Origin of the sequence: Thermocatellispora tengchongensis (genome assembly GCF_014202315.1) — a bacterium.
In the GTDB taxonomy this organism is placed as follows: domain Bacteria; phylum Actinomycetota; class Actinomycetes; order Streptosporangiales; family Streptosporangiaceae; genus Thermocatellispora; species Thermocatellispora tengchongensis.
Window position 1 is genome coordinate 109,575 of the sequence record NZ_JACHGN010000016.1, and the last position, 112,207, is coordinate 221,781.

Genomic DNA, 112,207 nt, shown 5'->3' on the forward strand with positions numbered 1-112,207 from the left:
CGACGCCTCGCACGCGCGCCGTACGTACGCGGCGGAGGTGTCGGTGCCGGTGATCTCCTTCCGCGCCTCGTCGTAGGTGTAGCCGAACTTCGTGGCGATGACCACGGCGTCGCGCCGGTCCCGCAGGGCGCGGCCGAGGACCCGCTCGCTGTGGCCGGTGCCGTAGACGTCGGCGGTGTCGAAGAACGTCACGCCCAGATCGACGGCGCGGTCGATCGCGCGGATGGACTCGTCGTCGTCCACCTCCCCCCAGCCGTCCTGCTTGCCGTCGAGCAGGAACGGCCCGCCGATCGCCCAGCACCCCAGTCCGATCGCGCCGACCTCCAGCTCCGTGCCGCCGAGCTTCCTGGTCAAAGTGGTCATATCCCTGCTCCTTCACGGATCTTCATCTCACTCGGCCGTCTACGGTAAGCGCGACTTGGTATCGTCTGAAGAACCAATTTCCGCCAAGCAGGCAAGTCCATTTCCGGGCCGATCATGTCCAGGCAGTCCCCTTCGCTCGCCGCGGTCGGCATCACGCTCGACCCCGCCCCGGGCATCGCCGTCTCGCGTCACCTCTACGAGCGGATCCGCGACGCCATCCTGTCCGGCCAGCTCAGGCCGGGGCTCAGGCTGCCGTCCTCGCGTGCGCTCGCGGCCGAGCTGGGCGTGTCGCGCACCACCACGGTCACCGCGTACGAGCGGCTGCGCGACGAGGGCTACCTGGACGGACGGGTCGGCGCCGGCACCACCGTGGCACTGCTGCAGATCCCCCCGGCGGCGGCTCCCGTCCACCAGCCCCCGGCCGTACGCCGCCCGCCGCGGTTGTCTGCCCAGGGCGCCGCCCTGGCCGGCGTGCGCTGGCGGATACGGCACGCCATGGACGGCCCCGGCTCTGGCCCACCGGCGTTCCCGGTCGGCCGCCCGGCGCTCGACGCGTTCCCGGCCGAGCTGTGGGGCAAGGTGGTGGCCCGGCGCGCCCGCCGCTCGGCCGGCTCCCTCCTGCGCTACCAGCATCCCGCCGGGTACCGGCCGCTGCGCGAGGCCATCGCCGCGTACGCCGGCATGGCCAGGGCGGTGCGCTGCACCCCGGAACAGGTGCTGGTCGTGGGCGGCGCGCAGGCCGGGCTCAGCCTCGCCGCCCGGCTGCTCCTCGACCCGGGCGACGACGCCTGGATGGAGAACCCGGGCTACTACGGCGCCCGCGGCGCGATCATCGCCGCCGGGGCCACCCCGGTCCCGGTGCCCGTCGATGAGGACGGCCTGGACATCGCCGCGGGGAAGGCGTTGGCGCCCCGCGCCCGGGTCGCCTACGTGACCCCCTCGCACCAGTTCCCGCTGGGCGTCACCATGAGCCTGCCCCGCCGGCTCGCCCTGCTGGAGTGGGCGCGCACCGCCGACGCCTACGTCGTGGAGGACGACTACGACAGCGAATACCGCTACGTCGGGGACCCGCTCCCCTCCCTGCAAGGTCTGGACGGCTCGGGACGCGTGGTGTACGTCGGCAGCTTCAGCAAGGTGCTGTTCCCCGCGCTGCGCATCGGATACCTGATCGTGCCCGACGAGCTCGTGGACGCCTTCGCGGCCGGGCAGCGCTTCGCCGCCGCGCACGTCCCCGCGCTTGAGCAGGCCGCCCTCACCGACTTCATCGCCGACGGGCACTTCGCCCGGCACGTCCGGCGCATGCGCGCCCTGTACGCCGAACGGGGGGCCGCCCTGGTGCAGGCGGCGCGGCGCGAGCTCGACGGAGTCCTGTCCGTGACGCCCGCGCACGCCGGCCTGCACGTCATCGGCTGGCTGCCGGACGGCATGGACGACGGGGCGGCCGCCCTGCGGGCCGCGGAGCACGGCGTGGACGTGCAGCCCTTGTCCGCGCACGCCCAAGAGCCCGGCCGGCGTCCCGGGCTGCTCCTGGGCCACGCGGCGACGCCCGAGCCCGACATCGTCACCGGCATCCAGCGCCTCGCGGCCGCCCTGACCGCGGCGTCCTAGCCGACCGGCACGCCGCCCCGCCTCAGCGGATGCCGTTCCACACGGCGCGTTCGTCGCCGGCCGGGTCGGCGGCCTCCTCGACCTTGTCGCTGATCAGGCCGGTGGCGCGCTCCGGCGGAGTGTACGGGGACCAGCCGGGCGTGCCGTCGGCGACGAACGACACCCAGGTGCCGTGCGCGGTGTCGGCGACGGCGGGGGAGGGGTCGTCGCCGATGAGGGGGCGTACGTCCTGCCGGTCGATCGTGCCGAACACGAACGGCAGCTCGACCGCGTGGCAGGCGCCGAAGCCGTGGTTGGCCTCCGGATCGGGATGGTCGAAGCGGTACATCCAGGTCGTGGCGCCGGTGGCGGCGCGGGCCTCGGCGACGCGGACGGCCGGGATGCGGAAGAACCAGTCGGAGACGGCGGCGGCGAGGAGATCGCCGGGGCGGGCGCCGGGGCGGTTGGCCCGGTAGACGGCCAGCCCGGCGGGGGTGAGGCCGTAGGCCGCCACGGCGGCTTCGAGCGCGGCGTCGTCGATCAGGTCGATGGTGCGGGCCGCGACCAGGAACAGCCGCGCCTCGTCCCGGGTCGATCCGATCAGCAGCGGCACGTCGGCGCCGCGGCCGGCGGCGATGGCCTCCAGCGGGGCGGTGGGGAGCACGGTGCCGTCCACGGTGGGCGCGAACGGCAGCAGGCTCAGCGCGAGGGTGCCCCACTTGGCCGGGTCGGGCGTGCCCTGTACCTCCACCACCAGGTCGGAGGCGGCGCGCACGAGGGTGTCGAGGGCGACCTGCTTGATCGCCTCGCGCGTCGGCGGCACGCCGAGCGCCTCGGCCAGGTAGCGGCCCACCATGAGTCCCTGCTCGGGGGGCAGGGCGTGGGCGGCGGCGCCGGACTGGGCGATGGCCCGGGCGAACAGGCCCTCGGTCTGCGGCATGGACAGCAGCGTGGTCACGCTCATCGCCCCGGCCGACTCGCCGGCGACGGTGACCCGTGCGGGGTCGCCGCCGAACGCGGCGATGTTCTCCTGCACCCAGCGCAGGGCGGCGATCTGGTCGAGCAGGCCCAGGTTGGCCACGCCGTCGCCGAGGTACAGGAAGCCCTCGGCCGCCATCCGGTAGTTGATCGTGACGCATACGACGCCGTCGCGGGCGAAGGCGGCGCCGTCGTACGCGCCGACCGAGCCCGAGCCGTTCATGAACGACCCGCCGTGGATCCACACCAGCACCGGCAGGCCGGACCCGCCCGGGTCGGGGGTCCAGACGTTGAGGTTCAGGCACTCCTCGCCCGCGATGACGACCTCGCGGAAGAGCGGCTGGTACTGCGGCGGGTAGTCCCCCTTGGGCACGGTCGGCCCGTACGCGGTGGCCGCCCGGGTGCCGCTCCACGACGGCGCGGGCCGCGGCGGCAGCATCCGGTTCGGGCCGAAGGGTGCGGCGGCGTAGGGGATGCCGAGGAAGGCCGCCACGCCTCCCGGGAGAAGCCGGCCCGCCAGCCTGCCGCTCGACACCGTCACCACTGGAGCTTGCATCGGATCGTTCATGTGTTGCTCCGTTGCCACATTTCCGGCGAATGACGCAGACTGTCTCCCATGACGTCACACTTGTCAACGGTGCCGGAGCCGCGATTGTGAGCACTCCGCTGCAGCGGCACCTCAGCGGCGCGGCCCCGGCCCGCCCGGGCCCGCTCGACGTGCTGCGCGAGGCCCAGCGCATGTTCCAGGCGGGCGAGCGCGTGGACATGCAGACCCTCGCGGCCACGCTCGGCGTGGACCGCACCACCGTGTACCGGTGGGTCGGGTCACGCGAACGGCTCCTGGTCGAGGTGCTGTGGCGCCTGATGAGCAAGACGGTGGCCCGCCTGCGCGAGCCCACGGCGGCCGGCGCCCGCCCCACGGCCGCCGAGGTGATCGTCGGGGCCACGCACGCGGCGATGACGAACGCGGGCATGCGCCGCTTCCTGCAGCAGGAGGGCGACCTGGCCCTGAAGCTGCTGACCACCAAGGCGGGGGAGTTCCAGCACCGCCTGATCGAGCTGGTCGCCGACGTGGTCGAGGCCGACCGCCGCGACGGCCTGCTGCGCAGTCCCCTGCCCGCCGAGGAGCTGCCCTACGTCCTGGTCCGGATCATGGAGTCCTACGTCTACCTCGGGCTGATCACCGGCGAGGAGCCCGACACCGCCCGCGCGGCCCAGGTCATCCGGGTCCTGCTGCCCTCCTGACCCGGCCCGTGGCCGGGCCGCGTCACCGGGATGGCTGCGTCAGCGGCCTGTCAGCGCGCCCGCGTACCGGCGGAGCACCGGCTCCAGGTAGTCCGCGAGGGGGCCGCCGAGGGCCGGCAGCTCGGCCGGGCCGGCGACCAGGGCGATCTCGTCGAGTTCCGGGTCGCGCCCCAGCGCCCGCTCCGCGCTCACCGCGGCGGCGTGCCGCTCGCGCAGCAGCGACTCGGGCCGGGGCGGGGCGAGGAACAGCACCCCGACGTTGCCGTGGTCACCGCGCGTGACCAGCCACAGCCTCAGCTCCTGCGGCGCGAGCTGCACGCCGGTCTCCTCGGCCAGCTCCCGGGCGGCGTGCCGGGTGAGCGCGGCCGCATCCAGGCGGTCGCCGGCCGGCGGGGGTTCGACCGTGCCGCCGGGAAGCTGCCAGCGGCCGGGGAAGGACGTGGCCGGCGACATCCGCCCCACCAGCACGCGCCTGTCCTCGGAAGGCTGCAGGACGCTGACGAACAGCGACGGCAGCAACGCGGTGGCGCCCGGGACCCGGCGCAGGGCGAGCAGCCGGTACGTCGTGCGCGCCCAGGCGATGACCAGGTCGTGCGGCCCGTCGCGGTCCAGCCCGGCGCACGCCGCCACCGGCCCGTCGAACAGGCACGGGTTGGCCCGGACCGCCTCCTCCCACACCTGGTCCATGGCCGCCCGCTCCTGCGGTGAGGGCCGGGGCGCGGGGGCTTCGACCAGGCGGAGCCGGCCGGGCTGCAGGAACTCGACGCCGTCGCGGTGCTGCGGTGGTTGGCTCACCCGGCTCATGCTGGCACACCCGCCCCGCCCCGGCGGCGTACGACATGCGGGCGGCGCGCCGTGACCCGTCCGGGTCAGCGGCCGTGCAGGGCGGCGGCGAGGGCGTCGAGGTGGCGGGCGACGGGGCCGAGGGTGAGCATGCCGCTGCCGGCGCCGGCCAGCTCGGCGGCGGCGGGCGCGAGGGCGGCATGGGCGCGCCGCATCGCCTCCCGGTCGCCCAGGGCGATGCCCGCCCGGCCCATCAGGCACCACAGGGCCTCGGCCAGCAGGTCGCGGGGCGGGTCGGGGGCCGCGCGCAGGGCCTGGGCGGCCTCGTCGCGGCGGTCGCGGGCCAGCAGCACCAGGGGGCGGGCCCACGGCTCGTAGGGCCCCCACCCGCCGGGTTCGCCGAGGACGGGCAGCCCGTGGCGCAGGCGCAGGCACAGCAGCGCCAGCGCAAGCAGGCCGTCTTCCACGCCGGGCATGCCGCAGCCGTCCAGGCGTTCGGCGGCCCGCCGGTAGGCCGCCTCGGCCTCGGCGGGCCCGGCCCGGCCGGTGGCGTCCAGGCGCAGCGCCCGGTACCACTGGGTGAACACCCCCACCAGCGGCAGCTCATGCCGCTCGGCCAGGCGGTCGGCGGCGCGGGCGTGCTCGTCGGCGGCCGGGAAGTCGGCGAGCGCGGCGCGCGACTGGAGGCGGATGAGGTGCCCGAGCACCTCGTAGGTGACCAGGCCGTGGCGCCGGGACAACGCGATCAGCTCGGCGCCGATCTCGTCGCGCCGCCCGGCCAGTCCGGTGCGGTGGAAGGTCTGCATGAACAGGCCGTTGAGCGCGAAGGCCAGCAGCGCCGGATCGTCCAGGCCGCGGGCGATCCGCTCGGCCTCGCGGGCCGCCTGGGGGCCGCGGGCGCAGTGGGTGCCGCGCGATTCCAGGGCGATCGTGGCCAGCAGCCGGGCGCGGGTGGCCTCGGGCGCGCCGGGCGGGAGCGCGGCCAGGGTGCGTTCGGCCGCCGCGACGATCCGGGCCGCCTGCGCGGGGTCGTCGCTGCGGGTCCAGATCGCCGGGACGTCGTAGGCGCCGATGACGCGCGCGGTCAGCTCGGGGTCGTGCAGCTCCTCGGCCGCGGCGACGGCGGCGGCGCGGTGGCGGCGGGCCGCCTCAAGCCCGCTGCCGCCGGTCACGGCCAGGTCGCGCATCAGGCCGACCGTGGACTCCAGCCGGGCGCGGGCGCCGCGCGGCGCAACCCGGTCGTAGGCGGCGGCGGCCTGCGCCCACACCTGTTCGGCCCTGGCCGGGGCGTCCAGGTGCGGGGCCTGGCGCAGGATGTCGGCCTCCAGGCCGCGCAGCGCCGGCCCGGGGTCCACCCCCAGGTGCTCCACGAGGAGCGTACGCGCCCGCCGCAGCACCGCCAGCGCGTCGCCCTGGCGGCCGGTGCGGTACAGCGCCAGCGCCAGCAGCCGCCAGGCGTCCTCGCGCCAGGGGTGCCCGGCCACGTGCGCGTCCAGATCCGGCACCGCCTCGGCGGCCAGGCCCAGGGCCAATCGCGCGCCGGCCTGCCGCTCCACGGCGGTCAGGCGCAGCTCGGCCAGGCGGGAGCGCTCGGCGTGCGCCCAGTCCTGCTCGGCGAACTCGGCGTACGCCGGGCCGCGCCACCAGCCCAGCGCCTCCTCCAGCCGCGTGAGCGCCTGCTCGGGCGGCAGCTCCGGGGCGGCGGCGACCGCCTGCTCGAACCTCCAGGCGTCCACGGCGCCGGGCTCGGCGCGCAGCGCGTACCCCGGCCCCTCGGTGACCAGCAGCCGCGCGGCGGCGCGGGGCGGGCGGCCGGGCTCCAGCGCCCGGCGCAGCGCGGCCACGAACGTGCGCACCGCGCTGACCGCGCCCGGCGGCGGGTCGTCCCACAGGTCGGCCACCAGGTCGGCGAGCGGGACGACGCGGCGGCGGGCGATGATCAGCCGGGCCAGCACCGCCCGGTGCCGGGGCCCTTTCAGCCCGATCACGGCGCCGGAGGGCTCCCAGGCCGTCACCGGCCCCAGGACTCCGAACCCGACCTGCACTGCGCGACCACTCCTTTCACCGGTCACCGTAGCGCGCTGACCGGATGCTCATCGCCGCCCGGCAGGGTGGACGGCGTCCGGCACCGAGTGAGAGGAACGGAGAAACCACCATGGCCCCTGTCATCCCCGGATTCGGCTACCAGCGGGTCCCCGTCGGCGACGGGGTGTCGCTGAACGTGGCCGTCGCGGGCTCGGGCAGCCCGATCGTGCTGCTGCACGGCTTCCCGCAGACCCACCTGATGTGGCGGCACGTGGCCGCCGACCTGGCGGCCGGTCACACCGTGATCTGCCCCGACCTGCGCGGCTACGGAGCCAGCGACAAGCCCGCCGAGAGCGGCCCCGGCACCTACTCCAAGCGCACCATGGCCGCCGACGTGATCGCCCTGGCCCGCGCCCTGGGGCACGAGCGCTTCGCGCTGGCCGGGCACGACCGCGGCGCCCTGGTGGCCTTCCGCGCCGGTTTGGACCACCCCGAGGCGATCACCCACCTGGCCTGCCTGGACGTGCTGCCGACGGTGGACATGTGGGAGGTGTTGCGCGGCGCCGGCGCCGCGGTCGGCTTCCACCTGTACCTGATGGCCCAGCCGCCCGGCCTGCCCGAGCAGATGATCGCCGCGGCCCCGGACGTCTTCTTCGGGCACTTCCTGGACCTGTGGGCGGGCGACCGGGGGGCGATCCCCGCCGACGTGCGCGCGGCCTACCTGTCGGCCTGCCGGGAGGCGATCCCCTCGATCGTGGCCGACTACCGCGCCTCGGCCGGGATCGACATCGAGCACGACCTGGCCGACCGCGAGGCCGGCGCCCGGCTGCGGATGCCGGTCACCGTGCTGCAGCAGGACTGGGGCGCCGCCCTCGGCTACGACGCCGCCGCGCTGTGGCGCGCCTGGGCCCCGGACTTGCGGCACGTGACGGTGACGTGCGGCCACTTCATGGCCGAGGAGGCCCCCGCCGACATCGCCGGGGCGCTGCGCGAGCTGCTGACGCGCTGAGCCCCCCGGGGGCGGAACGGCGGGGTGCGCCTTCGACGTGCCCGACGGGTGCGCGCGGCCTCGGTAGGCTCCATCGCGTGACCCGATCCGCGTCGAGCGGATCCGCCGAGCAGAAACCGGAGCTGATGATCCAACGCGACTCGCGAGCCGTATCGCAGGGCCAGGCCCCGCCGGAACGTACGCCGGCGGGCGTGCGCGCCGCACAGGCCGTGCGCCTGCCCGAGCCCTGGGCGTCGTCGGCGGTGACGGTGGTGATGCCCACCTACAACGAGGCCGACAACCTGCCCGCCGTCCTGGAGGCCCTGTTCGCCCTGCCCCTGCCGGCGTTGCGGGTGCTGGTGGTGGACGACAACTCCCCCGACGGCACCGGTGACCTGGCCGAGCGGCTGGCCCGCGAGGAGTACGGGCCCGAGCGCCTGTCGGTGCTGCGCCGTCCGGGCAAGCAGGGGCTCGGCCGCGCCTACGTGCACGGCATCACGCACGCGCTGGAGCACGGCGCCGACTTCGTCGTGCAGATGGACGCCGATCTGTCCCATCCGCCCGAGGCGGTGCCGCAGATGCTGGGCACGCTGCTGTCCACCGAGGCCGACGTCGTGATCGGCAGCCGTTACGCCACCGGCGGCAAGCTGGCCGAGAACTGGGCGCCGCACCGCAAGGCCCTGTCGGCGTGGGCGAACTTCTATGTGCGGGTGCTGCTGCACCTGCGCATCCGCGACGTGACCGCCGGGTTCAAGATCTGGCGCCGCGAGACGCTGCGCGCGATCGACGTGGCCGGGGTGGCCAGCAACGGCTACTCCTTCCAGGTCGAGATGAACTACCGCGCCGTCAGGCTCGGCCTGAAGATCGTCGAGGTGCCGATCCGGTTCGAGGAGCGCCACGACGGCCAGAGCAAGATGAGCCTGGGCGTGCAGCTTGAGTCGGCGCTGATGCCGTTCCGGCTGCGCCGCCTGGCGGGCCGGCTCGGCGCCCCGCCGCGCGAATGACGGGGGAACGCGCGGCGATCCGGCTCAGGCGCCCGGCCGGGGCGGGTGCTCGGCGGCCCAGCGCGCCCAGTCGGCCAGGGCCTGGTTGAGCCGGATGGCGGCCTCGATGGTCACCCGCATCGACTGCACCGGCGGGGCGCTGCCGAACTCGCCGCGGTCCTTGCGCGCGGCGTAGTCGCGGTAGACCTCCGCGGCGGCGGCGTAGAACGCGGCCTCGCGCTCCAGGTGATCGGCCAGCTCGCCGGGGTCCATCAGCCAGAAGAACAGCGAGCGCAGCAGCGGCTGCAGCCGCATGGTGTGGTCCACGTCGCCGTCGGCCAGCCACTTGCGCACCGCCGCCAGCCCGTCGGGGGTGATCCGGTACGCCGTGCGCCGCCGCGGCCCCTGGCTGTCGACCTCGATCAGCCCCTCATCGGCCAGGCGGCGCAGCTCGGCGTAGATCTTGGGGTGCTGGGCCGGCCAGATCTGGCCCAGCACCTCCTGGAAGCGCTGGGCCAGGTCGTATCCGCTGGCCGGTCCCTCGGCCAGCAGGCCGAGCAGCCCGTAGCGCAGCGACATGCCAACGCCTCCCTCAACGCGCGCGCCGATCCCGAGATCCCATCTTGGCACGGCGCGGCGGTGCGGGAGGCCACGGTCAGGGCCGGGTGAAGAACTCGGTGAGCACCGGGGCGATCACGTCGGGGGCCACGTCGTGGCCCTGCCCGTCCAGGGTCAGGTGGGCGCCGCGGGGCAGGGCGGCGGCCAGGGCGCGGGCGGTGGCGCGCATCCACTCGGGGCTGTCGCCGCCGTCCAGCACCAGCACCGGCCCGCCGGCGCCGGACACCCGCGGCAGCCCGCCGCCGGTCAGCGCGAAGTCGTAGGGCAGGGTGTGCGCCACGGCCTCCAGGGCCGCCCACATCGGAGTGGAGCGCATCTGCCCGATCATCTGCCGTGGCAGGCCGACCCCGGTCATGAACGCCTCCAGGGCGTCGCCGCGGCGTCCCTGGCCGATCAGGCCGGCGATGCGGCGCCCGGCCTCGGCTCCGGCGGCGGCCTCGGCGGCGTCGAGGGCGTAGGGCGGCTCGTACAGCGCCGCCCTGGCCACCCCGGCGCCGGCGATCATCGCGCGCAGGACCAGCGCGGCGCCGGAGGAGTGGCCGTAGGCGTACGCCGTGCCGCCGGCCGCGGCGATCAGCGCGGCCAGGTCCTCCACCTCCCGCTCGGGGGCGTACGGCGGGGTGTCGCCGCTGTCGCCGCGCCCCCGCCGGTCGTAGGTGTAGACGGTGAAGTGCCCGGCCAGCAGCGGGACCAGGGGCCCGGGGCTGTGGCGGGTGTTGAGCGCGCCGCCTGTGATCACGAGCGCGGGGCCGGTTCCGGTGCGCTCGAAGGCGATGGCGGTGCCGTCGGCGGAGGTGACCTTCTCCATGGGGCAGCCCTTCTTCGTCGTTCGGTGTTCGTCTGCGGGGGCGGAACGCCGCCCGCGTCCCACCGACGAACGGCCCCGCCCGGCACAGACACCCCCGGTCAGGGCCGCCCGCCCACCTCCTGCAGCCGGCGTGTCAGGTAGCGGCGTTCGGGGCCGGTGGGGGCCAGCTCCAGCGCCCGCCCGTAGGCGCTGGCGGCCTCGGCCGCGCGGCCCATGCGGCGCAGCAGGTCGGCGCGGGTGGCCGGCAGCAGGTGGTAGCCCTCCAGCGTGCCGGCGGCCTCCAGCGCCTCCACCAGTTCCAGCCCGGCGGCCGGGCCGCGGGCCATGCCGACCGCGACCGCCCGGTTCAGCTCCACCACCGGCGAGGGCGTCAGGCGGGCCAGCCTGCCGTACAGCGCGGCGATCTCCTGCCAGTCGGTGTCCTGCCAGCGCGCGGCGGTGGCGTGGCAGGCGGCGATGGCCGCCTGGATCTGGTACGGCCCCGGCCGTCCGCGCCGCAGCGCCCGGTCCAGCACCGCGACGCCCTCCTCGATCTCGGCGGAGTCCCACCGCGCCCGGTCCTGGTGCTCCAGGGTGACCAGTTCGCCCGCCTCGTCCACCCGCGTCGCGCGGCGGGCGTGGTGCAGCAGCAGCAACGCCAGCAGCCCGCCGGCCTCCGGCTCGCCGGGCATCAGCCCGGCCAGCAGGCGGGCCAGCCGGATCGCCTCCCCGGCCAGCACCTGGCGCATCGGATCGGCCCCGGCGGAGTAGCCCTCGTTGAACAGCAGGTACAGCACCGCCAGCACCGCCGCGGTGCGCTCGGGCAGCAGGTGGGCCGGCGGCACGCGGAAGGGGATGCCCGCGTCGCGGATCTTGCGTTTGGCGCGCACGAGGCGCTGCGACATCGTGGCCTGCGGCACCAGGAACGCCCGCGCGATCTGCGCGGTGCTCAGCCCGGCCAGCGTGCGCAGGGTGAGCGCGACGCGCGCCTCGAAGGCCAGGGCGGGATGGCAGCAGGTGAACATCAGCCGCAGCCGGTCATCGGCCACGCCGCTGGCCGTGGCGCCGCCCTCGTCCGCCGACGCGGGGTCCTGCCCGAGGTCCTGCGCGGGGTCCTGCGCCGTCAGGGCCGCCTCCCGCAGCTTGGCCCGCCCGGCCCGCTCGCGGCGCAGCCGGTCGGTGGCCCGGTTGCGGGCCGTGACCGTCAGCCAGGCCCCTGGCCGGCGTGGCACGCCGTCGCGCGGCCAGACCCGCAGCGCGGCGGCGAAGGCGTCCTGGGCGCACTCCTCGGCGAGGTCCCAGTCGCCGGTCAGGCCGATCAAGGTGGCGACGATCTGGCCCCACTCCTGGCGGAAGGCGGCCTCGACCGCCGCGGTCACGTCGCCGGGGGCGCCGGTCACGGCTCCAGGACCGGCCGGATCTCGATCTTGCCGACGGCGGCGACCGGGTGGCGGGCCGCGATGCGCACGGCCTCCTCCATCGTGGCGCACTCGATCATGCTGAAGCCGCCGACGAGGTCCTTGGTCTCGGCGAAGGGGCCGTCGCTGACCAGCACCTCGCCCTCGCGCACCCGGACGGTGGCCGTCTCGGGGCGCAACGCGCCGCCGCCGACCAGGACGCCGCGCTCGGTCATCTCCTGCGACCAGCCGCCGCAGCCGTCCATGGCCTCCAGCCTGGCCCGCGCCTCGGGACCGGCCGTGTCGTCGGCGCCGATCAGCAGCATGTATCGCATGGGTGTCCCTCCTTCGAACCCCGCCGCCTGCCACGACGAACCCTAGCCGCCGGCACCGACAGCCTGGAAAGCGGCGGGCGTGGGCCGTCACCGTGGGGATGGTCGCCGCCCAGGTCCCGTTCCCCCGGCCGAAGGAGCGACCGTGCGGTCACGGCGCCGGCGGGAGCCGGTCGCGATCCATCCCCGGGCGGGCGGCACCGGCGACCCGCCGCATCCGGCTCGTGCGGCGGAGGTCGCCTCGCCGTGGCGGCCGACCGCCGCCTGACCCCGGTTTCAGTCGGGCATGGAGTCCAGGTGGCGTTCCAGGGCGTCCAGGCGGCCGGCCCACAGCCGGCGGTAGGGCGCCAGCCACTGGTCGATCTCGGCCAGCGGCTCGGGACGCAGTTCGTACCACCGGCGCTGGGCGTCGCGGCGCACCCGGACCAGGCCGGCCTCGCGCAGCACCCGCAGGTGCTTGGAGGTGCCGGGCTGGCTCAGGCCGAGCTGCTCGGTGATCTCGCCGACCAGGCGGGGCCGCTCCAGCAGCAGGTCGAGGATGCGCCGCCGGGTGGGCTCGGCGAGCACGTCGAAGGGAGCCAGCATGCCGTCAATCATACCAAAGCGGCTATATAAAACCACCGGCATGTATGGCCCCCTCGCGGCATCGGCAAGGCGCCTCGGCGCTCCGGCCCGGCCCACCCGTCATCAGCGCCCGCGGCGTCACCTCCCGGCGTCGAGAGCCTCGGTGATCTTGCGGGCCATCTCCGCCATGGTCGGGCTGACCTCGCCCTGCTGGGACCGGGTGGCCGCCTCGACGGCGACGAGGACGGTGCGGCGGAAGTTGCCCGCCTCGGCCGGGTCCTGCTCCTTGAGCAGGCTCATGGACGCCGTCAGGGCCGGCAGCACCTGGTCGGCGAGCTGGGCCACGGTCGTGCCGTACTTCACGCCCTTGGGCGCCTTGGCGAGCACGTGCCCGACCAGGCCGGTCGCGGAGGTCAGGGCGATGGAGCCCTCGGTGCCGGCCTTGTGGGCAGAGCCGGCGGCACCGGCGGCGGACATCAGCGAGACGGCGCCCCACGCGGCGGTGCGAAGAGTGATCTTGTCCTGCTCGTGGAGGGTGACGGTCATGACTGCATGCTCCTTCGAACCGATTGAGAAGAATTCACCTCAACGGACCGGCGGCGGATGCGGCCCTGCCGAGGGCCCCGGTGCGGATCGCTCAGGCCGGGTCGCCCGAGAAGACCGCCCCCGGCCTCGAGGCCGCGACCGCCGGAACGTTCATGGCATCCACCATCGCCGGCCGCTCTGATATCGGGCCGTCGCCGTCCTGACGCGGCCGCTGACACCGTCACTTGACGCCGCCGCACCGCTCACCCCTGCTGGAGCGCTGGTCCTGCGGCCGGGTGGTGCTGCTGGGGGACGCCGGCCAGTGCGCGGCGCCGCTCTCGGCCGCGGCGCGTCCCAGGCGCTGATCGGCGCCTACATCCTGGCCGGCGAGCCGGCCGTCGCCGGCGGCGACCACACGGCGGCGTTCGCCGCCTACGAGGCGGCGATGCGCGGCTTCGCCGCCGAGCATCAGCAGATGGGCCGCGAAGGGGCCGACCGGTTCTTCATGGGCATGCCCCCGCAGGAGGCGCTGGACACGGCCCGCGCGCGCATCGTCAGGCTGAGGGACTACGCTCCCGGCTTCGCCGCCGCAGCGGACGCGCACCGGTACCGGCCGCCGCTGCTCCGGCTCGCCGCCGGCCCCGCTCGCCGGCGTCCACCCGGCTGACCGGCCGTCGCGCGCCTGCCGCCGGCCACGCCGGTGTCGTGTCAGCGGCCTCGTCAGGACGGCGACGGCCCGATATCAGAGCGGCCGGCGATGGTTGAGGCCATGAGCGGTTCGGCGATCACGGCCCCGGGCTTGCGAACCGGGGCCACGCCGAAGTCACCCCGTCCCTCGTGCGCCGCACAGGGACGGGTCTCGGAAGATCGAAAATTTCCCGGCAAGGAGATTCATGATGGGAACCGGCAACAGCGGCTTGTCCGAAGCGGGGCTGCGCAGGCTGCGCGGGCTGCTGGAGCGGCATGTCGAATCGGGGAGGATTCCCGGCCTCGTCGCCCTGGTCGGCCGGGGCGAGGAGACGCACGTCGAAGTGATCGGGACGATGCGCCACGACGGGGGCGCGCCGATGCGCCGCGACACGATCTTCCGCATGGCATCGACGTCCAAGCCGGTGTCGATCGCCGCGGCGATGGTCCTGCTGGATGAGTGCCGGCTGCGGCTGGACGACCCGGTGGACCCGTGGCTGCCCGAACTGGCCGACCGGCGGGTGCTGAAGCGGATCGACGGCCCGCTGGACGACACCGTGCCGGCGCGGCGGCCGATCACCGTGCGGGACGTGCTGACCTCCACGTTCGGGCTCGGCATGGACATGACGTCGCTGGGCACGCCGATCATGAACGCGGTCTTCGAGCAGGGGCTCACGCCCAACCTGCCGGTGCCGATGCCCGAGCCGGACGAGTGGATGCGCCGCCTGGGCGCGCTTCCGCTGATGCACCAGCCCGGAGAGCACTGGCAGTACCAGATCAGCAGCGATCTGGTCGGCGTGCTGGTGGCCAGGGTCACGGGCCAGTCGTTCGAGGAGGTCCTGCGCGAACGCGTCTTCGAGCCGCTGGGGATGAAGGACACCGCCTTCCACGTGCCCGACGACAAGATCGACCGGCTGCCGACCCTCTACGCCCCCGACCCGCAGACCGGAGAGTTCCTCGTGTGGGACGAGGCCAAGGGCGGACGGTGGAACCGGCCCCCGGCCTTCCAGGGCGGCGGCGGCGGGCTGGTCTCCACCGCCGACGACTACCACGCCTATTTCCGGATGCTGCTGAACAGCGGGACGTACAAGGGGCGGCGGGTCCTGTCCCGGCCCGCGGTGGAGCTGATGACCACCAACCGCCTCACCCCCGAGCAGACCGCGGCCCGCACCGCCATGGCCGTCAACAACGTCCACATCTCCCACGGCCAGGGGCAGCACGGCGGCTGGGGCTTCGGGATGGCGGTGCGCACCTACCGCGGCGACTACTCGCCCGTCGGCCAGTTCGGCTGGGACGGCGGAAGCGGCTGCGCGACCTACGCCGACCCGGCCAACCAGCTCATCGGAATCCTGCTCACCCAGGTCGGGGCGTCCACGCCGGATTCGATGCGGCTCATCCACGACTTCTGGACCACGCTCTACCAGGCGATCGACGACTGACGCCGCCCGCCGGGAACCACGCCGCCCCAAGCGCCGGCGTCCCGGCGAGGCCGGGGCTCGGCCCTGCCCGCCGCCTGAGGCCCGGGGTCGCCCGAGGGTGCGATACCCTCGGGCGACCCCGGAGCCGCCATCGCATTCCGTAACGTTTCCAAGGAGCACACCAGCATGTCCATCACCCTCACCGACCAGGACAAGTCCACCCTGCGCACCGCCGCGTACGGCGCCGTGTCGCTGATGTCCGCCGCCGGTGCCGGCGGCTCGGCGCACAAGGCCGCCACCGGCGGCTCCATCGCCCTGGCCTCCGCCACCGGCCTGGTCGGGCACGTGCTCGCCGAAAAGCGCCGGGACATCGACCTGCACGGCAGGTCCGTGGCCGCGCTCGCCGACCATGTGCTGCCGGCGCTGACCGCGTCCATGAGCCTGCTCAAGCGGCAGGCTCCGGCCGAGGCCGGCAATTTCCGCCGCACCGTCCTCGTCGCCGTCGAAGCGGCCACCCGGGCCCAGAAGGGCGACCCCGGCCCCACCATGGCGGAGATGGCCCGCAAGATCACCGTGGCCCTGGACGCCGCTTAGGCCGTGCCCGCGACGCCCATCGCGGACAGCGGGGCCGCCGCCGGGCAGGACCGCCTGGAGCTGCGGAAGGCCATCGAGGAGATCGTCTAATCCGGTTTCGTCGGGGTGTCGCTGCGGGTGCACGACGAGCGGGGCGAGTGGGCGGGCAGCGCGGGGGCGCGCGAGCTGGGCCACAGCGGCGAGCCGCCGATCGACGGGCATGTGCGGATCGGCAGCAACACCAAGACCTTCATCGCCACCGTGGTGCTGCGACTGGTGGCCGAGGGCAGGGTGGGGCTGGACACCCCGGTGGATGACCACCTGCCGGAGTTCGGGCTGGACCGGCGGATCACGGTGCGGATGCTGTTGGAGCACACCAGCGGGGTGCTCGACTTCACCGGCGAGTACTTCGAGGACGGCACGTTCGCGCCGGGGATCCCCGCCACCACGGCGGGCAGGGAGTGGGTGGACAAGTCGACGTCACCCGGCACAACCCGTCCTGGATCTCCAGCGGCGGTGACATGATCTCGGTCACCCGGGACCTGCACACCTTCATCGCCGCGCTGCTGGGCGGCAGGCTGCTGCCGGCCGAGCTGCCGGCCGAGATGTGCACGCCGGAGTCCAAGGCCGGCTACGGCCTGGGGGTGTTCGTGCAGCAGGCGCCGGGCGGCGGCACCGTCATCACCCACAAACGGCGGCGCGGCGGGCCACGCCGCGCTGATGTACGGCACGCCCGACGGCCGCACCACCCTGACCGCCGCGCTGGACCACGTCGACGACGCCGCCCTGTCGATGGGGGCGGCCTTCCAGCAGGCGACCCAGCGCCTCCTCGCCGAGGTGTTCGGCGGCGGTCAGGCCGGACCGGCTCGATAGCCGGGGCCGGGCGGCGCTGCCCGCCACCGGCGGCTACCCGGCCAGCGCGGCGGCTTCCTCCTCCTCGACCTGGCGGTTCCACTCGCGCTTGCCCGACTGCCAGCCGTCCTCGTCGGTGCCGCGCCGCCAGTAGCCGGAGATCGACAGTTGCGACATCGGCAGGCCGTGCTCCACGCGCAGCAGGCGGCGCAGGTCCTTGACGAAGCCGGCCTCGCCGTGGACGAAGGCGTGCACGGCGCCGGCGGGGAACTCCAGGGCGCGCACCGCCTGCACCAGGCGCTCGCCGACCTCGGCCTCGCCGCGGTGCAGCCACACCAGCTTGACGTCGCCGGGGGAGTCCAGCGGCTGCTCCTCCTGCGGCCCGGCGACCTCGACGAAGACGTGGGCGGGCGCGCCGGAGGGCAGGCGCTCCAGGGCGGCGGCGATGGCCGGCAGCGCGCTCTCGTCGCCGGCCATCAGGTGCCAGTCGGCGGCCGGGTCGGGGGCGTAGGCGCCGCCGGGGCCGAACAGGCGCAGCACGTCGCCCGGCTTGGCCGAGGCGGCCCACGGGCCGGCCACGCCGCGGTCGCCGTGGTGGACGAAGTCGATGGTCAGCTCGCGCGCGGCCGGGTCCCAGCGGCGTACGGTGTAGGTACGGGTGACCGGCCACTGCTCGCGCGGCAGGTCGCGGCGGATCGCCTCGATGTCGAACGGCTCGGGGTAGCTCACCCCCGGCGGGGCGAACAGCAGTTTGACGTAGTGGTCGGTGTACGCGCCGGCCTCGAAGTCGGCCAGGCCCTCGCCGCCGAGCACGACGCGGATCATGTGCGGGGTGAGCCACCGCACCTCGCGCACGACGCAGTGGCGTGCTCTGCGAGCGGGTCTTTCCGCCATCCTCGTACTCCTTGCCATTAACGGCTGTTTACTCGTAACACAAGTTACTGCATCCCTGTTGCGCGCGGCAGCGGCGGGGGTGCTTGCACCTCCTGCCGCCCCGGCCCATCCTGGGGCGGTGATCGTGGCTCAACCGAGGATCGACGCAGTGGACGAGCGGCACCTGCGCAGGGCCGTGGAGCTCGCCCGGGAGGCGGCCGAGCGGGGTGACGGCCCGTACGGCGCCGTCCTGGTGGACGCCGGGGGACGGGTGGCGGCCGAGGCCCGCAACGCGGTGGCCGAGACCGGCGATGTGACCACCCACGCCGAGATCGAGGCCGTGCGCGCCGCCGGCCCCGCCGCCCGCGGCGGCACCATGTACGCAAGCGGCGAGCCGTGCGCGATGTGCGCGGGCGCGATGTCCTGGGCCGGGGTCGCCCGGGTGGTCTTCGGCGCCTCGATCCCGCGCATCCGCGAGGTCAGCGCCACCTCGGGCATCGGCGTGCGCTGCGCCCACGTGCTGGCCACCGGCCCGGAGCCGGTGGAGGTCGTCGGCCCGGTGCTGGAGGAGGAGTGCCTGGCCGTCTTCCGCACCTGACCCGCGGCAGGGCCGCGGGGGAGTCCCGCACCACCTGATGGAACTTGTCGCAAATGTCGGGATATGTCGATGATGTGGGGGTGACTTTCGACGTCGCGCGTGTCCGCGCCATGTACCCCGCCCTGTCCGACGGCCATGCCTGGCTCGACGCCGCCGCCGGCACCCAGGTGCCCGAGTCGGTGATCGAGGCCATCGCCGGCGCCTACCGCACCGGTATCGGCAACGTCCACGGCGCCTTCGCCGCCAGCGCCCGCTCCGACGCCATCGTCGCCGAGGCCCGCGCCGCGGTCGCCGACCTGGTGGGCGGGCGCGCCGAGGGCGTGGTGTTCGGCCCGAACATGACCACCTTGACCTACCGCTTCGCCAACACCCTGGCCGGCCAGTGGGGGCCGGATGACGAGATCGTGCTGTCACGGCTGGACCACGACGCCAACGTGCGCCCCTGGGTGCAGGCGGCCGCGCGGGCCGGGGCGCGGGTGCGCTTCGCCGAGATCGACACCGCCACCGGCGAACTGCCCGCCGCGCAGTACGAGGAGCTGGTCGGCGAGCGTACCCGCCTGGTGGCGGTCACCGCGGCCAGCAACGTGCTGGGCACCATGCCCGACGTGCCGCGCATCACCGCCATCGCCCACGCCGCCGGCGCGCTGACCTACATCGACGGGGTGCACGCCACCCCGCACACCCCCGTGGACGTCGCCGCGCTGGGCGCCGACTTCTACGCCACCAGCGCCTACAAGTGGTCCGGCCCGCACATCGGCGCGGTCATCGCCGCCCCCGAGCTGCTGGAGCGCCTGCGCCCGGACAAGCTGGCCTCCTCCCCGCAGTCCGTGCCCGACCGGTTCGAGACCGGCACCGCCGCCTTCGCCGACCTGGCCGGCGTCGCCGCCGCCGTGGAGCACCTGGCCGGGCTCGACCCGGACGCCTCCGGCACCCGCCGCCGGCGGCTGCTGACCTCGATGGCCGCCGTGGAGGCCTACGAACAGGCCGAGCTGGAGCACCTGCTCAAGGGGCTGTCGGCGCTGCCGGGCGTGCGGCTGCTGGGCGCCCCGGCACGGCGCACCGCCACGGTCTACTTCACCGTGGCCGGCCACACCCCCCGCCAGGTCGCCGCGCACCTCGCCGCCCGCAAGATCAACGTCTGGGACGGGCACTGCTACGCCTGGGAGGTCACCGGGGCGCTGGGCATCCGCGAGTCCGGCTCGGCCGTGCGCGCCGGCCTGGTGCACTACAACGACCGCCGGGACGGCGAGCGTCTCATCGAGGCGCTGGCCGAGCTGGCCGGCTGATCCCCGCCCGCCCGGGGCTGCGGGACAATACCGGGCATGACAACCGCCGCGGCCCCCGGCACCCCTCCCGGCACCGTCCTTGAAGCCGTGCTGGAACGCATCACCTACGCCAACGAGGAGACCGGCTACACCATCGCCCGCGTGGCCACCGCCCGCACCGGCCACGAGCTGCTGACGGTGGTGGGGCCGCTGCTGGGGGCGCAGGTCGGCGAGTCGCTGCGGCTGACCGGGCGCTGGACCTCCCACCCCCGCTACGGCCGCCAGTTCGAGGTGTGGTCCTACCTGACGGTGCTGCCGGCCACCGTGCAGGGCATCCAGCGCTACCTGGGCTCGGGCCTGATCAAAGGCATCGGGCCGAAGATGGCCGAGCGCATCGTCGGCCACTTCGGGGTGCAGACCCTGGAGGTCATCGAGAACGAGCCCGCACGCCTGGCCGAGGTGCCCGGCCTCGGCCCCAAGCGCACCGCGATGATCGCCGCCGCCTGGGCCGAACAGAAGATCATCAAAGAGGTGATGATCTTCCTCCAGGGGGTCGGGGTGTCCACCTCCATCGCCGTGCGCATCTTCAAGCAGTACGGCGAGCGGTCGGTGGAGGTCGTGCGCACCGAGCCGTACCGGCTGGCCGATGAGGTGTGGGGGATCGGCTTCAAGACCGCCGACACCATCGCCCAGGCCGTGGGCATCCCGCACGACAGCCCCGAACGGGTCAAGGCCGGCCTGCGCTACACCCTCTCCCAGGCCGCCGACAACGGCCACTGCTACCTGCCGGCGCCCAACCTGGTCGGCGACGCGGTGAAGATCCTGGACGTGCCGGCCGAGCTGGTGGCCTCCTGCCTGGAGGAGCTGGTGGCCGCGGAAGGCGTCATCCGCGAGGACGTCCCGGTCGCCGAGGGCTCCGTCCCGGCGATCTACCTGGTGCCCTTCCAGCGGGCCGAGTCCTCGCTGGCCTCCTCGCTGCTGGCCCTGCTCAACACCGGCCGCGACCGTCTCGCGGCCTTCCACGACGTGGACTGGGACCGCGCGCTGGCCTGGCTGCGCGAGCGCACCGGCGCCGATCTGGCCGCCGAGCAGTCCCAGGCGGTACGCCTGGCGCTGACCGCCAAGGTCGCGGTGCTGACCGGCGGGCCCGGCTGCGGCAAGTCCTTCACCGTGCGCTCCATCGTCACCCTGGCGCGGGCCAAACGCGCCCGGGTGATCCTGGCCGCGCCGACCGGCCGGGCGGCCAAACGGCTGTCGGAGCTGACCGGGCACGAGGCCACCACCGTGCACCGCCTGCTGCAACTGCGCCCCGGCGGCGACGCCTCCTTCGACCGCGACAACCCCCTGGAGGCCGACCTGGTGGTGGTGGACGAGGCGTCCATGCTGGACCTGCTGCTGGCCAACAAGCTGGTCAAGGCCGTCGCACCCGGCACCCACCTGCTGTTCGTGGGCGATGTGGACCAGCTCCCCTCGGTCGGCGCCGGCGAGGTGCTGCGCGACCTGCTGGCCGCCGAGGAGATCCCGCGCGTCCGCCTCACCCAGGTCTTCCGCCAGGCCCAGCAGTCAGGCGTGGTCGTCAACGCCCACCGCGTCAACACCGGCCTGCCACCGCTCCTGCACGGCATGACCGACTTCTTCCTGTTCCCCTGCGAGGAGCCGGAGGAGATCGCCGCGCTGACCGTCGATGTGGTCTCCCGGCGCATCCCGCGCCGCTTCGGCCTCGACCCGCGCCGCGACGTCCAGGTCCTGGCCCCGATGCACCGCGGCGCCGCCGGCGCCGGCGCCCTCAACAGCGCCCTGCAGGAGGCCCTGACCCCCGCCCGCGAGGGACTGCCCGAGCGCCGCTTCGGCGGGCGGGTCTTCCGCATCGGCGACAAGGTCACCCAGTTGCGCAACAACTACGACAAGGGCGCGGCCGGGGTGTTCAACGGCACCGTGGGCGTGGTCACCGACATCCGCCCCGACGACCACGCCCTGACCGTGCTCACCGATGAGGACGAGAGCGTCGAGTACGCCTTCGACGAGCTGGACGAGCTCGCCCACGCCTACGCGGTGTCCATCCACCGCTCCCAGGGCAGCGAGTACCCCGCGGTGGTGATCCCGCTGGCCACCTCCGCCTGGATGATGCTGCAGCGCAACCTGCTCTACACCGCCGTCACCCGGGCCAAGAAGCTGGTCGTCATCGTCGGCTCGCGCCGCGCCCTGGCCCACGCGGTGCGCACCCGCGGCGCGGGCCGCCGCCACACCGGCCTGACCCACCGCCTGCGCCCCCGCACCCCCGGCGAGGACGGCCCCTGAGCGGGCCGCGCGGCCGCCGTCACCCGGCGGTGCGTAGTGCCTTACCCGGCCGCTGCTTTTCCTTGACGATCGCGTGAACCTTTAGGACGGTTGACGCGTCCACAGGCATGGGGTTGTTTGTCCCGGCAGCCAAACGGCGGCTTGACACCCGCCGTGCGACCATGATCGTGATGCCTGATGACCGAATCCTGCACGTTGCAGGCCCAAAAGGCGTGCATAGTGGCAGGAATCCCCATTAGGGTTTTGGAAGTTCTTTGCTGTGATGGGGGAGATATCTGTGCACGCAAGTGATCGTCGATGGAGGGCGCCGCTGGCGGGCCTGGCGGTGGCCGTCGGCGCCGTGGTGACCGCCGGGTGCTCGGGCGGGCCGGCCTCGACGCCGTCTCCGGCCGCCGCCGAGGACACCGCGCCCGCGGCGCCCGCGCCGACGATCAAGGTGAGCCCCGCCGACGGCAGCGCCAAGGTGCGCCCCGACAAGCGGGTGGTCGTCGTGGCCGAGGGCGGCACGCTGGAGCAGGTGTCGGTCACGGCGGGCGGCAAGCAGGTCGAGGGCGGTTTCGACGAGTCCAAGACCCGCTGGGTGTCCAAGGCCCCGCTGATGCCCTCCACCAGCTACACCGTCACCGCCTCGGCCACCGGCGCGGGCGGCCCGGCCGAGCACACCAGCACCTTCAAGACCCTCAAGCCGGAGCGGGCGCTGGCGGTGGCCGACGTGACGCCGAACGTGAAGGGGGAGAAGGTCGGCGTGGGGGCGCCGATCATCGTCACCTTCAACCAGCCGGTCAGCGACAAGGCCGCGGTGGAGAAGGCCCTGATCGTCAAGGCCGAGAAACCCGTCCCCGGCGCCTGGCGGTGGGTCAGCGACACCCAGGCCATCTACCGCACCGCCAAGTACTGGCCGGCCCACCAGAAGGTGCTCTTCAGCGCGCGCCTGGCCGGGGTGCGCGGCGGCAAGGACATGTACGGCGTGAAGAACACCTCCGCGGTGATCAACATCGGCGCGAAGGTGATCAGCACGGTCGACACCCGCAAGCACACCATGGTCGTCAAGCGTGACGGCAAGACGGTGCAGAAGATGCTCATCAGCGCCGGCAAGGCCACCACGCGCGAGTACACCACCACCAGCGGGGTGCACCTGACCATGGAGCGGGCCAACCCGGTGCGGATGATCTCCCCGGGCCGCGAGAAGGGCGACCCGGAGTACTACGACGTGATGATCAATCACGCGGTGCGGATCTCCAACTCCGGCGAGTACGTCCACGCCAAGGACAACGTCTGGGCGCAGGGGCGGCAGAACGTCAGCCACGGCTGCATCAACGCCCGCCCCGACCAGGCCAAGTGGTTCTACGACAACTTCCAGCGCGGCGACGTGGTGATCATCACGGGCACCGACCGCGAGCTGGAGTGGAACAACGGCTGGGGCTTTTGGCAGATGTCGTTCAAGGAGTGGAAGAAGGGCAGCGCCCTGTAACCCTCCTCACGCGCGCGGGCGGCGGGCCTCCGGGGACGATCCGAAGGCCCGCCGCCTGGCGTTGTGCGGGGGTGTCTCAGGCGACGCGCCGCTGCAGAAGCTGGCCCGGCCAGGCTCCGACGGTGAACTGCTCGGTACGGGTGAAGCCCTGGCTCTCGTAGTAGCGCACCAATCGCCCGTCGTCGCCGGCGTAGCAGTCCACGCGCAGCAGCGACACCCCGGCCGCCACCGCCTCGGCGTAGGCGTGGCGCAGCAGCGTGCCGCCGACGTCCAGCCCGGCGAAGCGGCGGTCGATCACCAGGCCCTGCACGTACAGCTCCGGCTCGCCGGCCGGGGCGATGTAGTCCATCGGGGCGCCCAGCACCATGCACCCGGCCGGCTCGCCGCCGACCTCGGCGATGCGCATGCCGTCGCCGGCCGCCCAGCCGGAGACGGTGCGGACGCGGCCGGGCTGGATGGAGAACGGCTCGCTGCCCCACTGGCCGGTGCGGCCCTGGGCGGTGAGCCAGGCCACGGCGCTGTCGAACATGGCCAGTACGGCCGCGACGTCGCCGGGGCCGCCACGGCGGATGCGTACGGGCGTGGTGGTGCTCACCGCAGGATCGTACCGGCCGCCCCCGCCCCCGGCCACCGGGTCCGCCCGGGACACGGGTGAGGCGACCCGGCCGGCCTCCCGGGGTGTGCCGTTACCCGAGCTTGCGCAGGACGATCATGTCGCTGCGGTAGTCGGCGCCGATCGGTTCCCAGGCGGCCGAGCGCAGGCCGACGGACATCAGGACCGATCCGTGGTAGCGGGAGCCCGGCTCCAGGAGGCCCGGGCCCTTGCCGGGGCCGCCCGCGTCGACCACCTCGTAGAGGGCATCGGGGTCCAGCCCGGCCAGGCGGAGCCACCGGGGGCCGCGTTTGGCGTTGCCGTACGGGTTGTAGATCAGCACGACGACGTCATCGCCCAGGACGTATTGGACGGCGGAGCGTTCCTGCCCGGGGATTCCGCCCAGGCGGTGCAGCCGGCCCTGCTGGATCACCCGGCGGACCGACTTGTAGGCCCTGATGAACCGGGACGCCTGGTCCAGGTCTTCCTGGGACCAGGTGGTGAGGTCGCCGCCGATGCCGAGGACCCCGGACATGGCCACGTGGAAGCGGTAGCGCAGGGGTGTGGCCCGGCCGGTGTTCGGGTTGGGCGAGTCGGGCACCCACGCGGACATCGTGCTGATCGGGTAGATCTGGGAGAAGCCGTGGTGGACGGTCTGCCGGTCCCGCGGGTCGGTGTTGTCGGAGGGCCACACCTCGTCGGTGTAGCGCATGATCCCGAAGTCGACGCGGCCTCCGCCCCCGGCGCAGGACTCGATGCGCAGGCGTGGATGGCGCTCGCGCAGCGTCCGCATCACCCGGTAGACGTTGCGGGTGTGCTCGATCCACAACAGGTCTTGCGCCGGGCCCGCCTCCGGCCACCCGGCCTGGGTGAAGGGCCGGTTCATGTCCCACTTGAGGTAGTCGAGGTCCAGCTCGGTGACCAGGCGGTCGAGCCAGTCCAGGGCCCAGTCGCGGACCTCGGGGCGGGCGAAGTTCAACACCAGCTGGCTGCGTTTCTCGTCGTTGCGCCGGTGGTCCATGCGCAGGATCCACTCGGGGTGGGCCTGGTACAGCTCGCTGTCGGCGTTGACCATCTCGGGCTCGACCCACAGTCCGGCCTTCATGCCGAGCTCCCGGATGCCGTCGAACAGGCCGCGCAGCCCGTCGGGGAAGCGTTCCCGGTGCGGCCACCAGTCGCCGAGGGAGCGGGTGTCGTCGTCTCGGGTGCCGAACCAGCCGTCGTCGACGACGAACAGCTCCACACCGAGCGAGGCGGCGATCTTCGCCAGGGCGAGCTGGCCGGCCTCGGTGACGTCAAAGGTGGTGGCCTCCCAGGAGTTGTAGAGGACCGGCCGCTCCTCCTGCGGCGTGGGCAGGATGTGCCGCCGGGCGTGATCGTGCCATGCCCGGCTGGCCGCGCCGAACCCGCCGCCGGTGTACAGGCCCAGGACCGGGGGAGTGGTGATCTCCTGGCCGGGGGCCAGCGTCCACCGCACGCCTTCGTGCCCGAATCCCGCCGAGACCGCCGCGCCTCCTTCTGGGCGGTGGGTGGCGGTGAGCCGCCAGCTGCCGCTCCAGGCCAGTGCGATCCCCCACACCGGGCCGTGCTCCTCGGTGGTGTCACCCGGGTCGATCATGATCCACGGGTTCGCCTGGTGACCGGTGATGCCCTGCCGGCTGGTGAAGGTGAGCTCCCCGATCGGCAGCGGCGCGCGCTGCAACTGGAACTCCTCGGCCCAGGCGCCGAAGACGCCGCTGTAACGGTAGCCGGTCGCATCGGGCAGGAACCAGCTTCCGGAGTCGAGCCTGGTGACGGTGACGGGCGTGCCGTCCGCGTCCGTGCGGCGGCGTACGGTCACCCAGCGTTCGATGACGTCGCTGTCGTGCCAGGCCCGCGCGGACAGCACCACCTCCAGCGGGAAGTGGCGGTCCTCCAAGGCGATGTCAAGCCGGTCCGCGGCGGCCTCGGCGCAGGGCGACACCCCCACCAGCCGCAACTCCAGCGACCGCACCTGCCCGAAGGCCGCCTGCAGGGAGGGCACCCCCCACCGGCAGCCGCCGTCGACCGGCAGCAGTTCTTCGATCTCAACCGGACGGGAGAAGCTGGTGGTGTGCCGCCTGGCGCCGGCCATCTGCTGCGCCGCCTGGAGCGAGAGCGCGGGCCCCCAGTACCGCTGCAGCGGCGCCGCCTCACCGGTTCGTGGATCGATCTCCACGTTGATCACGTAGGTGGAGGCCGGGGTGGTCAGCGCCCACCATCGCCCGTCGTCATCGAGTGAGATCACCGGCATCGGGGACACACCTCTCTAGTTTGTTGAAGAAGTTAATTAAGGCGAGGCTACACGGCGGCCCGCAGCGGCGAAAGTTCCACATCTGTTCAGCGACTTGCTTGACACGGTGAACAAAACGGCGAACTATGGCCGCGTGTTCTCACACCCAGAAGGACAGCCTGTGCGAATGACCGACGCCATGCGCGCGGTGTTCGTCGAACTGCTGGTGCACGGCCCCCTCTCGCGGGCGGAGGTGGCCCGCAGGCTGGACCTGTCCCCGTCCGCACTGACCAAGGTGGCCAAACCGCTGCTGGACGCCGGCTACCTGCGCGAGCAGTCCAGCGATGGGCAAAAGGGCATCGGCCGGCCCTCACAGCCGCTGCAGGTGGACGCGTCCCGGTCGTCGTTCATCGGGATCAAGCTGACCGCCGAGGAGTTGTTCGCGGTCCGGGTCGACCTGGCCGCCACCGTCCATGACCGGTTCTCGCTCCCTTTGCCCGATCACGACGTCGACACCATCGTGGAGCAGATCGCCCAGGCCGTACGGCGTCTCAGCGAGGCAGGCGATGTCGCGGGGGTGGGGATCAGCCTGGCCGGGACGGCCACACCGGGCGATCCGGTGGTCGGCAACTCTCCCTTCCTCGGCTGGAGCCATGTCGCGCTGGCCAAGCTGGTGGAGGACGCCGTCGGCGTCCCGACCGTGCTCAACAACGACGTCCGCGCTCTGACCGCGGCCCAGCAGTGGTTCGGCGCCGGCGTGGGGCACTCCTCCTTCGCGCTGGTCACCGTCGGAGCCGGAATCGGCTGCGGGCTCGTCGTCGAAGACCGGGTGGTGACCGGCAGATCCGGCGGCACCGGCCTGATCGGTCACCTGGCGATAGACGACCGGGGTCCCCTGTGCGAGCTGGGACACCGCGGTTGCGCCCGCGCCTTCGCCGCCTCCTCGGCCATCCGCCGTTCCATCGCCACCACCCTCGACCGGCCCGAGCTCACCTTCGACGACTGCCTCGAACTGGCCCGCCAGGGACAGCCGGTGGCCCGCCGGGTCCTCGACGACGCCGGCCGGGCCCTGGGGCGGGTGATCGCCACCGTGGCCAACGTCATCGGGCCCGACCTGGTGATCCTCTCCGGCGAGGCCGTCCACATGTACGACGTCTGCGCCGATGCCCTGCAAGCGGCACTCACCCGGCACACCCACTGGACGTCCACTCCCGTGCGCGTGACCGTCAAGCCCTTCACCTTCGACGAATGGGCCCGCGGGGCGGCGGTCTCCGCCCTGCAGCACCTACTTCTGCACAGTTGAACCCCACCGCTCAGCAGGGGCACCAAGGAGGACCGGTTGAGCATCTCCCATCCCTCTGTTCGCCTGGCCGGCTCGCCCGGCCGGCGACGGCGCCGCAGCGATCTCCTGCCGGCCCTCGTGTTCGTGCTCCCGGCGGCGGCCGGGTTCACGGTCTTCTACCTGTGGCCGGCGATCCGCGGCCTGTATCTCAGCCTCACCTCCTACAACGTGTTCACCCCGCCACGGTTCGTCGGGCTGGACAACTACGACAGGCTCCTGAGCGACCACCTGTTCTGGAACGCCCTGAAGGTCACCGCCGAGTACGTCCTGATCAACATCGGCGTGCAGACCGTGGCGGCCCTGCTGCTCGCGGTGCTCATGCACCGCCTGACCAGGTCGCTGGTCGTGCGAGGGGTGCTCCTGCTGCCGTTCCTGGTGGCCAATGTGATCGTCGCGCTGGTCTGGTTCTGGATGCTCGACTTCCAGATCGGCATCGTCAACCAGATGCTCGACTGGCTGGGCCTGGAGCGCGTGGCCTTCTTCGGCGACCCGGACCTGGCCATCCCCACCATCGCGCTGGTCAACACCTGGCGGCACCTCGGCTACACGGCGCTGCTCATCTTCGCCGGACTGCAGATGATCCCGCCCGCGGTCTACGAGGCCGCCGCGATCGACGGCGCCTCGGAACGGCAGATGTTCTTCCGCGTCACCCTGCCCCTGCTGCGTCCGGTGATGGCGCTGGTGCTGGTACTGACCGTGATCGGGTCCTTCCAGGTCTTCGACACCGTCGCCGTGACGACGAACGGCGGGCCGATCAACGCCACGAGGGTCATCTACTACTACATCTTCGACATGGCGTTCAACCGCTTCTCCTTCGGCTACGCCGCCGCCCTGTCCTCGGTGCTGTTCGTGCTGCTGGCCGGGATCGCCTACATCCAACTCCGGCTCACCCGCGCCGGCGAGACCGACCTGGCCTGAGGAGGCGCAATGCTCGACGTGGCAGACCCGCGCGCCGCGAAGGACGCCCGCTCCCCGAAAGCACGCACCCGCCCCTCTCCGCCGAGAATCCGCTGGGGACGCATCGCCGCCTGGGCGATCCTGATCATGGTGATGCTCATCACCCTGTTCCCGTTCTACTGGATGCTGCGCACCTCCTTCTCCAGCACCCGGGCGCTGGCGGCCGGATCGGCGAACCTCCTTCCCGTCGACTTCACACTCGGGGCGTACAAGCGCGTGCTGGGCCTGGCCTCCCCGGCGGAGGCCATCGCGGAAGGCGGATCGAGCGCGACCCTGAACTTCTGGCTCTACCTGCGCAACTCGGTGATCGTCGCGACGATCACCACGATCGGCCAGGTCTTCTTCAGCAGCATGGCCGCCTACGCCTTCGCCCGGATGCGCTGGCCGGGAAGGGACGCCGTGTTCCTGCTCTTCATCAGCGCGCTGATGGTCCCACCGATCTTCACCACCCTGCCGAACTTCGTCCTGATCAAGGACCTCGGGCTGCTCAACACCTACCTGGGGATCGTCCTGCCCGGACTGCTCATGACCCCCTTCGCCGTCTTCTTCCTGCGGCAGTTCTTCCTGGGCGTCAACCGCGAACTGGACGAGGCGGCCCGCATCGACGGCGCCGGGCACCCGCGGATCTTCCTGCGCATCCTCCTGCCCGTGGCCAAGATGCCGATCATGACCCTGGCCGTCCTCACCTACATCGGCGCCTGGAACGACTACTTCTGGCCCCTGCTCGTCGGCAAGAGCGAGAACGTGCGCGTGCTGACGGTGGCGCTGGGTGTCTTCCAGTCCCAGACGCCGCAGGGCAGCCCCGACTGGGCGGGGCTGATGGCCGCGACGCTCGTCGCCGCCCTGCCCGTCTTGGCGATCTTCATGATTCTCGGCCGCCGGGTCATCGACTCGCTCGGCTACACCGGCGTCAAGTGACGCCTCCACCCCCCGCTATCAAGAAGAGGTCACCATGAAGGGACGCATATCCGTTCTCGCCCTCGCAGCGCTCCTGCTGAGTGGATGCGGCCAGTCCACCACCGACCCCGGCGCCGGCCCTGTCACCATCGACTACTGGATGTGGGACACCAACCAGCAGCCGCAGTACCAGGCCTGCGCCGACGCCTTCACCAAGGCCAACCCCGACTACAAGGTCAAGATCACCCAGTACGGGTGGTCGGACTACTGGAGCACCCTCACCGCGGCCTTCGTGTCCGGAACCGCGCCCGACGTCTTCACCAGCCACCTGTCCAACTACCCGCAGTTCGCCGCACAGGGACAGTTGCTGCCCATCGACGACCTCGTGGCCCGCGACAAGATCGACCTTTCCCTCTATCAGGACGGCCTCGCCGATCTGTGGGTCGCCAAGGACGGCAAGCGCTACGGGCTGCCCAAGGACTTCGACACCGTCGCCCTGATCTACAACAAGCAAAAGCTCAAGGAAGCGGGAATCGATCCGAAAGAACTGGACGACCTGCGGTGGAACCCCCAGGACGGCGGCACGTACGAAAAGCTGATCGCCCGCCTGACCGTCGATGAGAACGGCAAGCGCGGTGACGAGCCGGGCTTCGACAAGAAGCACGTCGCCACCTACGGGCTGGGCCTCAACAGCTCGGGAAGCGGCTCCGGCCAGACCGAGTGGAGCATGTACGCGATGAGCAACGGCTGGGCCTACGGCGACCGGAACCCCTGGCCCACCACGCTCAACTACGCCGACCCCAGGTTCAAGGAGACCATCAAGTGGTTCACCTCCTTGATCGACAAGGGGTACATGCCGTCCATGTCGATCGTCACCTCCGGCGTCGCCCAGATGGACGCCTACGGCGCCGGCAAGTACGCCATGGTCACCGAAGGAAGCTGGAACACCAAGGCGTACTGGGCGCTCAAGGGCGTCGAATCCGGCCTCGCCCCCACCCCCGTCGGGCCCACCGGCAAGCGGGCCAGCCTGTTCAACGGCCTGGCCGACAACATCTCCGCCACCACCGACAACCCCGACGCCGCCTGGGCCTGGATGAAGTTCCTGGCCTCACCCGCCTGCCAGACCGACATCGTCGCCGACCACGGCGTCATCTTCCCCGCCATCAAGCAGGCCACCGTCCGCGCGGAGAAGGCGTTCGCCAAGCAGGGCATCGACGTCAAGCCCTTCACCATGCACGTCGAGCAGGGCACCACGCACCTGGCCCTCATCGCCGACCGCTGGGCCGACGTCTCGGCCGTCATGACCGAGACGATGGACGCCATCTTCTCCTTCAAGGCCCCCGTCGACTCACTCGACCAGGCCAACGAGAAGGTCAACGCCCTGCTGGGCTAGCCGGCGCCGCCCCCGGCCTGTCAGGTCAGGCACGCCGATGACCGGCCGCCCGTCGCCGGCAAGAGCACGGGCCAGAGGGCCTCCCGACCAGATCGCCGCAGCCCTTCGCCCCTTACGAATGAGACTTCACGAACCTGGCAGCGCGCACGATCAACGGCCTCGGCCCGACGATCAGCCGCCACCCCCCACCCCCCGTAAGGAGTTCTCATGCCCACCCCCCACGCCAACGGAACAAGACGGCGACGTCCGCCACGCCCGGCCGTCGTCCTCCCACTCCTGACCGCCATGATCGCCATGCTGCTCACCGCGGCGGCGTCCCCGGCCGCCGCCGCCCAGGCCACCACGCTGGTCGGCGCCGGCTCCAACCGCTGCCTGGACGTCACCGGCAACACCAGCACCCCCGGCGCGAGCCTGCAGATCTGGGACTGCAACGGCCGGCCCAACCAGCGCTGGACCACCGGCACCGGCCAGCCGGGCAAGTGCGAGCCCGTCGATCCCAACGCCACCGCCGAGGCGCGCAAACTGCTGTGCTACCTCTACAGCCAGTACGGCAAGCACATCATCTCCGGCCAGCAGGAAACCAACGGCAGCGAAGGCGAAATGACCTTCATCCACGACAACACCGGCAAATACCCGGCCATCCGCGGCATGGACATGTGCGACCGTCCCGGCTCCATCACCCGAGCCGCCGACTGGTGGAACGCCGGAGGCATCCCGCTGCTGCGCTGGCACGTGGGCGCGCCCGCGACCGGCTACTGCAACTACGGCGGCACCGCCTCCATCACCAACACCCTGACGCCCGGCACGGCCGAACACACCTCCTACATCAGCGAGCTCGACCAGGCCGCCGCCGCGCTGCTGGAACTGCAGTCCAAGCGCGTCGCCGTCATCTGGGCGCCCTACCACGAGGCCGGCGGCACCTGGTTCTGGTGGAGCAAGGAGGGCGCCGAGCAGTACAAGCGGCTGTACAAGTTCCAGTTCGACTACTTCACCAAGACCAAGGGCGTGCACAACCTGGTCTGGATGATGCCCTTCAACGGCGAACCCCAGGCGTCCTTCTACCCCGGCAAGGAGTACGTCGACATCGGCGGCGCCGACACCTACGTCAACGACCGCGGCCCGCTCACCTCACTGTTCAACGCCACCCAGGACATCGTCGGTTTCACCATCCCGATCGCCCTGCACGAGAACGGCGCCATCCCCGACCCCGCCCAGTTGAAGTCCACCGGCACCCGCTGGGTGCTGTTCAACACCTGGAACAGCACCTGGATCACCGGCCAGGACCCCGGCTACCTCAACACCGTCTACAACAGCGGCTACGTCATCACCCGGGACGAGGTCCCCAACCTGAAATAACCCGACGGGCCGGCCGGCGCACCGCGCCGGCCGGCCCGGACAAGCAAGACCCCCAACCTGATCACAGTTGGCCACTGACCGTGCGCCTGCCTGGAGAAACGCGCGTCAAGACCGGCTCATGGACGGTTCCCCGCCGGTTCCCCGCATCTCGGCCGGCCCCGCGCCGCGACCGGCCTCCGGCGGGGGAGAGGACGGCCGCGGTGGGCGTCTCGGCCGCCGCGGCCGTGCCGGAGCACCTGCGCCGGCAGGTGCGCCACCGCGACCGCACCGTGGGGCCGAGCGAGGGATCGGCCCGGTGCCGACCCGGCCCGCCAGGCAGCGCCCCGCCGCGGATCCCCGGCCCGGCGCGCTCCCGGACGCGCGGCGCCCCCGTCACCGCCACTCGCCGAACGTACGGGAAACCAGCAGCATGGCAACAGGCGTCACTCCCTCCGCCGCCGGGCCGGCGCGCGGAGTCAGCGCCGGCCGCGGAAGGCGTCGGCGGCGGAGGTGTCGATGGTCCTCAACTGGGCGTGGATCTGATCGGCGGTGGACGGATCGAGACCACGCAGCAGGGCGCGGGCGTGAGTCCAGTGCTCGCCGGCGCTCGCGTGGTCGCCCGCCAGGTGGTGGCAGGCGCCCAGGTGGGCGAGGGTGCTGGCCTCGGCGTACGGGTCGTGCAGCTCCCGGAACACCTCCAGGGCCTGGCGGTAGCAGGGGACGGCCCCGGCGGGGTCGCCCGACCGCAGCCGGGTGTCGGCCAGGCATGACCACGTGTGGGCCTCGTAGGGGCGGTTGCCGAGCTTCTGGTGCCGGACCAGGGCCTGCTCGCACAGGTCAAGGGCCTGGCCGTGGTTCCCCAGGCGCCCGTGGTACCAGCCGAGGTCGGTGAGCGCGATCGCCTGTCCGACCTCCTCGCCCAGCCGGTCGAACAGGTCGTGGGCGCGGCGGGCGGCCTCCAGCGCGTCGGCCTCGCGGCCTTGCAGGCCGTACACGAGGGTGCGGATGTAGTGCGTCCACGCCCGACCGGAGGGGGCATCCTGTTCCAGGGCGGCGTCGAGGTGATGGTGGGCGTCGTCGAAGCGGCCCAGGTCGGCCAGCGCGGCGGCCAGATCGCGGCGCGCGCGGGCCTCCTCCACCGGGTCGCCCAGCCGCCGGGCGGCGGCCACGGCGGCACGCTGGGTCTCGGCCCGCTCCTGCCAGCGTCCCCGCCGGTGCAGGAAGACGAACAACGCCGCCGCCAGCCGGCAGACGTGCCGGTCGAGCCCCAGGCCGGCGGCCAGATCGAGGGCGGCCAGCAGGGCGGGGCGCTCCTCCGCCAGCCAGGCCATCGCCTCGTCCGCCCCGGCGAAGCCCGTCACGCGGACGCCCGGGCGGGGCGCGGGAAGGGCGACGGTCTCGAAATGCCCGTGCAGGTACGCCGCGGCCGCGCATGCGGAATGGACGTAGTGGTCCACGACGCGGTGCCGCGCGGCGTCCCGATCGGCGTCGCGGGCCTGGCAGAGTTCCAAGGCGTAGGCCCGCAGCAGGTCGTGGCAGGAGTACCGGCCCGGGGCGTGCTCGGTGAGCAGGTTGGCGCGGGTCAGTTCCGCCAGCGCCGCCCGCACCCGCGAGACGGGGACGCCCGCCAGGCTCGCGGCGGCGTCGATCGTGCACCCGGGACCGGGATGCAGCCCCGCGACCAGGCGGAACGTCCGGGCCGTCTCGTCCGCGAGCGTCTCATAGGACCAGGAGAAGATCGCCCGTACGTCCACGGCACGGCCCAGCGCGCCCAGGCCGTCCCGCAGCTCGCCGGCGAGCGCGCCCAGCGGATGCGCCGGATGGATCGCGGCGCGGGCGGCGACGATCGCCAGCGCCAGCGGCAACCCGGCACAGCGGCGGACGATCTCCTCCACGGCGGCGGGCTCGGCCGCGATCCGGTCACGGCCGAGCCGGGCGGCCAGCAACCGCTCGGCGTCCACCGCAGGCAGCAGGTCCAGGGTCAGCGGATGCGCCCCGTACGTCACCACCAGCCCGGCGAGGTGATCCCGGCTGGTCACCACCACCAGGCAACCGGACGCCCCGGGCAGCAGCGGGGCCACCTGGGCGGCGTCGCGGGCGTTGTCCAGCAGCACCAGCATGCGCCGACCGGCCAGCAGGCTGCGGTACAGCCCGGCCTGCGCGGCCGGGCCGTCCGGGATCTGGTGCGGCGGCACCCGCAGCGCCGCCAGGAACTCGCCGATGGCCTCAGCCGGTCGCACGGCCTGCCGTGACGGGTCATACCCGCGCAAGTCAACGTAGAGCTGGCCGTCGGGGAAGCGCCCGGCGACCCGGCGCGCCCAGTGCACGGCCAGCGTGGTCTTCCCGACGCCGGCCGTACCGGCGATCACCGCGATCGCCGGCGACCGCGTCCGGTCCGCCACGCCGGGCGGGGCATCCGGCGGCCGGGACGGCGCGGGCGGTGGGCGGAGCAGCGCGTCGAGCGCCGCCAGCTCGGCCTCGCGGCCCGCGAACCCGCCGGCCGCGGCGGGCAACTGCCGGGGAACCGCGCGGGCGAGGGGCGGGGCGTCGCCGGCGAGCAGGCCGGCGTGGACCTGCCGCAGCTCGGGGCTGGGATCGGCGCCGAGTTCCTCGGCCAGCCGCCGCCGGATCGTCTCATACCGCTCCAGCGCCTCGGCGGGACGGCCGGCCGATTCCAGGACCCGCAGCAGCCGCGCCCAAAGAGACTCCCGCAGCGGATGCCGCTCGGCCAGGTCGGCGAGGTCGGCGAGGTCGGTCAGGCTGGGACACGGTCCTGCCGCCAGCTCCAGGTCCACCCGCCGCTCCAGCGCGCTCAGGTACCGCTCCTGCAACGCCGGGCCCACCGACCGCTCAAGCCAGTCCGAACGGATCCCGTCGAACGGAGTGCCACGCCACAACGCCAGCGCCGCCGCCAGCCGGGACCGCTCGGCCGCCGGGTCCGCCGCCGCCTCATCCAGCAGACGACCGAAGCGGAGCGCGTTCACCTGCTCCGGGTCGGCCATCAGCAGGTAGCCGCCCGGCCGGGCCGCGATCACCTGCTCACCGGCCGTCCCCAGGGCGCGGCGCAGCCGCTTGACGTTCGTACGGACGTTGGCCCGCGGGTCACCGCGCGCATCCGCACCCCACACCGCGACCGCCAGCCTGTCGGCCGGGACCGTACGGCCCGCCGACATCGCCAGCACGGCCAGCAACGCGCGCAACCGCCCCGCCGGGAGCTCGACCGGCCGCCCGCCCACCCAGACGCGCAGCGGCCCGAGCAGTTCGACGGTCACCACGGGGTTCGCCTCCTCACCTGGCCGGTGACGAGTTTCACCGGACTGACACAACTCTGCCATCCCCGCTCCGCCAAGCTGGTGATCATCCCGCTCGGGCGGGAACTCCATGACGCGGCAACCACGTGAGAGGGACAAGTCATGAGCAAGGTCATCGCGGGGATCTCGATGTCGCTGGACGGGTTCGTCACCGGGCCGAACGTCACACGGGAACACCAACTGGGAGACGGCGGCGAGGTCCTGCACCAGTGGCTGCACGAACCGCACCCGCGCGACACCGAACTGCTGGCCGGGATGCGCGACGGCGTGGGCTCGATCCTGATGGGCCGGCGCTCCTACGACCTGGCCGAGGGCGAGGGAGGATGGGGTGACGGCGGCCCTGCCGGCCAGGTGCCGTGCTTCGTGCTCACTCACAAGCCGCCGGCACCGGAGACGGTCCGGGCCCCGTCGGTCTTCACCTTCGTCACCGGCGGCATCCACAGCGCGGTGGAGCAGGCCAAGGCCGCGGCGGGGGAGAAGGTGACCGCCGTCCACGGCGCGAGCGCGGCCCAGCAGTGCCTCGCCGCCGGCCTGCTGGACGAGATCATGATCCACCTGGCCCCGGTCGTGCTCGGCAGCGGCACCCGCCTGTTCGAGCAGCCGGGCGGACGCTTCCAGCTCGAACGCCTCCAGGTGGTCGAATCCCCGAACGCCACCCACCTGCTGTTCAGGGTGATCCGCTGACCGGACTCCCGTCCGACGTCGAGCCCGCCCATCAACCGGCCGCATGCGCCTGCCACGGCGCCACCGGGACCGGCGGACCGGGACCCGGGCCGAGATCCGCCGCGGCCGCTGGACCTCCTACAGCAGGGCGAGCTGAGGGTAGCGGGGACGCGGCGCGGCGGGCGCGGCCGGCGGCCGGGTGCGACGCCCCACGCCATAGGCGCGGGCCAGGGCGGCGACCTCCGCGCCCAGCCGCTCGGCGTAGGCCGGATCGGGCATGCCCGCCCGGTCGTACAGGCTCGCGTAACGCCCGGCCAGATTCGGGTGCGCGCGCTCCAGCCAGGCGGTGAACCACTCGCGCGTCCCCGGCGGCAGGCGCAGCACGACCGGGTGCACCTCGGCGGCACCGGCGGCGGCGATGCGCCGCACGGTCGCGGCGAGCTGGTCGGGGGAGTCGCTGATCAGCGGCAGCACCGGCCCCATCACCGCGGTCACCGGCACGCCGCGCTCGGCCAGCTCGGCGATCAGCTCCAGGCGCCGCTGCGGCGGCGGCGCGCCCGGCTCCACCGCCCGGCGGATCTGGTCATCGACGAAGGCGATGGACACCCCCACCCGGGCATCGCCCACCGAGGCGGCCTCGGCCAGCAGCGCGGCATCGCGCAACACCAGCGGCGACTTGGTGTACAGGGTGAAAGCGGCCGCGGCGTCGCGCAGCGCGGCCAGCACCGGCGGCATCAGCCGGTAGCGCTCCTCGGCCGGCTGGTAGCAGTCGCCGGTGACGCCCACCGCCAGCGCCTGCCCGTCGTGGCGGGGCAGCTCGGCGCGCAGCCGGTCGGCCAGGCCGGTGCGCACCACGATCGCGGTGGCGAACCCGGCCCCGGCGTCCAGGCCCAGCCGGCGGTGGAGCTGACGGGCGCCGCAGTGCGCGCAGGCGTGGGCGCAGCCCCGGTAGGGGTTGACCGCCCACCGCTGGGCCAGGCCGCTGCCCTTCGGGGCCCGCTCGATCGCGGTGCGGGCCGGAGCCTCGAAGAACGTCGTCGCGCCCGCGCGCCGCACCGTCGAGCCGCGCGCGATGCGGGGGCGGTCATCACGCACCACCGCCGGATCGCCCGGCTGCACGAGCGGAAGCGCGTCCCAATGCATGACCCCCAGTGGAACACGTTTTCGAGCGCCACGGCAAGCGCTTCAGCGCTCTTCGCCGTCCGCGCCGCGCCCGGCCCGCCGCTCCAGCTCGGCCACACGGGCCCGCGCCTGCGCCAGCTCGGCCCGCAGCGACTCCACCTGACGCTCCAGCTCCAGGATGCGGCGCACCGCGGTCAGCGTCATGCCCTCCTCGGTCAGGCGCACCACGTACTGCACCACCGTGATGTCATAGCGGGAGTAGCGGCGCTGCCCGCCGGAGGAGCGGCGCGGGCTGACCACCTCGAAACTGTCCAGCCGGCGCAGGAACGCCTGCCTGACCTGGAGCATCTCGGCGACCTGGCCCAGCGAGTACAGCGGGGCGTGCTCGTCGTCGAAAGGCAGGCGCGGTGCCATCGGCTATCGGTCCTCCATCTCACGGCCGGGCGTGCGGAATGCGGGTCGGACGACGACCGGCGGCGGAGCCGGGGCCGGCTCCGCCGCCGGTCGTCCCACGCGGCGTCAGGCGTTGATCGCCTTGGTCTCGCCGCGGCGGATCTCCACCTTGCGCGGGCGGGCGCGCTCCAGCACCGGGATGCGCACGCTCAGCACGCCGTTGGAGTAGTCGGCCTCGATCCGCTCGCTGTCGAGGTGCTCCGACAGGTACACCCGCCGGGTGAAGGAGCCCATCACGCGCTCGCGCACGAACGGGCGCTCCTGCTCGCCCACCTGCTCCTCGCGCCGCGCCGAGACCGACAGCACCCCGCGGTCGACGGTCACCTCGATGGAGTCGGGGTCGATGCCGGGCAGGTCGAAGCGCAGCAGCACGTCGCCGTCGCGGCGCACGCCGTCCATCGGCATCACGCCCGCGCCGGTGCCGCCCGCGGCGCCGAACGCCGAGCGGGCCAGCCGGTCGAACTGCCGCTCGAACTCCTGGAAGAACGGGTCGATCGTGGTCAGCAACATCGGAAAACCCTCCTCGCGTGTTCTCCACCGGACGAAACCTTCAACTCGATTTGCAGGTTACCTATTCCATCGCGCGCAGGCAAGCTTTCCCTCGCACAAGAGGGGCCGATAGAGTCACACCCGGAACGTCCCCACACCCTGGAGGCCCCGCATGACCTGGCTCCTGCTCGCCGCCGCCATCGCCACAGAGGTCCTGGCCACCTCCGCGCTCAAACTCAGCGACGGCCTGGCGCACAAGGGCTGGACCGCCGTGGTCGTCCTGGGCTACCTCGCCTCCTTCACCCTGCTGGCCCAGGCACTGAAACTCAAACTCGAAGTCGGCATCGCCTACGCCATCTGGTCCGGCGTCGGCACCGCCGCCATCGCCCTCATCGGCGCCGCCTTCCTGGGGGAGACCCTCACCCTCGCCAAAGCCGGCGGCATCGCCCTGATCATCGCCGGCGTCGTCGTCCTCAACCTCTCCGGCGCCCACTGAAACCGGCTCGCACCACCCGACGACCACTCCCTAGCCTGACAACGTGCTCAAACCCGACTTCCCACTGCGCACCGAACGCCTCATCCTGCGCCCCTTCACCGACGGCGACCTGGAGGCCCTGCACGCCTTCCACCGCCTGCCCGAAGTCACCCGCTACCTGTACTGGGAACCCCGCGACCGCGCCCAGACCCGCGCCGCACTGAAGGAAAAGGCCACCCGCACCACCCTCACCGACGACAACCACATCCTCAGCCTGGCCGTCGAACGCCGCGACACCGGCGAACTCATCGGCGACTGCATGCTCCACCACCTCAGCCGCGAACACGCCCAAGGCGAGATCGGCTTCGTCTTCCACCCCGCCCACCACGGCCACGGCTACGCCACCGAAGCCGGCCGCGAACTGCTCCGCCTCGGCTTCGACGAACTCGGCCTGCACCGCATCATCGGCCGCTGCGACGCCCGCAACACCGCCTCGGCCGCCGTACTCGCCCGCCTGGGCATGCGCCGCGAAGCCCACCTGCGCGAAAACGAGTTCTTCAAAGGCCAATGGTCCGACGAACTCATCTACGCCATGCTCCACCGCGAATGGACCGCCACCCGATGACCACCCACCTCACCGACCTCGCCCACCTGCCCATGCACCGCATCCACCACCTGTGGGACGCCGAACCCGGCTGGCTCGACACCGCCAGCTACGGCCTGCCACCCCGCCACGCCCACACCGAACTCACCCGCGTACTCGACCAGTGGCGCCGCGGCAGCACCGACTGGACCCCCTGGGAGGACTACACCCACCGCGCCCGCCACGCCTTCGCCACCCTCGTCGCCGCCCCACCCACCGACATCACCATCGGCGCCACCGCCTCACAACTGCTGTCCATGCTCGCCGCCGCCCTCCCACCCGGCACCACCGTCCTCGCCCCCGAGATCGAATTCACCTCCAACCTGTTCCCCTGGGCCGTCTCCGCCACCCTGCGCACCGTCCCACCCGACCACCTGGCCGAATCCATCGACGCCTCCACCGGCGTCGTCGCCTTCAGCCTCGTCCAGTCGGCCACCGGCCAGATCGCCCCCGCCGCCGACATCATCGCCGCCGCCCGCCACCACGGCGCCCTCGTCGTCGCCGACGCCAGCCAAGCGTGCGGCTGGCTGCCCATCGACGCCACCCGATTCGACGTCCTGGTCTGCGCCGCCTACAAATGGCTGATGTCCCCCCGCGGCGCCGCCTACGCCTACCTGTCCCCGCGCGCCCGCGAGCACATGCGCCCCATCGCCGCCAACTGGTACGCCGGCGCCGACCCCGGCGGCTCCTACTACGGCCCCCCGCTGCGCCTGGCCCCCGACGCCCGCGCCTTCGACCTGTCACCCGCCTGGTTCTGCCAGGCCGGCGCCGCCCCCGCCATCGAAACCCTCAACGCCATCGGCATCGACCGCGTCCACGCCCACAACACCGCCCTGGCCGCCCGCTTCCAGACCGCCCTGGGCCAACAGCCCACCGGCAGCGCCATCGTCACCGTCGAGATCCCCGACGCCCGCCGCCGCCTGGCCGCCGCGGGAGTACGCGCCGCCGTACGCGCCGGCAAGGTCCGCGCCTCCTTCCACATCTACACCACCGACGCAGACGTCGACCTGGCCCTGAACGCCCTCACCTGACCCGTTTCTCCCCGGCACCCGTTTCTCCCCGGCACGGGCGGGGGAGCGGAGCTACCCCGCCACCACCGGCACCCGCTCCAACTCGATCCCGAACAGCGTCCGGTAGGCCTCCAACACCTCCGCCTCCCCGCCCAGCTCCCGCTCCACACGCCGCCCGCCCTCGGTACGGATCAGCCGCGACCCGCTCAACGTCACCCGCCCCGACTCCGTCGGCAGCGAGCACGTCAGCGACCGGGTGAAGTGCGAACCCGGCCACGTCCGCTGCCACCAGCACGCCGGCGCGAAATCCGCCAGCGCGTACCCCCGCACGTCCAACCGGTACTGCGGCACCCCGTCCATCACCACATCCAGATCCCCGCCCACCGCCTCACCCACCTGGAACACCCCCGCCGGATCCACCTGCCGCCCCCGCGACCGCAGCCGCAGCGGATGATGCGCGAACGCGCCGAACCCCACATCCACCAGCCACGGCTCCTCCAGATCCACCCGCAACGCCATATGGGCGAACGGCGGCCCCGGCACCCCGCCCGCCCCGAACACCCGCGCCGACAACAGCGAGACGCGATACCCCAGCGCCCGCAGCAGCGCCGCGAACGCCCCGTTCAGCTCATAACAGAACCCGCCCCGGCGCCGCACCACCACCTTCTCCACCAGCGCGTCCTCGACCAGTTCGATCGGCTCGCCCAGATGAACGCTCAAGTTCTCGAACGGCACCGCGAACAGATGCGCACGCATCAACGCCCGCAACCCCGCCACGTCCGGCGCCTGCGGGCGCGCCACCCCGATCCGCTCCAGGTACGCCTCCACCCGCGCCGCCCCCAAACCACCACTCATACCCACCATTCACCCACAACCCCGGAGCAACCACGCATCCCACCGAGCACCCACACGATTACCCAAAGTTTCCACGCACACCCACACACCCCGCATTACCATCAGGACGTGCCGAACCTCGGTCCCGCGGAAATCATCGTCATCCTCGCGGTGTTCGCCACCATCGCCGCACTCACCGTCGGCCTGCTCCTCATCGCCGTCCGCCTCGCCGCCGGCCACAAACCCCAACCCCGCCCCGCCGACCTCGCCACCCGCGCCCGCGCACTCAAAGCCTCCGGCCAAACCGAACGCGCCATCCTCCTCGTACGCGGCGAAACCGGCATGTCCCACGACGACGCCGCCCGCTTCGTCCACACCCTCTAACCACCCCCACCACCACCCAGCCGCCCCAGCACCTCATACGCCGGATTCCCCGACGCCGCCCGCCGCACCTCCCGCGCCGTCGAAGCCACATACGCCTGACCCGTCACAATCGACGAATGCCCCAGCAACTCCATCAACTCATGCGCACTGGCCCCCCGCTCCGCCAGCCGCGTCGCGAACTCATGCCGCAACGCATGCACCAACGTCCCCCGCTGCACCCGATCATGAACCCCCGCATACCGGTAACACTGCCGCACCAGATACTGCAACCCACCCCGCCGCAACGGCTCCCCACGCGTATCCACCAGCAACGCCGCAGACCGGGGGAGCGAAGCCAACCCGAACCGCCGCAACCGGCTGTCCACATACACCTCGATCAACCGCTCCAACGGCGCCTCGATCGGCAACGACCGCGTCTTACCCCCCTTGCCCACCACCTGAATCCGCCGATCACCGGGGGAGCCCCCGATCGACCCCACCGTCAACCCCAGCAACTCCGCCGACCGCATCCCCGTCACCAACGCCAGCGCCAGCACCACCAGATCCCGCTCCACCCACGGATCACGCGCCTTACGCGCCCCCGCCGCGATCCGCTCCAGCAACGTCGCCGACGCACTCCCGTCACCAAGCAACGGCTTGGGCGCCTTCGCCGGCTGCCTCGGCCGGGGGACCGCCGCCATCGGATTGCCCTCCAGCAACCCCTCCGCCACACAGAACGTCAGCATCTGATTCCACGCACTCCACGCCCGGTTCACACTCGCCGCCGACCGCCCCTCGGCGAACTCCGCGAACGCCGCCCGCACCAGCCGCCCGCCCAGCGCCCGCACCTCGAGATCCTCCAGCGCGACCCCCGCCAGCCCCGCCGCGATCTCACCCACGATGCGCAGATCCCGCTCATACCCCGCCAGCGTGTGCGGCGAGAGCTTCTTGACCCGAAGCCCCAGCAGAAACTGCTCCACCGCCTGCGGCACGCGCATCAGCACCAACGGCTCACCCCCGCTGAGGGGAGCGGAAAACGAATCATGCATAAGTGCGATTATGCATGAAACCCTGATCCGAAGGCCGCCACGACACGCCGCCGAGCACCCGCGCCCCGCGCAGCACACGGCGAACACACGAGCACGCCGGCGCACAGGCGAAGCCGGATGCCCGATGCGGCTCGCGCGGACGGGCGGCCCGGACGGCGCGAGTCATGGCACGGCACGGCATCAAGATCGATCAACCGGCATGCGAGCGAAATGATCTTCACCCTGGGAGTAGCCCGCGGCCCGACGGGCACAGTGCACGTGTGGACACGGCCCGCGCGCAGCCCGCGGCATCACGCCGGACATCACCGAACCGTCACCGCAACGGAAGCCGGCGTGACGTTCCGATGGATGCGCCGGCCCCGCCGCCCTCTCCCGCAGAAACCCTCGCCATACCGGACAGAAGGTGCGTTCTGTTTGGTATAGGAAAAGGGGCGAAAAACCCGGCGACGCGCCCCCGACCCGCACATCCGCCCCTCGCGCCAGGGCCGTCGGGTCCTCGGTCGCGGCCGATCATGCCGCCGAGACACCGGCCATGACCAGGCGAATGACCGCGCGATCCGGGCCGGGCGGCCGAGACGCCTCTCCCCCAGTCTGCCCCGTCCCCCACGGTGCGGAGAAGCCGGTCACGCGCGGTAAGGTGTGGCGCGCGTCACATTCCCTGGTGTCCCGGACGCGACAACGGCAACCCCAGAGCGTCCCGCCATGGCTCCAGGCTCCTGCCCGTGACCTACGGCGCAAGCCGGCTTCGTCGTGCGTCACGTACCATGCGCACGACGGTGACCGGGGGTGCTGCCCGGGTGTCCCCTTTCGGGAGGAAACGGCGGGAGGGCGTCGCATTTCCGCAGATCCGTCATCCCCCTATGGAAGATCCGGCCTCGCCCGGACACTCCCCGCCGCCCCCTTCTCGCCGGTGGTGATGACGAGCTCGGCGGCGAAGCGCACGCCCAGTTCCCTATCCCCACTGGGCGATGATCGGTGAGAGTGGGGCAGGCTTGCTGGTGTGATGGCGATTCATTCGCTGCCCGCGCAGCCGCAGGCGGAGCCGTACGAGATGATCCCGCGTCTCGCGCCGCCGCGCCTGCGTCCGTACGTGCTGGGGTGGGCCGGGTTTCGCACCCGGGCGGGAGATCCCGCCCAGCCGAGCCGGATGCTGCCGCTCAACGTGGCCACTTTGATCATCGACTTCACGGGCATGGGGCCGATCGTCACCGGTCCCCGGGCCACTGCGGCGTTCTCGGTTCATACGCCGTGGCGTCACGGGGTGGCGGTCGGGCTCACTCCGGCCGGGATGGCGGCGTTGACGGGGGCGCCCATACGCGAGGTGGCGGGCACGACCGTGCGTCTGGAGGACCTTCTCGGCGCCCGTGCCGTGGAGCTGACCGACCGGCTGATCGATCCGGTGAGCTGGGCGGATCGCTTCGGGCTGCTGGAGGAGTTGTTGACGGCGTGGCTGCGCCCCGGCGCGGGTGACGATGGCCTGATCTCGCATGCCTGGTGGCGGCTGCAGGGGCCGGCCGGTCCGCGCACCATCGGGTCCCTCGCCGGTGAGCTGGGCGTGAGCCGTCGTTATGTCGAGCTCGGGTTCCGCCGGGTGGTGGGTTTGTCGCCCAAGACGGTGGCCCGGATCGCTCGATTCCAGCGGATCGTGGACGTGTGGCGACGGCCCTCGGCCAGGCTGGAGGAGGCGGTCGGCTGCGGGTTCGCCGACCAGCCGCATCTCACCCGTGAGGTCCGGGCGATGGCGCAGATGACGCCGAAGCAGTTGTTCGCATTCGTGCAATACGCCGATCGGCTCACGCACTAGCGTGACCTTCCGCTCCGGGAGCTAACCAGTGCCGGAGGAGAGGAAGGGGCGTCACGTCATGGCTGGGGTTCTCGCGGCCGATCCCACGCTCGCCGACTTCGGCGAGGACCCGTTGTGGATCATCGTGGTGAAGGCGGTGATGCTGTTCCTTTTTCTGGCGCTGGGGGTCATGTTCGGGGTCTGGTTCGAGCGCAAGCTGATCTCGCGGATGCAGGACCGTTACGGGCCCAACCGGGCGGGCAGGTTCGGTCTGCTGCAGTCGGTCGCCGACGCGGTGAAGATGGGGTTGAAGGAGGACATCCTCCCGAGTGCGGTGGATCGGGTGCTCTACCTGCTGGCGCCGGTGATCATGGTGGTGCCGGCGTTCCTGGCCTTCTCCGTGGTGCCGTTCGGGCCGGTCGTGGAGCTGTTCGGTGTGCGGACGCCGCTGCAGTTGGTGGATCTGCCGGTGGCGGTGCTGTTCGTGCTGGCCATGGGCGCGGTGTCGGTTTATGGGGTGGTGCTGGCGGGGTGGTCGTCGCGCTCGCCGTACGCGCTGCTCGGTGGTCTGCGTTCGGCGGCTCAGGTGGTCTCCTACGAGATCGCGATGGGGCTGTCGTTCGTGGCCGTGTTCCTGTTCGCCGGGACGCTGTCGACGTCGGAGATCGTCAGGGCGCAGGAGCAGGTCTGGTTCGCGGTGTTGCTGATCCCGTCGTTCCTGGTCTACGTGGTCTGCATGTTCGGTGAGGCCGCACGTATTCCGTTCGATCTGCCGGAGGGTGAGGGTGAGCTGGTCGGGGGGTTCCAGACGGAGTACTCCTCGTCGCTGAAGTTCGCTCTGATCATGATGGGCGAGTACCTGCACACCTTCACCGCCGCCGGTGTCGCCGTCACGCTGTTCTTGGGCGGCTGGCGGGCGCCGTTCCCGGTCTCGTTGTGGGAGGGCGCCGGCCAGGGCTGGTGGCCGGTGTTGTGGTTCTTCCTCAAGTTCGTGCTGACCTTCGCTTTCATCGTGTGGGTGCGGGCTTCGCTGCCGCGCGTACGCTACGACCAGTTGATGTCGCTGGGGTGGAAGGTGCTGATCCCGGTCAGCCTGGCCTGGATTCTGCTGGTGGCCGCGGTGCGCAACGTGGTGGTCAACGAGGGCGACAGGATGCTGGGGATCGGGCTCGGCGTGATCATCGTGATCGGCGTGCTGGCCGTGTGGATGCGGTTCGACACGGTCGCCCAGCGGCGCAGGGAGGCCCTGGGGGCACAGGTGGAGGCCGAGCCGGAGGAACCGTCCGACGAGCGGGCGGCCGGCGGCTTCCCTGTGCCACCGCTGGACCTGCCGCACTACCACGGCGTTTCCCGGTCGTGAGCGCACCGGTTGCTCTCAGTCGGCGGGCATCGGCGCTGTTCGGTTCAGCACGAAGGTGCCGCCTGCGGTTGTCGGGCCCGAGGGCGGCTGCCGGTGACCAGGCGCCGGTGCGGCGTGGGCCGCCCGTCGCGCAGCTTCGCCACCAGCGCCTCGGTGGCCAGCACACCGAATCCGGCGCCGGTGACCAGGGTGCTGCCCGCCCGCACCGCTTCGGCGTGCAGGGCGAGCAGGCTTTCCATCGAGTCTTCTCCGAGAAGATCTCCGCCCGCGCCACCGCCGACGCCTCGAACTCGAGCGTGCCGTCACCCTGGCCCGTGAGCTGTGTCCCTCCGGCGTCGCGGTCAGCCTGGTGGTCCACGAGCGCAAGCGGCTCGGCCGCGGCCTGGTGCCGGCTGAGCTCGCCGGACGGTCGCGCCTGCGACGTCCGCCAGGAGTTCCTCACCGGCGAGCTGCGAGGTAGCGGGGTGCCCGCCAGGGTGCGCCGCGGTGCCGGGTCGTGCAGAAGGGCACGCGGCCCGAGCCGTTCCGCTTGGGGTGCCACCACACGCCGGTAGCCCGCGGCGCGTGTATCGGGGCGTGTGGCGGCTCGGTATGAGAGGGTGACCTGCTTCGCCTTGGGCGACGTGGGGTCGCATGAAGGCGACGTGTGGCCTCGTGGTGGCCGTTTCACTCGGGTGGCGCGGTGCCCCGCCTGTCTCCAGCAGCGCGAGCGGATCGTGTGAATTCGGCGCTGGAGCGCTTGCGCCGGCCCTGGCGCGAGTGTGAGATCCATGTGGGGCCGGGTGTGTGTCCAGCGGATCGTGCCGTGTGATCGACGCGGTGGGCCTCGATTCCGACGCCTGCGGCCGTCTCACGGCCATATACGACGTCGCCGCCTCCAAACAAGCCCGGCGGCCGGTCGCCGATGGCTCACGGGCGGTATCTGGACGCGATGCCTCTCCCCCACCCGGCGGCCATCTGCGTGGCCGTCGCGGGTGGCGAGTGCCGGATTCGGCAGGGCGCGTGGTGCGACGGGCACTCGCGGTCGTTTGGCCGGTGCTGCCGGGCGGCGGTATGGAAGGTCGTCCCGGCCTGCGCGGCGAGCGCGATGGCCGCCGCCGCTCTGCCTCGCGTGTCCTCGCAGCGGGTCAGGGACATGGCGGCCTTGAGGGGTGTGTGGTCCCGTGTCCGGGGTGTCGCCGTTCCCCCGGCTTCGGCGGTGGGATTGTCGGTGGGGGCGGGTAGGTTCGTGGGGCGTGATGATCGAGAAAGGACTCCCCTGAGATCATGCGGCCTGCGGAGCTGAATCGCCTCACGGTGGTGGAGGCGGCCGATCGTTATGTGGAGCTGGTCCGGGCCCGGACGTTGACGGGTGCCCTCTCCCCCGCGACGGCCGAGGTGTATGCGCGGGATGTGGCGACGTTCGTGGCGCTGGCGGGTGCGGATCGGGTGCTGGATGATCTGGACGGCGCGGATGTGGATGCGGTTTTGCTGGCGTTCGCGCGTAAGCCGGATGGGCGGCGGGCCGGTGGGGCGGACGGGGATGAGGGGGGTGGGGCGCGGCAGAGTGCGGCTTCGCAGGCGCGGTTCCGGCGGTCGGTGTCGGCGTTGTTCAAGCATGCGGTGCTCGCGGGGTGGGTGCAGGTGAATCCGATGACGGCGGCGACGGTGACGGCGCGGGAGCGGGGTGGGTTGCGGCCGGAGCGGCGGGCGTTGACCAGGGAGCAGGCGCAGGGGTTGATCGGGGCGGCTCGGGGTCTTGCCGGTGACGGTGCGGGGGTGGAGGCGGGGCGGCGGCGGGATCAGCGTACGGGGTTGCGGGATGGGTTGATCGTGTTGTTGCTGGCGACGGTGGGGCCGCGGGTGTCGGAGCTGGTGCGGGCGAATGTGGAGGATTTCTACACCAATGACGGGGTGCGGTATTGGCGGATCTTCGGTAAGGGGGGTCGCACGCGGGATGTGCCGTTGCCGGGGGACGTGGCGCGGGTGCTGGATGTGTACCTGGCCGAGGGGCGGGGGGTGCCCGCGGCGGGGGGCGATGGGGAGAAGGCGTTGCTGTTGTCGTGGCGGGGGCGGCGGCTGGCGCGGGGTGATGTGCAGGCGGTGATCGATCGGGTGTTGCGGCGGGTGGATCCGGCGCGGCGGCGGTCGGTGACGCCGCATGGGTTGCGGCATACGACGGCGACGCATCTTCTCGCCGATGCGGTGGACATGGATGCGGTGCGGCGGGTGCTGGGGCACAGCGATCTGGCGACGTTGGGGCGGTATCGGGATGAGTTGCCGGGTGAGCTTGAGGTGGCGATGCGGGCGCATCCGCTGCTGCGGGAGTAGCCGGCCCGGCGGGAGTCCCCGCCGGGCCGGCTGGTGGGGTGGTCAGGTGGTGAGGTGGTGGTAGAGGGTGAGCCACTGGTCGGGGTGGACGTAGGCGACGACGGTGGCGGGGTCGAGGCCGGCCGCGCGGAAGGCGGCGTCCACGCGGCGGGCGGGGTAGCGGCGGGTGAGTGAGGCGCGCAGGGTGCCGCCGGTGCCGGTGAAGCCGAGTGCGACCAGGTCGTGGTAGCCGCGCAGGGCGGCGGGCGGGAGCAGGTCGGCGGGGCGGCGTTGGATGCGCAGGATGGCGGAGTCGACCTTGGGGATGGGGCGGAAGCTGTGGCGGTCGATGCGGCCGTGCAGGTGCCAGGTGTGGCGGGGCCAGGTGGTGACGGTCAGGCGGGTCCAGCGGCCGTAGTCGCCGGTGCGTTTGCGGGCGTATTCGAGCTGGGTGACGAGGGTGGCGGAGGTGAGGGTGGGGGCCTGCAGGCACCATCGGACGATGCGTGCGGTGGCGGAGTAGGGGATGTTGCCGACGACGGCGAAGGGGTGGCGGGGTGGGTGTGCGGTGGTGAAGTCGGCGCGGACGATGTGGATGCGGTCGTCGTCGCGGGTGGCGTGGGCCAGGCGGTCGGCGAGGCGGGGGTCGAGTTCGTAGGCGATGACCTTGCCGGCGCGGCGGGCCAGGGCGCGGGTGAGGCTGCCTTCGCCTGCTCCGGGTTCGAGGATGAGGGTGCCGGGGCGTGGCCGTGCGGCGTGCAGGATGCGGGCGATCTCGTGGGGGTCGGTGAGGAAGTTCTGCGACAGGGTGCGCCTGGCGTGGTCGCGGTCGGTGCGGGGCCGGCGCGGGGTGCGGCCGGTGCGCTGGTGCGGCTGGTCGTTGTGTGCGTTGGAGCGCGCCACGGTGTTTCGCCCTTCGGGTCCGAGAGGAGGTGCGGGTGTTGTCTCGGAGGCCCTGGGCACGCGTGCAGGACGGCCGGGCGGCCTGTTGGTGGGTCCGCCGGGGTGCCGTGGTTACGGTGCAGCCGTGAAGGTTTCGGCAGCGCGGTGATGACGGGCGCGGCGTGCGGGATGTGCGTGGTGCCGCGCGTGGCGCTGGAGGAGGCTGCGCGTCCTACCGGGCCAGGGCCCGGGTGGCGCGAGGCCGGATGACCATGCCCACCCAGAGGGCGGCGTTGCACAGCGCGTGGTTCATGCCGACCAGGCTATGGGACGGCTGTGGCGGGGTCCACTGGTTTTGGCCCGGCGGGTCGGGGGGCGGCGGGTGCTACCGGGTGGCGTGCCGTGCGGGCCGGTTCGGGCCGTCCCGGGAAAAGGGGTTGAGCCTGACGTAACGTGAGGCCGCAGGCTGGTCCACGTAAGCGAGGAAAGGGGTGGCCGCGGTGAGCCTGTCGGTCGGTGAGGTGGCCAAGCTGGCCGGGGTCAGCGTGCGCACGCTGCACCACTACGACGAGATCGGGCTGGTACGGCCGGGCGGGCGCACGCGCGCCGGTTATCGCCGCTACGGCGATGAGGACGTCGAGCGCCTGCAGCAGGTGCTGTTCTACCGCGAGCTCGGCTTTCCCTTGGAGGAGATATCCGCGATCCTGGCCGATCCGTCCGCCGGCACGGTGACGCATCTGCGGCGGCAGCGCGAGCTGCTGTCGATGCGCATCCGGCGGCTGGAGGCCATGGTCGCGGCTGTGGACACGGCGCTGGAGGCGCACACGATGGACATCAAGTTGACGCCGCGCGAGCGGCTTGAGGTTTTCGGCGAGTTCCGCCCGGAGGATCACGCCGCGGAGGCCGAGCGGCGCTGGGGCGGCAGCGCGGCCTGGCAGGAGTCCCAGCGGCGGATGGGCTCGATGACCGGCCAGGACTGGGTGCGCTTCAAGGACGAGGGTGCGCTGGTGGTGGACGGTTTCCTCAAGGCCCTGGCCGACGGCGAGCCGGCCGGCGGGGAGCGGGCGATGGAGCTGGCCGAGCAGCACCGGGCGCACATCACCCGCTGGTGTTATGAGTGCACCTACGACATCCACCGCGGCCTGGGCGATCTGTATGTGTCCGATCCGCGGTTCACCGCGGCCTACGACTCGCAGGCGCCGGGCCTGGCCGCCTACATCCGTGAGGCGATCCACGCCAACGCCGAGCGGGCCGAGGCGCGCGGGTAGGGCGTCAGGGGTGCAGCGCGGCGGCGGTGACGGCGCGCCGCGCCTCCGGCCCCGGCAGGGCGGCCGGGTCGCACAACTGGTCGATCGATCCTGCCGGGGCCAGGGCCCGCACCCGCGGGTCGGTGATCGTCTCCAGCAGTGCGGCGGCGAAGCGGCCGGCGTCGATGACGGGGAAGGGCCGGGTGGAGTACGGGCGGGCGGTGGTCTGCAGCGGGCCGGTCAGGGCCAGCCGGTTGTGCAGGGCGGCCACCCGCTCGTAGGCGGCGGCCAGGTGGCGCTGGCGTTGGCGCCACTCCCCCGCCGCCACGGCGGCCGCGAGCGCGTCGCCGAGTTCGGCGGTGCCGGGCAGGCGGGTGAAGGCGGTGCCGAGCCATTTGGCGTAGGGCGGGTAGCGGCGGCGCATGAGCAGTGCCAGGCGCATCACGTCGCCGGCGAGGCGGGCGGTGATGACGGCCGAGCCGAGGTCGTCGCCGGCCTCGCCGCTGCGGCCGGGGAAGCTCTCCTGCCGGGCGATGCGGGCCCACTGGCAGGCCAGCACGTATCGCCAGACGTCGGCGGGGTACCAGCGCAGGGCGGCGCGGGCGTGTTCCAGCACGCCCAGCCCGTCGTGGAAGACCTCGCCGCCGGTGATCTCGGCCAGGTGCTGCCAGGGGGCGGCCAGCCAGTCCAGGGGGGTGGCGGGCCGGGCCAGCGGGTCGAATCCGAGCCGGTCGCGCAGCCAGTCGGGGGCGTGGTGGACGCGCACGCCGTGGCGTGGCGGGTCGGCGTCGGAGCCGAAGACGGTGCGGTGGCCGCGGAAGGCGGCCGGCAGGCGGGGGGCGATGGCCTCCTCGATCCCCGCGGGCGCGTCCCGGGGCACGAACACCAGGACCCGCGGCCCCCAGTCGTGGTCGGTGGAGCGGGGGGTGTCGCAGGCCAGCACGTCCGATCCCGGGCCGATCAGGGCCGCGCTGTGCGGCACGTCGGCCAGTAGCGGGCGCACGATCTGGGTGTAGAAGTCCCGCGACAACTCCAACCCGGGCACGAAACCGGACATCATTGCCTTAACATTGCCTTCCGGGCGGCCGTCGCGCATCAGGTTTTCCGCCCGGCCGGTGTTCACGTCTCCGGCGGCGGGGCGGAGGCGACGGGGCGGGCGGTGTAGCCCAGGTGTTCGTACACGGCGATGGCGGCGGTGTTCCAGTCGTCGACCATCAGCGCCACCGACCGGCGGGTGGTGAGCAGTTCGGCGGTGACGAACGCGCACACCCGCCGCGCCAGCCCGTGGCCGCGGGCGTGCGCGGCGGTGGCGACGCCGGCCAGGAAGCCGGTGGCGCGGGTGGACCAGGCGTCGGCGGCGACCGCGGCCAGCGCGCCGTCGTGGCGGGCGCCGGCCCAGCGGTGCACTCCGGGCATGCCGGGGGTGGCGTAGGAGCCGGGGTGGTGGTCGGCCAGCAGCGCGGCGACCTGCGTGTCCAGGGCCGGCTCCAGCCAGTGGGCGCCGGCGGGGCGGGGCGGCGGGGTGCGGGTGCTCATCCAGGAGAACACCGTGGCCGGGCGTTCGGGGCCGGCCAGGCGGGTGATCAGGCCGGCCTCGCCGAACAGGCGGTAGGTGGGGCCGCATTCGGCGGCGGCGTGCCGCGCCAGCCGGGCCGCCTCGGCCTCCGCCTGTGCCTGTGCCTGTGCGCTGTTGGCGGGGGCGGTGTGGACGGCGATGCGGTCGCGGGCGCACACGCCGGGGGCGGCCACGGCGACCGCGGCGCCGCACCGCCAGGCGCGCACGCCGGGCCGCAGGTCCTGCGCGGTCCAAAGGACGATCTCCTCGCCGCCGCAGGCCTCCTCCAGTTCCGCCAGGGTGGCGATCGGGGTGATCGGGGCGGGCGGCACGGGGTTACAGGATCGCGCCGGGACGGTAGGCGGCGGCCTCGGGGTGGCGTGCGGCGATCTCGCGCACCCGCGCCACCACGTCGCCGACCTGGGCGGCGGCGGCACCGGTGAAGGTGACCCGGTCGGCCAGCAGCGCGTCCAGTTCGGCGCGGCCGAGCGGGAAGCGCTCATCGGCGGCCAGGCGCTCCAGCAGCGGGTTGGCGCCGCCGTCGGCGCGCATCCGCAGCGCCGACGCCACGGCGTGCTGCTTGATCAGCTCGTGGGCGCTCTCGCGGCCCACGCCCGCGCGCACCGCGGCCATGAGCATCTTGGTGGTGGCCAGGAACGGCAGGTAGCGGTCCAGTTCGGCGGCGATGACGGCCGGGAAGGCGCCGAACTCGCCCAGCACGGTCAGCATCGTCTCCGCCAGGCCGTCGAAGGCGAAGAAGGCGTCGGGCAGGGCGACCCGGCGCACCACCGAGCACGACACGTCGCCCTCGTTCCACTGGTCGCCGGCCAGCTCGCCGGTCATGGCCGCATAGCCGCGCAGCACCACCGCCAGGCCGTTGACGCGTTCGCAGGAGCGGGTGTTCATCTTGTGCGGCATGGCCGAGGAGCCGACCTGGCCTTCCTTGAACCCCTCGGTGACCAGCTCGTGGCCGGCCATGAGCCGGATCGTCAGCGCCAGGCTGGAGGGGGCGGCGGCGAGCTGGACCAGCGTGGTGACCACCTCGTAGTCCAGTGAGCGCGGGTAGACCTGGCCGACGCTGGACAGGCGGCGGGAGAACCCCAGATGGGCGGCCACCCGGTCCTCCAGCTCGGCCAGGGCGGCCTGGTCGCCGCCCAGCAGGTCGAGCATGTCCTGGGCGGTGCCGACCGGGCCCTTGACGCCGCGCAGCGGGTAGCGGGCGATGAGGTCCTCCAGCCGGGCGTGGGCGGCCAGCAGTTCCTCCGCGGCGGTGGCGAACCGCTTGCCCAGGGTGGTGGCCTGGGCGGCGACGTTGTGGGAGCGGCCGGCCATCACGGTCAGGGCGTGCTCGGCGGCGCGTTCGGCCAGGCGGGCCAGCAGCGCCACCACCCGGTCGCGCACCAGCAGCAGGCTGTCGCGGATCTGCAACTGCTCGACGTTCTCGGTCAGGTCGCGCGAGGTCATGCCCTTGTGCACGTGCTCGTGCCCGGCCAGGGCGTTGAACTCCTCGATGCGGGCCTTGACGTCGTGGCGGGTGACGCGCTCACGCGCGGCGATGGAGGCCAGGTCGACCTGCTCGACGACCTTCTCGTAGTCGCCGATCGCCTCGGCGGGCACGGCCACGCCCAGGTCGGCCTGGGCGCGCAGCACGGCCAGCCACAGCCGGCGCTCGGCGATCACCTTGTGCTCCGGCGACCACAGGCGGGCCAGCTCGGGCGAGGCGTATCGGCTGGCCAGGACGTTGGGAATGCGCGGCTTGGCGGTCACGTTGCCGCAGTCTATCGCCGCCGCCGCGCCCGGACGCCGTAAGGGGGCCCGGCCGTGCGGCCGGGCCCCCTTACGGGTCGATCGCCTCACCCAGGGGGGTCAGGTGGTGGAGGGTGACAGCGCCTGCTCGCCGACGACCTTCACCTCCGGCTCGCCGCCGCTTTTGGGCTTGCGGCGCAGCCGCTCCTTGGTGCGCTCGACCATGGTGTACAGGGTGGGCACCAGCACCAGGGTGAGCAGCGTGGAGGAGATCAGCCCGCCGATCACCACGATCGCCAGCGGCTGGGAGATGAACCCGCCCGATCCGGTCAGGCCCAGCGCCATCGGGATCAGCGCGCAGATCGTGGCGACGGCCGTCATCAGGATCGGGCGCAGCCGGCGCCGCCCGCCTTCGATGACCGCCTCGGTGATGCCCATGCCCTGTGCGCGGTACTGGTTGATCAGGTCGATGAGCACGATGGCGTTGGTCACCACGATGCCGATGAGCATCAGCATGCCGATCAGCGCCGGCACGCCCAGCGGGGTGTCGGTGGCCAGCAGCAGGCCGATCGCGCCGGTCGCGGCGAACGGCACCGACACCAGCAGGATCAGCGGCTGCACGAAGCTGCGGAACGTCGCCACCATGATCATGAACACGATGGCGATGGCGGCCAGCATCGCCACGCCCAGGTCGGCGAACGCCTCGGCCTGGTCGGCGCTGACACCGCCGACGGTGTACGTGGCGCCGGCCGGCAGGGTCAGCCCGTCCAGCTTGCGGGTCAGCTCCGCGGTGGTCGAGCCCAGGTCGGCGGCGGTGGCGGTGCCCGAGACGGTGGCGCTGCGCTCGCCGTCGATCCTGGTGACCTGGGTGGGGCCCTTGACCTCCTCGACGTCGGCGACGTCGTCCAGCTCGATCATGCCGGCCGCGGTGGGCAGTTCCAGCTCCCGCACGGCCTTGACGTCCTCGGGGGCGTCGCCGCCGCGCAGCACCATGTCCTGCGCGGTGCCGTCCAGGGTGATCTGCCCGAGGGGGGCGCCGCGGAAGGCCTGCGCGACCGCCTGGCCGATGGCCTGCTCGCTCAGCCCGCGCGCGGCCGCCTCCTCCCGGTCCACCTTGACCTCGATGCGCGGCGCGCTGGCCTCCAGGTTGGAGGTCACATCGCGCAGGCCGTTCACCTGCGTCATGGCGGTGCGCACGGTCTCGGCGGCGGTGGCCAGGGTGTCGGTGTCGGGCGCCTGGACGATGACCTGCACCTGGTCGGAGGCGAAGCCGCCGCCCTCCTGCCCGCCGACGGTGACCTCGCCGACGTCCCGCAGCCGCGAGACCTGCTCGCGCAGCTCGTTCTGCACGGCCTCGGCGTCGGCCTCTTCCTTGACGGTGACGGAGAAGGAGGCGCGGTCGGCGCCGCCGCCGCCGAACCCGAACGCGCCGTCGCCGCCGCCCACGGTGGCCTGGTAGGACTCCACGCCGTCCAGGCCGGCCAGCACCTGTTCCACCTTCTTGGCCGCCTCGTCGGTGGTCTCCAGGTCCGTCCCGACCGGCATGCGCTGGCTGACGGAGATGGTGTCCTGCCCGGAGGAGTCGATGAAGTTGGTCTGCAGGTTGCCCGCCAGGCCCATCGTGCCCACGAAGATGACCAGGCCGGCGAGCACGGTGATCAGGCGGCGGCGGGTGGCGAAGCGCAGCACCGGCAGGTACATGCGCTGCATCGGGCTGCGCAGTTCCTTGGCCTCGGCCGCCTCCCGCACCGCGCGCGCCTCCTCCGGCGACAGCAGCGGCGCCTTGAGGAACCAGTACGCCAGGATCGGCACCACGGTCAGCGACACCAGCAGCGAGGCCAGCAGCGCCACGGTGACGGTCACCGCGAACGGGGCGAACAGCTCCCCGACCATGCCGCCCACCACCGCGATCGGCAGGAACACCGCCACCGTGGTCAGCGTCGAGGCGGTGACCGCGCCGCTCACCTCGCGCACCCCCGACATGATCGCCTTGCGTTTGGGCTCGCCGTAGCCCAGGTGGCGTTTGATGTTCTCCAGCACCACGATCGAGTCGTCCACCACCCGGCCCACGGCGATGGTCAGCGCGCCCAGGGTGAGCAGGTTCAGCGAGTAGTCGCCCAGCCACAGCGCGATCAGCGCGATCACCACCGACAGCGGGATCGACACCGCGGTGACCAGCGTGGAGCGCACCGACAGCAGGAAGACCAAGATGACCACCACCGCGAAGGTCAGCCCGAGCAGGCCCTCGGTGGTCAGGTCCTCGATGGAGCGCTCGACGTAGGGGGCCTGGTCGAACACCACGGTGATCGCCGCGGCGTCGCCCAGCGCCCGCACCATGTCGCCGATCTTGTCCCGGACGGCGTGGGAGATCGCCACCGCGTTCCCGTCGGGCTTCATCGTGATCGACACGCCCAGGCTCGCCTCCCCGTTGGTGCGGGTCAGCGAGGTGGCCTCGGCCGGGACGCGCTCGACGTCGGCCACGTCGCCCAGCCGCACCGGCTTGGGCGCGGCGGGCTGCTGCCTGCTGCCGGGCGCCTGGGCCTGGCCCTGCGCGGCGCGCGCCTGCTGCTGCTGGGCGCCGGTCGGCGCGGCCGGGGCCGCCGGGGTGAGGTAGAGGTCCTTCAGGTCCTCAAGGTCGGCGATGCGGGTCCCGACCTGGACGGTCATGGTGCGGGAGTCCTCGGTCAGGCTGCCGGCCGGGATCGGGGTGCCGTTGGCGCGCAGCGCGTCGGTGATCGCGGTCACGCTCAGCCCGTTGCGGGCGAGCTTGCCCTGGTCGGGGGTGATGACCACCTGATCCTCGCGGGCCCCGGTCACCTCGGCCGTGCGCACCCCCTCCACGGCCTGCAGCTCCGGCACCATGACCCGTTCGATCCTCTCGGCCATGGCGCGGGCGTCGCCGCCGTCGGCCACGGCCAGCACCATCACCGGCAGGTCGTCGGTGTTGCCCGCCACGATCTGCGGGTCCACGTCCTCGGGAAGCTGGGCCTCGATCCGCGAGACCGCCTGCTGCATGTCGGCGATGGCGGCGTCGATGTCGGTGCCGTACTCGAAGGCGACCTGGATGCTGGCCGACCCCTCCCGCGAGGTCGAGGTCGTCTCGGTGACGCCCTCAAGCCCCTGGAAGCTGTTCTCGATCGGCTCGGTGACCTGCTCCTCGACGATCTCGGGGGAGGCGCCGGGATAGGCGGCCACCACGAAGGCCCCGGGGAAGGTCAGCGAGGGCAGCAACTGCTGGTTCAGCGCGGGGATCGCGTAGGCGCCGAAGGCGCAGAGCACTGCCGCGATCATTATCACGAGGCTGCGGTTGGCTAGGCTCAACCTTGCCAGGACGGTCACGGGGGCGGGCTCCTCAAAGGGATACGAGATGGCGATCAACTGTCATTTCGTCCCACACTAACACTTCGCGCGTTACGAATATTTGGCCTGGCCATGAATCCTGATAGCCTTCTCAGGAAGGCGAGAGGTGAAAGTGGCCAACGAACGCGAAGAGCTGATCGAGGCGATCAGCCAGATGCAGCGCGACCTGAGCCGGGCCTTCGCCCGCGACCGGTCCCTGCCCCTGCTGGCGTCCAACCTGACGATGCAGCAGCTCAAGACCGTCCTGCTGCTCTCCTCCCTGGGCTCGGCCTCCGGTCAGGACCTCGCGCACGAGCTCGGCGTCGGCCTGGGCACCGTCACCGGCATCGTCGATCGCCTCATCGGCCACGGCCTGGTCACCCGCCGCGAGGACCCCGCCGACCGGCGGGTGCGCCGCGTCGAGCTCACCGAGGCCGGCGCCCGCCTGACCGACGAGCTGGCCACCGCGGGCCTGGACAACCTGCGCCGCGTGCTCGAACAGCTCGACCTGGACACCCTGCGCGCCCTGGCCCAGGCCACCGGCAAGATCCGCGAGGCCGCCATCCGCCTGCACCACGACCCCGCCCCCCACCTGCGCCGCAAGGTCGGCTGACGACCCGCGCCGGACACCCGCCGCCGCTGTCAGCCGCGCCGCCAGGCCGCCACCCCCACCGCCACACCGGCCGCCGCCGCGCCCGCCGTCACCCAGAACGCCGCGGCGAACCCCGCCGGGCCCGGCACCGCCTGCAGCACCAGCGTCAGCACGGCCACCGCGACCGCCGAGGACACGTACTGCGACGTCGTCAGCACCGCCCCCGCCGTGCCCTGCCGCGCCGCGGCCACGTCCCGCGTCCCGATCACGAACATCGCGGTGTAGATCACCCCGTGGGCGAAGCCGCTCACCAGCAGCCCGCCGAGCATCCCCGCCGCGTACGACCCCGACCCGCCCGCGACGGCCAGCCAGCCCAGCCCGGCCGCCGCCAGCGCGAACCCGCCCGCCAGCACCACCCCCGCGTGCACGCCCCGCACCAGCCGGCCCGCCACCACGTTCCCCACCGTGACGATGGCCGCCAAGGGCAGGAACGCCAGGCCCGCCGCCAGCGCCGAGAACCCGCGCAGCGACTGCAGCGACAACGTCACCAGGTAGAACTCCGACCCCACGCTCGCCATGTACAGCGCGGTCGCCACCGCGCCCAGCCGCAGCGACCCGGTTCGCCGCAACTCCCGGTCCACCAGCGCCCGCCGGCCCCGCGCCTCGTGGGCCACGAACGCCGCCACCAGCACCAGCGCCGCCGGCACGTATCCCCCGCCGACGCCGCCGTCCTCCGCGCCCGCCGACAGCGCCGCCACCACCGCCAGCACCGCCCCCGTGCCCAGCACCGACGCCAGCAGCGGCACCCGCGCCTCGCGGTCGCCGCCGTCCCGGCCGAACCAGGCCAGCCCGCCCGCCGCGCACACCAGCACCAGCGGCACGTTCACCCAGAACGTCAGCCGCCACGACAGCGACCCCAGCACGCCGCCCAGCACCACCCCCGCGGCCAGCCCGGCCGCGCCCACCGCCCCCCACACCGCGAGCGCCCGGCCCCGCTCGGCCCCGGCCGCGAACCGCGAACCCAGCAACGCCAGCACCGCCGGCTGCAGCAACGCCGCACCCACCCCCTGCGCCGCCCGGGCCGCCAGCAGCGCCACCCCCTCCTGCGCCAGCCCGCCCAGCACGCTGGCCCCGCCGAACACGCACACCGCCGCCACGAACAGCGGCCGCCCGCCCACCCGGTCGGCCAGCCGTCCGCCCACCAGCAAGAACCCCGCGAAGAACACCGCGAAGGCGCTGACCACCCACTGTGCCGCCGCCGGCCCCAGCCCCAGGTCCCGCGCGATCCCCGGCAGCGCCACATAGACGATCGAGAAATCGACCGCGATCAGGAACTGCGCCACCGACAACACCGCCAGCGCCGCATCGGAACCACCGCGCCCGCGCACCGGCGGGGAAGACACACTCCTCACGGCCCGATGGTCCATCCTTGACACTAGTGTCAAGGTCAATCCCGCGTCCCGGACCGAAAGCGAGCCCCATCCCCGCCATGCGCATCGGCGAACTGTCCCGCCGCACCGGCGTCCCCGCCCGGCTCCTGCGCTACTACGAGCAGCAGGGCCTGATCACCCCGCGCCGCACCGGCAACGGCTACCGCGACTACGACGAACCCCTCGTCGAACGCGTCCAGCAGATCCGCGGCCTCCTCGACGCCGGCCTGCCCACCCGCGTCATCCGCCAGATCCTCCCCTGCCTGGACGACCCGCCCACCATCGTCATCTGCGACGCCACCCCCGAGACCGTCGCCCTGCTGGAGCAGGAACGCCGCCGCATGGACGCGCGCATCGCCTGCCTGACCCGCAACCGCGACGCCATCACCGCCTACCTGGACGCCGTGCACGCCGCCCGATCTCAGGACCCGCCGCCGGCGGGGTGATCGGCCGCACCGCCCTGAGCAGGCGGCGGACGACGCCGGGAGGGCGGGTGTCGCGGGCGCGCTCCCGGCTCAGGGGCGCCGGCCGGCACCTCGTTGACCGGGTAACGGGCCGGCTGCCCGGTCAGGACCCGCACGGCCTCCTGGGCGGCGATGCGGCGCACCGTGGCGATGGCCTGCTCGGAGTAGTAGGCGGCGTGCGGAGTGATGATCACGTTGGGCAGCGTGAACAGGGGGTCGCGCGGACGCCGGCCGCGTCGCTTCGCCGGCTCCTCCTCAAGGTCGTCCAGCGCCGCGCCCGCGGTCCACCCCTCGGCCAGGGCCTGGTGGATCGCGGTGTCCTCCACGATCGGGCCGGGCGCGGTGTTGACGAGGACGGCGGTCGGCTTCATCCTGCGCGGCGTCGCCCGGTCGAAGGTGTGGCGTGTCCGCGGGGTGAGCGGCGCCTGGATCAGCAGGTAGTCGCCGCCTTCCACCAGTTCCCCGAACGACACCGGCCGCACCTGGTGCGCTCGCATCTCGCCCTCCTCCACGAACGGGTCGTGCGCCCAGACCCCGACGCCGAACGCTTTGGCGCGTTCGGCGTCGAGCCGGGCGATGAAGCCGAAGGACAGCAGCCCGAACACCCGGCCCATCAGCCGCCGGATCGGCTCCCCGCTCTGCCATTGCCATGTGCCGGGGGGCGACCAGCATCGGAACGAGAAGTCGCGTTAGCGGGCCTGGTGGAGTCGGCGTAGCGCGGATGGTCGTTCCGGGCGACAGCCGCCGCTGAACACCGGCCCGGCCGCCGTTGAGGCGCCAGGTCCCGGCGGGATGAATTCGGCCGGGAAGCGGTTCTTGTGGTGTCCACCTGCCAGCGCTGCCGGAACAGCCTCTCGCATTGCAGTCAGTGCCGCGGAGGTGACGTGTGCGATGCGGCGACGTCCGCGCTCGCCGAGCACGTCGCTGGAGAATTCTCGTACTCGGCGGCGAGGCGGATCAGCTCTTCGAGTCGATCGTGCGCCCTGGTCAGGGCGTCGATCTTGACCCGGATACGGGCACGCTCGTCCGTGAGTCGGCGTGTCATCTGCGAGGTCGCGACGAGGGTGTCCAGGAACGGGAGGATCTGCAGGATCGCCTTACTGGTCAGACCGGCCGCGTAGAGGAGCTGGATGAACTTCACCCGCTCAACGGCAGACTCGGGGTACCGGCGGTGGCCGCTGGGGCTGCGGTCGGCGATGACGAGCCCCTGCTCTTCGTAGTACCGCAGCGCACGGACGCTGACTCCAGCACGTTCGGCCACCTTTCCGATGCGCATGGCACCTCCCGTGCAGTCCGGACTTGATCCTCACGTTGACGTGAGGATCTAGCGTACGCCTTATGAACATTCACGGAGCGACTGCGCTCGTCACCGGAGCCAACCGCGGCATCGGCCGCCACCTCGCCGCCCAGCTCGTCGAGCGAGGCGCGAAGGTCTACGCGACTGCCCGTCGTCCCGAGTCCATCGATCTCGACGGCGTCGAGGTCCTCGCCCTGGACATCTCCGACCCGGACTCCGTCTCGGCCGCAGCCCGCGTAGCGGGCGATGTGAACCTGCTGGTCAACAATGCCGGCATCGGAGGCGGCGCCCTGCTCGGTGACCTGCAGGCGGTCCGTGCCGCGCTGGACGTGAACTTCTGGGGCACGCTGTCGATGGCCCGTGCCTTCGCGCCGGTCCTCGCAGCGAACGGCGGGGGCGCGATCGTGAACATGGCCTCTTCGGCGTCCTGGTTCGTCTTCCCCGGCAGCAGCGCCTACGCGGTGTCGAAGGCGGCCGTCTGGAGCATGAGTAAAGCGCTGCGCCAGGAACTGGCCGGTCAGGGCACGCTCGTCACCTCAGTGCATCTTGCGATGGCCGACACCGACATGACAAAGGGCTACGACATGCCCAAGATGGACCCCGCCGATGTCGCCCGTATCACCCTCGACGGTGTCGAGACCGAGGCGCTCGAGGTGGTCGTCGACGAGTTCACCGAAATGGTCAAGGCATCGCTGAGCAAGGACCCGCGGGAGTTCGACAAGCAGTTCCACCAGTTCCTGAACGCCTGACCGCAACCCATCCGCTCCCTACAAGGTGCGGAACGCACCCGGGCGCTTAAGCGATGTGGCCGGAACCCTGCTGTCGCAGGCACCCGCCCCGCCGCGGGTGCGGGCGGCGGCGTTCCGGATGCTCGCCACCCTGCCCGGCGTCAAGGCCGAGGGACGGCGGCCGACCCGATGGGCCGTACCGGAAGGGTGATCTCCCTAGCGCCGGCGACGACCGTCCCGCTCGGCCTGTACACCGCGCCCAAGCAACTGGGCACCTACCAGTCGATCCGGTCGGCGGGCGCCTTCCGGCCATCCGCGACTGGTGGCCACGCCGCCGCACGGCAGCCGGGCCCTCCCGCCGGGAGACGACCGACGGCAAGCCCCGCTGCCTGGAGGCTGCGGACATGCCGGACCGCTTCCTGAAGACAGGCGAGTTTTCCTCGTATCAGGTGTTCGCCGTGGCGGAGTGGACCAACACTCCACCGAGGTAAGCCCCACTCCACAAGCCGCCGTGCCCACCTCGCCGGGCACGGTTACACAGCGCTACTTTGGGGCTGGTGACCGACTCGAGTGGGGGCCTACGTGACTGACCTCCTGGACCGGGCGACAACTTTCCGTCGGATCCCGGAGAACGCGTCCTCAGCCGGCCAGGGCCGGCTTGCGCACATTGTTGGCGGCCTCCTCACGGGAGGTGTCGGCAATCGATTTGAACTGCTCCAGCGCGGGGACAGAGTGCGCGAGCGTCATCTCGACATGGACGAACTCGAGGTTGCGGTCCAGGCCGATCTGCTCCAGCAGAGCTCGCAGGTAGGGCATCTGAAAGTCGTAGCACTCGCGAGGGGTGCCCGGGCCGTACGCGCCGCCCCGGGCGGTCACCACGATCGTCTGCTTCCCGGTCAGCAGGCCCTCGCTCATCGGCTCCTGAATCATATGTTCCTTAACCGTAACCCGGTCGAACCATGCTTTCAGCACTGACGGGATCGAGTAGTTGTACATGGGCACACCGAGCACGATGGTGTCGGCCGCGCGGAGCTCCTTGATCAGCGGCTCGGAGACGGACCAGGCGCGGCGCTGGTCCTCGTTCAGCCCTTCCTGGAGCAGCAGGCCGGCGACCACCGAAGCCTCGTCGACGTGGGGAATCGGCGAAGCGCCGAGATCCCGGTACACGTATGTGTGGTCGGGGTTGGCCTGGCGCCATTCCTTGGCGAAGATCCCGGTGATCTCCCTGGTCACCGAGCCGTCCTGGCGCATGCCGCAGTCGATGTGGAGCAAGGTCGGCATCGCTGTCCCCTCATGGGTGCGGTGAAGAATAGGGGGTCGGAAAGGTGCGGGGATGGATCAGCGGTGTGCGCGCAGTGTGGCCAGCAGCCATGCGAAGGCCGGGACCGCCGGTGGGGATGGTTTCTCGCCCTTGAGGATGCTCAGGAGCTGCCAGTACCGCTCAACTCGGGGCTCGGCGACCATCTCCAGCCACGTGATCAGGGCGGCGGTTTCCTCTGCGGGAAGGTCGTCGGGGATGATCCGCTTCAGGATCAGGTTCGCCCCGGTCGACTCCGGCGCGATTCCGCGTGACAGAGCGGCGCCTGCGTGCTCGAGGACCAGGGGCCGGAGGTTGAGGCCGTACTCCAGGCGGTTGTTCTTCTCGCCGCTGAGGACCATTCGGCGGACCATCTGCCGGAAGCTCTCGTCGCCCGCCAACTCGGCCAGTTCCACCCACGCGTTGATCTGTTCGGAGGTCGGGTCTTCCGGGAGGTTGGACGGGAGTTCACGCATCCATCCCGCGACGAGCGTGGCGTCCTCATCGATGACGTCGGCGAACACGCTGTCGACGAAGTCGTCGATGATCTGCTGGCGTTCCCGTGCTGAGAGTCGAGCTAGTACTACAGCCTGGTTTTGTGATCTATAGTCCTGATCCATGTCGGACGAGTTAGCGGCTGATGATGTTCAGGCGTGGGCAGATGGGCTTGATGCGCTGTTCGCCCGAGTGGCGGGCCGGTTCGGCCGGGTGGAGCCGCGGCGCCAGGCTAGGGCGTACCTGACCGGGCTGCTGGCCCCGGTGGAGCGCAAGAACAGCTGGCAACTGGCCGAGGCGGCCGGGGATGCGGCGCCGGATCGGATGCAGCGCCTGCTGAGCAGTGCCCGATGGGATCCCCGGCAGGTGCGCAATGACCTGCGCGCCTACGTGATGGACAACCTCGGCCACCGTGACGGCGTGCTGATCGTGGACGATACCGGATTCCTCAAGAAAGGCGACCGGTCGGCCGGGGTGCAGCGCCAGTACACCGGCACCGCCGGCCGGGTGGAGAACTGCCAGATCGGGGTCTTCCTTGCTTACGCCTCCCCGCTGGGCCGGGCGCTGATCGATGCCGAGCTGTACCTGCCGAAGTCCTGGACCGACGACCGGCCCCGATGCGCCCGCGCCGGCGTCCCCGATCAGGTGCAGTTCGTCACCAAGCCCGCACTGGCCCGGACGATGCTCACCCGCGTGTTACAGGCGGGCGTACCGGTCTCCTGGGTGACCGCCGATGAGGCCTATGGCATGGACTACAAGTTCCGGCGCTTGCTGGAAGAGCACCGCCTGAGCTACGTGGTGGCGGTGCCGAAGAGCCAATGGATCGGCACGGGGTGGGGCGGGGAGATCCGCGCGGACACCGCGACGGCCCAAGCTCCGCCCGAGGCGTGGAAGCGCCGTTCCTGCGGTAAGGGCGCCAAGGGCGAGCGTCTGTATGACTGGGCGCTCGCTTCGGTGCACTTCGAGGCTGAGCCCGGCTACCAGCGCTGGCTGCTGGTACGGCGCAGCCTCACCCCTAACGCCAAGGGTGAGCTTGAGCTGGCCTGCTACCTGTGTTACGCGCCGGTGGGCACCACTTTGGAGGATCTCGTTGCCGTGGCCGGTGCCCGCTGGGCGATTGAGGAATGTTTTCAGTCCGCCAAGAACGAGACCGGCCTGGACCACTACCAGGTCCGGCGCTACGACGCCTGGCACCGTCACATCACCCTCGCAATGCTCGCCCACGCCTATCTGGCCGTGACCGCCGCGCACGCCCCAAAAGTCCGAGCGGCCTGGTCCACCTCACACCAGCAGAGATCCGCCGTCTCCTGGCACGCCTGACCACCGCGATCAGGCAGCCCTTCGACTTCAGCCTCGCCTGGTCCCAACGCCGACGACACCACCAAGCCCGCGCCCAAGCTAGCCACTACTGGAAACGCTGGCTTCGACATCACGAAATCAGGCTGTAGTACTAGCGCGTTGATCAAGGCGATCTCCTTGGTAGAGCTGTCACGGTGGGCGAGAATGCGCAGGACGGACCGGCGGATCTTGAGGGTGCGGATCTCGGCGTCGAGCGCTTTGACGTGCAGGTCCGCCACTTCGCTCACCGTGGCTCGCTGCTCCAGCACCTGCTGGATGGCATCAAGACCGAGCCCGAGATCGCGAAGCGTCCGAACCAGGTCCAGCCGCACGACCGCCTCCGCGTCATAGAGCCGGTACCCGCCCTCCGACCTCTGGACCGGAGGGACGATGCCGCTGTCGGACCAGAAGCGGATCGTGCGCACCTGCAGCCCCGTACGCTGGGCCAGCTACCCGATCGTGTATAGACCCGTCACGTCGTTCATAGCTTGAATCTGCGCCTTCCACCTGGTGGAACCTCAAGCGATTTGTCAGAAATTCTCGCCGTAGAGCAGCCGTTGACGGGGCGCGGACCGAGTGCGACATCCGCCGCATCTCAGTTCACGGGGTCAACCCCAGCTCCCGCAGTTGGGCGGGCCGCAGAGGCCGCCAGCCGCTGGTGTCGAGCTTGGCCAGTTCCGCCTCGACGCCTGCTCGGTTTGCTGCTCCAGGTGCGGGCGCGTGATCGTCCCCTGCTGGGCGTAGTGCAGGTCGCGGCGCAACGCGTGCAGGCTCTCTCCCTTGTTGAGCTGACGGGAGATTTTCCGGCTGAAGGCCGGGTCCGACAGGTATTTGGCCAGGTGCACGGTTCTGCGCAGCATGCCCCACTCCTTCAGCGCGGCGGCCAGGGTGTTCTGCCGGGAGGCGGCCGACCACTTGCCGACGATCAGCGAGGCGGTGGCCTGGCCGTACTTCAGCGACCCGGCCATCCGCAGCAGGTCCGGCCAGCATCCGGCGATGAGGTCTTCGTTCCAGCGCGCGCCCAGCAGCGGCCCGGCGTGCGGGTAGCGCTTGGCGATCTCGGTCGGGGTCCCGTCCCGTACCAGGGTGACCCGGGTCAGATCCCGCAACCGCGGGGTCAGCGCCTTGCCGACCAGGTCGGACAGCGCAAAGTTGATCAACGTCGCGCCATGGCTGCCGGTCGCGTGCTCGGCGATCGGCAGGTCGGTTGCGTTGCCCGGGAAGTCGTCCAGGACGAAGTGCGCCTCCCGCGCCGTCGGCACGATGATCTTCGTGCCGTACGTCGACCACTGGTCGGAGACATGGGTGTAGATGGACAGCACCTGGCCGCCGTGGATGACCATGTTCCGGCCGGTCAGGGTCTTGCCGCGGACGGGGAACCGCTGCCCATCGGACGAGCTCATGGTGCCGACGCCGAACACCTTGGCCAACTCCAGGCCGTAGTGGTGGTCGACGATGACCGTGTTGGCCTCGCGCAGCGTCTCCTCCCGCACGTACCACTCCATCGTCCAGGCCAGCACGTCGTAACACGCCCCGCAGGCTTCCGACATCCGGGCGAGGCCCAGGTTGGTGGACATCGCGATGAGCACCGCCAGGATGGTGCGCTTGGTCTCGGTCGAGGTGCTCGGCTTGCGCCCGCCGGCGTGGGTGAAGCAGTTAAGGAAATGCGTGCGGGCATCCAGCTCGATCAGCAGGGAGGCGATCGGCGCGAACGGCAGCATCGCGGCCAGTTCGTCCTTCAGCGCCTTGGCCTCGGCCGGTACGTCCTCGGCCGACAGCGGCGGCACCGCCAGATGCTCGTCTTCATCCAGCCGGACCGTGCCGGCAGGCACAAGATCACGCACAGTTCCCAGTAGTGGCGGTAAGCGGTGCCCTCCCCGGACTTTCGGGCCTTGGCCAGATAGTCGGCGTATTTGGCGGGCACGAAGCCGCTTGGCGCTCCCGTGGGCACCTTCCGGCCACCGAGCCGGTTCATCTCCTTCAAGACGGCCACCGCCTCCATTAGTTCGGCCGTGCCCGGCCCGCCCTGGAAGTCGATCGCGGCCAGCACGTTCGGGGTGAACTGGCGCAGGCAGGTGTAGGAGGACTCCAGCTCCGACAGCCGGCCATGCTCAGGGGGCAGCGGCTTCCACGCATCAGAGGTGATCTCCCTCAGCCGCTGCATGCCGATCCGCTCGCGCAGCATCCCGCCCACCTCATCGTCGGGGATCGACGGGTCGGCCTGCACCGGCAGGATCATCTCCATCACCAACTGTCGGGCCTCGCCCTTCTTGGCCCGCTCGACCAGCGCCTCGTCCGTCTTGGACTTCGCCCGCGACTCACGAGCCGACACCGCCTGATCGAACGGGGCCACCACCTCATCCAACTGGTCGACCGCGGCTTGGGCCACGAACGCCAGCAGGATCGGGAACTTACGCTCCTTTGCGGGCTCGCAAAAGTACTCCCATGCGCATGGGAGTACTCCAATTTCGTTTCGAAGGCGCCTCCGAGCCGAGCGGGGTGGCAATCGGCTCAGAGGCGCCGGCGGGATTCCGGGCAGGAGGCCCGCCGTCAGACCTGCGTGTTACGAAGCAGCCAGCGTTGCCGGGGCCTTCGTGAGGTGCCGGACGAGGTAGTCGTTCCAGGCGTGGCGGAAGCTCTGCGCGAGGTGGGACTGCGGGGCGAACAGGTCGAAGGCGTGGTAGGCGCCGGGGTAGAGGTGCAGCTCGACGGGGACGCCGTGGGCGCGCAGGCGCGCGGCGTAGTCGAGGTTCTCGTCGCGGAAGACGTCGAGTTCGCCGACGCCGATGAAGGTCGGGGGCAGGCCGGCGAGGTCGGTCGCCCGGGAGGCGGCCTGGTAGGGCGTGACGTCCTCGGTGCCGGCGCGGTCGCCAAGGATCGCCTGCCAGGCGAGGAGGTTGGTCGAGCGGTCCCAGATGCCGATGTCGGTGATCTCGTGGCTCGAGTCGGTGGTGTTGCGGTCGTCGAGCATCGGGTACATCAGCAGCTGGAACAGGGGGGTCGCTGCGCCGCGGTCGCGGATCAGAAGGGCGGTGGCGGCGGCGATGCCTCCGCCTCCGCTCTGGCCGGCCAGGCCGACCCGGGTGGGGTCGAGGCCGAGATCGGTGGCGTTGTCGCTGATCCACCGGTAGGCGGTGTATCCGTCCTCGGCGGCGCCGGGCGCGGGGGTTTCCGGTGCCAGGCGGTAGTCGACGGCGGCGACGGCGCAGCCGAGTGCCGCGCACAGCGGCTTGAGCCAGGGGGCGTCCTGGGCGGCGAAGCCGAGCACCTGCCCACCGCCGTGGAACCACACGAGGACCGGCAGCGGTCCGGGCGCGTTCTGCGGACGCAGCAGGAGGATCGGGACGTCGGGGGCTTCGGCGCGCGGCACGTGGATCTCGTGGGCGGTGACGGTGGGCTCGTCGGGCATGGTGCCGGCGATGGATTCGGCGAGCGCGCGGACGGCTTGGCGTGTCGCGGGGATGTCGGTCAGGTCGAAGATCCCGTTCGGGCCGATCGGCATGGCCTGGAGTGCTGCGGCCAGTTCGCTGTCGATCGCGGGACGGGAGCGGGGCATGGTTCTTCCTTCCTGGGGTGGGGTCTGCGGTCAGAGACACGGGATGGTAGTCAGGCTGTCGGTGCGGCGAGGTAGTCGCCGCACCCCAGGTCTTCGAGGAGGCCCGGGTGGCTGGGTGACCAGCCGAGCAGGGCCTGGATGGAGCGCGGAGATAGGGCGGGATGGAGATGGGGCGGGCTCAGGGTGTGGTGGTGGCCGGGGCGTCGAAGTAGTGGCCTTGACGGAGGTCGTCGATGAGGCCGGGATGGACGGGCTTCCAGCCGAGCAGGTCCCTGGTCAGCGTGCTCGAGGACGGGTTGTCGGCCGAGACGTGGCCGCTGAGGAAGCCGAAGTGAGCCTCGGCCTGCGTCGCCGGGATGCTGACCACGGGCAGGTTCAGCCCGTGGCCGATGGCCTCGGCGATCTCCCGGAAGGGGATCCCCTCGTCGTCGACGCCGTGCAGCCGCGAACCCGCCGGCGCGGATTCCAGCGCCAGCCGGTACAGGCTTGCCGCGTCGAGCGTGTGCACGGCGGGCCAGCGGTTGGCCCCGTCACCGACGTAGGCGGCGACGCCCTTCGACCGGGCGAGGGAGATCAGGGCCGGGATGAAGCCGTTGTGGTCAAGCGCGCTGTGCACGGTCGGAGCAAGCCGGACGACGGACGAGCGGATGCCGCGTTCGGCGAGTGCGACCACCGCGTTCTCGGCGTCGATCCGCGGCCCTGCGTCGATCACGTCGGCTTCGGTGGCGGCCTCTTGCAGCCCCGCGAAGGCGAGCAGCATGGTTCCCGACGTGGTCACCAGAGGCTTGCCGGTGCCGGCGAGCGCGTCCCCGAGCGCCTCGATGGCGCGCAGATCCGCCGCGACCGCGCCGTCGAAGTCGCCGGCGAACATGGCGTCGTGCTTGAAGGCCAGGTGGATGACGCCGTCGGCCGCGGCGGCGGCTGCGGCGAGGCTGTCGAGATCGTCGAGGTCGCCTCGGTGCACCTGGGCACCGGCAGCCGTCAACGCGGCGGCGGACTTGTCCGAGCGGGCCAGGCCGACGACCTGGTGTCCCGCTGCGAGGAGTTCGGGGACGACGGCCGAGCCGACGTGTCCGGAGGCTCCGGTGACGAATACGCGCATGGTGTGTGCCTTCCTGCTGCGGGCTCCCCACCGGGGGCAGGGCCCCGATGTCAGTTCGTGACATCACCATAGCACCGATGTCAGCCCCTGTCATCACTATGATGTCAGCTTATGTCATCAGCGTGTAGGATCGGAGCATGGGCCGATGGAAACCCGACGCACGAGGCCGCCTGGAGAAGGCGGCGCTGGAGCTCTACAACCACCAGGGCTTCGACGCCACCACCGTCGCGGAGATCGCCGCCCGCGCCGGGCTCACCGAACGGACGTTCTACCGGCATTTCGCCGACAAACGGGAAGTTCTCTTCCCGGGCGACAACCCCCTCCCCGACACTCTCGCGAAGGCCGCGGCCACCGCCCCCGGCGCTCTCGCGCCGCTGGAGGTCGTCAACCACGCCCTGATCGAAGCCGCTCCCGTCTTCGAAGAACGCGCAGACCTGGTACGGCAACGCCAGGCCGTCATTGCCGCCAACCCCGAACTCCAGGAACGCGAACTGGCCAAACTCGCCGCACTCGCCTCCACGCTCGCCCGCGCGTTGCGCGAACGCGGTCTGGAAACCACCACCGCAGCACTCGCCGCGGAAATCGGGCTCGCCGCGTTCAAGATCGCCTGCGAACGCTGGGTCACCGACCGCGACGGACACACCCTCGCCCAGTACATTCAGGAAACCCTGGACACCGCCAGGCACCTCACCGCGCGCGACGACGTGCGCTGCACGGGCCAGGAGGAAGTGGCATGAATGCGGTCGTGCGGGCTGGTGAGGTGTTTCATAAACGAGCACCGATGAAACGCGGCTTCCGGCCGGGCACGTCCAGGGCGAACCCTGTTTCATGAGCCGGTGCGAACGGGTGGCCGTCTGAAACGGTCTCATGGAACACTTCCGGGTGCACGACGACGACTTCCTCCGCGTGGAGGCCCACGCCTGCCCGATGACCTCCTGCGCCGCCCCGGCCGGCTCTCCCTGGCGGACCGGTGAGGGCAAGGTCGCCGTCCGGTGCCACACCGCCCGCTTCCGGCTCGTGCCCGCGTTCGCCAAGGCGCTCAACGTCCCGGCCCCGGCCATCCGCGAGCCGGGCACACCATGGATCGAACTGCCCCGCCCGGTCGCGGCCGACGCCGGACCGTGCGGGCACGCGCGGATCGGCCGCGCCCGCGCCTCCACCGTCCGCCGGTCCCTGGACACCCGGCTCGACAATCCGCCCGCGTCCGCGGCAAGGCCATCGTCGGCGCCGCCGTCACCGGCGAGCACATGCTGCCCATGGCCCTGTACCTGCGCGACCAGGACCTCGGCGTGCGGGACATCGCCGCCCGGCTCGTCATCACCAGCGGCAAGAAGAAGGGCCGTCACCCCTCGGCCGCGACCGTCCTGCGCATGCTGCGCGACCACGACCAGCAGACCGCCGCGAACTGACCGCCCCGGGCCCCGTCAAGGCCCTGGGACGGCCGGACGTGAGATGTCAGCTCCCCATACGCTCCAGCTCGTCCAAGGCATGACGGGCGACAGCGGCGGTCTCCGGATCGACCGAGACCTCTGCGGACGTGTCCTTGATCAGCGGCACGAACCCCGAAGCCTCCGCGATCCGGTTCAGGCAGGAGATCGCCTCCCGCGCCTCGGCCGGTGCGGCACCCGGATCGCCGGCCAGTTCCTGGAAGGAGAAAGCCCGGCCGGGCGAATCGCCGGCCGCGACCTGGTCGTGGACCTGGCGCACCACGACGCGGCTGGTGACACGTCCGTTTATGGCACCCGTACCCGCGTGCCGAATACCTGTTCAAGACCGCCTCCGCATGGCTCGACCCGCACCGCCAAGGGTGGACCCTGCATCAGCTGCGTCATTCAGCGCTCCAGCACCTCGCGCAAGCCGGACGCACCGCGCCCGAGCTCCAGGCCAGGAGCCGCCACCAGCACCTGGCCGGCCTCGACCGCTTCGTACCGTCTCGGCGAAGAGACCTCCGCCCGCCTCACCGCCGACGCCGACCTCATCCAGCGGTGCCGCCCCCGCCGACCGCACCGCACCATGCCCTGGCGGCCGACCGCTCATCAGGCCGGCACCACGCAACGCGTCCCGGATGCGCTCGGCATCGCGATCGCGCTCGCTCCACAGAGGCCGCCGTCCTTGGCCGTGGCCGAACCTCGGCTCGTCATCGCCCGTGATCCCCGCCGTGGACGCCTCGCCACTGCCGTCCAGGCTCTTTGTATCGCCGCAGGTCAGGCACATCCGGCCGGCAGCCCGGCTACGGCGGCGGCTTGCGCTTTACCGCTATGGCTCAGGCTTTTGGTGCCCGCGAGCGGATGGTCACCTGGCCGCGTACGCCTCTGGCCTCTGCTCGTGCTGGGGAAGGTCGTCACAGGGAGGCCGGCTGAGCCGGGAGGCGTCACCAGAATCTACACGGTGGCGATAAAAATCGACATCGTGTAGATTCTGAGCCGAGAGGGCAGCGCGGTCCAGCCCCTTTTTCGAGTCCTCCCTGGAGGAGCAGTGCAGAAGCAGAAGTGGCTCATCACCGGCGTCAGTACGGGCCTCGGGCGCGCCTTCGCCCAGGCCGCCTTGGCCGCCGGGCACACCGTCGTTGGAACGGTCCGCTCGGAGGAGGACCTGCGGGCCTTCGAAGGGCTCGCCCCCGGGTACGCTCATGGCCGCATCCTGGATGTGACCGACGACGACGCCGTCTGGAGTGTGGTCGCGGAGGCAGAGCAGAGCGCCGGCCCTTTGGACGTCGTCGTCGCCAACGCCGGTTACGGCGTGGAGGGCATCTTCGAGGAAACCCCGCTGGCCGAGGTGCGGCGGCAGTTCGAGGTCAACGTGTTCGGGACGGTGGCCACCCTGCAGGCGGCACTCCCCCACATGCGCCGGCGCCGCCGCGGGCACCTGATGGCCGTCACCTCCATGGGCGGGCTCATGGCCGTGCCCGGCATGTCGGCCTACTGCGGTAGCAAGTTCGCCCTGGAAGGCATCCTCGAGGCACTGGGCAAGGAGGTCGCGCAGTTCGGGATCCACGTGACGGCGATCGAGCCCGGCTCCTTCCGCACCGACTGGGCCGGACGGTCCATGACCCGCGCGGCGCGGTTCATCGACGACTACGACGAGCTGTTCGTTCCCATCCGTGAAGCGCGGCAGAAGGCAAGCGGGAACCAGTTGGGCGATCCGGCCAAGGCCGGGGAGGCCGTCGTGCACATCGCGTCGGTCGAGCGGCCGCCGGCCCATCTCGTCCTGGGTTCGGACGCGCTGCGACTGGTCACCGCCGCGCGCGCGGCCGTGGACGAGGACATCCGCGCGTGGGAGGCGCTGTCCCGTACGACCGACTTCGCCGAGGGGGCTCACCTCTGATGCCCGGCCACCCCCCGGCGCGGAGCCGGCGCGCCGCCGAACGCAAGGGCGATGTCCGGGAGCGGGCCATCTTGGACACCTGCGAAGCCCTGCTGGCGCAGAAGGGCTACGACGCCATGACCGTCGGCGACATCGCCCAGGGCGCCGGCATCACACGCGGCGCCCTGTACTTCTACTTCGGCTCCAAGCAGGAAGTGGTCGCGGCGCTCGTGGCGCGGACCGTCGAGCACCTGTGGGAGCGGTCCAGGGTCACCGCGCAGACCGAGGAGCCGCGCCAGGCCATCGCGGCGGCGATGCGGCGCACGGTCGAGCTGTGGAATGAGCACGGTCCGGTCTTCCGCACGGCGATCGACCTGTCGCTGACCGTGCCGGAGATCGGCGAGCTGTGGAGCCGTACGGCCGAGTTGTTCATCGAGGCCATCACCGCTGTCTTGGAACGAGCCGGCGTTCAGGCCGGCACCGGACCGGATCAGGCGTCGGCGATGGCGGGCGCCCTGTGCTGGATGATCGAGCGGACCTTCTACCACGCCTCGCAAGAGTCCCGGGAGAAGTTGCAGAAGGCATCTTCGACCTGCGAGCACATCTGGCTGATCAGTGCCGGCCTGACCGCCTGACGCATCCGGCATGGACGATGAAGCTCAAGAACCGGACCTTGCGTCCCAGCTGATCGTCATGAGCCGGGTGCGCAAGGGCCGGGCCGGGGCCGGCACGGTGGACACGGTTCCGGGCGGGTCGTGGGCGAGTCCCGGCCGTGTTCGCAGGAAAGCGAAGCGGGACGCTGACCGGGCGCTGACCGGTTTGCGGTCTGCTCGTTCCAGCGTGAGCATGTGCAGCACGATGAACATGGCGGTGGCGTCTTGCCGGTGCGGGAGGCGGGGCGGGCGGTGGGTGGGGTGGCGCCGTGGTGGCGTTCCCGTCCTTGGCATGTGGGGGTGCCGTTGACCAACGTGGCTCCAGCCGCCATTTAGGCCCTGAACTGGGAAATCAGCTTCCCGCTTCCAGCTCGGCTCGCCTCGCTGGCTGTTCGACGGCAAAGTGGCCTGTCGCAAGTTCGGGGACGTACTTGTAGATGGTCGAGCGGCTGACGCCGAGCAGGCGGGCGATGGAGGAGACGGTGTTCTCCGGCCGGGTGAGCAGGTCGCGGGCGTGACGGATCTGCTCGGCCGTCATGGCCGGCGGACGGCCCAGGCGCTGACCGCGGGCGCGGGCGGCGGCCAGGCCCTCGTGGGCGCCTTCCACGATGAGCTCGCGGATGAACTCGGCGAGCGCGGCGGAGACGTGGAAGACGAGCCGGCCGCCGGGGGTGGTGGTGTCGAGCGCCTCGTGCAGGGAACGGAAGCCGATGCCGCGCTTGCGCAACCCCGCCACGATCGAGATGAGGTCTTGCAGAGAGCGGCCCAGCCGGGTCGAGCAGGCCGCACAGCAGCGGTTCGCTGTCGAAGCGGGGCAGGCACAGCCACGGGATCGAGCCGTCCAGGCCGACCAGCGCCGTGGTCGCGCCGTCCCCGATGAGGCCGAGATCCTCCAGCGGCAGGTAGCCCTCCCGCCTGCGGACCGGGCGGAACGATGGATCGGGATCTAGCTTGCCAGATTCCTCTTTCGTCGTATGAAGCGCCGTCGGAGGGCACCGCTGCCTGCCGGGGGCGGAACACCGCCGCCCGGCCCTGGAAGGTGACCAGCACCTTCCAGGGCATCGTCGAGTTCGGCGAGGTCGCCCCGGTCAGGGGAGATGGCGCCGGCCGCCAATCGATCGCCGGGCCGGAGGTTGCGCACCCGGGCTCCCGTCTCGTTCTGCCGTGATCACTCCCCCGGACGCCGCCGGCATCGCCCCGACACCCCGGCGACATGGCCGATGTCTGGTCTTCGCCTTCCCCTGCCAGAGGAGCGGAAGCGGCGCCCCAGCAAGAACCATCCCTTATGTGGACAAAAGACCCATGACAGATGGGCCGAGGAAGACGGAAGAAACGGCCGGGCCGGCGCCGCCGTACGTGGCGCATGACCGCTTGAAGGGAAAGCGTGTGCGCCCGCACGGACGCGAAAGGCAGGGCGATCATTCCCTGCCACTTTCAACCTATAGCGCACCGGGGGCCTTGCGGCAAGACCCGGGTCGTGCCGCACAATCTCCTGCCGGAGCCAACACCTGCGCAGATCAGGCATTGGCGACGTACGGATGCTCGCCGGTGCGCGCCTCGCGCCGCGCGGAGCAGACGCCCGAAATCCGACCTCAGTGAATGGGCGGTTCATGTTCGATGTGATCATCGCCGGCGGCGGTCCGACCGGCTTGATGCTGGCCAGTGAGTTGCGGCTGCACGACGTGCACGCGCTCGTGCTGGAGAGGGAGCCCCAGCCGCCCGCGTACGTACGCGCGCTCGGCCTGCACGTGCGCAGCATCGAGGTGCTGGACCAGCGCGGCCTGCTGGAGCGGTTCCTCGCGCACGGCCGGAAGTACCCGCTCGGCGGTCACTTCGCCGGAATCGAAAAACCCCCGCTCGACGGGGTGGACACCGCGCACCCCTACATCCTCGGCATCCCGCAGCCCATCACCGATCGCCTGCTGGCCGAGCGCGCCACCGAACTCGGCGCCGAGATCCGCCGCGGCTGCGAACTGACCGGGCTGGAGCAGGACGAGGACGGGGTGACCGCCGAACTGGCCGACGGCACCCGGCTGCGCGCACGCTACCTCGTCGGCTGCGACGGCGGCCGCAGCACCGTGCGCAAACTGCTCGGCGTCGCCTTCCCCGGCGAGCCCACCAGGGTCGAGACGCTGCTGGGCGAGATGGAGGTGACCGAGGATCCGGCGAAGATCGCCGCCATCGTCACGGAAGTCCGCAAGACCCAGCTCCGGTTCGGCGCCGTGCCCCTCGGGGACGGGGTCTACCGCCTCGGCGTCCCCGCCGCGGGAGTGGCCGAGGACCGCTCGGCCCCGCCGACCCTGGAGGAGTTCAAACAGCAGTTGCGGACCTTCGCCGGCACCGACTTCGGCGCGCACGCACCCCGCTGGCTGTCCCGCTTCGGCGACGCCACCCGCCTGGCCGAACGCTATCGGGTCGGCCGGGTGTTCCTGGCCGGCGACGCGGCGCACATCCACCCGCCGGTCGGCGGGCAAGGGCTCAACCTCGGCATCCAGGACGCCTTCAACCTCGGCTGGAAACTGGCCGCCGAGATCGGCGGCTGGGCGCCGCAGGAACTGCTGGACACCTACCACACCGAACGGCACCCGGTGGCCGCCGACGTGCTGGACAACACCCGCGCGCAAATGGAACTGCTGTCCACCGAACCGGGCCCCCGGGCAGTACGCCGGCTGCTGTCGGAACTGATGGACTTCGAACAGGTGCACCGCCACCTGATCGAGAAGATCACCGCGATCGGGGTCCGCTACGACTTCGGCGAAGGACACGACCTGCTCGGCCGGCGGATGCGGGACGTGCAACTGAAACAGGGCCGCCTGTATGAGCTGACACGTGCCGGCCGCGGCCTGCTGCTGGACCAGACCGGCCGGCTCTCGGTCGCCGGATGGGCGGATCGGATCGACCACGTCGTCGACGCCGGCGAGGAACTGGAGGTGCCGGCCGTGCTGCTGCGCCCGGACGGCCACGTGGCATGGGCCGGCGACGACCAGCAGGACCTGCTCGGCCACCTGCCCCGATGGTTCGGCGCCGCCGCCGACTGAGCGCCCAGGGGGTTGAGACGCAGCCGACCAGTGTCAACGCGAAGGCGTGAGCGCATCGCGCCGCGGGACCGGTGGTTCCGGATGGTCCGGTTCACCGTCAGGAGGGACCGGCCACCGGACGCCGGGCGGTCGCCGGCGCGCCGGGCCTGCTGCAGCGGACCGGTGCGCCCGCCTGAGCCCACCGATCGCACTGGGCTCTTCTTCCGCGAACGGGCCGAGCGGGGGCGCGCCGGCCGTCACCTGCTGTCACGCCGCGGGTGAGGGCGGCATGACGATGTGGAGCAGTCGTCGAATTCTGTCAAGGTCGACGTCGGTCGCCAGCCGGGTCTCCTCTGGCATCTCCTCCACTAGAGGTTCGAGTCCGAACAGCAGGCGCGGGAGCGTCGGGTGGATGACGAGGCCGATCAGTTCGTCCGCCACGACCTCGGCCTTGTCAGGCGCGAGCCCCAGGGCGGTCACCAGATGTGCGGCCAGATCGCGGGCCGTGATCCCGAACAGGACGTCGTGAAGGCCCGCCGCCAGATCCGGTAGCCGGTCGGCCTCGGCGATGCCGAGGCGGAGCATCCTGGCGACCGAGGACCACCGCAACAACTGGACGAAACGCCCGCAATACCGCACGACCGCTTCCGACGGTTGCGCGGAGTACTCGGCAGGTGTGCGCATCCGGGCACCGAACAGGACGCGGATGCGCTCGACGACCGCGAGGAACAGCGCGTCCTTGGTCGGGAAATGCGCATACAGGGAACGCTTCGACGTCTCCGCGCGCGCGGCGATCGCGTCCATGGAGGTCCGCTCGAAGCCGTCCTCCAGGAACGCGAGCTTCGCCGTGTCGAGGATGTGCTCGCGCAACTCTTGCCCGCGTCGGGCCATGGCACTCACCTTAAAGTATACGGTACAGTCGAGTTTACTTTGGTCCACGTGCTGATCGGAGCCCATCATCCATGATTGTGATCACCGCCCCGACCGGGCAAATCGGCAGCAAGCTCGTCGCCTCGCTGCTCCAGCGGAGCGAGCCGGTCCGCCTCATCACCCGGGACCCCCGCAAGCTGCCCGCCGAGGTACGGGAGCGAGCCGAGATCGTCGTCGGATCGCACCGCGATCGCGACGTCCTGGACCACGCGCTCCAAGGCGCCGACGCGCTGTTCTGGCTCATGCCGGCGGCCGCGACCGCGAGCAGCCCGTACGAAGCGTACGTCACCGCCTCCGTCCCAGGCGCAGACGCGGTCGTGCGCCACGCGGTGCCGCGCGTCGTGATCATCTCCGCGCTCGGGCGCGGATCGCAGATCTATGCCGGCCACGTCTCCGCATCGCACGCGATGGAGGACCTCTTCCGCAGCACCGGCGCGCACGTGCGCGCTCTGGCTCTGCCCACCTTCATGGAGAACATCCTCCGGCAGACAGCCGCAATCAAGAACGGCGTCATCTCAGGCACCCTCCCAGCCGATCTCACGATGCCGTGGATCGCGACGAAGGACATCGCGGCGCTCGCCGCCGAATACCTTCTCGACCACACCTGGACCGGGCAGGACACGGTCGAGGTCCTCGGCGGTGAGGACCTCTCCTACCACGACATCGCCGAAATCCTGACCGACGTACTCGGCACTCCCGTCCGGTACCAGCCCGGAGACCGCGCTGCGGTCAAACAGTTCCTCATCAGCCGTGGCTTCTCCGAGGCGATGGCCCAGTCCATGATGGACATGGACCTCGCCGGCGAACGCGGCATCAACAACGCCACGCCGCGCACCGCCGCGCACACCACCCCCACCACCTTCCGCGAGTTCGCCGAAGAAACCATCAAGCCGGCGATGGCCAAATGATCGAGGCGAGATCCTGCACTCGCTCGCTCCGCTGCCCACGCGTACGGCCGCGACGGAGGCGTAGCCGCCCAACATCCCCGTGCACGACCCGGCCTTCGACCTCGTGCTCAACAGGCACGGCGCATTGGACGCGGCCGAGGCGGCCCGCGTTCCCGCGCCGAACGGCCGGCCACGCCACTGACGCACACCCACACCCACCGGCGCGCCGCCCGGCCGGCGTTTACAGCACCTTTCGATCACTCCTGCTCTAATCCCATCCCATGATCGACGCAAACGGCACGCCGATTACCGATCGCCCCTCCGCCCAAAGCTCTCCCGCCGGTACTCGACGGACCCTGCTCGGGACCGCCCTCGGCGCCCTGGCGAGCACAACCGTCCTGGCCGTCCCGGCACACGCTGCGGCGAACCCCTCCGCACAAGACGCCAACGGAGTGCGACGCGTGGCCGATCGGGCGATGGACCGCTTCGACCACGGCTGGCGTTCCGGCGACTGGGACCCGTTCCTGGCCCTGTTGACCCCTCGCTTCTCCTTCTGGTTCCCCGAAGGCCAATGGCGAGGGCGCCACGAAGGCGAGGCCGGGCGGCGCGCCATCGAAGAATGGGCACGCTTCCACGCCGACAACGGCAACCGCGTGCACGGCGAGCGGACAAACGTGAACACCATGGGCGATCGAGTCCTGTACGAGTACGACTCCCGCGGCGCCTCGCCCTCCACCGCCGGTTACCTGAACTGGGAAACGATCATCGTCAGAGTGAAAGGGGAGCGGATCAGCGCGCTGCACGAGTACTGGGGGAACATTCCGCCGACGGACGCGTGAGACCCTCTCTCGGCCCGGTCGATCGCTACGGTCATTCCCGGCACCCCGGGTCCCTTGAGCGTTCTCACTCGGCTGGGCCATATCTCGGTGCGGCACGCACATGCGCGCGTTCGCCCTGTCTCCCGATGAGACTCAGGTACTCGACCGGGCCGGCACTGGTGGCCCCGAACCAGTGCGGGGTACGCGTGTCGAACTCCGCGGCCTCCCCCGGCTTGAGGATCAGGTCGTGTTCTCCGAGCACGAGACGCAGCCGTCCGTTGAGGACATAGACCCAGTCGTAACCCTCATGGGTGCGCAGATCGGGCTCGGCGTCGTCGCTCCCCGGCGGGAGGACGAACTTGTAGGCCTGGATCCCGCCGGGCCTGCGCGTCAGCGGCAGGATGACCGAGCCGTCGCTGCAGGCCAGGGGACGCAGATTGATGCGAGGGTCGCCGGTCGGCGGCGCATCGACGAGCTCGTCGATCGTGAGCCCGTACGCGCGCGCGAGCGGAAGCAACTGCTCCAGCGTGGGACGCCGCAGGCCCGCCTCCAGCCGCGACAAAGTGCTGACGGAGATGCCGGTCTGCTCCGCGAGCTCGGCGAGCGTGACCTCACGACGCAACCGGAGGCGCTTCAACCTCGGCCCGACAGCCTCAAGAGTACGCTCAACCGCTTCATCCACCCCACCCATTTTGCCATTCGGCAACAACGTTTGCACATCCACCCCCTCCGTCGGCACCGTGAACAACGCGGCCACGACCGAGGAGGACGACCCATGACCCACGCATTCGACGAGGACTTCTGGCAACGGCACTGGAGCCACGAGCAGGCCGGCGGCCCCGGATCCATGGGCGGCAACCCGCCGAACCCCTACCTCGCTCCTGAGACCAGCGGCCTGACACCCGGCACGGCACTGGACGCGGGCTGCGGCGCCGGCGCCGAGGCGATCTGGCTCGCCTCCCGCGGCTGGCACGTCACCGCGATCGACATCTCCTCCCAGGCCCTCGCCCGCGCCGCCGAACGCGCCGCGACCAGCGGCGCCCCCGAGAACCTGCACTGGGTCCGCGCCGACCTGAGCACCTGGAGCCCGGACACGCCGTTCGACCTGGTCATGACCCACTACGCCCACCCCGCGATGCCCCAACTGGACTTCTACGACCGCATCTCCGAATGGGTGGCCCCCGGCGGCACCCTGCTCATCGTGGGGCACCTGCACACCCAGGCCGCCACCGGCCACGGCCACGGCCACCACCCTCCCGCCGAGGCCACGGCCACCCCCGCCGCCATCACCGCACGCCTGCACGCCCCCCAATGGGAGATCGTCACCGCCGAAGAACACCACCGCACCCTCACCGGCCACGACGGCCGACAGGTCCCCCTCCACGACGTCGTCGTGCGCGCCACCCGACGCCATTGATCACGACCGGACACCCCCTCCCGGATAACGCATTGCACGACCGGCCACAGCCTGCCTAGGCTCGCCGGAGTGCGGCGTACCGTCATCATCGGCGACATCCACGGCTGCTTCGACGAACTGCTCGAACTGCTCCGCGAAGTGGACCTCCACCCGGACGACCTGCTCGTCAGCGTCGGCGATCTCGTCGATCGCGGCCCATCACCCGGCGAAGTGGTCGACTTCTTCCGCCGGCGCCCCAACTCCGTGGTGGTCATGGGCAACCACGAGCGCAAGCACGTACGCGGCATCTTCTCCTACGCCCAGGAGATCACACGCCTGCAACTCGGCGACCGCTACACCGAAATGGTCGACTGGATGCGCACACTGCCGTACCACTTCGAGAACGAGCATGTACGCGTCGTCCACGCCGCCATGGTGCCCGGCGTGCCGCCCGCCGAGCAGAAACACGAGATCCTCTGCGGCTCGACCAGCGGCGAACGACAACTCGCCGCCCTGTTCCCGGACGGCCACTGGTACGACCACTACACCGACCCGAAACCGGTCGTGTTCGGCCATCACGTGACCGGGCGCCAGCCGATGATCCGCGACCAAAGAATCTTCGGCCTGGACACCGGCGCCTGCCACGGCTGGAACCTGACCGCACTGTGCGTACCGGGATTCACGATCCACTCGGTGAAAGCACACGCGGACCACTGGACGATCACCAAACGCCGCTGGCAGTTGCCCGTCCTGAAGACCAGGCCCTGGCGCGACCACACCTGGCCCGAACTCGCCGAGGCCGTCGCACGGTTCTCCACCTCACCCGATCCCGCCACCCGCGAGTGGCTGGAAACCGTCGCGAACTGGGCCGCCGAGCTACGCGCCTCGCTCCCGGCCCTGGCAGCGGCGGCCCATCGCCTCGCCGGCGACCTCACCGCCGACGAGCTGCGCCACCACCCCGCCGCGCGATACCTGTTCCAGGCCCGCAACGGCCGGCTGGACCAGGCGAGCCTGGCCAGACGGTGCACCACCCCCGCCAGGACCCTCGACCTGTCGGCCGCACTGGGACTCACCCTGCCCGACCTGCCCCCGTAACCCCGACCCGGCCGAACGCGCGGCTCACACCGACACCGGCGGCCTCTCCCGGCCGGCCACCTCCCGCAGCAACCTCGCCGCCACCACCGCCCCATCGGTACGTATCCTGCCCGCCACGGCCCGCGCCCGCGCCCGCGTCTCGGGAGTCAGCGCCATCCCGAGCGCGGCCGACAAGGACTCCACCGTCGCGACCGGACCATCATGCGCCACGCCGATCCCCAACTCGGCCACCCGCCCGGCCCAGTACGGCTGATCCGCCACCTGAGGCACCACCACCTGAGGCACCCCGGCCCGAGCGGCCGTCGTCGTCGTACCCGCACCACCGTGGTGCACCACAGCGGCCACCCGGCCGAACAACGCCTGCTGGTTGACCTCCCCGACCACGAAACAGTCATCCCGGTCATCCAGCAACGCCAGACCGGCCCAGCCACGCCCCAGAAGCACCCGACGGCCCTGCGCCCGAACCGCCTCGATGGCCACCCCCGCGGCATCCTCCGACCCCCGCATCGGCATACTGCCGAACCCCACATACACCGGCGGTGCCCCTGCCTCCAAGAACGCCACCAACCCGGCCGGAAGCGGACGAACATCCGGCGAGATCCACGCCCCCGTCTGCACGACGTCGAGATCCGCCGTCTCCCGCCACGGGTCCAGGACCGGGTCCGTCGCCAGCCACGGCCGGACGCCGATCGCATAATCACGGACACCGTCCACCGGAGGCAGGCCGATCAACGCCCGGTTGCTGTTGACCGCCTCACCGAACAACGCGTCGATACTCTGAGCGTCCAACTCCCACAGCACCCGGTTGTCGCTCACCTCCGGCGGGAACGGCCGGCCCGGATACGCCAGCGGCCGACGATGCGGCGACGGCAAGGTGAGCTGCTGGAAGGTCGCGTGCACACACCGAATCCCCAGCTTCTCCGCCACCGACCGCGCACCGGCCACGACCGGCATCATGCCGGTCGCCACCAGCACGTCACACCCCTCCGCCGCCGCGGTCACCGCCTCCAACTGATCGGCGATCAACTCGGCCGCACGCCGCGGCAGATCCCCCGCCGACGGCAGCCCCCCGGTCGTCAACGCCCGCGCCGACGGACCGAACGGCACCACCCGCGCCCCGGCACCGGCCAGCCGCCACGCGAACTCCTCATCCGGCGGCGCACACACCCGCACCTCCGCCCCGAGCTCCCGCAACCGCACCGCCAGCCCCGCCAACGGCTCGACATCCCCGCGCGACCCATACGTCGACAAGCACACCCGCACGTCACAACCCCCCATCTCCCCGGGTTCCGGCCACGGCCGACGATTCTGCGGCACGACCCGGGTCTTGCCGCAAGACCCCCCATGCGCTATAGGTTGAAAGTGGAAGGGAGTGGGCGTTCCTCCTTTCCGTTCATCCCGTACGCCGACACCAGCGGATGTAGCCGGCGATCACGCAACTCTCCGGCGCCGCAGGGGCGTCGTACCGCGCAGCCGGCCCGGGAGCCGAGGAACATCGCCGCAAGCCCCCCAACCACGACGCGCCGCCGCGACCAGCGCCCGCTCACGGCCGCCCGCACTTGACTTCAAGTACTTGAGGTCTGTTCTGCTGCTGGGCATGACCACCTTCACCATCCAGGACGTGTCCCGGCACAGCGGGCTGAGCGAACCGACCCTGCGCTACTACGAGCAGGCCGGGCTGATCGGCCCGATCGACCGCGACGAGCACAGCGGGCATCGCCGGTACGACAGCGAAGATCTCAACGCGATCGAGGCCCTGGCCTGCCTGCGCGCCGTCGGCGTGGGCATCCGGGACATGCGCACCTACCTGGCCAACCGGGCCCGCGGACACGCCGCGGCGGCCGAGCAGCGCGACCTGCTGCTGCGCCACGCCGAGCGCATCGAGGCCGAGATCACCGCACAGCAGGCACGACTGGGCTACCTGCGCGAGAAGGCGGCGCTGTGGGACGCCCGCCACCGAGGCGACACCGCCGCGGAGGCCGAGGCGATGCGGCGTGTCGCGGATGCCGTCGGCGGCCTGGGGATGCTGCGGACACCACGATGACGGTCACAGGGCGCCGTTGACCAACGTGTCACCAGCCGCCAATCGGGTGCTTCCCCTGCCTGACGGCCGCGCGGTGGCCATGTCACGGCGCGGATCGGAGCCGTCACCGGCACCGTGCCGACGGCCACTGCCGTCGGCACGGCCTGGTCAGCTTGTGGCCTGCCCGCCGCAGAACGCCGCCTTGACGAGCCCGTCCAGCAGCTTCGGATAAGCGGCCAGGTCGAATGCGGCGTCACCGGCGGTCAGCGAGGCGGTCAGGGTCTTGCCACCGTCGGGCGAGCTGTACATCAACGCCGCATAGCCCGCCGGAGGGCTGCCATTGTGGTTGAGAACGGTGCCACAGGCCGGACCCAGGTCCTTCACGAACATCCCCAGGCCGTAGCGCCCGTAGAGCGGGTCGCTCTTCGAGTGCGGCTCACGCATCTCGGCCAGCAACTTGACCGGCAGAAGCCTGCCACCGTTCAGCGCCGAGAAGAACGTCTGCAGATCCCGGGTCGTCGAGATCATGTCACCGGCACCTGCCAGCAGGGAGAGGTTCTGGCGGGAGACATCGGCCACCTTCCACTGGCCGGCGTCCTGATAGCGGAAGTAGCCGTGGGCGTACGGGTTGGGCAGCCGCGTCCGATCGCCCGGCACCACCGTCCCCTTCAGCCCGAGCGGCCTCACGATCCGCCGCTTCAGCTCCGCGTCGAACGAATGGCCGGTGACCTTCTCGACCAGCAGCCTGGCCAGCGTGTAGTTGGTGTTGGAGTAGCTCCAGTCCTCCCCCGGCGCGAACTTCACCGGCTTGGACAGCGCGAACCGCACCAGCTCCTGCGGCCGGTAGGAGTGAAACCGGTTGTCCAGCCACTCCTTGCCCGTCGCGGGCAGACCGGGCACCCATGTCCCGTCGGGGTCGAGGTCCCCGGTGTAGTTGAACAAGCCGCTGGTGTGCTGCAGCAGCATTCGCACAGTAATCCGCCGGTCCAGCCCGAACTCGGGCAGGTAACCGGCCACCGGGGCATCCAGCCCGATCTCGCCCTCGGCCACCAGTTGCAGCACCACGGTCGCGACGAAGGTCTTGGTGACGCTGCCCACCCAGAAATGCCCGTTCGCCGGCGGCTTCGCGCTCGCGCCCAGCTTGCGCTGCCCGGCGTTGCCGGCCCACTCGCCCCGCTCATCGTGCACGCGCACCTGCACACCGAGGAAACCGGCATCGACGAACGCCTGGACGGCCTTCTGCAACTCCGGGCGATCCTGCCCGGCAGCGTCCTTCGGCACGGCCGCGCTGCTGCCCGCGGAGGCCGTACCCGCCGTGGCCACCGCGGGTGCGATCGTCCCGGCCAACAGCCCGGCCGCCAGCACCGTGACCGCCACCGGCCGAAAGACCGCGCGCCGGCGCCTCGGCACGCCACCATCACCGCGCATCGTCCCGATCGCTTCGGCGCGCGTCCGACCGCCCCGGCCGACCAGCGCGACCAGCCCGGGAATCCGCCCGGACCCGACATGCCGCGCCGGCACCTCGCGCAGTCCGCGCAGCCCTGCCGCGGAGAAGCCGCGGTTGCCTTGTCCCATTACGAATGTCCTTATCTACAGTGCTCGATCGACAGTATTCGATCTTGCAAGCCCGTCTCGGCGTGGCCCGGTTCGCAAGCCCCAAGGGCGTCATCGCCGAACCGTCCATGGCATCCACCATCGCCGGCCGCGCTGATATCAGACCGTCACCACCCTGACGCCGCCGCTGACACGCGGCGAGAAGGAGCCGGCCAGGCATGACCCGTGGCCGCTCACTGCGGACAGCCTCTGAAAGGAAGATCCAGGACTTCCAGAACTCTTCGGGGTACGCCTGTCCCTGCGCGTTGAGGGAGTACACCTTGCGCGGCGGTCCCTTCTCGGAGGGAACCTTCTCCACGTCGACCAGGCCACGCTGCTCGATCCTGACCAGCAGCGCATAGATAGTGCCCTCGGCGATGTCGGAGAGGCCCAGGTCACGCAGCCAAGCGCTGATCTCGTAGCCATAGGCGGGCCGACCGGACAGGGCTGAAGCGCAAGCCGGGACCGTCCGCGCGTGACGGCGGGCGGCCCGATCACCAAGAGCCCGCCGAGGGAGATCGCACCGTCGTCCCGGCCTGCGCGACCGCCCGGTACCGGCTCGTTGGCCGGCCACCACATCATTGCCTGCGGCTACGCCTGCCCGGCCCCATCCCGTCCACTCACGCGGCCCACCTCAAAGCGCGTTCCGCGGCTGGTGACACGTTGGTCAACGGCACCCGGTCACCCGCACCGGATCGCCGGCCTCTGGAGATGGCAGGCCGCCCCAAAGCCGATGCTCCTGGCAGGAAGGCCAGGCCGCTTGGTCACCCTCGCCTCGCGGCTCGTTGCCGCCGATCAGCCGGCCTGGCCTTCCTCGTCGGTGCTGATGTTTTGGTCAGTGCTCGGTGTTGATCACCAACCCGGCACCTTTACAAAGTAAGTTCTACTTGCGGAAGACCGACTTCACCCCGCGTCCCTCGTGCCAACTGTCGATCACCAGCCCCTCCCGGGCCATGTCGACCCGTACGGTGACGGCCTCCGTCAGGTCCACCCGGAACAGGTGCGAGTCGGCGAACTCCGGGCCTGGCAGCAGCCTGGAGTGCACCTCCGGGTCGCGCACCTCCAGGGCGCGGCCCGCCACCTTCGCGTCCCCCGGCCAGGAGCCGGGGTCGGACTCGTCCGGGACGGCCGACCCGCTGTGCAGCGCCACCCGCGGGTCGCGCAGCAGGTCGCGGGCCTTGAGCGCCCCCGGCATCGAGCCGAGCCACAGCTCCCCCTCCGCGAAACGGACCTCGGTGCCGCTGATGCGCGGCGAGCCGTCCTTGCGCAGCGTCGCCATCGTCTTGTGCACGTGGGCGTCGAAGGCCGCCCGCACCCGGGCGGCGAGCTCCGGCGCCTGCTGCTCGAACTCCTGCCATGTCGCCATGGCGCACATCCTGCCGCCCGCCACCGACAAAAACCCATCGGCAAAATCCCATGGCGGGCCCCTTCTCACCGGGCGGGCCGGGTGGAGGCCGTCACCACCTCCTGCAGCGCCGAGCCGGCCATGTCGAAGCCCGCCACATGCGCCAGGTACCCGCCCACCGTGAACACCGAGCCCGACAGCGGCACGTACACACCGCCCGCCCGGGTCACCAGCAGGGAGCCCGCCGCGACGTCCCACGGGCTGGCTCCCAGCCCGAACGCCGCGTCCGCCCAGCCCGCGGCCACGTGCGCCAGTTTCAGCGCGGCGCTGCCCGGACGGCGCAGCGCGGCGAAGGAGGTCACCAGACGGCCGAACCGCGTCAGCGCCTCCTCGCCCTCGGCCGCCAGATCCCGCGGCGTCGGGTAGCTGGTCAGCAGCATCGCCTCGCGGTCGCGGACGGCCCCGGCGCTGCGCATCGGCACGCCGTTGCAGTACGCCCCGGCCAGGCTGGCCGTGAACTCGTCCCCGCGCACCGGGTCCAGCACCACCCCGGCCACGACCTCCTCCCCGATCGCCGCCGCGATCGAGACGCAGAAGAACGGCACCCCGGCCGCGAAGTTGGCCGTCCCGTCGATCGGATCGACATACCAGCGCACCCGGCCCCGCGCCGGGCCGTCGCCCGCCGTGCGGGCGCCTTCCTCCTCACCGATCACCAGGCTTCCTGGGCTGCGCTCGGCCAGGACCTCCCGGATCGCGGCCTCCGCGGCCCGGTCGTGCTCAGTGACCGGATCGTGGAAGTCGCGCTTGGTCCGTACCTGCGGCCGCGACCGGAACGCGCTGCGCAGCGGGCCGCTCACCGCGCGGGCCGCCGCCAGCGCGATCTCGGCCAGTTCCTCGGAGTCCCTCACATCCACCCGGCGTCCCCCTGCGACGTCGTACAGCTGACCCACGGCGGACCACTCGATGCGTCACGCCCGGTTCAGCAATAGCACAGCAGGATGAACAACGATCAACCGGGCAAGGCCCGCACGTACTCCAGCCCGGCCCGCGCATCCGCCACCGGGCCCGCTCCCGGCGGCGGCTCGGCGGGCAGGCGCACGTCCTGCTCCAGCACGTACCAGCCGGTGTAGCCCGCCTCCTCCAGAGCCGCCACCACGCCCGCCAGGTCCACCTCGCCCCGCCCCAGCGGCGGATACAGGCCCTCGGCGACCGCCTGCTCATAGCCGATCTCACCGGCGCGCATCCGGCGCAACGGCCCCGCCGCCACGTCCTTCAGGTGCACGTGCACGATCCGCTCGGGCACGTCCCGCGCCAGCTCCACCGGGTCGGCGCCGCCGATGTGCGCATGCCCGGTGTCCAGGCACAGCGGGATCAGCGTCTCGGCCAGCACCCGCCAGATCTCCTCCCGCCGCTCCACCACCGTGCCGGCGTGCGGATGCAGGCACGCCATCGCCCCGATCTCCTCCATCGCCGCCGCGATCCGGTCCAGGTTGTCCAGCAGCACCGACCACTCGCCGCCCGAGATCCGCCGCCCGCCGGCGCCGGGCTCGGCCCCGACCACCAGGAACGGCGCCCCCGCCGCCAGGAACTCCTCCGCGACCCGCACCGCCTCGGGCAGCGGATCGGCCGCCGCGTCGTGCAGCACCAGCGGCACGTACCCGCCCACCGGCCGCAGCCCGTGCCGCTCCAGCAGCGCCGCGCCCAGGTAACCCGGCGGGCCGAACTCCACCGCCCGCAGGCCCAGCGAGGCGAGCTCCGCGGCGACCCGCCCGGCCCCGAGCCGCACACCCCACCCCGGCACGTCGCACACACCCCAGGAGATGGGCGCCCCCGCGATCCGCTCGATCCGCATGACCCGATGCAACAGCGCGCCGCCGCACCCGTCAAACACCCATTTTTTGTCAGGACATTCTGATGTCCGCTAGCCTGATCACCAGCGGGTCCGCGGCCGAGCCACAGTGGAGGAGTGCATGAGCGCCAGGCTCGACATCGTCCTGGACCGGTCCAGTCCGGTGCCCCTGTACTTCCAGGTGGCCGAGCAGATCGCCGAGGCCATCAGGAAGGGCGAGCTGCAGCCCGGCTCGCGCCTGGACAACGAGATCCTACTGGCCGACAGGCTCGGCCTGTCGCGGCCCACCATCCGCCAGGCCATCCAGTACCTCGTCGACAAGGGCCTGCTGGTACGCAAGCGCGGCGTCGGCACCCAGGTCGTGCACGGCCAGGTCAAACGCTCCGTCGAGCTGACCAGCCTGTACGACGACCTGCGCCGCGCCGGCCAGGACCCCGCCACCCGCGTGCTGAACCTGGAGCCCGCCCGCGCCGACGAGGAGGTCGCCCGCATCCTCGGCCTGCCCCCGGGCGCCGAGGTGCTGCGCATGGAACGCCTGCGCTACGCCGGCGGCGAACCCCTGGCCGTGCTGCACAACTGGCTGCCCACCGGCCTGGCCCCCCTCACCGCCGAAGGACTGGAACAGCGCGGCCTGTACGAACTGCTGCGCGCCGCCGGCGTACGCATGCGCGTGGCCAACCAGCGCATCGGCGCCCGCTCCGCCACCGCCGCCGAGGCCAGGCTGCTCGACGAACGGCGCGGCGCCCCCCTGCTCACCATGGTCCGCACCACCTACGACGACCAGGGCCGCGCCGTGGAACACGGCTCCCACGTCTACCGCGCCTCCCACTACTCCCTGGAGGTCACCCTCATCGAGCGGTGAACAGCGGCGCGGCAGCCGCGCCACAGCCGCGTGAAAGCCACCTGGCAGCCGCGTGCCCGACCCTGTGGGCGACGAACGACCCCACAGCGGAAGGACTCACACCATGCTCCACACCACCACCGCGCCCGCCCCCGCCGCCCCCGTCCGGCTGCGCCCGCTGCTGCCCGGGGAGACAGGACCGGTCCTGGAGGTCTTCGACGGCCTCTCGCCGCGCTCGCGCTACCTGAGGTTCCTGGCCCCCATGCCCCGCCTGCCCGGCCCGGTGCTGCGCGTGCTGACCGACGTGGACCACGACCGCCACGTCGCCTACGTCGCCCACGCCGGCGCACCCGGCCACGGCCCCGCGATCGGCATCGGACGCTACCACGTGCTGCCCCGCGACCCCGCGACGGCCGACCTCTCCCTGGCCGTGATCGACCCCCACCAGCGCCGCGGCGTGGGCCGCATGCTGCTGCGCGCCCTGACCGACACCGCCCGCGCCCGCGGCCTGCACGCCCTGGAGGTGACCATGAGCCCGCAGAACCACGCCATCCTGCGCCTCATCCACCCCGTACGCCCGCGCCTGAGCGACGGGCTCTACCAGGCCCGCATCCCCCTCACCTGACCCGCCCCGGGCGCGGATCAGGCCGGCGAGGAGGCGGCCAGGATCGCCGCCTGCGCCGCCTCACGCATCGCCGCGTGCAACACCGCGTTCGACTCGCGCTCGGTGCGCGCCTCCACGATCCGCGGCCCCTCCCCGCGCAACGCCTTCGACAACTGCTGCGGCTCGGTCACCTGCGTGTACGGCGTGCCGGTCGCCGCCGCCACATACGCCAGATCCACCCCGTGCGGGGTGCCGAAGACCCGCTCGAACGGCTCGCGCAACGCCGCCTGCGGCAGCAGCGAGAAGATCCCGCCACCGTCGTTGTTCACCACCACCAGGCACAGATCCGCGCGCGGCTCACGCGGCCCGGCGATCAACCCGTTCTGGTCGTGCAGGAACGCCAGATCGCCCAGCAGCGCGTACGCCGGCCCGTTGTGCGCCAGCGCCGCCCCCATCGCCGTGGACACCGACCCGTCGATCCCCGACGCCCCCCGGTTGGCCAGCAGCCGCAACCCCCGCCGCGGCCGCATCGCCTGATCCAGGTCGCGGATCGGCATCGAGGACCCGCAGAACAGCAGCGACCCGTTGGGCAGCACGTCGGCCAGGTCACGCGCCAGACGCGGCTCACTCAGCCCCGACCCGTCCAAAACCTCGTCGATCGCCGCCCGCGCCGCCATGTCGGCCCGCCGCCACGAATGCAGCCAGGAGTCCTCACCGGAGGCCACCGGGATCTCCACCGCCTGCGCCACCTGCGTGGCCGAACGGGTCGGATCGGGCCACCGGGTCAGATCGGGCGCCACCACGATGTGCTCCTCGGCCCGCTTCAGCCACGACAGCAGCGGACGCGACAACCCCGGACGGCCCAGCGTCACCACCACGTCCGGACGGTGCGCGTCGGCGAACTCCGGCGTGCCGAGCAGGAAGTGGTAGGCCGAGATCGCATGATCGCCGTAACGCCCGCCGCCCTGCGGCTCGGAGATCACCGGCCAGCCCGCCATGCCCGCCGCCGCGACGTAACGCCGCACATTCGCCGCACCGTCGCCGACCACCAGCACCCCGCGGCGCGTCGGCGGGATGTGCAGCGACACCGGCGGCGGCGCCACCCTGGCCCGCACCCACGCCCCGCCGGCGTCGCCGTCCAGCGGCTCACACCACCCGTCGTCACCGTCGGGCACCAGCGGCTCGCGGAAGGCCAGATTCAGGTGGACCGGCCCCGGATCGGCCGGGCCCAGCGCCCGCTGGTAGGCCCGGCAGGCCAGCGAACGCCAGTAGGCGACCTGCCCCGGCCGGTCCTCCGGCACCCCCACCTCGGCGAACCAGCGCACCGCCGCGCCGTACATCTTGACCTGGTCGATGGTCTGGTTCGCACCGGTGCCGCGCAGCTCCGGCGGCCGGTCGGCCGTCAGCACCAGCAACGGCACCCCCGACTCGTGCGCCTCCACCACCGCCGGGTGGAAGTTCGCCGCCGCCGTGCCCGAGGTGCACACCAGCGCCACCGGCCGCTCCGAACGGCGCGCCAGACCCAGCGCCAAAAACGCCGCCGACCGCTCGTCGATGCGCACGTGCAGCCGCAGCCGCGACTCGGCGTGCGCCGCCAGCGCCAGCGGCGCCGAGCGCGAGCCCGGCGCCAGCACCACATCGCCCAACCCGCACCGCACCAGCTCATCGACCAGCACGGTCGCCAGCGCGGTGGCGGGGTTCACGGCGCCTCCTACGATTCAGCTTTGACGGGCCGGGGGACGGGACGGCTACGGGCGGCGCGGGAAGCGCGAGAAGTCGGGCTTGCGCTTGTCCTTGAACGCGTCGCGGCCCTCCTGCGCCTCCTCGCTCATGTAGTACAGCAGCGTCGCGTCACCGGCGAACTGCTGCATGCCCGCCGCGCCGTCGCTCACCGCGTTGATCGCGCCCTTGAGCATCCGCAGCGCCAGCGGCGACTTCTCCAGCAGCTCCCGGCACCACTGGACGGTCTCCTCCTCCAGCCGCTCCAGCGGGACCACCGCGTTCACCAGGCCCATCTCCAGCGCCTGCTTGGCGTCGTACTGCCGGCACAGGTACCAGATCTCGCGCGCCTTCTTCAGCCCCACCGTCTCGGCCAGCAGCCACGCGCCGTAACCGCCGTCGAAGGACCCCACCTTCGGCCCGGTCTGACCGAAGACCGCGTTGTCGGCGGCGATGGTCAGATCGCAGCACACGTGCAGCACGTGCCCGCCGCCGATCGCGTAGCCCGCCACCATCGCGATCACCGGCTTGGGCAGCCGCCGGATCTGCACCTGAAGGTCCAGCACGTTCAGCCGGCCCACCCCGTCGGAGCCGACATAACCGTCATCTCCGCGGATCTTCTGGTCACCGCCCGAACAGAACGCCTGGTCACCGGCGCCGGTCAGGATGATCGCGCCGATCTCGCCGTCCTCGCGCGCCCGGTTGAAGGCGTCCTGCAGCTCGAACAACGTCGTCGGCCGGAACGCGTTACGCCGCTCAGGCCGGTTGATCGTGATCTTGGCGATCCCCTCGGCGGTGTCGTAGAAGATGTCCTCGTACTCCCCCGACCGCTTCCAGTCGACCGTGCTCACGATCACGCTCCTCCGCTCGCTCACCCCGCCGACCGAGGGACGCGGGGGGCCGGGGCCGCCCCCGGCGACAACCGTCTCACGACCGCCGCACACCACCGAGGTCCGCCCGCCCGGACTCCCCCGGCCATTGTCCGGCTTGTCGGCACTAACCTTACGACCGTGCCAGAGACGTTCGTGCACGCGCACCGCCATTGCGCCCCCGGCGCCGCCGGCGACAGGCCCCTGCGCGCCCTGCTGCTGCCCCCCGGCCCGGCCCTCGCCGAACGCCTCCGCGCCGCCCTCGACGGCGCGGAGCACGCCGTGCTGCCGCTGCCGGCCACCCTGCCCGACGCCGCCCGCCACGCCGCTCTCGCCGCCCTGCGCCCCACCCACGTCGAGACCGCCGACGGCCTGCGCCCCCACCCCGGCGGCCTGCCCGTGCCCGCCGACGTCGCGGTCGTCGTGGCCACCAGCGGCTCCACCGGCGCCCCCAAGGGCGTGCAGCTCACCGCCGCCGCCCTGCGCGCCTCCGCCACGGCCTCGCTGCGCAGGCTCGGCGCCCGGCCCGGCGCACGATGGCTGTGCTGCCTGCCCCTCGACCACGTCTCCGGGCTCCAGGTGCTGGTACGCGCCGCGCTGGGCGGCACCGAGCCGATCCTGCACGCCGCCTTCTCACCGCGGGCCGTGCTCGACTCCGGCGCCGACTACGTCTCCCTGGTGCCCACCCAGCTCCGCCGCCTGCTCGACGAGACCGGCGACCTGTCCGGCTGCCCGGCGATCGTCCTCGGCGGCGCCGCCGCCGCACCCGGGCTGCTGGCCGCGGCTCGCGAGGCGGGGGCGCGGCTGGTGACGACGTACGGGATGAGCGAGACCTGCGGCGGATGTGTGTACGACGGCCGGCCCCTTTACAATGTAGATCTAAAGATCGGGGACGACGGCCGGATCAGGATCGCCGGGCCCATGCTCTTCTCCGGCTACCGGCTGCGCCCCGACCTGACCGCCGCCGCCACCGAAGGCGACTGGTTCGTCACCTCCGACCTGGGCGAGCTGAAGGACGGCCGGCTGCGCGTCCTGGGCCGCGCCGACGACGTCATCAACACCGGCGGCGAGAAGGTGGTCGCCGGCGTGGTCGCCGAGGTGCTGCGCGCGCACCCCGCGGTCGCCGACGTCGCCGTGGTCGGCCGCCCCGACCCCGAGTGGGGCGAGAAGGTCGTCGCGGTGGCCGTGCCCGCCGACCCCGCCGCCCCGCCCACCCTGGAGACGCTGCGCGCGCTGGTCAAGGACCGCCTGCCCGCCCACGCCGCGCCCAAGGAACTGCTGGTGCTCCCCCGCCTCCCCCTGCTCCCCAACGGCAAACCCGACCTGCAGGCGCTGCGGCGGGCGCCGTGACCGGGACGGCCACCAGGGCGGCGGCCGTCCCGGCCCGCCGTCACAGGAAGATCTGGCTGCCGTGCTCGTCGATGTGGTCGGCCATCTCGTCGTCCAGCCAGAGCCCGCCGGTCGCGAGGTACCTGAACCGGTGGGCTCCCGAGGGCAGGATCACCGAGATCGTGCGTATGCCCCGGCGCCGGGGCAGCAGCTCGTGCCTGCCGGGCTCCCACCCGTTGAAGTCGCCCACCACGCTGACCACACCCGGAGGATGATCGAGGGGCAGCGAGAAGGTGACGCGGGTCTTGCTACCGAACAGCCGTGCACGTGTGAGCATGAGGGGAGGCTCCCTTCGGGGTTGAGCCCTCCCACCCTCCCGCCCCCCGCGCGCGCACACGTGCGCGACACGCGGCGCGTAACAGCGAGTTCACCCCCATTTCACGCCCGCCACGGCCCCCCGCCCGGCGGCGGCTCGCCCGGCGCCTCGGCCGCCGGTCACCGGCCGCCGCGGCGGCGGGGCCGGAGGGCGTGACGGTCAATCCGCCCGCACGCGGCCGGTCAGGACCTCCGAGCGGGCCCGGCGCGCGGCGCGGATCAGGTGCTCCCGCAGCTCCGCCCCGCCGCCGGTCTGCTCGCACACCCAGTCCAGCTCGGCCGCCAGGGTGGTGCCGAAGATGCCGGGGTCGTCGGAGGAGACCACGACCGGCAGCCCGGCGGCCAGGAAACGGTGCACCGGATGGTGCGCCGGGTCGGCGATGCCGCCGATGCGCCGGTTGGAGGTGGGGCACACCTCCACGACCGCACCGGTCGCGCGCACCCGGGACATGGCGTAGTCCTGGCGGTGGCGCACCTCGGCCAGGCGGTCGCGGTCGTAGGAGACGGTCACCACGGCGTCGCCGGGCAGCGCGGCCAGCCGCGCCCGCTCCTCCTCCAGGGCGGCCGGGTCCACCCGCACCCCCGCCGCCCGCAGGCCCTCGCGGTGACGCAGGTCGTAGCCGATCTGGTCCAGGCGCTCGGCGGCGGACTCGGTGCGGGTGTGCGGGCCGTACGCGCCGGGGTCCACGCCCAGGGCGATGGCGTGCCCCAGCCGGTGCGCGCCCAGCTCCGCGGCCTCCTGCACCCACCGCACCGCGCTCTCCAGGCTCTTGTCGCGGAAGCTCTCGCCGACGTGGTACAGGATCGCCAGCGCCCGCTCCGGGTGGGCGTCGTTGAAGGCGCGCACCTCGGCGAAGAACTCCGCGACGTCCTTGGGCGGGTGCCCCTCCTCCACGTGGCAGAAGTCCACGCCGGTCAGCACCGCGCCGTGCGGGCCCAGCGCGATCTCCCGCACGCGGTCCCAGGCCGCCCACGGGTCGGCGCGGTGCAGCGACAGCGCCAGCCGCTCCGCAGGCCCGGCCGGCCCGGCCCCGTCGCGGTCGTAGGCGGCCAGCAGCGTGTCCAGCACCGCCCGCTCGCCCGGGGAGTCCAGCCCCCGCCCGAGCATGATCCGATGCTCGGCGTAGCCGACACCGTGGCGCACGTGGTCGGCCCGGACGCCGGCGGCGAACCCCGCCACCTCCGCCCGGATCGCCTCCGGCGGCCCGTGCCGGTCACCCAGCGCCGAGGCCACCACCAGCAGCCGGAACTTGGCCTGGAACCGCCCGAAGTCGCCCGCGTCGGCGTCGCCGAAGACGAACAGGCCCGCGAACTCCGCGGCGGCGGCCGCATCGCCCTGGCGGTACCGCTCGACGATCTCGCGCACCGGCGGGACCTCGCCGTACGCCGCCGCCATGGCCTCCTCGTACTCCTGCCAGCGGACCTTCTCACAGCCCGCCAGATGGCGCAGCAGGGCCTCGGGCCGGATGCAGCCGTACAGATGCAGGTGCAGCTCGCTCAGCACACGATCGAGGGTCACACACCCGCGGGCATACCTCAACGCGATAAGCCGCGGGCGCCGGGGGGCGCGTGCGCCATCCCCGGCGCCCGGCGGCGGGGCGTCAGCGGTAGACGCCGGGGTGGGCGCGCAGCCGGTCGGGCAGGCGCACCGTGATGAACTCGTTGTCGTCCGGCTTGCCGGGCGTGCGGCCGTTGGAGAAGGGGAAGTTGTTGTCGTCCAGGACGCCGATCGTGCGGTCGTCCAGGATCACCACGTCCTCGATGGTCTGGAACGGGAAGCGGAAGGTCTCCCCGAACCCGCCCAGGCGCTTGGGGTTGGCCAGGTCGAGCAGGTCGGCGGCGAGCTTCTTGTCCAGATGGCCGTCACGGTCGCGGTCGCGCTTGTCGGCCAGGTAGATCCGCTTGACCCTCGCCGCGTCGCCCTGGTTGTTGTCGCGCTCGATGATCAGGAACCGGTGCTCGTCCACCGCGACGGCGTCGCCGATCGCGTGCGCCGGGTCGTCCAGCTTGTACGTCCACCGCTTGCCGGTGTAGGCGCGCTTGCGCGGGTCGAACTCGTACATCCGCAGTGTGCCCGGCTCGTCGCCGCTGACGGTGCCCTCCAGCAGCGGGTACAGCCACCGGCCGTCCACCGAGCGGGCCATGCCCTCAAAGCCCTTGCTGCCGCCCAGGTTGGGCTGGGAGCCGTTCAGGTGCGGGTTCTCCGGTGCCTTGACGCCGGGCAGCGCGACCGGGGCGTCCAGCAGCACGCCGGTGGCGGAGAAGTGCAGCAGGAACGGGCCGAACTCATCGCCGATCCAGTACGTGCCGTCGCTCACGCGCACGATCGACTCCACGTCGAAGTCGGCGCCGGTGAGCACCCGGTCGGAGCGGGTCAGCGGCCAGGGCACCTTGCCGTCGGGGTCGGACAGGTTGAACCCGCCCAGCAGCTTGATCTGGCCGGTGCGGAAGTCGGGCTTGATGCGGTGCACGCGCAGCAGGAAGTCGGCGCTGTTGGCCTTGCCGCCGTACCCGTTGTCCGACAGCACGTCGAAGGTGCCGTCGTGGCGGCGCACGATGCCGCTGAACCCCTGCACGGGCTGGCCGGTGAACGGCGGGGTCACGCCGTTGATCGGCGCGGTGCCGATCAGGGAGCCGGAGGGCTCGCTGCCGGGGACGAAGGTCAGCGCGGGCAGCGCGGCGAAGCCGGTCAGCGTGGCCCGGCCGGAGCCCGCGGCCTGGGCCGTGGCCGGCACGGCCGCGGCGGCGAGCAGCCCGGCCAGCACCGCGGCGCCGGCCGCAAGGGAGATGCGTTTCATGCCCCGCACGCTACGGGCGTCACATTAATCACATTCGAACGCCGGGCAACGGGAGCGGGCCGCCGCGGGCCACGCCGCGCCGGACGCCCGGCGAGGAGCGGCGGAATCGCGCCCCGGCGCCGGAGATCACGCGGCGGGAACGGGACGGCAAGCCTGCGGTCAGCGGACTGCAAGTCTTCATTCAGCGGACGGGCGCATCCTGAGGGTGCGAATCAGAGCTTCGCCGAAGAGGGTGCCATCATGTGCCAGCATCAGCCCGCCTGCCCCAGCGCCTACGCCCCCGACCGTGAGGCCGCGCACGTGGTCGCCAGCCACCCCGACCAGGGGTGGAGCCTGCTGTGCAACGGGATCGTGTACTTCGAGGACACCGGCCTGCTGCTGCCCGACGGCACGGTCGTGACCCCGCACCGGGTGCTCGCCCCAGCCGCCTGAATCATCCGGCCGAGCGCCTTTACTTTGTAGATTCCGTTCCTGCCCGGAGCGGCGCCGCCGCCTCGGGCCCCGGGCCGGGAAGAGGGCGCACAGGTTGCGCACGGCCGGACGGGAGCCGGTCCTGCGCCAGGCCGGGTCGAGCGTGATCGACGGGCCGGAAGGCCATCTCGCGGCGCAGCCGCGCCTCGGTGCCGGGCCGGTGCGGCGCTGCTGACGCAGGCGCTGCCGCCGGTGGCGCTCATTTGCCCCTGCGACGCCGCCGCCTGGTCGAGGAGGTGACGGCCGAGCGGGACGAGGGACACGCCGATCCCCGCGGCCACGAGCCCTATGATGACGCGCATCCGCGCCGCCTCCGGCACCACACGCGGCTCGAACCCGGCTCGGCGGTCACCCGGCTGATCACGTCGTGGGAGACCGGACCGGCTTCACCGTCGCCTGCCGTCCGGGGTCCCGCTGTTCGCCGCCGGCGCCGCGTTCCCGCCGAAGCTCGCGCTGATCGCGGTGGCGCAACGTGGCCGTCTTCCATCTCGGCGTGTTCCCCGGCGTGGCGGCCTGGGCCGGCGACCGGCCGCCCCCGCCCGCCGCCGGGGCGGCGGCGTGCGGGCGGCCGATCGTCTGCACCTGACGCCACGCGGGCGAGGCGGCGGTGCTCACCCCTTCAGGCCGGTGTGCGCCAGGCCCTCGATGAACTGGCGCTGGGCCAGCACGAACACCACCAGGATCGGCAGCGCGGTCATCGTCGCCGCCGCGAGCTGCACGTTCCACATCGGCCCGCCGTACAGGTCCACGAACTGCGTCAGCGCCTGCGGCAGCGTGAACAGCTCCGGCGAGGACAGGTACACGATCGGCTCCAGGTACAGGTTCCAGGAGTGCAGGAAGGTGAAGATGGCGACCGCGCCCAGCGCCGGGCGGGCCAGCGGCAGCGCCACCCGGTAGAAGGTGCCGAAGCGGCCCAGCCCGTCCACCCGCGCGGCCTCCTCCAGCTCGCCGGGCAGGCTGATGAAGAACTGGCGCATGATGAACGTGGCCAGCACGCTGGGCGCGCCCAGGATCGGCACCACGATCAGCGGCCAGTGCGTGTTGGTCAGCCCCAGCGTGTGGAACATCTGGAACAGCGGCACGATGGTGACCTCGCTGGGGATCAGCAGCCCGGTGAGCACCACCACGAACAGCACGTTCTGCCCCGGGAAGCGGATGCGGGCGAAGGCGTACCCGGCCAGGGCCGCGACCGCCATGGTGCCGGCGGTCACCACGGCGGCGATGTAGAGGCTGTTGAAGTACTGCTGGGCGAAGGGCTGGATCTCGAAGACCTGGCGGTAGCTGGAGAAGTCCCAGGTCTGCGGCAGCAGCTTGGGCGGGAAGGCCAGGATCTCGCTCATCGGCTTGACCGAGGAGGTGACCATCCACCAGGTCGGGAACACGAACGGCACGCACAGCACGCACAGCAGCGCGTACAGCGCGAGCTTCACCCTATGCCTCATTGAAGACCCACTTCCGGCGCAGGCGCCACTGCAGCAGCGTGAGCGCCGCGACGATGAGGAACAGCAGGACCGAGATCGTGGCGCCGTAGCCGAAGTGATGGAACTGGAACGCCTGCTGGTACAGGTAGTAGATCAGCACGGTGGTGGAGGTGCCGGGACCGCCCTGGGTGAGCACCGCGATCTGGGCGAAGACCTGCAGCGACCCGACGACCGTGATGATCGAGGTGAGCAGGATGGTGGGGCTGATCAGCGGGACGGTGATGCGGCGGAACCTGGTCCAGGCGCCCGCGCCGTCCATCTTGGCGGCCTCGTAGAGCTGGGCGGGCACGCCCTGGAGCGCGGCCAGGAACAGCACCATGTTCAGGCCCACGTTCTTGATCACCTGGACCACGATCACCGAGAGCATGGCCGTGGCCTCGCCGCGCAGCCAGTTCGGGCCGTCGATCCCGGCCGCGCCGAGCACGCCGTTGATGCCGCCCTCGGCCTGCAGCAGGAACTTCCACACGATCGTCCAGGCCACCAGCGAGACCAGCACCGGGGAGAAGAACAGCGTGCGGAACAGCGTCGTGCCGCGCAGGCGCTGGTTGAGCAGGATCGCCAGTAGCAGCGCCAGGGTCAGGTTCAGCGCCACCAGGCCGGCGGAGAAGATCCCGGTGGCCGCCAGCACGGAGCGCAGGTTGGCGTCGGCGGCCAGCTTGGCGTAGTTCTCGGCGCCGGTGAACTCGAACGTGCCCGCCAGCACGTTCCACTCCTGCATGCTGTACCAGCCGACCAGGACCAGCGGCAGCAGCACGAACACCACGCTGCCGGCGAGCTGCGGCGTGATGAACAGGTAGCCCACCAGGTAGTCGCGGCGGCGGATGGTCCAGAAGGGCCGCCGGGCGGCGGCGCGCTCGGCCACCGCCCGGGTCTCGGCCTCGGTCACGACCATCTCACGCGCCCAGCATCGGCTGGATCTTCGCGCACACGCCGTCCAGGACCGCCTTGACGTCGGCGCCCGGCTTCCACAGCGGGTCCAGCGCGGTGCGCACGGTCTGCAGCAGCTCCTCCTGGCCGGTGTGGGTCGGCTTGACCACGCCCTTGCCGATGCCCTCGATCACGACCTGCTGCAACTGCTCCTGCTTGAGCAGCGGGTTGCTCTTGGCCAGCGTCTCGGCGGTGAGCAGCGACTGGCGCGGCGGCGGGAAGAACTGGGCGAGCTTGGCGGAGTTGGCCTGGTTGGTGAAGAAGGCCAGGAAGTCGGTGGCCAGCTCGGCGTTGGGCGACCTCTTCAGCACGCCCACCCCGGCCTGGCCGATCACCGCGTACTCGCCCTTGGGGCCCTTGGGCAGCGGCACCAGGTCCCAGCCGAAGCCGGCCTCCTTCAGGGTGCCGGCGCGGGAGATCTGCGAGACCGCCATGGCCGCGTCGCCGGCGGTGAAGTCCACGGTGGTGCCGGGGCCGGGCACCGCCTTGTCGGTGAAGACCGACTTGTGGAAGAACGTCATGGCCTCGACCATCTCGGGGCTGTTGAAGGTGCAGGTCTTGCCGTCGGCGCTCCAGGCGGAGGCGCCCCAGCCGCCCCAGATCGTGGACAGGTTCGTCCAGTTCTTGTAGTCGTCGAAGTCCGGGATGACCAGGCCGGCCTTGCCCTTCTTCGCCACGGCCGCGCTCATGGCCATGGCCTTCTCCCAGGTCCACTCCCCCGACTTCACCAGGTCGGCCGGGTCGTCCTGGCCGGCGTCCTCGAGCAGGTCGGTGTTGACGAACATGCCGAACGGGGAGGTGGAGAACGGGTAGGCGTACAGCTCGCCGTCCTTCTCCCACAGCTTGGTCACGCTGGGGATGAGGTCGGCGGCGTTGTCCAGCTTGGCCTTGATCGGGGCCAGCGCGCCGGAGGCGACGAAGTCGGGGGCCGAGCCCTCCAGGATCCACGCCAGGTCGGGCGGGTTGCCGCCGGCGATCTGGGTGGTGAGCGTGGTGGTGTACGTCTCGGCCGGGATCGACTCGAACTTGATCTCGGCGACCTCTGGGTGGGTCTTCTTGTACTCGGCGGCGATCTCGTTCAGCAGCGTCAGGTGCGGCTCGCTGGCGGTCCACACCGTCATGCGCAGCGTCTTCGGGCCGGCGGACTGCGCGGGCGTGCCGCCGCCGCCGCACGCGGAGACGGCGAGCACGGACAGGGCCGCGACGGCGGCGAGCTTCCCGAGTGGTCTCATCAGGGTGGTTCTCCTTCTCGGTGGGTCCCCCGAGTGGTGATCTTGGGTCGGTAGCCGGTTCAGTAGCCGGTCACGTCCGGCCAGCGCAGCTCGACCCCGTCGTCGGTCAGGCGCCGCTGGTAGTCCGCCAGGAGCCCGGCCCGCTCCCGTACGGCGTGCGGCGGCACGCCGTTGTCCAGGCAGAAGGCGGCGAGCGCCCCGGCGGCCTCGCCGATGTTCCACTCCACCGGGTGCAGCCGGTACGCCCCGTTGGTGATGTGGGTGGTGCCGATGTTCTTGCCGGCGGGCAGCAGGTTCGTCATCCGCTGCGGCAACAGCGCCCCGAGGGGGATCTGGAACGGCGAGCAGCCCACGTCGATGTAGTTGTCGCCGCCGGTGGAGGGGTGCAGGTCGATGCGGTACATGCCGACCCCGACCGAGTCGGGGTAGGCGACCGCGCCCTTGTCGCCGCGCACCTCCAGCGACAGGTCCTGCTCCACCACCGTGTACAGGGCGCGGATGCGGCGCGACTCGCGGATGTAGGGGGCCTGGGCCAGGCCGTCGGCGCCCCCGGTGACGTCGCCGCGCAGCCGCAGGCCGGGATAGCCGGTGCCGCCGTCGGGGCGCGGGGCCTCGGTCTGCAGCCAGTACAGCACGCACTTGGACAGCTCGCGGGCGCCGGCCAGGTGCTCGGCGGCGTCGGGCACGTCGAAGACCGGGCCCTCCAGGTAGTCGATCATCGGCCAGTTCACCAGCGTGATGTCGCTGGCGTACGCGCCGGGGACGAAGTTGCGCCGTGCGGCGATCCTGCGGAAGGTCCACAGGTCGCCGTCGCCGGGGTTGACCCGCTGGTCGGCGCGGACGGCGAGGGTGTCGTCGTCGGGGTTGGGGGTGAAGGTGCGCTCGGTGATCTCCAGGGTGCGCGGGCTGGGGCAGCGCCACGACAGCAGCCGGTCGCCCCAGAACGGCGGCTGGTACTCCCGCCAGAAGCCGTAGGAGGCGGGCCGGTCGATGGTGTGGTCGCCGTCCACGTGGTCCACGGCGAAGCACACCGACACGGCCTGCATGTTCAGCGGCTGCGCCTCCGGCGGGGCGCTGGGCTCGCCGGTCTCGGCCTGGGACTCGAAGCCGGTGACGTACTCGGTGCCGGTCAGCGGCAGCAGCTCGCCGGTCTCGGTGGCGTCCAGCACGAAGGGGGCGTGCGCGGTCAGCTCCCCGCCGCCGTCGCGGTGCGCCAGGCGTACGCACGTGACCCGGTCGCCGTCCACCTCGGCCGAGACCGGCCGGTACGGCTGGAGCACCCGCAGCCGGCCCGAGCCCCGGTAGGGGGCGAGCATGGCCTCGATCACCGCCACGGCCACGCGCGGCTCGTGGCACAGCCGGCTCACGTGCCCCGACCCGGGGTTGAGCTCGCGCCAGGCGCGGGCGCCCTCGGTCAGCGGGTAGTGGTCACGGTAGTAGCGGCGGATGCCCTCGCGCAGCGCGCGGTAACTGGCGGTGATCCCGAACCGCTCCACCCAGGAGTGCTCGTCGGGGGGCACGGCCTGGCTGGTGAGCTGGCCGCCCAGCCAGTCGTACTCCTCGGTGAGGACCACCGTGCGGCCCGCCCGCAGCAGGGCCAGCGCGGCGGCCACGCCGCCCAGCCCGCCGCCGACGACGACCGCGTCCGCCGAAATCTCACGCACGTGAAAGGCACCTTTCTGGGTTGTCGGCCGCGCTCGTGGCGCGGTCACCGTGTCGCGCCGGACGGCGCGGCCAGCGTCGAGCCCTCCACCGGCTCGCAGGCCAGCAGCTCCTGGGGGGTGCCGCCGCGTTCGAGCACCTGGGTCAGCAGCTCGACGGCGCGGTGGCCCATCTCCCGGCGCGGGATGCGGAAGCCGGAGAAGTCGATGTCGATGTGGACGGGCCGGGTCAGCGCGCCGAGGGCGAGCACCGACAGGTCGGCCGGGACGCTCATGCCGCGCTCCCTGGCCGCCTGCACCAGCGTCACGCCGTCGGCCGACTCCTCCACGAACACCGCGGTCACGCCCGCGGCCAGCACGTCCTCCAGGCGGGGCTCGCGCAGGTGGACGCCTTCCACGCCGAGCGCGGCCGTCGCCTCGCGGAAGCCGCGCATGCGGTCGGCGTAGGACTCCGCGCCCTCGCCCGCGCCCACGTACGCCAGGCGCCGGTGCCCGCGGGCGACCACCCGCTCGGCCAGCTCGCGGACCGCGGGCGGGTAGTCGGCGCCGACGTACGGCACCGGCCCGCCGGCGTCGTCGCGGCGGCCCACCGACACGAACGGGATGCGCTCGGCGATCAGGCGGGCCAGGTCGTCGCGGTCGATGGTGCGGCCCAGCAGCACGCACCCGTCGGCCAGGCGCACCCGGCTGTCCTCGCTGAAGATCCGCCGCCGGCCGCCGTGCGCCTTGCCGCTGGTGAACAGCAGCAGGTCGCACCCGGCCTCCTCGGCGCACTCCTCGATGCCGACCAGGAACGGGTGGTAGAAGTCGGCGCTCGCGGCCGGGAAGACGGCCTCGTAGGTGAACACGCCGAGTATCCGGTTGCGCCGGTCGGCGAGCCGCCGCGCGACCGGGTCGGCGACGTAGCCGGTCTCGCGGATCACCCGCAGGACCCGCTCGCGGGTCTCGGGCGCGATCCGCACCTCGGAGTCGGCCCGGTTGTTGAGCACCAGGGACACCGTCGTCTGGCTCACCCCGGCCATGCGGGCGATGTCCTGCTGCGTCAGGCGTCGTATCACGGTGCGTTACATCCCGTCGAAGCTGATAATGCGCATTAGTAGCGCGGTGAGGCATCATTCTGAAACACGCCCCGCACTCCGTCAAGAGCCGGTTTTTCCTGGGCTAATTCGCATTAGCCCCTTGACGTCGGGCCCCGGTGTGGCGGATGGTTGCCTCGGCCGCACCACGACGGACGGTGAACGTGATCCGCCGCAGGGGGTCCTCGCGCCCGCCGCCGGGCCCGGTGGGAGGATGCCGGGGTGACGTTCCTGGTGGTGGGTGAGAGCATCGTCGACCTGATCGGCGCCCCGGGCACCTGGCGGTTCACCGCCGTGGCCGGGGGCAGCCCGATGAACGTGGCGGTGGCGCTGGCGGCGCTGGGGCGGCCGGTGCGCTTCGCCGGCGAGGCGGGCGCCGACTTCTTCGGCGACCTGCTGCGCGGGCACCTGGAGGCGTACGGGGTGGGCTCCGGCGAGCTGGCCGAGGCGCCCGCGACCAGCCTGGCCTTCGCCCGGATCGGCGAGGACGGCTCGGCGTCCTACGACTTCCGCTTCCAGTGGCGCCTGCGGGCGCCCATTCCCCTGGAGGGGGTCTCATGCCTGCACACCGGCTCGCTGGCCGCGCTGGTCGCGCCGGGCGGGGAGCACGTGCGGGCCCTGATGCGGGCCGCGAGCGAGGCCGGGATCACGGTGTCCTACGACCCGAACGTACGCCCGTCGCTGCTGGGCGATCACGCCGAGGCGGTGGCGCTGGTGGAGGAGTGCGTGCGGGCCTGCGACCTGGTCAAGGTGAGCGCCGAGGATCTGGCCTGGCTGTACCCGGGCGAGCCCGGCCTGCGGGTCGCGCGCCGCTGGGCGGATTGGCGCGGGGGGCGGCCGGTGGTGGTGACCCGGGGCGCGGAGGGGGCCGCGGCGGTCGCGGGCGACGCGTTGATCACCTGTCCGGCGCCGCGGGTGCGGGTGGCCGACACGGTGGGCGCGGGCGACACCTTCACCGCGGCGTACCTGTCGGTGCTGGCCGGGGCCGAGCCCACGCCCGAGCGCGTCGCGGAGGCCCTGCGGTACGGCTGCGCCGCCGCGGGGGTGGCCTGCACCCGCGCCGGGGCGGTGCCCCCGGCGCCCGGGGAGATCGCCGAGCTGCTGCCCTCGCTCGCCGCGACCGTGGCGTGAGCGGGATCACTCCAGGACGGCGTTGTCCAGCCAGAAGTCCAGGATCTCCTTCTCGCCGATGATCTGCGCCCGCGCGGTGGTGGGCGGCAGCCGGCGGTAGAGGATGAGCAGCAGGTCGGCGAGGGGGGCGCGGAGCGCGACGCCGGCCTTGGCGTGCGCGCGGCGCCAGGCGAAGCCCTCGGGCTCCAGCTCGATCAGCCATTCGGCGGTCAGCTCGGGCGGGGTGTCGGTGGCGTGCAGGTGGATGCTGCGGTTCCGGCCGCGCAGCCCGGCCAGGCGGGGCACCGAGTCGCGCAGGTCCTGAAACAGCTCCAGCAGCTCGTCCACGGCGTCGGCGGCCAGGTCCTGGGCCAGGGTGTAGCCCTGGCCGAGCGCGAAGGCGGCGTCGGCGCGGTGCACGGCCGCGTCGTGGGCGGCCCGGCGGGCCCAGGCTCCGGAGAGCTGCTCCAGCCCCCACACGCTCACCTCGACGTCGGCCCCGGCCTTGCGCAGGGACGCGGCGCAGCGGGTGGCGCCGTCGGCGAGCCAGGCGTCCAGGACGCCCGGCTTCTCGGCGTCCCTGCCGGTGTCGGCGGGCACCGGCGTGTCGGGGGCGTCGGCGCTCCCGTTGCGCACGGCGGCGTCGAGCGTGTGCAGGTTGCCCGCGACGTGACGCACGAGGGTGGCCAGGGACCACCCGGGGCAGGTGGGCACCGGCGTGGACAAATCGGCGTCGGCGAGCAACCGCCGGATCATGCCGGTCTGCTCGGCGATCTCGCGGCAGTAGCGTTCGTGTCCCAGCAGCGTCATCTCGTCCCCCCGCCGGCGTCTCCCGATCGGCCCGTTCCGCTACCCATTTTGACCGGCGTTACCGGCGTTTGGGGCCCCGGCCGTCGATGCGCCCGAGCCCGTGCGCGCCGGCGGGGCGAGTTAGCGCTGACAACGGTGAGTCGCCGATCGGATGCGCCGCCGTTCCTCGGGCGACGCGCGTAAAGGTTCTGTTTCACAGACGTTATCCCGGATCGTTGACATCCGATTTGTTAGCGATAACACTCGGGGCCCAAGGCAGGAGTGACACCTGGCCGCCAGCGCGGAGAGACCGACCGGCCGGTCGCCGGTCCTTTCGCGTACCACCCCCTGCGCGAGGAGACACATCATGAGGTTCGGACGGATCGCGACGGTCGCATCGGCGATCGCGCTCGCCGCCACGATGACGGCCTGCGGGTCGAGCGAGAAGACCGTGGACGTCGAGGCCAGGTCCGGCGACAACAGCGGCGCCCTGGTGGGGGTCACGATGCCCACCAAGTCGTCCGAGCGCTGGATCAGCGACGGCGAGAACGTCAAGGCCGGGCTGGAGAAGCTGGGCTACAAGGTGGACCTGCAGTACGCCGAGAACGACATCCCCACGCAGGTCAACCAGATCGAGAACCAGATCACCAAGGGCGCCAAGCTGCTGATCGTGGCCTCGATCGACGGCACCGCGCTGACCACCCAGCTCCAGCAGGCCGCCGACAACAAGATCCCGGTCATCGCCTACGACCGGCTGATCCGCAACAGCCCGAACGTCGACTACTACACCACCTTCGACAACTTCAAGGTCGGCGTGCAGCAGGCCACCTCGCTGCTGGTGGGGCTGAAGGTGAAGAACGCCGACGGGTCGGAGGGCTCGGCCAAGGGGCCGTTCAACATCGAGCTGTTCGCCGGCTCACCCGACGACAACAACGCCACGTTCTTCTTCAACGGCGCGATGTCGGTGCTCCAGCCGTACATCGACAAGGGCGTGCTGACGGTCAAGAGCGGCCAGACCGACTTCAAGACGGTGGCGATCCTGCGCTGGGACCCGGCCACGGCGCAAAAGCGCATGGAGGACATCCTCACCAAGACCTACACCGGTGACGCGAAGGTGGACGGCGTGCTCTCGCCGTACGACGGCCTGTCGATCGGCATCCTGTCGGCGCTGAAGAGCAACGGGTACGGCACCTCCGGCCAGCCCTACCCGGTCGTGACCGGCCAGGACGCCGAGCTGGCCTCGGTGAAGTCGATCATCGCCGGCGAGCAGTACTCCACGATCTTCAAGGACACCCGCGAGCTGGCCAAGGTGACGGTCACCATGGCCGACACCGTGCTCAAGGGCGGCAAGCCCGAGGTGAACAACACGGCCGACTACAACAACGGCGTGAAGGTCGTCCCGTCGTACCTGCTGGATCCGGTGATCGTGGACAAGACCAACTACGAGAAGATCCTCGTCGGCAGCGGCTACTACACCGCCGACAAGCTGGGCTGAGAGCACCTGCGGCATCGGGGGCGGGCGCCGCGCGTCCCGCCCCCGCCTGAGAGGGCCTGGAGACAGTGAGCGACCACATCCTGCTGATGCGCGGGATAACCAAGACCTTCCCCGGCGTGACCGCGCTGCAGGACGTCAACCTCTCGGTGCGGCGCGGTGAGATCCACGCGATCTGCGGCGAGAACGGCGCGGGGAAGTCCACGCTGATGAAGGTGCTGTCGGGGGTGTACCCGCACGGCTCGTACGAGGGCGAGATCGTCTTCGACGGCGAGCCGTGCCGCTTCGGCGGCATCCGCGACAGCGAGCACGCCGGGATCGTGATCATCCACCAGGAGCTGGCGCTGTGCCCGCAACTGTCGATCGCGGAGAACATCTTCCTCGGCAACGAGCGGGCCTCGCGCTGGCTGATCGACTGGAACCGCACCAACCACGAGGCCGCGCGGCTGATGGAGCGGGTGGGCCTGCGCGAGAGCCCGGTGACCCAGGTCGCCGACATCGGCGTGGGCAAGCAGCAGCTCGTGGAGATCGCCAAGGCGTTGTCGAAGGAGGTGAAGCTGCTCATCCTGGACGAGCCGACGGCGGCGCTGAACGACGAGGACTCCGCGCACCTGCTGGACCTGCTGCGCGGGCTGCGCGACACCGGCATCACCTGCGTGATCATCTCGCACAAGCTGAACGAGATCATCGAGATCGCCGACTCGATCACCATCCTGCGCGACGGGCGCACGGTGGACACCCTGGACCGGGCCGACGGGGTCACCGAGGAGCGGATCATCGCCGGCATGGTGGGGCGCGACCTGGAGCACCGCTTCCCGCCGCACGAGCCGCGCATCGGCGCGGAGGTGCTGCGGGTGGAGGACTGGACCGTGCACAGCCCCACCCAGCCGGGCCGCAAGGTGGTGGACGGCGCGTCGCTGACGCTGCGGGCCGGCGAGATCGTGGGGCTGGCCGGGCTGATGGGCGCGGGCCGCACCGAGCTGGCGATGAGCGTGTTCGGCCGGGCGTACGGGGTGAACATCTCCGGGCGGCTGTACAAGGACGGCAGGCGCATCGAGCTGCGCAGCGTGCGCGACGCGATCGACCACGGCATCGCGTACGCCACCGAGGACCGCAAGCGCTACGGGCTGAACCTGATCGAGGACATCAAGCGGAACATCTCCGCCGCCGGGCTGCCCGGCCTGGCCCGGCACGGCTGGGTGAACGAGATGGAGGAGTACCGGGTCGCCGAGGGGTTCCGCCGGAGCATGAACATCAAGGCGCCCGGCGTGACCAGCACCGTGGGCAAGCTCAGCGGCGGCAACCAGCAGAAGGTCGTGCTGTCGAAGTGGATCCACACCGACCCGGACGTGCTGATCCTGGACGAGCCGACCCGCGGCATCGACGTGGGCGCCAAGTACGAGATCTACACGATCATCAACCGGCTGGCCGACGAGGGGAAGGCGATCTTGGTGATCTCCTCGGAGCTGCCGGAGCTGCTGGGCCTGTGCGACCGGATCTACACCCTGTCGCAGGGCCGGATCACCGGCGAGGTCCCGCGCGAGGAGGCGACCCAGGAACGCCTCATGTACCACATGACGATCGGACAGGAGTAGCCCCGATGAGCAGCATCTCGCCCGCCGGCGTCGAGGCCGGGCCGAAGGACGGCAAGGAAGGCGGCTCGGGCCCGCCGCGCCGGCCCGGCCGCGTGGCGCTGGGCAGTCTGTCGATCAACGTGCGGCAGAGCGGCATCTACATCGCCTTCGCGCTGATCGTCGTGCTGTTCACCGTGCTGACCGACGGCGCCATGCTCCAGCCGCAGAACATCTCCAACATCATCGTGCAGAACTCCTACATCCTGATCCTCGCGGTCGGGATGATCCTGATCATCATCGCCGGGCACATCGACCTGTCGGTGGGATCGGTGGTGGCGGTCACCGGCGCGGTGGCGGCGGTGCTCATGGTCGACTTCGGCGTGCCGTGGCCGCTCGCGCTGCTCATCACGCTGGTCGTGGGCGGCCTGATCGGGGCCTGGCAGGGGTTCTGGATCGCCTACTTCGGCATCCCGTCGTTCATCGTCACCCTGGCCGGCATGCTGCTGTTCCGCGCGCTGACGCTGACGGTGCTGGGCAACCAGGGCATCGGCCCCTTCCCCGACGCGGTGCGCACGCTGTCCAACGGGTTCACCGACGGCTACCTCGGCAACATCGGCCTGGGCGTGCTGGGCGGGGCCGACCTGTTCAGCCTGCTGGTGGGCCTGATGGCGGTGGCGGGCATGGTCGCGGCGCAGTGGCGGACCCGCACCGCCCGCGCCGGCTACGGCCAGGGCGTGGACCCGCTGCCGGTGTTCGTGCTGAAGACGGCCGCGGGCGCGGCGCTGATCATGGCGGTGGTCGTGCAGCTCGCCCGGTTCAAGAACCTGCCGTGGGTGCTGGTGCTGCTGGCGGTGCTGGTGCTGGGCTACTCGCTGCTGGCCAACCGCTCGGTGTTCGGCCGGCGCATCTACGCCGTGGGCGGCAACCTCCAGGCGGCGGTGCTGTCGGGCATCAAGGTCAAGTCGGTGGTGTTCTGGATCTTCGTGAACATGGGCGTGCTGGCGGCCATGGCCGGGATCATCTTCGCCGGCCGGCTGAACCAGGCGGGCCCCACCGCGGGCAACTCCTTCGAGCTGGACGCCATCGCGGCGGCGTTCATCGGCGGCGCGGCGGTGCAGGGCGGCGTCGGCAAGGTCGTGGGCGCGATCACCGGCGGCCTGATCATGGGCGTGATCAACAACGGCATGTCGCTGATCGGCTCCCCCAGCGAGCGGGTCATGCTGGTCAAGGGCATCGTCCTGCTCGCCGCGGTCGCCTTCGACGTGTGGACCAAGCGCCGCGCCGGCGCGGCCCGCTGACCGCCCGTCAGGCGGGCGGCGGCGCGACGCTGGAGCGCGAGATGAGCGCCGGGGCGATGGTGCGGCGCTCGGTGACGGCCCGGCCGGAGTCGATCTGGCTCAGCAGCAGGCTCAGCCCGGCCTGGGCCACGGCGCCGAAGTCGGGGCGGATCGTGGTCAGCGGCGGGATGAGGTAGGCCGCCTCGGGCACGTCGTCGAAGCCGACCACGCTGACCTCCTCGGGCACGCGCCGGCCGCGTTCGTGCATGGCGCGCAGGATGCCCAGGGCGAGGTGGTCGTTGGCGGCGAAGACCGCGGTGACCTCGGGCATGCGCGAGAGCATCTGCCCGGCGCGGTACCCGGCCTCGGCGGTCCAGTCGGCCGGCACCAGCGGCGGCACCTCGGCGCCCGCCTCGCGCAGGGTGCGCTGCCAGCCCTCGATGCGGCCCGCGCTGTCGAACCAGTCGCGCGGGCCGGAGACGTGCCAGACGGTCCGGTGGCCGGCCTCCAGCAGGTGCCGGGTGGCCATGGCGGCGCCGGCCCGCTGGTCCACGGTCACCAGCGCGCCGGGCCGCTCGGGGTCGCCGTCGATGGTGACCAGCGGCACGTCGATGGTCAGGTGCTCCAGGGCCTCACCGGCCGACACCACCGGAGCTATCACCACGATCCCGGCCACCCGCTGGTCGAGGTGGCGCTCGACCGCGCCGGCGATCGAGCGCCGGTCGAGCCTGCGCACGCTGCCCACGCTCACCGCGAACCCGGCGTCGGCCGCCGCCTGCCCGAAGGCGGACAGCAGCGACGCCGGGCCGTACAGCGTGGAGTTCTGGGTGACCACGCCGAGCAGGCGGGAGCGGCCGGTGGCCAGCGCCCGCGCCGCCTGGTTGGGGCGGTAGCCCAGCTCGGCGATGGCCGCCCGCACCCTGATCCTGGTCTGCTCGCGGACGTTGGGGTGGTCGTTGAGCACCCGCGAGACCGTCTGGTGCGACACCCCCGCCAGGCGGGCGACATCGGTCATCGCCGGCCCGCGAACGCTCTTTTTCTCCACCCCGGAACCTCATTCACACAGATGCCAGAAATCCACCGCCTCCATTTTGGACCGTGGAAGGCACCGGTGTGTCACCGGGCGGCGCTTATTTTCGGCGCTAACAATCCGAAACCCGGATTAACGCCTACAGGCCCTGGGCCAGGCGATAGTACGCCTGGTTCCAGCGCAGCTCGTTGGCGAAGCCCCGCGGGGTGGTGGCGGAGTCGATGACCAGCAGCTCCACCTCCAGCATGGTGGCCAGGTCGCTCAGCTCCTCGGTGCCGACCGCCGCCGACAGCACGGTGTGGTGCGGAGCGCCCGCCATCAGCCACGACTCGGCCGAGGTGCGCAGGTCGGGCCGGGGCCGCCACACCGCGCGCGCCACCGGCAGCTTCGGCAGCGGCTCCAGCGGCGGCACCACGTCGATCTCGTTGGCCACCAGGCGGAACCGGTCGCCCATGTCGGCCAGGCCCGCGACCACGGCCGGGCCGGGGGCGGCGTCGAAGACCAGGCGCACCGGGTCCTCCCGGTTGCCGATGCCCAGCGGGTGGATCTCGCAGGAGGGGGTGTCCGCGGCGATGGAGGGGCACACCTCCAGCATGTGCGCGCCCAGGATCAGCTCCTCCCCCGGCGCCAGGTGGTAGGTGTAGTCCTCCATGAACGAGGTGCCGCCGGACAGCCCGGCCGACATGACCTTCAGCGTGCGCAGCAGCACCGAGGTCTTCCAGTCGCCCTCGCCGCCGAAGCCGTAGCCGTCGGCCATCAGCCGCTGCACCGCCAGCCCGGGGAGCTGCCGCAGCCCGCCCAGGTCCTCGAAGTTGGTGGTGAACGCGCGGAACCCGCCCGCCTCCAGGAAGGCGCGCAGCCCCAGCTCGATCCGGGCGGCGTAGCGCAGCGAGTCGTGCCGCTCGCCGTCGGCGCGCAGCTCGGGCGCGACGCGGTAGAGGTCCTCGTACTCCTTGACCAGGGCGGTGACGTCGGCGTCGGCGACGGCGTCCACCACCTCCACCAGGTCGTTGACGCCGTAGGTGTTCACCGAGACGCCGAAGCGGAGCTGGGCCTCGACCTTGTCGCCCTCGGTGACGGCCACGTCGCGCATGTTGTCGCCGAAGCGGGCCAGCTTCAGCGTGGCCAGCTCGGCCCGGCCGGCCGCGGCCCGCGCCCAGGCGCCGATCCGCGCGGCCACGGCCGGGTCGCTGACGTGCCCGGCGACGGTCTTGCGGGGCACGCCCAGGCGCGACTGGATGTAACCGAACTCGCGGTCGCCGTGCGCGGCCTGGTTGAGGTTCATGAAGTCCATGTCGATGGACGACCACGGCAGGTCGCGGTTGGCCTGGGTGTGCAGGTGCAGCAGCGGCTTGCGCAGCGCGTCCAGGCCGGCGATCCACATCTTGGCCGGGGAGAAGGTGTGCATCCACGCGATCAGGCCGAGGCAGGCGGGGTCGGCGTTGGCCTCCAGGCAGGCCGTGCGGATGGCGGCGGCGTCGGTGAGGACCGGCCGCCACACCACCTCCACCCCCGGCAGCGCCGCGTCCAGGGCGGCGGCGATCTCCCGTGACTGCTCGGCGACCTGGGCCAGCGTGGCCTCGCCGTACAGGCCCTGGCTGCCGGTCAGGAACCACACCTTCACTTCGCGCTCCTCTGGCCGTAGACGTTCTGATAGCGGTCGAACAGGCTGTCGATGTGGTGAGGCTCGATCGGCACCGGCCGGCCGAGCTGGCGGCTGATGTGCACGGTGCGGGCGACGTCCTCGCACATCA

The 112,207-nt window shown here is 72.0% G+C and carries 109 protein-coding genes and 1 pseudogene (2 of these 110 only partly in view); 51 read left to right on the forward strand and 59 right to left on the reverse strand.

The genetic code is table 11. From position 1 onward, the window contains the following. A protein-coding gene (locus HNP84_RS32945; RefSeq protein ID WP_185053851.1) for an aldo/keto reductase crosses the window boundary here: on the reverse strand, positions 1 to 363 show its beginning. 621 nt of this gene lie to the left of the window's left edge; 363 of the gene's 984 nt are visible here — the first part of the coding sequence; the start codon lies at positions 361 to 363; its stop codon lies beyond the left edge, outside the window. A gap of 114 nt (positions 364 to 477) precedes the next feature. Here HNP84_RS32945 and pdxR point away from each other — a divergent pair, with 114 nt between their 5' ends. Continuing rightward, complete coding sequence (gene pdxR / locus HNP84_RS32950) at positions 478 to 1,971, forward strand: MocR-like pyridoxine biosynthesis transcription factor PdxR (protein WP_185053852.1); 1,494 nt, start codon at positions 478 to 480, stop codon at positions 1,969 to 1,971. Between the two features lie 22 nt (positions 1,972 to 1,993). Here pdxR and HNP84_RS32955 read toward each other — a convergent pair whose 3' ends face one another. Then, a complete protein-coding gene (locus HNP84_RS32955; protein ID WP_185053853.1) occupies positions 1,994 to 3,496 on the reverse strand; it encodes a carboxylesterase/lipase family protein in 1,503 nt (500 codons plus the stop codon). An 86-nt stretch (positions 3,497 to 3,582) separates the two neighbouring features. Here HNP84_RS32955 and HNP84_RS56350 point away from each other — a divergent pair, with 86 nt between their 5' ends. Further along, on the forward strand, positions 3,583 to 4,173 hold the full coding sequence (locus HNP84_RS56350) for a QsdR family transcriptional regulator (protein WP_221337056.1): 591 nt from the start codon (positions 3,583 to 3,585) through the stop codon (positions 4,171 to 4,173). A 39-nt stretch (positions 4,174 to 4,212) separates the two neighbouring features. On the opposite strand, the gene HNP84_RS55405 is transcribed toward HNP84_RS56350, so the two are convergent. Together HNP84_RS55405 and HNP84_RS32970 are read right to left on the reverse strand one after the other, a co-directional pair. Then, on the reverse strand, positions 4,213 to 4,968 hold the full coding sequence (locus tag HNP84_RS55405) for an NUDIX hydrolase (protein ID WP_221337057.1): 756 nt from the start codon (positions 4,966 to 4,968) through the stop codon (positions 4,213 to 4,215). A 74-nt stretch (positions 4,969 to 5,042) separates the two neighbouring features. After that, positions 5,043 to 7,001, reverse strand: a complete 1,959-nt coding sequence (locus HNP84_RS32970) for an AfsR/SARP family transcriptional regulator (protein WP_185053855.1) — start codon at positions 6,999 to 7,001, stop codon at positions 5,043 to 5,045. A 110-nt stretch (positions 7,002 to 7,111) separates the two neighbouring features. On the opposite strand from HNP84_RS32970, the gene HNP84_RS32975 reads away from it, so the two are divergent. After that, a complete protein-coding gene (locus tag HNP84_RS32975) occupies positions 7,112 to 7,990 on the forward strand; it encodes an alpha/beta fold hydrolase (protein WP_185053856.1) in 879 nt (292 codons plus the stop codon). Between the two features lie 254 nt (positions 7,991 to 8,244). After that, the gene (locus tag HNP84_RS32980; RefSeq protein WP_246519052.1) at positions 8,245 to 8,973 is read left to right on the forward strand and encodes a polyprenol monophosphomannose synthase; all 729 of its coding nucleotides are present in this window, start codon (positions 8,245 to 8,247) and stop codon (positions 8,971 to 8,973) included. A gap of 24 nt (positions 8,974 to 8,997) precedes the next feature. Here the strand turns inward: HNP84_RS32980 and HNP84_RS32985 are convergent, their stop codons facing one another. From HNP84_RS32985 to HNP84_RS33000, 4 genes are all read right to left on the reverse strand, one after another. Continuing rightward, on the reverse strand, positions 8,998 to 9,531 hold the full coding sequence (locus HNP84_RS32985; protein WP_185053857.1) for a PadR family transcriptional regulator: 534 nt from the start codon (positions 9,529 to 9,531) through the stop codon (positions 8,998 to 9,000). 76 nt (positions 9,532 to 9,607) lie between these two features. Next, positions 9,608 to 10,378: an alpha/beta fold hydrolase gene (locus HNP84_RS32990; protein WP_185053858.1), complete on the reverse strand. Its 771-nt coding sequence runs from the start codon at positions 10,376 to 10,378 to the stop codon at positions 9,608 to 9,610. Between the two features lie 98 nt (positions 10,379 to 10,476). Further along, complete coding sequence (locus HNP84_RS32995; protein ID WP_312926328.1) at positions 10,477 to 11,757, reverse strand: RNA polymerase sigma factor; 1,281 nt, start codon at positions 11,755 to 11,757, stop codon at positions 10,477 to 10,479. After that, positions 11,754 to 12,089 carry a YciI family protein gene (locus HNP84_RS33000; protein ID WP_185053860.1) on the reverse strand — a complete coding sequence of 112 codons (336 nt, stop codon included), beginning with the start codon at positions 12,087 to 12,089 and terminating at the stop codon, positions 11,754 to 11,756. Before HNP84_RS33000 ends, HNP84_RS32995 begins: the two co-directional genes overlap by 4 nt. Positions 12,090 to 12,231: 142 nt before the next feature. Here HNP84_RS33000 and HNP84_RS55410 point away from each other — a divergent pair, with 142 nt between their 5' ends. After that, the gene (locus HNP84_RS55410; RefSeq protein WP_281396350.1) at positions 12,232 to 12,354 is read left to right on the forward strand and encodes a hypothetical protein; all 123 of its coding nucleotides are present in this window, start codon (positions 12,232 to 12,234) and stop codon (positions 12,352 to 12,354) included. 8 nt (positions 12,355 to 12,362) lie between these two features. Here the strand turns inward: HNP84_RS55410 and HNP84_RS33005 are convergent, their stop codons facing one another. Next, positions 12,363 to 12,671 (reverse strand): ArsR/SmtB family transcription factor, encoded by a 309-nt coding sequence (locus HNP84_RS33005; RefSeq protein ID WP_185053861.1) that lies wholly within the window; start codon positions 12,669 to 12,671, stop codon positions 12,363 to 12,365. Between the two features lie 117 nt (positions 12,672 to 12,788). Beyond that, positions 12,789 to 13,196, reverse strand: coding sequence for a hypothetical protein (locus HNP84_RS33010; protein WP_185053862.1), 408 nt, complete (start codon positions 13,194 to 13,196; stop codon positions 12,789 to 12,791). A gap of 301 nt (positions 13,197 to 13,497) precedes the next feature. Between HNP84_RS33010 and HNP84_RS56865 the strand changes: the two genes are divergently transcribed. The 5 genes from HNP84_RS56865 (at position 13,498) to HNP84_RS53805 (ending at position 16,726) form a co-directional block, all read left to right on the forward strand. Continuing rightward, positions 13,498 to 13,842, forward strand: coding sequence for a hypothetical protein (locus HNP84_RS56865; RefSeq protein WP_185053863.1), 345 nt, complete (start codon positions 13,498 to 13,500; stop codon positions 13,840 to 13,842). A gap of 229 nt (positions 13,843 to 14,071) precedes the next feature. Next, complete coding sequence (locus HNP84_RS33020) at positions 14,072 to 15,301, forward strand: serine hydrolase domain-containing protein (RefSeq protein ID WP_185054100.1); 1,230 nt, start codon at positions 14,072 to 14,074, stop codon at positions 15,299 to 15,301. A gap of 165 nt (positions 15,302 to 15,466) precedes the next feature. Continuing rightward, positions 15,467 to 15,874, forward strand: a complete 408-nt coding sequence (locus HNP84_RS33025) for a hypothetical protein (RefSeq protein WP_185053864.1) — start codon at positions 15,467 to 15,469, stop codon at positions 15,872 to 15,874. Positions 15,875 to 15,979: 105 nt separating this feature from the next. Next, complete coding sequence (locus tag HNP84_RS53800) at positions 15,980 to 16,378, forward strand: serine hydrolase domain-containing protein (RefSeq protein ID WP_312926331.1); 399 nt, start codon at positions 15,980 to 15,982, stop codon at positions 16,376 to 16,378. 195 nt (positions 16,379 to 16,573) lie between these two features. Continuing rightward, positions 16,574 to 16,726, forward strand: coding sequence for a hypothetical protein (locus HNP84_RS53805; RefSeq protein ID WP_246519027.1), 153 nt, complete (start codon positions 16,574 to 16,576; stop codon positions 16,724 to 16,726). Positions 16,727 to 16,759: 33 nt separating this feature from the next. Here the strand turns inward: HNP84_RS53805 and HNP84_RS33035 are convergent, their stop codons facing one another. Continuing rightward, positions 16,760 to 17,599 carry a siderophore-interacting protein gene (locus tag HNP84_RS33035; RefSeq protein WP_185053865.1) on the reverse strand — a complete coding sequence of 280 codons (840 nt, stop codon included), beginning with the start codon at positions 17,597 to 17,599 and terminating at the stop codon, positions 16,760 to 16,762. 148 nt (positions 17,600 to 17,747) lie between these two features. On the opposite strand from HNP84_RS33035, the gene HNP84_RS33040 reads away from it, so the two are divergent. The 4 genes from HNP84_RS33040 (at position 17,748) to HNP84_RS33055 (ending at position 23,210) form a co-directional block, all read left to right on the forward strand. Beyond that, a complete protein-coding gene (locus tag HNP84_RS33040; RefSeq protein WP_221337058.1) occupies positions 17,748 to 18,176 on the forward strand; it encodes a nucleoside deaminase in 429 nt (142 codons plus the stop codon). Positions 18,177 to 18,256: 80 nt separating this feature from the next. Next, the gene (locus HNP84_RS33045) at positions 18,257 to 19,462 is read left to right on the forward strand and encodes a cysteine desulfurase-like protein (RefSeq protein ID WP_185053867.1); all 1,206 of its coding nucleotides are present in this window, start codon (positions 18,257 to 18,259) and stop codon (positions 19,460 to 19,462) included. A 36-nt stretch (positions 19,463 to 19,498) separates the two neighbouring features. After that, positions 19,499 to 21,739, forward strand: a complete 2,241-nt coding sequence (recD2, locus tag HNP84_RS33050) for an SF1B family DNA helicase RecD2 (protein WP_185053868.1) — start codon at positions 19,499 to 19,501, stop codon at positions 21,737 to 21,739. A gap of 277 nt (positions 21,740 to 22,016) precedes the next feature. Then, complete coding sequence (locus HNP84_RS33055; protein WP_312926333.1) at positions 22,017 to 23,210, forward strand: L,D-transpeptidase; 1,194 nt, start codon at positions 22,017 to 22,019, stop codon at positions 23,208 to 23,210. A 76-nt stretch (positions 23,211 to 23,286) separates the two neighbouring features. On the opposite strand, the gene HNP84_RS33060 is transcribed toward HNP84_RS33055, so the two are convergent. Beyond that, positions 23,287 to 23,805, reverse strand: a complete 519-nt coding sequence (locus HNP84_RS33060) for a GNAT family N-acetyltransferase (protein WP_312926334.1) — start codon at positions 23,803 to 23,805, stop codon at positions 23,287 to 23,289. 91 nt (positions 23,806 to 23,896) lie between these two features. Beyond that, positions 23,897 to 26,074: an alpha-galactosidase gene (locus tag HNP84_RS33065; protein WP_185053870.1), complete on the reverse strand. Its 2,178-nt coding sequence runs from the start codon at positions 26,072 to 26,074 to the stop codon at positions 23,897 to 23,899. 166 nt (positions 26,075 to 26,240) lie between these two features. Between HNP84_RS33065 and HNP84_RS33070 the strand changes: the two genes are divergently transcribed. From HNP84_RS33070 to HNP84_RS33090, 5 genes are all read left to right on the forward strand, one after another. Continuing rightward, positions 26,241 to 27,356 (forward strand): ROK family transcriptional regulator, encoded by a 1,116-nt coding sequence (locus tag HNP84_RS33070; protein WP_221337060.1) that lies wholly within the window; start codon positions 26,241 to 26,243, stop codon positions 27,354 to 27,356. 36 nt (positions 27,357 to 27,392) lie between these two features. Continuing rightward, positions 27,393 to 28,313 (forward strand): carbohydrate ABC transporter permease, encoded by a 921-nt coding sequence (locus HNP84_RS33075; protein ID WP_185053872.1) that lies wholly within the window; start codon positions 27,393 to 27,395, stop codon positions 28,311 to 28,313. Positions 28,314 to 28,322: 9 nt separating this feature from the next. Continuing rightward, the gene (locus HNP84_RS33080) at positions 28,323 to 29,270 is read left to right on the forward strand and encodes a carbohydrate ABC transporter permease (RefSeq protein WP_185053873.1); all 948 of its coding nucleotides are present in this window, start codon (positions 28,323 to 28,325) and stop codon (positions 29,268 to 29,270) included. Between the two features lie 34 nt (positions 29,271 to 29,304). After that, positions 29,305 to 30,642, forward strand: a complete 1,338-nt coding sequence (locus tag HNP84_RS33085) for an ABC transporter substrate-binding protein (protein ID WP_185053874.1) — start codon at positions 29,305 to 29,307, stop codon at positions 30,640 to 30,642. 207 nt (positions 30,643 to 30,849) lie between these two features. Next, a complete protein-coding gene (locus HNP84_RS33090; RefSeq protein ID WP_221337061.1) occupies positions 30,850 to 31,998 on the forward strand; it encodes a glycosyl hydrolase in 1,149 nt (382 codons plus the stop codon). A 455-nt stretch (positions 31,999 to 32,453) separates the two neighbouring features. Here HNP84_RS33090 and HNP84_RS33095 read toward each other — a convergent pair whose 3' ends face one another. Continuing rightward, complete coding sequence (locus HNP84_RS33095) at positions 32,454 to 35,252, reverse strand: AfsR/SARP family transcriptional regulator (RefSeq protein ID WP_185053875.1); 2,799 nt, start codon at positions 35,250 to 35,252, stop codon at positions 32,454 to 32,456. Between the two features lie 138 nt (positions 35,253 to 35,390). On the opposite strand from HNP84_RS33095, the gene HNP84_RS33100 reads away from it, so the two are divergent. Then, entirely contained in the window at positions 35,391 to 35,972 is a 582-nt protein-coding gene (locus HNP84_RS33100) for a dihydrofolate reductase family protein (RefSeq protein WP_185053876.1), read from the forward strand. A gap of 117 nt (positions 35,973 to 36,089) precedes the next feature. Here HNP84_RS33100 and HNP84_RS33105 read toward each other — a convergent pair whose 3' ends face one another. The 3 genes from HNP84_RS33105 to HNP84_RS33115 form a co-directional block, all read right to left on the reverse strand. Continuing rightward, positions 36,090 to 37,094, reverse strand: a complete 1,005-nt coding sequence (locus HNP84_RS33105) for a radical SAM protein (RefSeq protein WP_185053877.1) — start codon at positions 37,092 to 37,094, stop codon at positions 36,090 to 36,092. A gap of 42 nt (positions 37,095 to 37,136) precedes the next feature. Continuing rightward, the gene (locus tag HNP84_RS33110) at positions 37,137 to 37,487 is read right to left on the reverse strand and encodes a MerR family transcriptional regulator (protein ID WP_185053878.1); all 351 of its coding nucleotides are present in this window, start codon (positions 37,485 to 37,487) and stop codon (positions 37,137 to 37,139) included. 105 nt (positions 37,488 to 37,592) lie between these two features. Further along, positions 37,593 to 38,036, reverse strand: coding sequence for an Hsp20/alpha crystallin family protein (locus HNP84_RS33115; RefSeq protein WP_185053879.1), 444 nt, complete (start codon positions 38,034 to 38,036; stop codon positions 37,593 to 37,595). A 151-nt stretch (positions 38,037 to 38,187) separates the two neighbouring features. Between HNP84_RS33115 and HNP84_RS33120 the strand changes: the two genes are divergently transcribed. Genes HNP84_RS33120 through HNP84_RS33130 form a run of 3 tightly spaced genes read left to right on the forward strand, consistent with a single transcriptional unit; the run spans position 38,188 to position 40,164 of the window. Beyond that, on the forward strand, positions 38,188 to 38,511 hold the full coding sequence (locus HNP84_RS33120; protein ID WP_185053880.1) for a DMT family transporter: 324 nt from the start codon (positions 38,188 to 38,190) through the stop codon (positions 38,509 to 38,511). A gap of 43 nt (positions 38,512 to 38,554) precedes the next feature. Beyond that, positions 38,555 to 39,115, forward strand: coding sequence for a GNAT family N-acetyltransferase (locus HNP84_RS33125; protein WP_185053881.1), 561 nt, complete (start codon positions 38,555 to 38,557; stop codon positions 39,113 to 39,115). Next, on the forward strand, positions 39,112 to 40,164 hold the full coding sequence (locus tag HNP84_RS33130; protein ID WP_246519028.1) for an aminotransferase class V-fold PLP-dependent enzyme: 1,053 nt from the start codon (positions 39,112 to 39,114) through the stop codon (positions 40,162 to 40,164). Before HNP84_RS33125 ends, HNP84_RS33130 begins: the two co-directional genes overlap by 4 nt. 51 nt (positions 40,165 to 40,215) lie before the next feature. Here HNP84_RS33130 and HNP84_RS33135 read toward each other — a convergent pair whose 3' ends face one another. Further along, positions 40,216 to 40,998: an arylamine N-acetyltransferase family protein gene (locus HNP84_RS33135; RefSeq protein ID WP_185053882.1), complete on the reverse strand. Its 783-nt coding sequence runs from the start codon at positions 40,996 to 40,998 to the stop codon at positions 40,216 to 40,218. Positions 40,999 to 41,106: 108 nt separating this feature from the next. Between HNP84_RS33135 and HNP84_RS33140 the strand changes: the two genes are divergently transcribed. After that, positions 41,107 to 41,361, forward strand: coding sequence for a hypothetical protein (locus HNP84_RS33140; protein WP_312926339.1), 255 nt, complete (start codon positions 41,107 to 41,109; stop codon positions 41,359 to 41,361). Here HNP84_RS33140 and HNP84_RS33145 read toward each other — a convergent pair. Then, positions 41,358 to 42,338, reverse strand: coding sequence for a tyrosine-type recombinase/integrase (locus tag HNP84_RS33145; RefSeq protein WP_185054108.1), 981 nt, complete (start codon positions 42,336 to 42,338; stop codon positions 41,358 to 41,360). The two genes, HNP84_RS33140 and HNP84_RS33145, sit on opposite strands and share 4 nt — an antisense overlap. Positions 42,339 to 43,536: 1,198 nt before the next feature. Between HNP84_RS33145 and HNP84_RS33150 the strand changes: the two genes are divergently transcribed. Together HNP84_RS33150 and nuoH are read left to right on the forward strand one after the other, a co-directional pair. Next, complete coding sequence (locus HNP84_RS33150; protein WP_185053883.1) at positions 43,537 to 44,193, forward strand: helix-turn-helix domain-containing protein; 657 nt, start codon at positions 43,537 to 43,539, stop codon at positions 44,191 to 44,193. 58 nt (positions 44,194 to 44,251) lie between these two features. Next, entirely contained in the window at positions 44,252 to 45,532 is a 1,281-nt protein-coding gene (nuoH, locus tag HNP84_RS33155; protein WP_185053884.1) for an NADH-quinone oxidoreductase subunit NuoH, read from the forward strand. A 44-nt stretch (positions 45,533 to 45,576) separates the two neighbouring features. On the opposite strand, the gene HNP84_RS33160 is transcribed toward nuoH, so the two are convergent. Further along, on the reverse strand, positions 45,577 to 45,771 hold the full coding sequence (locus HNP84_RS33160) for a hypothetical protein (protein WP_185053885.1): 195 nt from the start codon (positions 45,769 to 45,771) through the stop codon (positions 45,577 to 45,579). Between the two features lie 1,027 nt (positions 45,772 to 46,798). Here HNP84_RS33160 and HNP84_RS55415 point away from each other — a divergent pair. Continuing rightward, on the forward strand, positions 46,799 to 47,842 hold the full coding sequence (locus HNP84_RS55415; RefSeq protein ID WP_185053886.1) for a tyrosine-type recombinase/integrase: 1,044 nt from the start codon (positions 46,799 to 46,801) through the stop codon (positions 47,840 to 47,842). 42 nt (positions 47,843 to 47,884) lie between these two features. On the opposite strand, the gene erm is transcribed toward HNP84_RS55415, so the two are convergent. After that, on the reverse strand, positions 47,885 to 48,628 hold the full coding sequence (erm, locus tag HNP84_RS33170; RefSeq protein ID WP_221337093.1) for an ErmE/ErmH/ErmO/ErmR family 23S rRNA (adenine(2058)-N(6))-methyltransferase: 744 nt from the start codon (positions 48,626 to 48,628) through the stop codon (positions 47,885 to 47,887). Between the two features lie 575 nt (positions 48,629 to 49,203). On the opposite strand from erm, the gene HNP84_RS33175 reads away from it, so the two are divergent. Then, the gene (locus HNP84_RS33175; protein WP_185053888.1) at positions 49,204 to 49,971 is read left to right on the forward strand and encodes a MerR family transcriptional regulator; all 768 of its coding nucleotides are present in this window, start codon (positions 49,204 to 49,206) and stop codon (positions 49,969 to 49,971) included. Between the two features lie 4 nt (positions 49,972 to 49,975). Here HNP84_RS33175 and HNP84_RS33180 read toward each other — a convergent pair whose 3' ends face one another. The 4 genes from HNP84_RS33180 to HNP84_RS33195 form a co-directional block, all read right to left on the reverse strand. Further along, a complete protein-coding gene (locus HNP84_RS33180) occupies positions 49,976 to 51,010 on the reverse strand; it encodes a DUF4037 domain-containing protein (RefSeq protein ID WP_221337062.1) in 1,035 nt (344 codons plus the stop codon). Between the two features lie 59 nt (positions 51,011 to 51,069). Next, positions 51,070 to 51,837, reverse strand: a complete 768-nt coding sequence (locus tag HNP84_RS56355) for a GNAT family N-acetyltransferase (protein WP_221337063.1) — start codon at positions 51,835 to 51,837, stop codon at positions 51,070 to 51,072. Positions 51,838 to 51,841: 4 nt separating this feature from the next. After that, positions 51,842 to 53,272 (reverse strand): adenylosuccinate lyase, encoded by a 1,431-nt coding sequence (gene purB / locus HNP84_RS33190; RefSeq protein WP_185053889.1) that lies wholly within the window; start codon positions 53,270 to 53,272, stop codon positions 51,842 to 51,844. A gap of 99 nt (positions 53,273 to 53,371) precedes the next feature. After that, complete coding sequence (locus HNP84_RS33195) at positions 53,372 to 56,590, reverse strand: efflux RND transporter permease subunit (RefSeq protein ID WP_185053890.1); 3,219 nt, start codon at positions 56,588 to 56,590, stop codon at positions 53,372 to 53,374. Positions 56,591 to 56,717: 127 nt separating this feature from the next. Here HNP84_RS33195 and HNP84_RS33200 point away from each other — a divergent pair, with 127 nt between their 5' ends. Further along, the gene (locus HNP84_RS33200) at positions 56,718 to 57,203 is read left to right on the forward strand and encodes a MarR family winged helix-turn-helix transcriptional regulator (protein WP_185053891.1); all 486 of its coding nucleotides are present in this window, start codon (positions 56,718 to 56,720) and stop codon (positions 57,201 to 57,203) included. Positions 57,204 to 57,232: 29 nt separating this feature from the next. On the opposite strand, the gene HNP84_RS33205 is transcribed toward HNP84_RS33200, so the two are convergent. Next, the gene (locus tag HNP84_RS33205; RefSeq protein ID WP_312926344.1) at positions 57,233 to 58,594 is read right to left on the reverse strand and encodes an MFS transporter; all 1,362 of its coding nucleotides are present in this window, start codon (positions 58,592 to 58,594) and stop codon (positions 57,233 to 57,235) included. Positions 58,595 to 58,671: 77 nt separating this feature from the next. On the opposite strand from HNP84_RS33205, the gene HNP84_RS33210 reads away from it, so the two are divergent. Continuing rightward, positions 58,672 to 59,058, forward strand: a complete 387-nt coding sequence (locus tag HNP84_RS33210; protein ID WP_185053893.1) for a MerR family transcriptional regulator — start codon at positions 58,672 to 58,674, stop codon at positions 59,056 to 59,058. Here the strand turns inward: HNP84_RS33210 and HNP84_RS33215 are convergent. Continuing rightward, positions 59,034 to 59,720, reverse strand: a pseudogene (locus tag HNP84_RS33215) (NAD(P)-dependent oxidoreductase); the annotation flags it as partial. The gene HNP84_RS33210 and the pseudogene HNP84_RS33215 overlap by 25 nt on opposite strands. Positions 59,721 to 59,941: 221 nt before the next feature. Continuing rightward, entirely contained in the window at positions 59,942 to 60,352 is a 411-nt protein-coding gene (locus HNP84_RS33220) for a MerR family transcriptional regulator (RefSeq protein ID WP_185053895.1), read from the reverse strand. A gap of 62 nt (positions 60,353 to 60,414) precedes the next feature. On the opposite strand from HNP84_RS33220, the gene HNP84_RS33225 reads away from it, so the two are divergent. Next, a complete protein-coding gene (locus HNP84_RS33225; RefSeq protein ID WP_185053896.1) occupies positions 60,415 to 61,122 on the forward strand; it encodes an SDR family oxidoreductase in 708 nt (235 codons plus the stop codon). Positions 61,123 to 61,177: 55 nt separating this feature from the next. Beyond that, on the forward strand, positions 61,178 to 61,312 hold the full coding sequence (locus HNP84_RS55420; protein WP_256863446.1) for a hypothetical protein: 135 nt from the start codon (positions 61,178 to 61,180) through the stop codon (positions 61,310 to 61,312). Positions 61,313 to 61,740: 428 nt separating this feature from the next. Here HNP84_RS55420 and HNP84_RS33230 read toward each other — a convergent pair whose 3' ends face one another. Together HNP84_RS33230 and HNP84_RS33235 are read right to left on the reverse strand one after the other, a co-directional pair. After that, positions 61,741 to 62,382, reverse strand: coding sequence for an FMN-dependent NADH-azoreductase (locus HNP84_RS33230; protein WP_185053897.1), 642 nt, complete (start codon positions 62,380 to 62,382; stop codon positions 61,741 to 61,743). Between the two features lie 57 nt (positions 62,383 to 62,439). Further along, positions 62,440 to 63,018: a hypothetical protein gene (locus HNP84_RS33235; protein ID WP_185053898.1), complete on the reverse strand. Its 579-nt coding sequence runs from the start codon at positions 63,016 to 63,018 to the stop codon at positions 62,440 to 62,442. On the opposite strand from HNP84_RS33235, the gene HNP84_RS33240 reads away from it, so the two are divergent. Then, positions 63,017 to 64,213, forward strand: a complete 1,197-nt coding sequence (locus HNP84_RS33240) for an IS701 family transposase (protein WP_185053899.1) — start codon at positions 63,017 to 63,019, stop codon at positions 64,211 to 64,213. The two genes, HNP84_RS33235 and HNP84_RS33240, sit on opposite strands and share 2 nt — an antisense overlap. Here HNP84_RS33240 and HNP84_RS51460 read toward each other — a convergent pair. The 5 genes from HNP84_RS51460 to HNP84_RS33265 all read right to left on the reverse strand — a co-directional run bounded on the left by HNP84_RS51460 (position 64,120) and on the right by HNP84_RS33265 (position 68,889). Then, positions 64,120 to 64,680 carry a helix-turn-helix domain-containing protein gene (locus HNP84_RS51460; protein WP_281396361.1) on the reverse strand — a complete coding sequence of 187 codons (561 nt, stop codon included), beginning with the start codon at positions 64,678 to 64,680 and terminating at the stop codon, positions 64,120 to 64,122. The genes HNP84_RS33240 and HNP84_RS51460 overlap by 94 nt on opposite strands. Positions 64,681 to 64,839: 159 nt before the next feature. Next, the gene (locus HNP84_RS33250) at positions 64,840 to 66,018 is read right to left on the reverse strand and encodes a Tn3 family transposase (RefSeq protein WP_185053900.1); all 1,179 of its coding nucleotides are present in this window, start codon (positions 66,016 to 66,018) and stop codon (positions 64,840 to 64,842) included. Beyond that, positions 65,970 to 66,620 carry a hypothetical protein gene (locus tag HNP84_RS33255; RefSeq protein WP_185053901.1) on the reverse strand — a complete coding sequence of 217 codons (651 nt, stop codon included), beginning with the start codon at positions 66,618 to 66,620 and terminating at the stop codon, positions 65,970 to 65,972. The genes HNP84_RS33250 and HNP84_RS33255 overlap by 49 nt, the downstream gene beginning before the upstream one ends. Positions 66,621 to 66,794: 174 nt before the next feature. Further along, on the reverse strand, positions 66,795 to 67,787 hold the full coding sequence (locus HNP84_RS33260; RefSeq protein ID WP_185053902.1) for an alpha/beta hydrolase fold domain-containing protein: 993 nt from the start codon (positions 67,785 to 67,787) through the stop codon (positions 66,795 to 66,797). Between the two features lie 178 nt (positions 67,788 to 67,965). Next, positions 67,966 to 68,889, reverse strand: a complete 924-nt coding sequence (locus HNP84_RS33265) for an SDR family oxidoreductase (protein ID WP_185053903.1) — start codon at positions 68,887 to 68,889, stop codon at positions 67,966 to 67,968. Positions 68,890 to 69,026: 137 nt separating this feature from the next. Between HNP84_RS33265 and HNP84_RS33270 the strand changes: the two genes are divergently transcribed. Beyond that, positions 69,027 to 69,626 carry a TetR family transcriptional regulator gene (locus HNP84_RS33270; RefSeq protein ID WP_185053904.1) on the forward strand — a complete coding sequence of 200 codons (600 nt, stop codon included), beginning with the start codon at positions 69,027 to 69,029 and terminating at the stop codon, positions 69,624 to 69,626. A 510-nt stretch (positions 69,627 to 70,136) separates the two neighbouring features. Then, entirely contained in the window at positions 70,137 to 70,298 is a 162-nt protein-coding gene (locus HNP84_RS51465) for a hypothetical protein (protein WP_221337065.1), read from the forward strand. A 46-nt stretch (positions 70,299 to 70,344) separates the two neighbouring features. Here the strand turns inward: HNP84_RS51465 and HNP84_RS33280 are convergent, their stop codons facing one another. Next, the gene (locus HNP84_RS33280) at positions 70,345 to 70,599 is read right to left on the reverse strand and encodes a hypothetical protein (RefSeq protein ID WP_185053905.1); all 255 of its coding nucleotides are present in this window, start codon (positions 70,597 to 70,599) and stop codon (positions 70,345 to 70,347) included. Positions 70,600 to 71,364: 765 nt separating this feature from the next. Between HNP84_RS33280 and HNP84_RS33285 the strand changes: the two genes are divergently transcribed. Then, the gene (locus HNP84_RS33285) at positions 71,365 to 72,213 is read left to right on the forward strand and encodes an oxidoreductase (protein ID WP_185053906.1); all 849 of its coding nucleotides are present in this window, start codon (positions 71,365 to 71,367) and stop codon (positions 72,211 to 72,213) included. 71 nt (positions 72,214 to 72,284) lie between these two features. After that, complete coding sequence (locus HNP84_RS33290) at positions 72,285 to 72,827, forward strand: TetR/AcrR family transcriptional regulator (protein WP_246519029.1); 543 nt, start codon at positions 72,285 to 72,287, stop codon at positions 72,825 to 72,827. A gap of 370 nt (positions 72,828 to 73,197) precedes the next feature. Here the strand turns inward: HNP84_RS33290 and HNP84_RS33295 are convergent, their stop codons facing one another. Then, the gene (locus HNP84_RS33295) at positions 73,198 to 73,581 is read right to left on the reverse strand and encodes a recombinase family protein (RefSeq protein WP_312926348.1); all 384 of its coding nucleotides are present in this window, start codon (positions 73,579 to 73,581) and stop codon (positions 73,198 to 73,200) included. Between the two features lie 874 nt (positions 73,582 to 74,455). Here HNP84_RS33295 and rox point away from each other — a divergent pair. Continuing rightward, positions 74,456 to 75,883 (forward strand): rifampin monooxygenase, encoded by a 1,428-nt coding sequence (gene rox / locus HNP84_RS33300; protein ID WP_185053908.1) that lies wholly within the window; start codon positions 74,456 to 74,458, stop codon positions 75,881 to 75,883. A 246-nt stretch (positions 75,884 to 76,129) separates the two neighbouring features. On the opposite strand, the gene HNP84_RS33305 is transcribed toward rox, so the two are convergent. Beyond that, entirely contained in the window at positions 76,130 to 76,753 is a 624-nt protein-coding gene (locus HNP84_RS33305) for a TetR/AcrR family transcriptional regulator (protein ID WP_185053909.1), read from the reverse strand. A 71-nt stretch (positions 76,754 to 76,824) separates the two neighbouring features. Here HNP84_RS33305 and HNP84_RS33310 point away from each other — a divergent pair, with 71 nt between their 5' ends. Further along, positions 76,825 to 77,700, forward strand: a complete 876-nt coding sequence (locus HNP84_RS33310; protein ID WP_185053910.1) for an NmrA family NAD(P)-binding protein — start codon at positions 76,825 to 76,827, stop codon at positions 77,698 to 77,700. Between the two features lie 260 nt (positions 77,701 to 77,960). Next, on the forward strand, positions 77,961 to 78,518 hold the full coding sequence (locus tag HNP84_RS33315) for a nuclear transport factor 2 family protein (RefSeq protein WP_185053911.1): 558 nt from the start codon (positions 77,961 to 77,963) through the stop codon (positions 78,516 to 78,518). A 64-nt stretch (positions 78,519 to 78,582) separates the two neighbouring features. Here HNP84_RS33315 and HNP84_RS33320 read toward each other — a convergent pair whose 3' ends face one another. Next, positions 78,583 to 79,188: a helix-turn-helix domain-containing protein gene (locus tag HNP84_RS33320; RefSeq protein ID WP_221337099.1), complete on the reverse strand. Its 606-nt coding sequence runs from the start codon at positions 79,186 to 79,188 to the stop codon at positions 78,583 to 78,585. 84 nt (positions 79,189 to 79,272) lie between these two features. Between HNP84_RS33320 and HNP84_RS33325 the strand changes: the two genes are divergently transcribed. Both HNP84_RS33325 and HNP84_RS33330 read left to right on the forward strand, forming a co-directional pair. Then, positions 79,273 to 79,914: a class I SAM-dependent methyltransferase gene (locus HNP84_RS33325; protein ID WP_185053912.1), complete on the forward strand. Its 642-nt coding sequence runs from the start codon at positions 79,273 to 79,275 to the stop codon at positions 79,912 to 79,914. Positions 79,915 to 79,983: 69 nt separating this feature from the next. Beyond that, positions 79,984 to 80,988 (forward strand): metallophosphoesterase family protein, encoded by a 1,005-nt coding sequence (locus HNP84_RS33330; RefSeq protein ID WP_185053913.1) that lies wholly within the window; start codon positions 79,984 to 79,986, stop codon positions 80,986 to 80,988. A gap of 24 nt (positions 80,989 to 81,012) precedes the next feature. Here HNP84_RS33330 and HNP84_RS33335 read toward each other — a convergent pair whose 3' ends face one another. Continuing rightward, a complete protein-coding gene (locus HNP84_RS33335; protein ID WP_221337101.1) occupies positions 81,013 to 82,266 on the reverse strand; it encodes a glycosyltransferase in 1,254 nt (417 codons plus the stop codon). Between the two features lie 295 nt (positions 82,267 to 82,561). On the opposite strand from HNP84_RS33335, the gene HNP84_RS33340 reads away from it, so the two are divergent. After that, positions 82,562 to 83,032: a MerR family transcriptional regulator gene (locus tag HNP84_RS33340; RefSeq protein ID WP_221337066.1), complete on the forward strand. Its 471-nt coding sequence runs from the start codon at positions 82,562 to 82,564 to the stop codon at positions 83,030 to 83,032. Between the two features lie 147 nt (positions 83,033 to 83,179). On the opposite strand, the gene HNP84_RS33345 is transcribed toward HNP84_RS33340, so the two are convergent. The 5 genes from HNP84_RS33345 to HNP84_RS33365 form a co-directional block, all read right to left on the reverse strand. Then, positions 83,180 to 84,439 carry a serine hydrolase domain-containing protein gene (locus HNP84_RS33345; RefSeq protein ID WP_185054123.1) on the reverse strand — a complete coding sequence of 420 codons (1,260 nt, stop codon included), beginning with the start codon at positions 84,437 to 84,439 and terminating at the stop codon, positions 83,180 to 83,182. After that, positions 84,429 to 85,181 (reverse strand): PadR family transcriptional regulator, encoded by a 753-nt coding sequence (locus HNP84_RS57075; protein ID WP_312926349.1) that lies wholly within the window; start codon positions 85,179 to 85,181, stop codon positions 84,429 to 84,431. The genes HNP84_RS33345 and HNP84_RS57075 overlap by 11 nt, the downstream gene beginning before the upstream one ends. 306 nt (positions 85,182 to 85,487) lie before the next feature. Beyond that, positions 85,488 to 85,970, reverse strand: coding sequence for a pyridoxamine 5'-phosphate oxidase family protein (locus HNP84_RS33355; RefSeq protein ID WP_185053915.1), 483 nt, complete (start codon positions 85,968 to 85,970; stop codon positions 85,488 to 85,490). A 65-nt stretch (positions 85,971 to 86,035) separates the two neighbouring features. Beyond that, positions 86,036 to 86,863, reverse strand: a complete 828-nt coding sequence (locus tag HNP84_RS33360) for an inositol monophosphatase family protein (protein WP_185053916.1) — start codon at positions 86,861 to 86,863, stop codon at positions 86,036 to 86,038. A 95-nt stretch (positions 86,864 to 86,958) separates the two neighbouring features. Next, positions 86,959 to 87,801, reverse strand: coding sequence for a TIM barrel protein (locus tag HNP84_RS33365; protein WP_185053917.1), 843 nt, complete (start codon positions 87,799 to 87,801; stop codon positions 86,959 to 86,961). 118 nt (positions 87,802 to 87,919) lie between these two features. Here HNP84_RS33365 and HNP84_RS33370 point away from each other — a divergent pair, with 118 nt between their 5' ends. Both HNP84_RS33370 and HNP84_RS33375 read left to right on the forward strand, forming a co-directional pair. After that, positions 87,920 to 88,660 (forward strand): GntR family transcriptional regulator, encoded by a 741-nt coding sequence (locus tag HNP84_RS33370; protein ID WP_185053918.1) that lies wholly within the window; start codon positions 87,920 to 87,922, stop codon positions 88,658 to 88,660. A 103-nt stretch (positions 88,661 to 88,763) separates the two neighbouring features. Further along, a complete protein-coding gene (locus tag HNP84_RS33375) occupies positions 88,764 to 89,264 on the forward strand; it encodes a GNAT family N-acetyltransferase (RefSeq protein WP_185053919.1) in 501 nt (166 codons plus the stop codon). A gap of 17 nt (positions 89,265 to 89,281) precedes the next feature. Here HNP84_RS33375 and menD read toward each other — a convergent pair whose 3' ends face one another. Continuing rightward, the gene (gene menD / locus HNP84_RS33380; protein ID WP_185053920.1) at positions 89,282 to 90,946 is read right to left on the reverse strand and encodes a 2-succinyl-5-enolpyruvyl-6-hydroxy-3-cyclohexene-1-carboxylic-acid synthase; all 1,665 of its coding nucleotides are present in this window, start codon (positions 90,944 to 90,946) and stop codon (positions 89,282 to 89,284) included. A 45-nt stretch (positions 90,947 to 90,991) separates the two neighbouring features. Then, a complete protein-coding gene (menB, locus tag HNP84_RS33385) occupies positions 90,992 to 91,816 on the reverse strand; it encodes a 1,4-dihydroxy-2-naphthoyl-CoA synthase (RefSeq protein ID WP_185054124.1) in 825 nt (274 codons plus the stop codon). 219 nt (positions 91,817 to 92,035) lie between these two features. Between menB and HNP84_RS33390 the strand changes: the two genes are divergently transcribed. Beyond that, entirely contained in the window at positions 92,036 to 93,181 is a 1,146-nt protein-coding gene (locus HNP84_RS33390) for an AMP-binding protein (protein ID WP_246519068.1), read from the forward strand. Positions 93,182 to 93,221: 40 nt separating this feature from the next. Here the strand turns inward: HNP84_RS33390 and HNP84_RS33395 are convergent, their stop codons facing one another. The 3 genes from HNP84_RS33395 to HNP84_RS33405 form a co-directional block, all read right to left on the reverse strand. Further along, positions 93,222 to 93,497 carry an isoamylase early set domain-containing protein gene (locus HNP84_RS33395; protein WP_185053922.1) on the reverse strand — a complete coding sequence of 92 codons (276 nt, stop codon included), beginning with the start codon at positions 93,495 to 93,497 and terminating at the stop codon, positions 93,222 to 93,224. Between the two features lie 198 nt (positions 93,498 to 93,695). Beyond that, positions 93,696 to 95,054, reverse strand: coding sequence for an amidohydrolase family protein (locus tag HNP84_RS33400; protein WP_185053924.1), 1,359 nt, complete (start codon positions 95,052 to 95,054; stop codon positions 93,696 to 93,698). A gap of 82 nt (positions 95,055 to 95,136) precedes the next feature. After that, a complete protein-coding gene (locus tag HNP84_RS33405) occupies positions 95,137 to 96,333 on the reverse strand; it encodes an esterase-like activity of phytase family protein (RefSeq protein WP_185053926.1) in 1,197 nt (398 codons plus the stop codon). A 240-nt stretch (positions 96,334 to 96,573) separates the two neighbouring features. Here HNP84_RS33405 and HNP84_RS33410 point away from each other — a divergent pair, with 240 nt between their 5' ends. Then, positions 96,574 to 96,765: a DUF5999 family protein gene (locus tag HNP84_RS33410; protein WP_185053928.1), complete on the forward strand. Its 192-nt coding sequence runs from the start codon at positions 96,574 to 96,576 to the stop codon at positions 96,763 to 96,765. Between the two features lie 650 nt (positions 96,766 to 97,415). Here HNP84_RS33410 and HNP84_RS33415 read toward each other — a convergent pair. From HNP84_RS33415 to HNP84_RS33435, 5 genes are read right to left on the reverse strand one after another with little or no spacing between them, the layout of a single operon-like run. Further along, positions 97,416 to 98,234 carry a carbohydrate ABC transporter permease gene (locus tag HNP84_RS33415; protein WP_221337067.1) on the reverse strand — a complete coding sequence of 273 codons (819 nt, stop codon included), beginning with the start codon at positions 98,232 to 98,234 and terminating at the stop codon, positions 97,416 to 97,418. Position 98,235: 1 nt separating this feature from the next. Next, on the reverse strand, positions 98,236 to 99,171 hold the full coding sequence (locus tag HNP84_RS33420) for a carbohydrate ABC transporter permease (RefSeq protein ID WP_221337068.1): 936 nt from the start codon (positions 99,169 to 99,171) through the stop codon (positions 98,236 to 98,238). A 7-nt stretch (positions 99,172 to 99,178) separates the two neighbouring features. Next, positions 99,179 to 100,444 (reverse strand): ABC transporter substrate-binding protein, encoded by a 1,266-nt coding sequence (locus HNP84_RS33425; RefSeq protein WP_185053934.1) that lies wholly within the window; start codon positions 100,442 to 100,444, stop codon positions 99,179 to 99,181. Positions 100,445 to 100,503: 59 nt separating this feature from the next. Further along, positions 100,504 to 102,108, reverse strand: coding sequence for an FAD-dependent oxidoreductase (locus tag HNP84_RS33430; RefSeq protein ID WP_312926356.1), 1,605 nt, complete (start codon positions 102,106 to 102,108; stop codon positions 100,504 to 100,506). 44 nt (positions 102,109 to 102,152) lie between these two features. Then, positions 102,153 to 103,163 (reverse strand): LacI family DNA-binding transcriptional regulator, encoded by a 1,011-nt coding sequence (locus HNP84_RS33435; RefSeq protein WP_221337069.1) that lies wholly within the window; start codon positions 103,161 to 103,163, stop codon positions 102,153 to 102,155. Positions 103,164 to 103,403: 240 nt separating this feature from the next. Between HNP84_RS33435 and HNP84_RS33440 the strand changes: the two genes are divergently transcribed. Next, complete coding sequence (locus HNP84_RS33440; RefSeq protein WP_221337070.1) at positions 103,404 to 104,312, forward strand: carbohydrate kinase family protein; 909 nt, start codon at positions 103,404 to 103,406, stop codon at positions 104,310 to 104,312. A gap of 6 nt (positions 104,313 to 104,318) precedes the next feature. On the opposite strand, the gene HNP84_RS33445 is transcribed toward HNP84_RS33440, so the two are convergent. After that, a complete protein-coding gene (locus HNP84_RS33445) occupies positions 104,319 to 105,101 on the reverse strand; it encodes a maleylpyruvate isomerase family mycothiol-dependent enzyme (RefSeq protein ID WP_185053936.1) in 783 nt (260 codons plus the stop codon). Between the two features lie 346 nt (positions 105,102 to 105,447). On the opposite strand from HNP84_RS33445, the gene chvE reads away from it, so the two are divergent. The 3 genes from chvE (at position 105,448) to mmsB (ending at position 109,444) form a co-directional block, all read left to right on the forward strand. Beyond that, on the forward strand, positions 105,448 to 106,575 hold the full coding sequence (gene chvE / locus HNP84_RS33450) for a multiple monosaccharide ABC transporter substrate-binding protein (protein ID WP_185053937.1): 1,128 nt from the start codon (positions 105,448 to 105,450) through the stop codon (positions 106,573 to 106,575). A gap of 86 nt (positions 106,576 to 106,661) precedes the next feature. After that, a complete protein-coding gene (mmsA, locus tag HNP84_RS33455; RefSeq protein WP_221337106.1) occupies positions 106,662 to 108,167 on the forward strand; it encodes a multiple monosaccharide ABC transporter ATP-binding protein in 1,506 nt (501 codons plus the stop codon). 5 nt (positions 108,168 to 108,172) lie between these two features. Next, positions 108,173 to 109,444 (forward strand): multiple monosaccharide ABC transporter permease, encoded by a 1,272-nt coding sequence (gene mmsB / locus HNP84_RS33460; protein ID WP_185053941.1) that lies wholly within the window; start codon positions 108,173 to 108,175, stop codon positions 109,442 to 109,444. 7 nt (positions 109,445 to 109,451) lie between these two features. Here the strand turns inward: mmsB and HNP84_RS33465 are convergent, their stop codons facing one another. The 3 genes from HNP84_RS33465 to HNP84_RS33475 all read right to left on the reverse strand — a co-directional run. Further along, positions 109,452 to 110,438 carry a LacI family DNA-binding transcriptional regulator gene (locus HNP84_RS33465; RefSeq protein ID WP_185053943.1) on the reverse strand — a complete coding sequence of 329 codons (987 nt, stop codon included), beginning with the start codon at positions 110,436 to 110,438 and terminating at the stop codon, positions 109,452 to 109,454. A 154-nt stretch (positions 110,439 to 110,592) separates the two neighbouring features. Then, positions 110,593 to 112,077: an L-arabinose isomerase gene (gene araA, locus HNP84_RS33470; protein WP_185053945.1), complete on the reverse strand. Its 1,485-nt coding sequence runs from the start codon at positions 112,075 to 112,077 to the stop codon at positions 110,593 to 110,595. Beyond that, positions 112,074 to 112,207, reverse strand: the end of a protein-coding gene (locus HNP84_RS33475) for an L-ribulose-5-phosphate 4-epimerase (protein WP_185053947.1). The gene runs 526 nt beyond the window's last position; 134 of the gene's 660 nt are visible here — the last part of the coding sequence; its start codon lies off the right edge, out of view; the stop codon is at positions 112,074 to 112,076. Before HNP84_RS33475 ends, araA begins: the two co-directional genes overlap by 4 nt.

Excerpts from the sequence above, each read along its gene's own strand:
- pdxR (WP_185053852.1), top strand. The coding sequence starts at position 478 with ATGTCCAGGCAGTCCCCTTCGCTCGCCGCGGTCGGCATCACGCTCGAC.
- HNP84_RS32955 (WP_185053853.1), bottom strand. The coding sequence starts at position 3,496 with ATGAACGATCCGATGCAAGCTCCAGTGGTGACGGTGTCGAGCGGCAGG.
- HNP84_RS32975 (WP_185053856.1), top strand. The coding sequence starts at position 7,112 with ATGGCCCCTGTCATCCCCGGATTCGGCTACCAGCGGGTCCCCGTCGGC.
- HNP84_RS32980 (WP_246519052.1), top strand. The coding sequence starts at position 8,245 with ATGCCCACCTACAACGAGGCCGACAACCTGCCCGCCGTCCTGGAGGCC.
- HNP84_RS32985 (WP_185053857.1), bottom strand. The coding sequence starts at position 9,531 with ATGTCGCTGCGCTACGGGCTGCTCGGCCTGCTGGCCGAGGGACCGGCC.
- HNP84_RS32990 (WP_185053858.1), bottom strand. The coding sequence starts at position 10,378 with ATGGAGAAGGTCACCTCCGCCGACGGCACCGCCATCGCCTTCGAGCGC.
- HNP84_RS33000 (WP_185053860.1), bottom strand. The coding sequence starts at position 12,089 with ATGCGATACATGCTGCTGATCGGCGCCGACGACACGGCCGGTCCCGAG.
- HNP84_RS33005 (WP_185053861.1), bottom strand. The coding sequence starts at position 12,671 with ATGCTGGCTCCCTTCGACGTGCTCGCCGAGCCCACCCGGCGGCGCATC.
- HNP84_RS33010 (WP_185053862.1), bottom strand. The coding sequence starts at position 13,196 with ATGACCGTCACCCTCCACGAGCAGGACAAGATCACTCTTCGCACCGCC.
- HNP84_RS33020 (WP_185054100.1), top strand. The coding sequence starts at position 14,072 with ATGGGAACCGGCAACAGCGGCTTGTCCGAAGCGGGGCTGCGCAGGCTG.
- HNP84_RS33025 (WP_185053864.1), top strand. The coding sequence starts at position 15,467 with ATGTCCATCACCCTCACCGACCAGGACAAGTCCACCCTGCGCACCGCC.
- HNP84_RS53805 (WP_246519027.1), top strand. The coding sequence starts at position 16,574 with ATGTACGGCACGCCCGACGGCCGCACCACCCTGACCGCCGCGCTGGAC.
- HNP84_RS33035 (WP_185053865.1), bottom strand. The coding sequence starts at position 17,599 with ATGGCGGAAAGACCCGCTCGCAGAGCACGCCACTGCGTCGTGCGCGAG.
- recD2 (WP_185053868.1), top strand. The coding sequence starts at position 19,499 with ATGACAACCGCCGCGGCCCCCGGCACCCCTCCCGGCACCGTCCTTGAA.
- HNP84_RS33065 (WP_185053870.1), bottom strand. The coding sequence starts at position 26,074 with ATGCCGGTGATCTCACTCGATGACGACGGGCGATGGTGGGCGCTGACC.
- HNP84_RS33070 (WP_221337060.1), top strand. The coding sequence starts at position 26,241 with ATGACCGACGCCATGCGCGCGGTGTTCGTCGAACTGCTGGTGCACGGC.
- HNP84_RS33080 (WP_185053873.1), top strand. The coding sequence starts at position 28,323 with ATGCTCGACGTGGCAGACCCGCGCGCCGCGAAGGACGCCCGCTCCCCG.
- HNP84_RS33085 (WP_185053874.1), top strand. The coding sequence starts at position 29,305 with ATGAAGGGACGCATATCCGTTCTCGCCCTCGCAGCGCTCCTGCTGAGT.
- HNP84_RS33090 (WP_221337061.1), top strand. The coding sequence starts at position 30,850 with ATGCCCACCCCCCACGCCAACGGAACAAGACGGCGACGTCCGCCACGC.
- HNP84_RS33100 (WP_185053876.1), top strand. The coding sequence starts at position 35,391 with ATGAGCAAGGTCATCGCGGGGATCTCGATGTCGCTGGACGGGTTCGTC.
- HNP84_RS33105 (WP_185053877.1), bottom strand. The coding sequence starts at position 37,094 with ATGCATTGGGACGCGCTTCCGCTCGTGCAGCCGGGCGATCCGGCGGTG.
- HNP84_RS33110 (WP_185053878.1), bottom strand. The coding sequence starts at position 37,487 with ATGGCACCGCGCCTGCCTTTCGACGACGAGCACGCCCCGCTGTACTCG.
- HNP84_RS33115 (WP_185053879.1), bottom strand. The coding sequence starts at position 38,036 with ATGTTGCTGACCACGATCGACCCGTTCTTCCAGGAGTTCGAGCGGCAG.
- HNP84_RS33120 (WP_185053880.1), top strand. The coding sequence starts at position 38,188 with ATGACCTGGCTCCTGCTCGCCGCCGCCATCGCCACAGAGGTCCTGGCC.
- HNP84_RS33130 (WP_246519028.1), top strand. The coding sequence starts at position 39,112 with ATGACCACCCACCTCACCGACCTCGCCCACCTGCCCATGCACCGCATC.
- HNP84_RS33135 (WP_185053882.1), bottom strand. The coding sequence starts at position 40,998 with ATGAGTGGTGGTTTGGGGGCGGCGCGGGTGGAGGCGTACCTGGAGCGG.
- HNP84_RS33145 (WP_185054108.1), bottom strand. The coding sequence starts at position 42,338 with ATGCGCGTGCCGCAGGCGGTGGAGCAGTTTCTGCTGGGGCTTCGGGTC.
- HNP84_RS33150 (WP_185053883.1), top strand. The coding sequence starts at position 43,537 with ATGCTGCCGCTCAACGTGGCCACTTTGATCATCGACTTCACGGGCATG.
- nuoH (WP_185053884.1), top strand. The coding sequence starts at position 44,252 with ATGGCTGGGGTTCTCGCGGCCGATCCCACGCTCGCCGACTTCGGCGAG.
- HNP84_RS33160 (WP_185053885.1), bottom strand. The coding sequence starts at position 45,771 with ATGGAAAGCCTGCTCGCCCTGCACGCCGAAGCGGTGCGGGCGGGCAGC.
- HNP84_RS55415 (WP_185053886.1), top strand. The coding sequence starts at position 46,799 with ATGCGGCCTGCGGAGCTGAATCGCCTCACGGTGGTGGAGGCGGCCGAT.
- HNP84_RS33180 (WP_221337062.1), bottom strand. The coding sequence starts at position 51,010 with ATGATGTCCGGTTTCGTGCCCGGGTTGGAGTTGTCGCGGGACTTCTAC.
- HNP84_RS33210 (WP_185053893.1), top strand. The coding sequence starts at position 58,672 with ATGCGCATCGGCGAACTGTCCCGCCGCACCGGCGTCCCCGCCCGGCTC.
- HNP84_RS33220 (WP_185053895.1), bottom strand. The coding sequence starts at position 60,352 with ATGCGCATCGGAAAGGTGGCCGAACGTGCTGGAGTCAGCGTCCGTGCG.
- HNP84_RS33225 (WP_185053896.1), top strand. The coding sequence starts at position 60,415 with ATGAACATTCACGGAGCGACTGCGCTCGTCACCGGAGCCAACCGCGGC.
- HNP84_RS33230 (WP_185053897.1), bottom strand. The coding sequence starts at position 62,382 with ATGCCGACCTTGCTCCACATCGACTGCGGCATGCGCCAGGACGGCTCG.
- HNP84_RS33240 (WP_185053899.1), top strand. The coding sequence starts at position 63,017 with ATGTCGGACGAGTTAGCGGCTGATGATGTTCAGGCGTGGGCAGATGGG.
- HNP84_RS33235 (WP_185053898.1), bottom strand. The coding sequence starts at position 63,018 with ATGGATCAGGACTATAGATCACAAAACCAGGCTGTAGTACTAGCTCGA.
- HNP84_RS33260 (WP_185053902.1), bottom strand. The coding sequence starts at position 67,787 with ATGCCCCGCTCCCGTCCCGCGATCGACAGCGAACTGGCCGCAGCACTC.
- HNP84_RS33265 (WP_185053903.1), bottom strand. The coding sequence starts at position 68,889 with ATGCGCGTATTCGTCACCGGAGCCTCCGGACACGTCGGCTCGGCCGTC.
- HNP84_RS33270 (WP_185053904.1), top strand. The coding sequence starts at position 69,027 with ATGGGCCGATGGAAACCCGACGCACGAGGCCGCCTGGAGAAGGCGGCG.
- HNP84_RS51465 (WP_221337065.1), top strand. The coding sequence starts at position 70,137 with ATGCTGCCCATGGCCCTGTACCTGCGCGACCAGGACCTCGGCGTGCGG.
- rox (WP_185053908.1), top strand. The coding sequence starts at position 74,456 with ATGTTCGATGTGATCATCGCCGGCGGCGGTCCGACCGGCTTGATGCTG.
- HNP84_RS33305 (WP_185053909.1), bottom strand. The coding sequence starts at position 76,753 with ATGGCCCGACGCGGGCAAGAGTTGCGCGAGCACATCCTCGACACGGCG.
- HNP84_RS33310 (WP_185053910.1), top strand. The coding sequence starts at position 76,825 with ATGATTGTGATCACCGCCCCGACCGGGCAAATCGGCAGCAAGCTCGTC.
- HNP84_RS33315 (WP_185053911.1), top strand. The coding sequence starts at position 77,961 with ATGATCGACGCAAACGGCACGCCGATTACCGATCGCCCCTCCGCCCAA.
- HNP84_RS33320 (WP_221337099.1), bottom strand. The coding sequence starts at position 79,188 with ATGGGTGGGGTGGATGAAGCGGTTGAGCGTACTCTTGAGGCTGTCGGG.
- HNP84_RS33325 (WP_185053912.1), top strand. The coding sequence starts at position 79,273 with ATGACCCACGCATTCGACGAGGACTTCTGGCAACGGCACTGGAGCCAC.
- HNP84_RS33335 (WP_221337101.1), bottom strand. The coding sequence starts at position 82,266 with ATGGGGGGTTGTGACGTGCGGGTGTGCTTGTCGACGTATGGGTCGCGC.
- HNP84_RS33345 (WP_185054123.1), bottom strand. The coding sequence starts at position 84,439 with ATGCGCGGTGATGGTGGCGTGCCGAGGCGCCGGCGCGCGGTCTTTCGG.
- HNP84_RS33355 (WP_185053915.1), bottom strand. The coding sequence starts at position 85,970 with ATGGCGACATGGCAGGAGTTCGAGCAGCAGGCGCCGGAGCTCGCCGCC.
- HNP84_RS33365 (WP_185053917.1), bottom strand. The coding sequence starts at position 87,801 with ATGCGGATCGAGCGGATCGCGGGGGCGCCCATCTCCTGGGGTGTGTGC.
- HNP84_RS33370 (WP_185053918.1), top strand. The coding sequence starts at position 87,920 with ATGAGCGCCAGGCTCGACATCGTCCTGGACCGGTCCAGTCCGGTGCCC.
- HNP84_RS33375 (WP_185053919.1), top strand. The coding sequence starts at position 88,764 with ATGCTCCACACCACCACCGCGCCCGCCCCCGCCGCCCCCGTCCGGCTG.
- HNP84_RS33395 (WP_185053922.1), bottom strand. The coding sequence starts at position 93,497 with ATGCTCACACGTGCACGGCTGTTCGGTAGCAAGACCCGCGTCACCTTC.
- HNP84_RS33405 (WP_185053926.1), bottom strand. The coding sequence starts at position 96,333 with ATGAAACGCATCTCCCTTGCGGCCGGCGCCGCGGTGCTGGCCGGGCTG.
- HNP84_RS33410 (WP_185053928.1), top strand. The coding sequence starts at position 96,574 with ATGTGCCAGCATCAGCCCGCCTGCCCCAGCGCCTACGCCCCCGACCGT.
- HNP84_RS33425 (WP_185053934.1), bottom strand. The coding sequence starts at position 100,444 with ATGAGACCACTCGGGAAGCTCGCCGCCGTCGCGGCCCTGTCCGTGCTC.
- HNP84_RS33445 (WP_185053936.1), bottom strand. The coding sequence starts at position 105,101 with ATGACGCTGCTGGGACACGAACGCTACTGCCGCGAGATCGCCGAGCAG.
- chvE (WP_185053937.1), top strand. The coding sequence starts at position 105,448 with ATGAGGTTCGGACGGATCGCGACGGTCGCATCGGCGATCGCGCTCGCC.
- mmsA (WP_221337106.1), top strand. The coding sequence starts at position 106,662 with ATGCGCGGGATAACCAAGACCTTCCCCGGCGTGACCGCGCTGCAGGAC.
- mmsB (WP_185053941.1), top strand. The coding sequence starts at position 108,173 with ATGAGCAGCATCTCGCCCGCCGGCGTCGAGGCCGGGCCGAAGGACGGC.
- HNP84_RS33465 (WP_185053943.1), bottom strand. The coding sequence starts at position 110,438 with ATGACCGATGTCGCCCGCCTGGCGGGGGTGTCGCACCAGACGGTCTCG.